The sequence below is a fragment of the Pseudomonas sp. WS 5411 genome (assembly GCF_012985595.1).
GTDB classification, from domain to species: domain Bacteria; phylum Pseudomonadota; class Gammaproteobacteria; order Pseudomonadales; family Pseudomonadaceae; genus Aquipseudomonas; species Aquipseudomonas shahriarae.
Genome location: NZ_JAARMC010000003.1, coordinates 223391 through 335394 on the forward strand (window position 1 = coordinate 223391; position 112004 = coordinate 335394).

Annotated in this window: 108 protein-coding genes and 1 pseudogene (2 of these 109 running past the window's edge); 62 read left to right on the forward strand and 47 right to left on the reverse strand. The window is 61.6% G+C overall.

Annotation, left to right across the window (positions count from 1 at the left end; all coding sequences use genetic code 11):
• Positions 1–473: the end of an amino-acid N-acetyltransferase gene (argA, locus tag HBR93_RS07650; RefSeq protein WP_032858930.1), read on the forward strand. The gene continues 826 nt to the left of window position 1, outside the view; only the last 473 of its 1299 coding nucleotides appear in the window; the start codon falls outside the window, past its left edge; its stop codon occupies positions 471–473.
• 71 nt (positions 474–544) lie between these two features.
• Here the strand turns inward: argA and tauA are convergent, their stop codons facing one another.
• Positions 545–1531: a taurine ABC transporter substrate-binding protein gene (tauA, locus tag HBR93_RS07655; protein WP_169960089.1), complete on the reverse strand. Its 987-nt coding sequence runs from the start codon at positions 1529–1531 to the stop codon at positions 545–547.
• A 369-nt stretch (positions 1532–1900) separates the two neighbouring features.
• Between tauA and HBR93_RS07660 the strand changes: the two genes are divergently transcribed.
• The 8 genes from HBR93_RS07660 (at position 1901) to HBR93_RS07695 (ending at position 9136) form a co-directional block, all read left to right on the forward strand.
• Complete coding sequence (locus HBR93_RS07660; protein WP_057960930.1) at positions 1901–3226, forward strand: OprD family outer membrane porin; 1326 nt, start codon at positions 1901–1903, stop codon at positions 3224–3226.
• A gap of 281 nt (positions 3227–3507) precedes the next feature.
• On the forward strand, positions 3508–4146 hold the full coding sequence (locus HBR93_RS07665; protein WP_057440433.1) for a peroxiredoxin: 639 nt from the start codon (positions 3508–3510) through the stop codon (positions 4144–4146).
• Positions 4147–4462: 316 nt separating this feature from the next.
• Positions 4463–5056 (forward strand): NADPH-dependent FMN reductase, encoded by a 594-nt coding sequence (ssuE, locus tag HBR93_RS07670; RefSeq protein ID WP_057440432.1) that lies wholly within the window; start codon positions 4463–4465, stop codon positions 5054–5056.
• 93 nt (positions 5057–5149) lie between these two features.
• A complete protein-coding gene (locus HBR93_RS07675) occupies positions 5150–6118 on the forward strand; it encodes a sulfonate ABC transporter substrate-binding protein (protein ID WP_057440431.1) in 969 nt (322 codons plus the stop codon).
• A gap of 25 nt (positions 6119–6143) precedes the next feature.
• Positions 6144–7292: an FMNH2-dependent alkanesulfonate monooxygenase gene (gene ssuD, locus HBR93_RS07680; RefSeq protein WP_057960927.1), complete on the forward strand. Its 1149-nt coding sequence runs from the start codon at positions 6144–6146 to the stop codon at positions 7290–7292.
• A 9-nt stretch (positions 7293–7301) separates the two neighbouring features.
• Positions 7302–8090: an aliphatic sulfonate ABC transporter permease SsuC gene (gene ssuC / locus HBR93_RS07685; protein WP_029289469.1), complete on the forward strand. Its 789-nt coding sequence runs from the start codon at positions 7302–7304 to the stop codon at positions 8088–8090.
• Positions 8087–8893, forward strand: coding sequence for an aliphatic sulfonates ABC transporter ATP-binding protein (gene ssuB / locus HBR93_RS07690; RefSeq protein WP_115129236.1), 807 nt, complete (start codon positions 8087–8089; stop codon positions 8891–8893). Before ssuC ends, ssuB begins: the two co-directional genes overlap by 4 nt.
• Positions 8894–8920: 27 nt before the next feature.
• Positions 8921–9136: a TOBE domain-containing protein gene (locus HBR93_RS07695; RefSeq protein WP_003213899.1), complete on the forward strand. Its 216-nt coding sequence runs from the start codon at positions 8921–8923 to the stop codon at positions 9134–9136.
• A gap of 106 nt (positions 9137–9242) precedes the next feature.
• On the opposite strand, the gene HBR93_RS07700 is transcribed toward HBR93_RS07695, so the two are convergent.
• Positions 9243–9875 carry a TetR/AcrR family transcriptional regulator gene (locus HBR93_RS07700; RefSeq protein ID WP_057440428.1) on the reverse strand — a complete coding sequence of 211 codons (633 nt, stop codon included), beginning with the start codon at positions 9873–9875 and terminating at the stop codon, positions 9243–9245.
• 210 nt (positions 9876–10085) lie between these two features.
• Entirely contained in the window at positions 10086–11462 is a 1377-nt protein-coding gene (locus HBR93_RS07705; RefSeq protein WP_057440427.1) for a glutamine synthetase family protein, read from the reverse strand.
• Positions 11463–11740: 278 nt separating this feature from the next.
• Between HBR93_RS07705 and HBR93_RS07710 the strand changes: the two genes are divergently transcribed.
• From HBR93_RS07710 to HBR93_RS07745, 8 genes are all read left to right on the forward strand, one after another.
• A complete protein-coding gene (locus HBR93_RS07710; RefSeq protein WP_115129234.1) occupies positions 11741–12529 on the forward strand; it encodes a gamma-glutamyl-gamma-aminobutyrate hydrolase family protein in 789 nt (262 codons plus the stop codon).
• A gap of 39 nt (positions 12530–12568) precedes the next feature.
• On the forward strand, positions 12569–13927 hold the full coding sequence (locus HBR93_RS07715) for a glutamine synthetase family protein (RefSeq protein WP_029289457.1): 1359 nt from the start codon (positions 12569–12571) through the stop codon (positions 13925–13927).
• Positions 13928–13982: 55 nt separating this feature from the next.
• On the forward strand, positions 13983–15347 hold the full coding sequence (locus HBR93_RS07720) for an aspartate aminotransferase family protein (RefSeq protein WP_057960974.1): 1365 nt from the start codon (positions 13983–13985) through the stop codon (positions 15345–15347).
• Positions 15348–15525: 178 nt separating this feature from the next.
• Positions 15526–16638 carry a polyamine ABC transporter substrate-binding protein gene (locus tag HBR93_RS07725; protein ID WP_057440608.1) on the forward strand — a complete coding sequence of 371 codons (1113 nt, stop codon included), beginning with the start codon at positions 15526–15528 and terminating at the stop codon, positions 16636–16638.
• A gap of 242 nt (positions 16639–16880) precedes the next feature.
• Positions 16881–17975 carry a polyamine ABC transporter substrate-binding protein gene (locus tag HBR93_RS07730; RefSeq protein WP_057440426.1) on the forward strand — a complete coding sequence of 365 codons (1095 nt, stop codon included), beginning with the start codon at positions 16881–16883 and terminating at the stop codon, positions 17973–17975.
• Between the two features lie 67 nt (positions 17976–18042).
• The gene (gene potA / locus HBR93_RS07735; RefSeq protein ID WP_029289449.1) at positions 18043–19185 is read left to right on the forward strand and encodes a polyamine ABC transporter ATP-binding protein; all 1143 of its coding nucleotides are present in this window, start codon (positions 18043–18045) and stop codon (positions 19183–19185) included.
• Positions 19186–19220: 35 nt separating this feature from the next.
• A complete protein-coding gene (locus HBR93_RS07740; RefSeq protein ID WP_169851359.1) occupies positions 19221–20102 on the forward strand; it encodes an ABC transporter permease subunit in 882 nt (293 codons plus the stop codon).
• Positions 20099–20983 (forward strand): ABC transporter permease subunit, encoded by an 885-nt coding sequence (locus tag HBR93_RS07745; protein WP_057440425.1) that lies wholly within the window; start codon positions 20099–20101, stop codon positions 20981–20983. Before HBR93_RS07740 ends, HBR93_RS07745 begins: the two co-directional genes overlap by 4 nt.
• Before the next feature lie 130 nt (positions 20984–21113).
• On the opposite strand, the gene HBR93_RS07750 is transcribed toward HBR93_RS07745, so the two are convergent.
• Entirely contained in the window at positions 21114–21755 is a 642-nt protein-coding gene (locus tag HBR93_RS07750; protein WP_057960922.1) for an HD domain-containing protein, read from the reverse strand.
• A gap of 258 nt (positions 21756–22013) precedes the next feature.
• On the opposite strand from HBR93_RS07750, the gene HBR93_RS07755 reads away from it, so the two are divergent.
• Positions 22014–22979, forward strand: coding sequence for a GlxA family transcriptional regulator (locus HBR93_RS07755; protein ID WP_169960090.1), 966 nt, complete (start codon positions 22014–22016; stop codon positions 22977–22979).
• A 25-nt stretch (positions 22980–23004) separates the two neighbouring features.
• Here the strand turns inward: HBR93_RS07755 and HBR93_RS07760 are convergent, their stop codons facing one another.
• Positions 23005–25374, reverse strand: coding sequence for a penicillin acylase family protein (locus tag HBR93_RS07760; RefSeq protein ID WP_115129230.1), 2370 nt, complete (start codon positions 25372–25374; stop codon positions 23005–23007).
• Positions 25375–25401: 27 nt separating this feature from the next.
• On the reverse strand, positions 25402–25977 hold the full coding sequence (locus tag HBR93_RS07765; RefSeq protein ID WP_169960091.1) for a DUF6436 domain-containing protein: 576 nt from the start codon (positions 25975–25977) through the stop codon (positions 25402–25404).
• 111 nt (positions 25978–26088) lie between these two features.
• Between HBR93_RS07765 and HBR93_RS07770 the strand changes: the two genes are divergently transcribed.
• Positions 26089–27030 (forward strand): alpha/beta hydrolase, encoded by a 942-nt coding sequence (locus HBR93_RS07770; RefSeq protein WP_169960092.1) that lies wholly within the window; start codon positions 26089–26091, stop codon positions 27028–27030.
• 41 nt (positions 27031–27071) lie between these two features.
• Here the strand turns inward: HBR93_RS07770 and HBR93_RS07775 are convergent, their stop codons facing one another.
• Positions 27072–27824 carry a DUF2059 domain-containing protein gene (locus HBR93_RS07775; protein WP_057440422.1) on the reverse strand — a complete coding sequence of 251 codons (753 nt, stop codon included), beginning with the start codon at positions 27822–27824 and terminating at the stop codon, positions 27072–27074.
• 131 nt (positions 27825–27955) lie between these two features.
• On the opposite strand from HBR93_RS07775, the gene HBR93_RS07780 reads away from it, so the two are divergent.
• A complete protein-coding gene (locus HBR93_RS07780; protein ID WP_169960093.1) occupies positions 27956–28588 on the forward strand; it encodes a 2OG-Fe(II) oxygenase in 633 nt (210 codons plus the stop codon).
• 2 nt (positions 28589–28590) lie between these two features.
• Positions 28591–29085, forward strand: coding sequence for a DUF523 domain-containing protein (locus HBR93_RS07785; RefSeq protein ID WP_169960094.1), 495 nt, complete (start codon positions 28591–28593; stop codon positions 29083–29085).
• 147 nt (positions 29086–29232) lie between these two features.
• On the opposite strand, the gene HBR93_RS07790 is transcribed toward HBR93_RS07785, so the two are convergent.
• Positions 29233–29856, reverse strand: coding sequence for a transporter substrate-binding domain-containing protein (locus HBR93_RS07790; protein ID WP_169960095.1), 624 nt, complete (start codon positions 29854–29856; stop codon positions 29233–29235).
• Between the two features lie 134 nt (positions 29857–29990).
• On the opposite strand from HBR93_RS07790, the gene HBR93_RS07795 reads away from it, so the two are divergent.
• Entirely contained in the window at positions 29991–30428 is a 438-nt protein-coding gene (locus HBR93_RS07795; protein WP_057440418.1) for a DUF4399 domain-containing protein, read from the forward strand.
• Positions 30429–30491: 63 nt separating this feature from the next.
• Here the strand turns inward: HBR93_RS07795 and serA are convergent, their stop codons facing one another.
• Positions 30492–31721, reverse strand: coding sequence for a phosphoglycerate dehydrogenase (gene serA, locus HBR93_RS07800; protein ID WP_029289418.1), 1230 nt, complete (start codon positions 31719–31721; stop codon positions 30492–30494).
• Between the two features lie 205 nt (positions 31722–31926).
• On the opposite strand from serA, the gene HBR93_RS07805 reads away from it, so the two are divergent.
• The 4 genes from HBR93_RS07805 to HBR93_RS07820 all read left to right on the forward strand — a co-directional run bounded on the left by HBR93_RS07805 (position 31927) and on the right by HBR93_RS07820 (position 36243).
• Complete coding sequence (locus tag HBR93_RS07805) at positions 31927–33321, forward strand: FAD-binding oxidoreductase (RefSeq protein WP_057960917.1); 1395 nt, start codon at positions 31927–31929, stop codon at positions 33319–33321.
• Between the two features lie 24 nt (positions 33322–33345).
• The gene (locus HBR93_RS07810; protein WP_057440416.1) at positions 33346–34011 is read left to right on the forward strand and encodes a fumarylacetoacetate hydrolase family protein; all 666 of its coding nucleotides are present in this window, start codon (positions 33346–33348) and stop codon (positions 34009–34011) included.
• Positions 34012–34275: 264 nt separating this feature from the next.
• Positions 34276–35202 (forward strand): SdiA-regulated domain-containing protein, encoded by a 927-nt coding sequence (locus HBR93_RS07815; protein WP_057440415.1) that lies wholly within the window; start codon positions 34276–34278, stop codon positions 35200–35202.
• 120 nt (positions 35203–35322) lie between these two features.
• Positions 35323–36243, forward strand: coding sequence for an SdiA-regulated domain-containing protein (locus HBR93_RS07820; RefSeq protein ID WP_057960915.1), 921 nt, complete (start codon positions 35323–35325; stop codon positions 36241–36243).
• A gap of 7 nt (positions 36244–36250) precedes the next feature.
• Here HBR93_RS07820 and HBR93_RS07825 read toward each other — a convergent pair whose 3' ends face one another.
• Positions 36251–38197, reverse strand: coding sequence for an autotransporter domain-containing protein (locus tag HBR93_RS07825; protein ID WP_169960096.1), 1947 nt, complete (start codon positions 38195–38197; stop codon positions 36251–36253).
• A 362-nt stretch (positions 38198–38559) separates the two neighbouring features.
• Positions 38560–39231 (reverse strand): ribose-5-phosphate isomerase RpiA, encoded by a 672-nt coding sequence (gene rpiA, locus HBR93_RS07830; RefSeq protein WP_057960913.1) that lies wholly within the window; start codon positions 39229–39231, stop codon positions 38560–38562.
• A 136-nt stretch (positions 39232–39367) separates the two neighbouring features.
• Here rpiA and ilvA point away from each other — a divergent pair, with 136 nt between their 5' ends.
• Together ilvA and HBR93_RS07840 are read left to right on the forward strand one after the other, a co-directional pair.
• Positions 39368–40882, forward strand: coding sequence for a threonine ammonia-lyase, biosynthetic (gene ilvA, locus HBR93_RS07835; RefSeq protein WP_057440412.1), 1515 nt, complete (start codon positions 39368–39370; stop codon positions 40880–40882).
• Between the two features lie 40 nt (positions 40883–40922).
• Entirely contained in the window at positions 40923–41336 is a 414-nt protein-coding gene (locus HBR93_RS07840) for a DUF2269 family protein (RefSeq protein ID WP_057960912.1), read from the forward strand.
• 112 nt (positions 41337–41448) lie between these two features.
• On the opposite strand, the gene HBR93_RS07845 is transcribed toward HBR93_RS07840, so the two are convergent.
• Positions 41449–42105, reverse strand: coding sequence for an HAD family hydrolase (locus HBR93_RS07845; RefSeq protein WP_169960097.1), 657 nt, complete (start codon positions 42103–42105; stop codon positions 41449–41451).
• Between the two features lie 143 nt (positions 42106–42248).
• On the opposite strand from HBR93_RS07845, the gene HBR93_RS07850 reads away from it, so the two are divergent.
• Positions 42249–42728: an RNA pyrophosphohydrolase gene (locus HBR93_RS07850; protein ID WP_053128161.1), complete on the forward strand. Its 480-nt coding sequence runs from the start codon at positions 42249–42251 to the stop codon at positions 42726–42728.
• Between the two features lie 22 nt (positions 42729–42750).
• Positions 42751–45030 carry a phosphoenolpyruvate--protein phosphotransferase gene (gene ptsP / locus HBR93_RS07855; protein ID WP_057960910.1) on the forward strand — a complete coding sequence of 760 codons (2280 nt, stop codon included), beginning with the start codon at positions 42751–42753 and terminating at the stop codon, positions 45028–45030.
• 100 nt (positions 45031–45130) lie between these two features.
• Here the strand turns inward: ptsP and HBR93_RS07860 are convergent.
• Positions 45131–45834, reverse strand: a pseudogene (locus HBR93_RS07860) (NRDE family protein).
• A gap of 213 nt (positions 45835–46047) precedes the next feature.
• Here HBR93_RS07860 and lgt point away from each other — a divergent pair.
• On the forward strand, positions 46048–46860 hold the full coding sequence (lgt, locus tag HBR93_RS07865) for a prolipoprotein diacylglyceryl transferase (protein WP_057440408.1): 813 nt from the start codon (positions 46048–46050) through the stop codon (positions 46858–46860).
• A gap of 51 nt (positions 46861–46911) precedes the next feature.
• Positions 46912–47883, forward strand: a complete 972-nt coding sequence (locus HBR93_RS07870; protein ID WP_115129221.1) for a thymidylate synthase — start codon at positions 46912–46914, stop codon at positions 47881–47883.
• Positions 47884–47997: 114 nt separating this feature from the next.
• Here the strand turns inward: HBR93_RS07870 and cadR are convergent, their stop codons facing one another.
• Entirely contained in the window at positions 47998–48447 is a 450-nt protein-coding gene (gene cadR, locus HBR93_RS07875; RefSeq protein WP_057440406.1) for a Cd(II)/Pb(II)-responsive transcriptional regulator, read from the reverse strand.
• A gap of 85 nt (positions 48448–48532) precedes the next feature.
• Here cadR and HBR93_RS07880 point away from each other — a divergent pair, with 85 nt between their 5' ends.
• From HBR93_RS07880 to HBR93_RS07910, 7 genes are all read left to right on the forward strand, one after another.
• Positions 48533–50851 (forward strand): heavy metal translocating P-type ATPase, encoded by a 2319-nt coding sequence (locus HBR93_RS07880; protein WP_169960098.1) that lies wholly within the window; start codon positions 48533–48535, stop codon positions 50849–50851.
• A gap of 16 nt (positions 50852–50867) precedes the next feature.
• The gene (locus HBR93_RS07885; RefSeq protein WP_057960907.1) at positions 50868–51731 is read left to right on the forward strand and encodes a LysR family transcriptional regulator; all 864 of its coding nucleotides are present in this window, start codon (positions 50868–50870) and stop codon (positions 51729–51731) included.
• 237 nt (positions 51732–51968) lie between these two features.
• The gene (locus tag HBR93_RS07890; protein WP_057440403.1) at positions 51969–53033 is read left to right on the forward strand and encodes a putative 2-aminoethylphosphonate ABC transporter ATP-binding protein; all 1065 of its coding nucleotides are present in this window, start codon (positions 51969–51971) and stop codon (positions 53031–53033) included.
• 1 nt (position 53034) lies between these two features.
• Entirely contained in the window at positions 53035–54759 is a 1725-nt protein-coding gene (locus tag HBR93_RS07895) for a putative 2-aminoethylphosphonate ABC transporter permease subunit (RefSeq protein ID WP_057960906.1), read from the forward strand.
• 26 nt (positions 54760–54785) lie between these two features.
• Positions 54786–55811 carry a putative 2-aminoethylphosphonate ABC transporter substrate-binding protein gene (locus tag HBR93_RS07900; RefSeq protein WP_057440401.1) on the forward strand — a complete coding sequence of 342 codons (1026 nt, stop codon included), beginning with the start codon at positions 54786–54788 and terminating at the stop codon, positions 55809–55811.
• Between the two features lie 123 nt (positions 55812–55934).
• Positions 55935–57068, forward strand: coding sequence for a TIGR03364 family FAD-dependent oxidoreductase (locus tag HBR93_RS07905; RefSeq protein ID WP_169960099.1), 1134 nt, complete (start codon positions 55935–55937; stop codon positions 57066–57068).
• Positions 57068–57622: a phosphonate degradation HD-domain oxygenase gene (locus HBR93_RS07910; RefSeq protein ID WP_057960904.1), complete on the forward strand. Its 555-nt coding sequence runs from the start codon at positions 57068–57070 to the stop codon at positions 57620–57622. Before HBR93_RS07905 ends, HBR93_RS07910 begins: the two co-directional genes overlap by 1 nt.
• On the opposite strand, the gene HBR93_RS07915 is transcribed toward HBR93_RS07910, so the two are convergent.
• The gene (locus HBR93_RS07915) at positions 57619–58986 is read right to left on the reverse strand and encodes a DUF3482 domain-containing protein (protein ID WP_057440398.1); all 1368 of its coding nucleotides are present in this window, start codon (positions 58984–58986) and stop codon (positions 57619–57621) included. The two genes, HBR93_RS07910 and HBR93_RS07915, sit on opposite strands and share 4 nt — an antisense overlap.
• Positions 58979–60358 (reverse strand): DUF2868 domain-containing protein, encoded by a 1380-nt coding sequence (locus HBR93_RS07920; RefSeq protein WP_169960100.1) that lies wholly within the window; start codon positions 60356–60358, stop codon positions 58979–58981. The genes HBR93_RS07915 and HBR93_RS07920 overlap by 8 nt, the downstream gene beginning before the upstream one ends.
• Positions 60359–60427: 69 nt before the next feature.
• Between HBR93_RS07920 and HBR93_RS07925 the strand changes: the two genes are divergently transcribed.
• Positions 60428–60940: a dihydrofolate reductase gene (locus HBR93_RS07925; RefSeq protein WP_057440396.1), complete on the forward strand. Its 513-nt coding sequence runs from the start codon at positions 60428–60430 to the stop codon at positions 60938–60940.
• 95 nt (positions 60941–61035) lie between these two features.
• Here the strand turns inward: HBR93_RS07925 and HBR93_RS07930 are convergent, their stop codons facing one another.
• Entirely contained in the window at positions 61036–62427 is a 1392-nt protein-coding gene (locus tag HBR93_RS07930) for an L-cystine transporter (protein WP_057440395.1), read from the reverse strand.
• 302 nt (positions 62428–62729) lie between these two features.
• Here HBR93_RS07930 and HBR93_RS07935 point away from each other — a divergent pair, with 302 nt between their 5' ends.
• From HBR93_RS07935 to HBR93_RS07945, 3 genes are all read left to right on the forward strand, one after another.
• Positions 62730–63728: a haloacid dehalogenase-like hydrolase gene (locus HBR93_RS07935; protein WP_169960162.1), complete on the forward strand. Its 999-nt coding sequence runs from the start codon at positions 62730–62732 to the stop codon at positions 63726–63728.
• Between the two features lie 125 nt (positions 63729–63853).
• Positions 63854–64108 carry a helix-turn-helix transcriptional regulator gene (locus tag HBR93_RS07940; protein WP_057960972.1) on the forward strand — a complete coding sequence of 85 codons (255 nt, stop codon included), beginning with the start codon at positions 63854–63856 and terminating at the stop codon, positions 64106–64108.
• On the forward strand, positions 64092–65327 hold the full coding sequence (locus HBR93_RS07945) for a type II toxin-antitoxin system HipA family toxin (RefSeq protein WP_057960900.1): 1236 nt from the start codon (positions 64092–64094) through the stop codon (positions 65325–65327). The genes HBR93_RS07940 and HBR93_RS07945 overlap by 17 nt, the downstream gene beginning before the upstream one ends.
• A 65-nt stretch (positions 65328–65392) precedes the next feature.
• On the opposite strand, the gene ilvD is transcribed toward HBR93_RS07945, so the two are convergent.
• The 3 genes from ilvD to HBR93_RS07960 all read right to left on the reverse strand — a co-directional run bounded on the left by ilvD (position 65393) and on the right by HBR93_RS07960 (position 70047).
• Positions 65393–67234, reverse strand: a complete 1842-nt coding sequence (ilvD, locus tag HBR93_RS07950) for a dihydroxy-acid dehydratase (protein ID WP_057440393.1) — start codon at positions 67232–67234, stop codon at positions 65393–65395.
• Between the two features lie 229 nt (positions 67235–67463).
• Positions 67464–68663, reverse strand: a complete 1200-nt coding sequence (locus HBR93_RS07955) for an MFS transporter (protein ID WP_057440392.1) — start codon at positions 68661–68663, stop codon at positions 67464–67466.
• Positions 68664–68850: 187 nt separating this feature from the next.
• The gene (locus tag HBR93_RS07960) at positions 68851–70047 is read right to left on the reverse strand and encodes a class I SAM-dependent rRNA methyltransferase (RefSeq protein ID WP_057440391.1); all 1197 of its coding nucleotides are present in this window, start codon (positions 70045–70047) and stop codon (positions 68851–68853) included.
• A 279-nt stretch (positions 70048–70326) separates the two neighbouring features.
• Between HBR93_RS07960 and HBR93_RS07965 the strand changes: the two genes are divergently transcribed.
• Both HBR93_RS07965 and mutM read left to right on the forward strand, forming a co-directional pair.
• Positions 70327–71139, forward strand: coding sequence for an HDOD domain-containing protein (locus HBR93_RS07965; RefSeq protein WP_169960163.1), 813 nt, complete (start codon positions 70327–70329; stop codon positions 71137–71139).
• Between the two features lie 21 nt (positions 71140–71160).
• Complete coding sequence (gene mutM, locus HBR93_RS07970; protein WP_169960101.1) at positions 71161–71973, forward strand: bifunctional DNA-formamidopyrimidine glycosylase/DNA-(apurinic or apyrimidinic site) lyase; 813 nt, start codon at positions 71161–71163, stop codon at positions 71971–71973.
• Positions 71974–72095: 122 nt separating this feature from the next.
• On the opposite strand, the gene HBR93_RS07975 is transcribed toward mutM, so the two are convergent.
• From HBR93_RS07975 to HBR93_RS07995, 5 genes are all read right to left on the reverse strand, one after another.
• Positions 72096–72347 (reverse strand): YfhL family 4Fe-4S dicluster ferredoxin, encoded by a 252-nt coding sequence (locus HBR93_RS07975; protein ID WP_003213796.1) that lies wholly within the window; start codon positions 72345–72347, stop codon positions 72096–72098.
• 103 nt (positions 72348–72450) lie between these two features.
• Positions 72451–72930: a pantetheine-phosphate adenylyltransferase gene (coaD, locus tag HBR93_RS07980; protein ID WP_003176711.1), complete on the reverse strand. Its 480-nt coding sequence runs from the start codon at positions 72928–72930 to the stop codon at positions 72451–72453.
• Between the two features lie 114 nt (positions 72931–73044).
• Positions 73045–74640 (reverse strand): GMC family oxidoreductase, encoded by a 1596-nt coding sequence (locus HBR93_RS07985; RefSeq protein ID WP_057960897.1) that lies wholly within the window; start codon positions 74638–74640, stop codon positions 73045–73047.
• Between the two features lie 57 nt (positions 74641–74697).
• The gene (locus HBR93_RS07990; protein WP_169960102.1) at positions 74698–75243 is read right to left on the reverse strand and encodes a twin-arginine translocation pathway signal protein; all 546 of its coding nucleotides are present in this window, start codon (positions 75241–75243) and stop codon (positions 74698–74700) included.
• Between the two features lie 28 nt (positions 75244–75271).
• Positions 75272–76699: a coniferyl aldehyde dehydrogenase gene (locus HBR93_RS07995; RefSeq protein ID WP_115129210.1), complete on the reverse strand. Its 1428-nt coding sequence runs from the start codon at positions 76697–76699 to the stop codon at positions 75272–75274.
• Between the two features lie 147 nt (positions 76700–76846).
• Between HBR93_RS07995 and HBR93_RS08000 the strand changes: the two genes are divergently transcribed.
• Both HBR93_RS08000 and HBR93_RS08005 read left to right on the forward strand, forming a co-directional pair.
• Positions 76847–77518, forward strand: coding sequence for a TetR/AcrR family transcriptional regulator (locus tag HBR93_RS08000; protein ID WP_029300622.1), 672 nt, complete (start codon positions 76847–76849; stop codon positions 77516–77518).
• A gap of 33 nt (positions 77519–77551) precedes the next feature.
• Positions 77552–78406, forward strand: coding sequence for a sulfurtransferase (locus HBR93_RS08005; protein ID WP_169960103.1), 855 nt, complete (start codon positions 77552–77554; stop codon positions 78404–78406).
• 23 nt (positions 78407–78429) lie between these two features.
• Here HBR93_RS08005 and HBR93_RS08010 read toward each other — a convergent pair whose 3' ends face one another.
• From HBR93_RS08010 to HBR93_RS08025, 4 genes are all read right to left on the reverse strand, one after another.
• Entirely contained in the window at positions 78430–79428 is a 999-nt protein-coding gene (locus HBR93_RS08010; RefSeq protein ID WP_169960104.1) for a hydrolase, read from the reverse strand.
• A 188-nt stretch (positions 79429–79616) separates the two neighbouring features.
• Positions 79617–80234, reverse strand: a complete 618-nt coding sequence (rsmD, locus tag HBR93_RS08015; protein WP_057960893.1) for a 16S rRNA (guanine(966)-N(2))-methyltransferase RsmD — start codon at positions 80232–80234, stop codon at positions 79617–79619.
• The gene (locus HBR93_RS08020) at positions 80234–81724 is read right to left on the reverse strand and encodes a pitrilysin family protein (protein ID WP_057440386.1); all 1491 of its coding nucleotides are present in this window, start codon (positions 81722–81724) and stop codon (positions 80234–80236) included. The genes rsmD and HBR93_RS08020 overlap by 1 nt, the downstream gene beginning before the upstream one ends.
• Positions 81717–83072, reverse strand: coding sequence for a pitrilysin family protein (locus HBR93_RS08025; protein WP_057440385.1), 1356 nt, complete (start codon positions 83070–83072; stop codon positions 81717–81719). Before HBR93_RS08025 ends, HBR93_RS08020 begins: the two co-directional genes overlap by 8 nt.
• Before the next feature lie 341 nt (positions 83073–83413).
• Here HBR93_RS08025 and ftsY point away from each other — a divergent pair, with 341 nt between their 5' ends.
• The 4 genes from ftsY (at position 83414) to rpoH (ending at position 87512) form a co-directional block, all read left to right on the forward strand.
• Complete coding sequence (ftsY, locus tag HBR93_RS08030) at positions 83414–84841, forward strand: signal recognition particle-docking protein FtsY (protein ID WP_169960105.1); 1428 nt, start codon at positions 83414–83416, stop codon at positions 84839–84841.
• Positions 84838–85509: a cell division ATP-binding protein FtsE gene (gene ftsE, locus HBR93_RS08035; protein WP_003213784.1), complete on the forward strand. Its 672-nt coding sequence runs from the start codon at positions 84838–84840 to the stop codon at positions 85507–85509. Before ftsY ends, ftsE begins: the two co-directional genes overlap by 4 nt.
• On the forward strand, positions 85506–86528 hold the full coding sequence (gene ftsX, locus HBR93_RS08040; protein WP_169960106.1) for a permease-like cell division protein FtsX: 1023 nt from the start codon (positions 85506–85508) through the stop codon (positions 86526–86528). The genes ftsE and ftsX overlap by 4 nt, the downstream gene beginning before the upstream one ends.
• 129 nt (positions 86529–86657) lie before the next feature.
• On the forward strand, positions 86658–87512 hold the full coding sequence (rpoH, locus tag HBR93_RS08045; RefSeq protein ID WP_003176698.1) for an RNA polymerase sigma factor RpoH: 855 nt from the start codon (positions 86658–86660) through the stop codon (positions 87510–87512).
• A 148-nt stretch (positions 87513–87660) separates the two neighbouring features.
• On the opposite strand, the gene mtgA is transcribed toward rpoH, so the two are convergent.
• The gene (gene mtgA / locus HBR93_RS08050) at positions 87661–88383 is read right to left on the reverse strand and encodes a monofunctional biosynthetic peptidoglycan transglycosylase (RefSeq protein WP_057440382.1); all 723 of its coding nucleotides are present in this window, start codon (positions 88381–88383) and stop codon (positions 87661–87663) included.
• A gap of 74 nt (positions 88384–88457) precedes the next feature.
• Between mtgA and HBR93_RS08055 the strand changes: the two genes are divergently transcribed.
• From HBR93_RS08055 to trmB, 4 genes are all read left to right on the forward strand, one after another.
• The gene (locus HBR93_RS08055; protein WP_057440381.1) at positions 88458–88838 is read left to right on the forward strand and encodes a DUF423 domain-containing protein; all 381 of its coding nucleotides are present in this window, start codon (positions 88458–88460) and stop codon (positions 88836–88838) included.
• Positions 88839–88909: 71 nt separating this feature from the next.
• Positions 88910–89110: a sulfur carrier protein ThiS gene (gene thiS / locus HBR93_RS08060; protein ID WP_162947777.1), complete on the forward strand. Its 201-nt coding sequence runs from the start codon at positions 88910–88912 to the stop codon at positions 89108–89110.
• 55 nt (positions 89111–89165) lie between these two features.
• Entirely contained in the window at positions 89166–89960 is a 795-nt protein-coding gene (locus HBR93_RS08065) for a thiazole synthase (RefSeq protein ID WP_017845016.1), read from the forward strand.
• A 9-nt stretch (positions 89961–89969) separates the two neighbouring features.
• Positions 89970–90695: a tRNA (guanosine(46)-N7)-methyltransferase TrmB gene (gene trmB, locus HBR93_RS08070; RefSeq protein ID WP_057440379.1), complete on the forward strand. Its 726-nt coding sequence runs from the start codon at positions 89970–89972 to the stop codon at positions 90693–90695.
• Positions 90696–90833: 138 nt separating this feature from the next.
• Here the strand turns inward: trmB and HBR93_RS08075 are convergent, their stop codons facing one another.
• The 9 genes from HBR93_RS08075 to HBR93_RS08115 all read right to left on the reverse strand — a co-directional run bounded on the left by HBR93_RS08075 (position 90834) and on the right by HBR93_RS08115 (position 97484).
• A complete protein-coding gene (locus tag HBR93_RS08075) occupies positions 90834–91157 on the reverse strand; it encodes a DUF3392 domain-containing protein (RefSeq protein ID WP_029300493.1) in 324 nt (107 codons plus the stop codon).
• A gap of 18 nt (positions 91158–91175) precedes the next feature.
• Positions 91176–92378, reverse strand: a complete 1203-nt coding sequence (gene hemW / locus HBR93_RS08080) for a radical SAM family heme chaperone HemW (RefSeq protein ID WP_262377270.1) — start codon at positions 92376–92378, stop codon at positions 91176–91178.
• Positions 92375–92971, reverse strand: a complete 597-nt coding sequence (gene rdgB / locus HBR93_RS08085; RefSeq protein ID WP_027606096.1) for an RdgB/HAM1 family non-canonical purine NTP pyrophosphatase — start codon at positions 92969–92971, stop codon at positions 92375–92377. The genes hemW and rdgB overlap by 4 nt, the downstream gene beginning before the upstream one ends.
• The gene (locus HBR93_RS08090) at positions 92968–93402 is read right to left on the reverse strand and encodes a DUF4426 domain-containing protein (RefSeq protein WP_029300487.1); all 435 of its coding nucleotides are present in this window, start codon (positions 93400–93402) and stop codon (positions 92968–92970) included. Before HBR93_RS08090 ends, rdgB begins: the two co-directional genes overlap by 4 nt.
• Positions 93403–93423: 21 nt before the next feature.
• Entirely contained in the window at positions 93424–94044 is a 621-nt protein-coding gene (gene metW, locus HBR93_RS08095; RefSeq protein WP_029300485.1) for a methionine biosynthesis protein MetW, read from the reverse strand.
• Between the two features lie 7 nt (positions 94045–94051).
• Positions 94052–95191: a homoserine O-acetyltransferase gene (locus tag HBR93_RS08100; protein ID WP_057440377.1), complete on the reverse strand. Its 1140-nt coding sequence runs from the start codon at positions 95189–95191 to the stop codon at positions 94052–94054.
• A gap of 154 nt (positions 95192–95345) precedes the next feature.
• Positions 95346–95936: a YggT family protein gene (locus HBR93_RS08105; protein WP_057440376.1), complete on the reverse strand. Its 591-nt coding sequence runs from the start codon at positions 95934–95936 to the stop codon at positions 95346–95348.
• Between the two features lie 9 nt (positions 95937–95945).
• The gene (gene proC, locus HBR93_RS08110; RefSeq protein ID WP_057440375.1) at positions 95946–96764 is read right to left on the reverse strand and encodes a pyrroline-5-carboxylate reductase; all 819 of its coding nucleotides are present in this window, start codon (positions 96762–96764) and stop codon (positions 95946–95948) included.
• Positions 96765–96797: 33 nt separating this feature from the next.
• Positions 96798–97484, reverse strand: coding sequence for a YggS family pyridoxal phosphate-dependent enzyme (locus HBR93_RS08115; protein ID WP_169960107.1), 687 nt, complete (start codon positions 97482–97484; stop codon positions 96798–96800).
• A 57-nt stretch (positions 97485–97541) separates the two neighbouring features.
• Between HBR93_RS08115 and HBR93_RS08120 the strand changes: the two genes are divergently transcribed.
• Positions 97542–98576: a type IV pilus twitching motility protein PilT gene (locus HBR93_RS08120; protein WP_057960884.1), complete on the forward strand. Its 1035-nt coding sequence runs from the start codon at positions 97542–97544 to the stop codon at positions 98574–98576.
• A gap of 118 nt (positions 98577–98694) precedes the next feature.
• Here the strand turns inward: HBR93_RS08120 and HBR93_RS08125 are convergent, their stop codons facing one another.
• Positions 98695–99330 carry a C40 family peptidase gene (locus HBR93_RS08125; protein WP_057440373.1) on the reverse strand — a complete coding sequence of 212 codons (636 nt, stop codon included), beginning with the start codon at positions 99328–99330 and terminating at the stop codon, positions 98695–98697.
• A 249-nt stretch (positions 99331–99579) separates the two neighbouring features.
• Between HBR93_RS08125 and HBR93_RS08130 the strand changes: the two genes are divergently transcribed.
• A complete protein-coding gene (locus HBR93_RS08130; protein WP_057440372.1) occupies positions 99580–100008 on the forward strand; it encodes a TM2 domain-containing protein in 429 nt (142 codons plus the stop codon).
• 162 nt (positions 100009–100170) lie between these two features.
• On the opposite strand, the gene HBR93_RS08135 is transcribed toward HBR93_RS08130, so the two are convergent.
• From HBR93_RS08135 to gshB, 7 genes are all read right to left on the reverse strand, one after another.
• Entirely contained in the window at positions 100171–101442 is a 1272-nt protein-coding gene (locus HBR93_RS08135; RefSeq protein ID WP_057440371.1) for a dihydroorotase, read from the reverse strand.
• The gene (locus HBR93_RS08140) at positions 101439–102443 is read right to left on the reverse strand and encodes an aspartate carbamoyltransferase catalytic subunit (protein ID WP_057440370.1); all 1005 of its coding nucleotides are present in this window, start codon (positions 102441–102443) and stop codon (positions 101439–101441) included. The genes HBR93_RS08135 and HBR93_RS08140 overlap by 4 nt, the downstream gene beginning before the upstream one ends.
• Before the next feature lie 24 nt (positions 102444–102467).
• On the reverse strand, positions 102468–102974 hold the full coding sequence (gene pyrR, locus HBR93_RS08145; RefSeq protein ID WP_169960108.1) for a bifunctional pyr operon transcriptional regulator/uracil phosphoribosyltransferase PyrR: 507 nt from the start codon (positions 102972–102974) through the stop codon (positions 102468–102470).
• An 82-nt stretch (positions 102975–103056) separates the two neighbouring features.
• The gene (gene ruvX / locus HBR93_RS08150) at positions 103057–103494 is read right to left on the reverse strand and encodes a Holliday junction resolvase RuvX (protein WP_005792259.1); all 438 of its coding nucleotides are present in this window, start codon (positions 103492–103494) and stop codon (positions 103057–103059) included.
• Positions 103494–104063 (reverse strand): YqgE/AlgH family protein, encoded by a 570-nt coding sequence (locus tag HBR93_RS08155; protein WP_057440369.1) that lies wholly within the window; start codon positions 104061–104063, stop codon positions 103494–103496. Before HBR93_RS08155 ends, ruvX begins: the two co-directional genes overlap by 1 nt.
• A 100-nt stretch (positions 104064–104163) precedes the next feature.
• Positions 104164–105063 (reverse strand): energy transducer TonB, encoded by a 900-nt coding sequence (locus HBR93_RS08160; protein WP_115129202.1) that lies wholly within the window; start codon positions 105061–105063, stop codon positions 104164–104166.
• 77 nt (positions 105064–105140) lie between these two features.
• Complete coding sequence (gshB, locus tag HBR93_RS08165) at positions 105141–106094, reverse strand: glutathione synthase (RefSeq protein WP_029300457.1); 954 nt, start codon at positions 106092–106094, stop codon at positions 105141–105143.
• Positions 106095–106332: 238 nt separating this feature from the next.
• Between gshB and pilG the strand changes: the two genes are divergently transcribed.
• The 5 genes from pilG to HBR93_RS08190 form a co-directional block, all read left to right on the forward strand.
• On the forward strand, positions 106333–106740 hold the full coding sequence (gene pilG, locus HBR93_RS08170) for a twitching motility response regulator PilG (protein WP_032858786.1): 408 nt from the start codon (positions 106333–106335) through the stop codon (positions 106738–106740).
• Between the two features lie 44 nt (positions 106741–106784).
• Positions 106785–107150 (forward strand): twitching motility response regulator PilH, encoded by a 366-nt coding sequence (pilH, locus tag HBR93_RS08175; protein WP_057440367.1) that lies wholly within the window; start codon positions 106785–106787, stop codon positions 107148–107150.
• Positions 107151–107162: 12 nt separating this feature from the next.
• Positions 107163–107699, forward strand: a complete 537-nt coding sequence (locus HBR93_RS08180; RefSeq protein ID WP_057960881.1) for a chemotaxis protein CheW — start codon at positions 107163–107165, stop codon at positions 107697–107699.
• Positions 107696–109747, forward strand: coding sequence for a methyl-accepting chemotaxis protein (locus HBR93_RS08185; RefSeq protein WP_057960880.1), 2052 nt, complete (start codon positions 107696–107698; stop codon positions 109745–109747). Before HBR93_RS08180 ends, HBR93_RS08185 begins: the two co-directional genes overlap by 4 nt.
• A 110-nt stretch (positions 109748–109857) precedes the next feature.
• On the forward strand, positions 109858–112004 hold the 5' end (the start) of the coding sequence (locus tag HBR93_RS08190; RefSeq protein WP_169960109.1) for an Hpt domain-containing protein. 3709 nt of this gene lie beyond the right edge of the window; only the first 2147 of its 5856 coding nucleotides appear in the window; the start codon lies at positions 109858–109860; its stop codon lies off the right edge, out of view.

Here is a 112004-nt window from a genome sequence, read left to right on the forward strand (position 1 = left end):
GCGGTACCCTCGTGGCCCAGGAGCAGTTCGAACTGGTGCGTGAGGCGGCGATTGAAGATGTCGGCGGCTTGCTGGACCTGATCAGCCCACTGGAAGAACAGGGCATTCTGGTACGCCGCTCCCGGGAAGTGCTGGAGCGGGAAATCGAGCAATTCAGCGTAGTGGAACGCGAAGGCATGATCATCGCCTGCGCTGCGCTGTACCCGATTGCCGACTCGGATGCTGGCGAACTGGCGTGCCTGGCGGTCAATCCGGAGTATCGCCATGGCGGCCGTGGCGATGAGCTGTTGGAGCGCATCGAAACCCGCGCCCGCACCCAAGGCTTGAAGACCTTGTTCGTGCTGACGACCCGCACCGCCCACTGGTTCCGCGAGCGCGGCTTTGTGCCGAGCAGCGTGGATCGCCTGCCGTCGGCGCGGGCCTCGTTGTACAACTTCCAGCGTAACTCGAAGATCTTCGAAAAGACCCTGTAAACACGGTATTCGGTACACCCAATACCTAATGTGGGAGCGGGCAAGCCCGCTCCCACATTCTTTGTCCGGGTTTATTCTTTGATGAATTTTCCGGTCACATAGGCCGAATAGTCCGGTAACACGGTCTCTACTTTCCCTTGTTGCTTAAGAAACTTCGCCGTCTCCCCAATGGCCTTGGCTGTCCCACCATTGAGCAAGGCGTCGGTTCGCTGCGCCTGTGCATCGGGGAAGGTGCTGCCTTCCAGCAGTTCGGGGATGTCTGCGGCGTTTGCGCCGGTCAACCGGGCGATCTTTTGCACCGGGGCGGAATCCACCGTCCAGCTGCTTTTATTGGCTGCATAGTCGGCAAACGAATCCAGGGTGATCTTGGCAAACTTGGCCACGACCTCCGGATGTTTCTCGGCAAAGTCCTTGCGCACTACCCACACCTCGAACGTCGGCGCGCCCCATTGGCCCACCTCGGTGGCGTCGGTCAACGTCTTGCCGGTCTTGCGGATTTCTCCCAGGGCCGGCGACCAGACAAAGGCGCCGTCGATATCCCCGCGTTTCCAGGCTGCGGCAATTTGCGCCGGTTGCAGGTTCACCACTTTCACCTGGCGGGTGTCCAGGCCCCAGTGTTTCAAGGCCCCGAGCAGGCTGTAGTGGGATGTGGAGACAAAAGGAGTGGCAATGGTTTTGCCGATCAGGTCCTTGGGTGCGTCAATTTGGCTACCGTTACGCACTACCAAAGCTTCAGAACTATTGATTTGAGCCGATACGATGAACGCCACAATGGGTAGATTACGGGATGCGGCGGCCGCCAACGGGCTGGAGCCGAGATTGCCGATCTGCACATCGCCTGAGGCAATCGCGGTGATGACTTCCGGGCCACTGTTGAAGCGGCGCCAGTCGATTTTCTCGCCAATGGCTTGTTCGTAAAGGCCATCGGCCTGGGGCACTTTGCTCGGATCGATGCCGGTCTGGTAGCCGATGGTGAGGTTGGCTGCCTGCACGCCAATAGAAAGTGTAAGCGATAGTAAAACTGTAACAAATTGACTAGAGGATGCGCGTTTGGCCATGATGGCGTCGCCTTTTTGATCGTGAGTGACGTGTGCGGGATTCTGCTCACACTAAACGATCTAAAAAATGGCCAACAAATACCCTTTAGGAATTAGCTTATGGAGCGACACCCCACTGCGGGCTGGTTGCTCCATGGAAGGTGTTATTCCTGAATGGTATGAAAAAGGATGAAATAATTCTTTTTGGGTGTATGAAAAACTCATTACCCTGCAAGGACCAAATCAACTGCGGTTAGACGAAAGTAGTAGACACACAAGGTTACGATTGACTTGTCAGTCACTATCTGGCGCTAATCGCGCATCTGTGGATCGAGGGCGTCAGACCCGAGACCAAAGAACTACAAAAATTAGAAACGAGAGGAGCGGTACATGAAGAAGTCCACATTGGCGTTCGCCATCGCGGCTGGGGTTTTGGCTCAGCAAGCAGGCGCCGCTGGTTTTGTTGAAGATACCAAGGCATCCGTCAGTTCTCGGACCCTGTATTTTGATAACGATCAACGCGAAGGCGGTGCTGACCAGCGCGAAACGGCCACTGGCCTGAAGTTCAACGTCCAGTCTGGTTTCACTGAGGGCACAGTTGGCTTTGGTATCGATGCCCAGGCATTGGTCGGCTTTCACCTGGACGGTGGCCGTGGTCACCACCCAGACAGCAACTCCTTTGTTCCAAGCGACACCGACGGTTCGGCCGTGAGCAGTTGGAGCAGCGCAAGCGCCAACGTAAAAGCTCGCTTCTCCAAGACCGAAGCCCACCTGGGTGGCGCTCTGGCGCCAAACCTGCCGGTCGTGATCGCAAGCGATGGTCGTCTGCTGCCACAAACCTTTGACGGTGGCACTATCACCTCCAAAGAAATCGACAATGTAACGTTCAACGCCGGTCAGCTTGAGCACGCTACCGGGCGTGCTTCGACCAACAGCACGGGCCTGTCTGTTGCCGGTGCTAGTCAGGAAAGCAACCAGTTCCGTTATGGTGGTGCTGACTGGAAGGTCACCAAAGACCTGACCTTGCAGTACTACTACGCCAACCTGGAAGACTTCTATAAGCAGCACTTCCTGGGTCTGGTTCACGTCTACCCGATCACCGAAGGCCAGTCGTTCAAAACCGACGTGCGCTACTTCGATAGCAGCTCCGACGGTAAGAACGGTCAGGCTGGCTACCAGTTCAACAACAATGGTGGTTACGCGAAGGATGCTGGCGAGGTTAATAACAAAACCTGGAGCGCCATGTTCACCTACTCCCTGGGTGGCAGCGCGTTCATGGTCGGTCACCAGCGTGTCAACGATGACGGCGGTTTCGTTTGGTTGAACCAGGGCGGTGTGGTTGACGGCAATGGCCGTAACGAAGGTGCCGGGGGTTCCAGTTTCTACCTCTTCACCGACAGCATGATCAACTCCTTCGTGCGTGCGGGTGAAAACACCACCTTCGGCCAGTACTCCTATGACTTCGCTGCATTGGGCGTTCCAGGTTTGAAAACCTCGATTGCTTACCTGCATGGCGACAACATCAAAGCCAAGAACGGTGGCAGCGATCAGTCCGAGTGGGAACGCGATATGCGTGTCGACTACACCATTCAACAGGGCGCGCTGAAAGGTTTCGGTACTACGCTGCGTCATGGTGTCTACCGCGGTAGCGGTACCGGCATTCAGGATCAGGATCAGACTCGTCTGATCTTTAACTACACTTACAGCTTCCTGTAAGCCAAGTTAAGAAAAAAACCTCGCGATAAACGCGAGGTTTTTTTTTGCTCGTTTTGCACAAGTCAGGCTCACCCCCGCAAGCCCTTCCTGAATCCCTCTTTTTTACAGCGTCTCAAGGCCTTCTCGAACCTTGGGTGCATGTTGGTCTACGCCTCTGCCGCGGTCCAGTGAACAGACTTTTAATATTCCTTTATCGTCTAGATAAATTGATATTTATTCTTTTTAAAAATCCTTCAGCGCAGGCACAGTGGTTCCCATAAGCACTCATCAGGAGCCACACCATGAGCCTCAGACTGGGCGATATCGCCCCCGACTTTGAACAGGATTCCAGCGCTGGCAAGATTCGTTTCCACGAGTGGCTGGGCGACAGCTGGGGTGTGTTGTTTTCCCACCCGGCGGACTTCACCCCGGTGTGCACCACCGAGCTGGGTTTTACCGCCAAGCTCAAGGACGAGTTCGCCAACCGTGGGGTCAAGGCTATTGCCCTGTCGGTGGATCCGGTGGACTCCCACCACAAGTGGATCGAGGACATCAACGAGACCCAGCACACCGTCGTCAACTTCCCGATCCTGGCCGATGCCGACCGCAAGGTCTCGGACCTGTACGACCTGATCCATCCCAATGCCAATGACACGCTTACTGTGCGTTCGCTGTTCGTGATCGACCCGAACAAAAAGATTCGCCTGACCATCACCTACCCGGCCAGCACCGGGCGTAATTTTCACGAAATCCTGCGGGTCATTGACTCGCTGCAGCTGACCGACAACTACAAGGTCGCGACGCCGGCCAACTGGCAGGACGGTGATGAGGTGGTGATCGTGCCTTCGCTCAAGGATGAGGAAGAGATCAAGAAACGCTTTCCCAAGGGCTATCGTGCGGTTAAGCCCTATCTGCGGCTGACCCCACAGCCCAACCGGTAACCCGAATCCAATGTGGGAGCGGGCTTGCTCGCGAATGCGGTGGTTCAGCAAGAAATCTGCTGACTGATACGCCGCAATCGCGAGCAAGCCCGCTCCCACAAGTTAATCGCATTTCAGGACTCACATAGCAGGGGTTTTCAGGCCGTTTCGACGGCCTTTTTTTTCGCCCGCCGAATGCTCTTTCTCATATGCAATTTAAGAATAAACAAATGAATAAATAAGATTTATAGATATATAAATCTGCTGATATGGTCTGTTCCATCTTGGCGCCATCGCTGCACTGCGAACCGCCGACACTTGCTCAAGGAAACTCCAGATGCTGGTCGTAACACTTGGTGGCAGTCCCAGTCAGCGTTCCCGCTCCGGGGTGTTGCTGGATCATTCCCGGCGCTGGTTGCAGCAGCAAGGTGTGGAAGTGGTGAGTTATCAGGTGCGGGACTTCCCGGCCGAAGATTTGCTGTATGCCCGCTTTGACAGCCCGAAGGTGCTCGACCTGCTGGCCCAAGTGGCCAATGCCGATGGTCTGGTGATTGCCACGCCGGTGTACAAGGCCTCGTTTTCCGGCGCGTTGAAAACCGTCCTCGACCTGCTGCCGGAACGGGCCCTGGCCCACAAAGTGGTGTTGCCCATGGCCACCGGCGGCAGCATTGCCCACATGCTGGCAGTGGATTACGCCTTGAAACCGGTGCTGTCGGCGCTGAAAGCTCAGGAGCTGCTGCATGGGATTTTTGCCGAAGACAGCCAAATTGCCTACGGCGAAGGCAGTGCCCAGGCGCAGTTGGTGCCGATCCTTGAACAACGCTTGAGCGAAGCCCTGGAGCAGTTCTACAGCGCCATGGCTCGCCGCCCGCAACCGCTGGACCCCCATGTGTTGAATGAACGTTTGTTGAGTGCTCGCTGGAGCATCTAAGCCGAACCCGAATACCAGAAACCCTCACCTTACTCAGCCGCCAACGGCCAAGCAGGTGCAGCCACAACCCTCATCGTCAATTTGGAGAGCGCCATGCGCACTGTCATCTTGCGTCGGGGCCTGGTCGCACTGTTTGCTGCGGCTGTGTCCTTCGGCGCCATTGTTCAAGCCCAAGCCGCAGAAACCCTGCGGATCGGTTATCAGAAGTACGGCACCCTGGTGCTGCTCAAAGCCAAGGGCACCCTGGAAAAACGCCTGGCGGACCAGGGCGTGAACGTGCAGTGGACCGAATTTCCCGGCGGCCCGCAGTTGCTTGAAGGGCTGAATGTGGGCTCCATCGACTTTGGCGTCACCGGCGAGACTCCGCCGGTGTTCGCCCAGGCCGCCGGTGCCGATCTGCTCTATGTGGCCTACGAACCGCCAGCGCCGACCAGCGAAGCCATCCTGGTACCCAAGGACTCGCCGATCACATCGGTGGCCGAGCTCAAGGGCAAGAAAGTCGTGCTCAATAAGGGCTCCAACGTGCATTACCTGCTGGTGCGCGCCCTGGAAGACGCGGGCCTGAAATACACCGACGTACAGACCGTGTTCCTGCCACCCGCCGACGCCCGTGCCGCCTTCGAGCGTGGCAGTGTCGACGCCTGGGTCATCTGGGACCCGTACCAGGCGGCTGCCGAGAAGCAACTGCAAGCCCGCACCCTGCGTGACGCCACCGGCATTGCCGATAACCACCAGTTCTACCTGGCCACCAAGCCTTACACCGAAAAACACCCCGAGGTGATCAAGGCGCTGATTGAGGAAGTGCGCGCCGTGGGCGAATGGTCCAAGGCCAACCCTCAGGAAGTCACTGAGCAAGTCGCACCGCTGCTCGGCCTGCCGGCGGACATCACCCTGACTTCGGTGAAGCGCCAAGGCTACGGCGCGCTGTTCCTGACCCCGGCAGTGGTCGCCGCCCAGCAGAAAATCGCCGACAGCTTCTACCAACTCAAATTGATTCCCAAGCCCTTGAGCATCAAGGACGTGATCTGGACGCCACCTGCGAGCGTTGCCAAAGCGCCGTAATCCGATTTCTTCAGGAGACAACTCCATGAGCCTCACTATTTTCTGGTTCCTGCCTACCCATGGCGACGGCCATTATCTGGGCACCGCTGAAGGCGCTCGTGCCGTGGATCACGGCTATCTGCAACAGGTGGCCCAGGCCGCCGATCGCCTGGGCTTTGGCGGGGTGTTGATCCCTACCGGACGCTCCTGCGAAGACTCGTGGCTGGTGGCCGCCTCGTTGATCCCGGTGACCCAGCGTTTGAAGTTTCTTGTCGCTCTGCGCCCCGGGATCATTTCCCCGACGGTGGCGGCGCGGCAGGCGGCGACCCTGGACCGGCTGTCCGGTGGCCGGGCGCTGTTCAACCTGGTGACCGGCGGTGATCCGGAGGAGTTGGCCGGCGACGGTCTGTTCCTCAGCCATGAGGAGCGTTACCAGGCCTCGGTGGAATTCACCCGCATCTGGCGTCGCGTGCTGGAAGGCGAAACCGTGGACTACGACGGCCAGCACATCAGCGTCAAAGGCGCCAAGCTGCTGTACCCGCCGATCCAGCAACCTCGGCCGCCGCTGTATTTCGGCGGATCTTCCGAAGCCGCCCAGGACCTGGCAGCCGAACAAGTGGAAATGGTCCTGACCTGGGGCGAACCGCCGGCTGCGGTGGCGGAGAAAATCGAACAGGTGCGGGCCAAGGCGGCCAAGCTCGGGCGCACTGTGCGCTTCGGTATTCGCTTGCATGTGATCGTGCGTGAAACCAACGAGGAGGCATGGAAAGCCGCCGACAAACTGATCTCCCATCTGGACGACGACACCATTGCGCGGGCCCAGGCATCCCTGGCGCGCTTTGATTCGGTGGGCCAGCAACGCATGGCCGCCCTGCATGGTGGCAGTCGCGACAACCTCGAAGTCAGCCCCAACCTGTGGGCCGGCGTCGGCCTGGTACGCGGCGGTGCCGGCACGGCGCTGGTGGGCGACGGCCCGACCGTGGCGGCGCGGGTCAAGGAGTACGCGGACCTGGGCATCGACACTTTTATCTTCTCCGGCTATCCCCACCTGGAAGAGTCGTACCGGGTCGCGGAGCTGCTGTTCCCGCACCTGGATATCGAACGTCCCGAGCTGCCGAAAAGCGCCGGCTACGTCAGCCCGTTTGGCGAAATGGTGGCCAACGACATTCTTCCCAAAGCCGCGTCACAGAGCTGAGGCGCCGTCATGAACAGTCAACGGATTTTGCATCGACTGGCACCCTGGGCGCTGCCGATCCTGTTGCTGGCGGTGTGGCAGTTGTCGGTGTCGGCGGGCTGGTTGTCGACACGGATTCTGCCGGCCCCCAGCGCGGTGATTGCAGCCGGGGTGCACCTGGTCAGCAGCGGTGAAATCTGGACGCACCTGGCCATCAGCGGCTGGCGCGCCGGCCTCGGTTTTGTGATCGGCGGCGGCATCGGCCTGGCCCTGGGGTTTATCACCGGCCTGTCGAAATGGGGTGAGCGCCTGCTGGACAGCTCGGTGCAGATGATTCGCAACGTGCCGCACCTGGCGCTGATCCCGCTGGTGATTCTGTGGTTTGGCATTGATGAAACGGCGAAGATTTTCCTGGTCGCCCTCGGCACGCTGTTCCCGATCTACCTCAACACCTATCACGGTATCCGCAACGTCGACCCGGCGCTGGTGGAGATGGCACGCAGTTATGGCTTATCGGGCTTCAGCCTGTTTCGCCAGGTGATCCTGCCCGGGGCCCTGCCCTCGATCCTGGTGGGGGTGCGTTTTGCCCTGGGTTTTATGTGGCTGACGCTGATCGTTGCGGAAACCATCTCTGCCAGTTCCGGTATTGGCTACCTGGCGATGAATGCCCGGGAGTTCCTGCAAACTGACGTGGTGGTGCTGGCGATTGTGCTGTACGCGGTACTCGGCAAGTTGGCGGACCTTGCCGCGCGTGGCCTGGAGCGGGTTTGGCTACGCTGGCATCCGGCCTATCAAGTGCATAAAGGAGGTGCGGCATGACCGCCCAACAACCTCCACGTCTGCTGCGGGGCATCCCGCTGGCAGTGCGCACGTTGCGCAAGGCATTTGGCGCGCGGGAAGTGCTCAAGGGCATCGACCTGCATATTCCGGCGGGTCAATTTGTCGCCGTGGTCGGGCGCAGTGGCTGCGGCAAAAGTACCTTGCTGCGCCTGCTGGCCGGCCTGGATGAAGCCAGCAGCGGCGAGTTGCTGGCCGGCTCTGCAGCGTTGAGCGAAGCCCTGGAAGACACGCGGCTGATGTTCCAGGAAGCGCGCCTGCTGCCGTGGAAAAAGATCATTGATAACGTCGGCCTGGGCCTTAAGGGCAACTGGCGACCCCAGGCCCTGGAGGCGTTGGAAGCGGTCGGCCTGGCCGAGCGTGCCGATGAATGGCCAGCGGCGTTGTCCGGTGGCCAGAAACAACGGGTGGCCCTGGCCCGCGCCTTGATTCACCAACCGCGCCTGTTGCTGCTGGATGAGCCCTTGGGCGCGCTGGATGCCCTGACCCGGATCGAGATGCAGCAACTGATCGAGAACCTGTGGCGCAAACACGGGTTTACCGTGTTGCTGGTGACCCATGACGTCAGCGAAGCCGTGGCCATTGCCGATCGGGTGATCCTGATCGAAGACGGCGAAATCGGCCTCGACCTGCACGTCGAACTACCGCGCCCGCGGGTCCGTGGCTCCCATCGCCTGGCGGCCCTGGAAACCGAAGTGCTTAACCGTGTGTTGTCACTGCCCGGCACGCCGCCTGAGCCGGAACCTGTTTCACCGTTGCCTACGCAGTTGCGTTGGGCGCACTAACTCACTTGTCCCTTGAGGAATAACACCATGACTATCAAAGCGATCAACGTGCGTAACCAGTTCAAAGGCACCATCAAGGAAATCGTCGAAGGCGACGTACTGTCGGAAATCGACGTGCAGACCGCGTCCGGCATCGTCACGTCGGTGATCACCACCCGCTCGGTGAAAGAGCTGGAGCTGGTGATTGGCAGTGAAGTGATTGCCTTTGTGAAATCCACCGAGGTGTCGATCGCTAAACTGTGATGATCGCTCCCACGCTCCGCGTGGGAATGCACCCCGTGACGCTCTGCTTCACAAGAGCGGACGCAGAGCGTCCTATGAGGCGTTCCCACGCAGAGCGTGGGAACGATCATTGAGGGCGCTTGGGCAAAAACACCGGCAAATAAAGCCCCACATACGCATCAAACACCCGCATCCCTTCCTCCGCCATGCGCGGGGTGATCTGCCCATGCTGATGCACCGAGCGTGCATACACGCGGTCGCTCAGCTCCAGCGCCAGGGCAAACACGTCCACATCCGCCGGCAGCACCGGCACTTCAAAGTGGCGGTTGAACACTTGCTGCATCAAGTCCCCCAACTCCAGGTCATGCTGGCGGTCGGCCTGGGTCACTTCGGTGAGGCCGTGCTGGGCGAGGATCAGTTGGCGGGCGGCGGCGTCCTTGCTGTAGATCGCCAGCATGCGCAACTCCACCAGGCGCGACAGGTCGCGCCAGTGGTGCAGGCTGTCGTGGTCGATCGGCGCTTGCAGCGCGGCGCGGAAGGCGGCGTGAATGTCAGCGGTCAGGGCTTCGAGCAAGGCCGGGACGCTGGCGAAAAAGTGATACACCGATGACGGCGGAATCTGCGCCCGTTCGGCCACGCTGTAGATCGACAGACTGGCCACGCCTTCGGCGGCCAGCAAGGTGCGGGCAGCATCGAGGATCGCGTCGATCCGGGCCTGGCTGCGGGCGCGGGGTTTGCGAGGGGCGGCGGGGCGGGTCATGGATGTCTCCTACAGGGCAGCGGGCATTGTACGCGACCTTGATCGTTCCCACGCTCTGCGTGGGCACGCCTCTTAGGACGCTCTGCGTCCGCTGTTGTGACGCAGAGCGTCACGGGCTGCATTCCCACGCAGAGCGTGGGAACGAGATAGCAGGCCATAAAAAACGCCGCAGGCCATAAGCCTGCAGCGTTCATTTGTTGCAGCATCCGCTTACACGGTATGCAGGTACCAGTTGTACTCAAGGTCGGAGATGGAGTGTTCAAACTCCTCCAGCTCACTTTCCTTACAGGCGACGAAGATATCGATGTATTTCGGGTCGATGTACTTGGCCATCACCTCGCTGTCGTCCAACTCGCGCAGGGCATCGCGCAGGTTATTCGGCAGGCTTTGCTCGTTCTGCTCGTAGCTGTTGCCTTCCACCGGTGCGCCAGGTTCGATCTTGTTGGTCAGACCGTGGTGCACGCCCGCCAGGACCGAAGCCATCAGCAGGTAAGGGTTGGCATCGGCGCCGGCCACACGGTGTTCGATACGGACGGCGTCGGACGAGCCGGTCGGTACGCGAATCGCCACGGTGCGGTTGTCCAGGCCCCAGCACGGCGAGTTCGGCACGTAGAACTGTGCGCCGAAACGACGGTAGGAGTTGACGTTGGGGCACAGGAAGGCCATTTGTGCAGGCAGGGTCTCCAGCACACCGCCGATCGCGTGACGCAATGCGGCGTTCTGCTCGGGATCCTCGCTGGCAAAGATGTTCTTGCCGTCTTTGTCCAGGATCGAAATATGCACGTGCAAACCATTGCCGGCCTGGCCTGGGTAAGGCTTGGCCATGAAGGTGGTGTCCATCTCATGGTCGTAGGCAATGTTCTTGATCAAACGCTTGAGCAGTACCGCGTAGTCGCACGCCTTGATCGGGTCGGCGACGTGGTGCAGGTTCACTTCGAACTGCGCCGGGGCACTTTCCTTGACGATGGCGTCAGCCGGGATGCCTTGCTCTTTGGCACCTTCCAGAATGTCCTGGAGGCAGTCGACGTATTCGTCGAGGTCGTCGATCAGGTAGACCTGTGTCGAGTGCGGGCGTTTGCCGGAAATCGGCGAGCGGGGAGGTTGTGGCCGGCCGTTCACGTTCTCCTGGTCGATCAGGTAGAACTCAAGCTCAAAGGCGGCGCAGATGGTCAGGCCCATGTCGTCAAACTTGGTTACAACTTGGCGGAGCACTTCGCGCGGATCGGCGAAGAAAGGTTCACCTTCAAGTTCGTGCATGGTCATCAGCAGTTGCGCGGTAGGGCGCTTTTGCCAGGGTTCATTGCACAGGGTGTCGGGGATTGGATAACAGATTCGGTCAGCATCACCGATGTCCAGACCCAGGCCGGTGCTTTCCACCGTTGAGCCATTGATATCCAGGGCAAATAAAGAGGCCGGCAAGTTGATGCCTTTCTCGTAAACCTTGTGGAGGCTGGTGCGTTCGATGCGCTTACCGCGCACCACACCATTCATATCCGCAATTAGAAGGTCTACGTACAGAACCTCAGGATGATCCTTAAGGAACGCGTTCGCTTCGTTAAGCTGAACGGCACGCGGGGGTACCGACATGATGCAACACCTTTGTTGTTAAAAATATCAATCATTGATCTTTTCTGGTTTCAGTCAACCCGAACGGCTTGCCGAAGTCAAGCGAGGCCTTTTTTGCCCTAAAAAAGCGCCTTGAGGGGTTTTTTGCGGCTTTTTTGGGCAGTTTTGCCAGTTTGACCGGCTTGGGACTAGCAGGCTTGAGCGGGCCGTGTTGTATTTTTTACGGGGGTGTTGTGTAAAAAAATGAACAAGGCTAAGCTCGATTCAAACCCATAACAGCAATAATACCGGGGTGCTTCATGTCTGGCCTGCCGTTAATCGGCGTCACCGCCTGCTCCAAACAGGTTGGTCTGCATGCTTATCACATCAGTGGCGACAAATACGTCCGCGCCGTGGCAGTCGCTGCCAAGGGCCTGCCATTGATTATTCCGTCCCTGGCGGAGCTGTTCGAACCGGCCAATATTCTTGACGGTCTGGATGGCATTCTCTTTACCGGCTCCCCTTCCAATATCGAACCCTTTCATTACGACGGTCCGGCCAGCGCGCCCGGGACTGCTCATGATCCTGCACGGGACCAGAGCACCCTGCCGCTGATTCGCGCTGCGATTGCCGCAGGCGTACCGGTGCTGGGGATCTGCCGGGGCTTCCAGGAAATGAACGTGGCCCTGGGCGGCAGCCTGCACCAGAAGGTTCATGAGTTGCCGGGTATGCTTGATCATCGCGAAGACGATACCCAGCCGCTGGATATCCAGTACGGCCCGGCGCACGCCGTGGCGATCACGCCGGGCGGGGTATTGGCGGGCCTGGGCTTGCCGGCCACGATCCAGGTCAATTCGATCCACAGCCAGGGCGTTGAGCGCCTGGCGCCCGGCCTGCAGGTCGAAGCGACCGCGCCGGACGGCCTGATCGAGGCTTTTTCGCTCAAACAGGGCAAGGCATTTGCAGACGCTTTTGCATTAGGAGTGCAATGGCACCCCGAATGGCAGGTAAGCTCCAACCCGTACTACCTCGCGATCTTCCAGGCATTTGGCGATGCCTGCCGAACGAGGGCGAAACAAAGAGACGCACACGCGTCAAACAACGCCTGACCTTTAATGGATGTCAGGAAACCCAGCCTAGAGGCATTTATGAGTAACAACCTCGACCAGCTCACCGATTGGTTGAAAGACCACAAGATCACAGAAGTCGAATGCATGATTGGCGACCTCACGGGGATCACCCGGGGCAAGATCTCGCCGACCAACAAGTTCATTGCCGAAAAAGGCATGCGCCTGCCCGAGAGCGTTCTGTTGCAGACCGTGACCGGCGACTATGTCGAAGACGACATCTATTACGAATTGCTCGACCCGGCCGACATCGACATGATCTGCCGTCCCGACCAGAACGCGGTGTTCCTGGTGCCCTGGGCCATCGAGCCCACCGCTCAGGTGATCCACGACACCTACGACAAGCAAGGCAACCCGATCGAGCTGTCGCCGCGCAACGTGCTCAAGAAAGTCCTCAAGCTCTACGCCGACAAAGGCTGGCAGCCCATTGTGGCGCCGGAGATGGAGTTCTACCTGACCAAGCGCTGCGAAGACCCGGACTTCCCGTTGCAACCGCCGATTGGCCGTTCCGGCCGCCCGGAAACCGGTCGCCAGTCCTTCTCTATAGAAGCGGCCAACGAATTCGACCCACTGTTCGAAGACGTCTACGACTGGTGCGAGCTGCAGGAGCTGGACCTGGACACCCTGATCCACGAGGACGGCACGGCGCAGATGGAAATCAACTTCCGTCACGGCGATGCCCTGTCCCTGGCCGACCAGATCCTGGTGTTCAAGCGCACCATGCGTGAAGCCGCGCTCAAGCACAACGTGGCCGCCACCTTTATGGCCAAGCCGATGACCGGCGAGCCCGGCAGCGCCATGCACCTGCACCAGAGCATTATTGATATCGCCACCGGCAAGAACGTGTTCTCCAATGAGGACGGCTCCAAGAGCGAGCTGTTTCTGCACCACATCGGTGGCCTGCAGAAGTTCATCCCCGAGCTGTTGCCGCTGTTTGCGCCCAACGTCAACTCGTTCCGCCGCTTCCTGCCCGACACCTCGGCGCCGGTGAACGTGGAGTGGGGTGAAGAGAACCGCACCGTGGGCCTGCGCGTGCCGGATGCCGGCCCGCAGAACCGCCGCGTGGAAAACCGCCTGCCGGGCGCCGATGCCAACCCGTACCTGGCCATCGCCGCCAGCCTGCTGTGCGGTTATATCGGCATGGTCGAAGGCATCAGCCCGAGCGCCCCGGTGGTCGGTCGTGGCTACGAGCGACGCAACCTGCGCCTGCCGTTGACCATCGAAGATGCACTGGAACGCATGGAAAACAGCAAGACCATCGAGAAATACCTGGGTCACAAATTCATCACTGGCTACGTCGCGGTCAAGCGGGCCGAGCATGAAAACTTCAAGCGCGTGATCAGTTCGTGGGAGCGGGAATTCCTGCTCTTCGCCGTCTGATGCGCCGGGTGCGGCCAGGATGGGCCGCACCTTCACCTACTTTTTGGAGATTGGTATGTCCAGCAACAACCCGCAAACCCGTGAATGGCAAGCCCTGAGCAACGATCATCACCTGGCGCCGTTCAGCGACTTCAAGCAGTTGAAAGAGAAAGGCCCGCGCATCATCACCAACGCCAAGGGCGTTTACCTGTGGGACAGCGAAGGCAACAAGATCCTCGACGGCATGGCCGGCCTGTGGTGTGTGGCCATCGGTTATGGCCGCGATGAGCTGGCTGACGCCGCCGCCAAGCAGATGAAACAACTGCCTTACTACAACCTGTTCTTCCAGACTGCCCACCCGCCGGTGCTGGAACTGGCCAAGGCCATCGCCGATATCGCCCCGGCCGGCATGAACCACGTGTTCTTCACCGGCTCCGGCTCCGAAGGCAACGACACCATGTTGCGCATGGTCCGCCACTACTGGGCGATCAAGGGCCAGCCGAACAAGAAAACCATCATCAGCCGCAAGAATGGCTACCACGGTTCCACCGTGGCCGGCGCCAGCCTGGGCGGCATGACTTATATGCATGAGCAGGGCGACTTGCCGATCCCGGGCATCGTGCATATCGCCCAGCCGTACTGGTTCGGCGAAGGCGGCGACATGAGCCCTGAAGAGTTCGGGGTGTGGGCCGCCAACCAACTGGAAGAGAAAATTCTGGAACTCGGCGTGGACAACGTCGGTGCCTTTATTGCCGAGCCGATCCAGGGCGCCGGCGGTGTGATCGTGCCGCCAGCCAGCTACTGGCCGCGCATCAAGGAAATCCTCGCCAAGTACGACATCCTGTTTGTCGCCGACGAAGTGATCTGTGGCTTTGGCCGCACCGGTGAGTGGTTCGGTAGCGATTTCTACGATCTCAAGCCGGACATGATGACCATCGCCAAGGGCCTGACCTCGGGCTATATCCCCATGGGCGGCCTGATTGTGCGCGACGAAGTGGTGGCGGTGCTCAACGAAGGCGGCGATTTCAACCACGGCTTCACCTATTCCGGGCACCCGGTGGCTGCTGCGGTGGCCCTGGAAAACATCCGCATCATGCGCGATGAAAAAATTGTCAGCCGCGTCCATGACGAAACGGCACCGTATTTGCAGAAGCGTCTACGCGAGCTGGCGGATCATCCGCTGGTGGGCGAAGTGCGCGGTGTCGGCATGTTGGGTGCGATCGAGCTGGTCCAGGACAAGGCCACGCGCAAGCGTTATGAAGGAAAGGGCGTGGGTATGATCTGCCGCACCTTCTGCTTCGAAAATGGCCTGATCATGCGCGCCGTGGGCGACACCATGATCATTTCGCCGCCGCTGGTGATCAGCAAGGCCGAGATTGACGAGCTGGTGACCAAGGCTCGCCATTGCCTGGACCTGACTTTGGCGGCATTGCAGGGCTAAGTGCTAGGCTCAGGATGCAGCGGCTGCGGCTGTTGCATTCGGGTAATGATAAATGCGGGGCTTTGGTTGAAAGCCGGCCCCTGAACTTGCCAGACTGTCGCCCTGTTTTGTCGCCCTTCGACGGGCCATGAAACGTAGAAAAATGTGGCCCAAAAAAGAAAAATTGGAGCATGACCGAATGAAGGCATTAGGTTTGAAGAACGCCGGCAAGACCCTCCTGGCCTTGTCCCTGATGGGCGCAATGGCAGGCACGGCCCAGGCTGCCGACAAAGTGCTGCACGTCTACAACTGGTCCGACTACATTGCACCGGACACCGTAGCCAACTTTGAGAAAGAGTCCGGCATCAAGGTGGTGTACGACGTTTTCGACAGCAACGAAACCCTGGAAGCCAAGCTGCTGGCGGGCAAGTCCGGCTACGACATCGTCGTACCGTCGAACAACTTCCTGGCCAAGCAGATCAAGGCCGGTGTGTATCAGGAGCTGGACAAGTCCAAGCTGCCAAACTGGAAGAACCTCGACACCGACCTGCTCAAGGCCGTGGGTGATGCCAGCGACAAAGGCAACCTGCACGCATTCCCGTACATGTGGGGCACCATCGGCATCGGCTACAACCCGGACAAGGTCAAGGCTGCGCTGGGCGTCGACAAGATCGATTCGTGGGATGTGCTGTTCAAGCCCGAGAACATCGAAAAACTCAAAAGCTGTGGCGTGAGCTTCCTCGACTCGCCAACCGAAATGATCCCGGTGGCCCTGCACTACCTGGGCTACCCGACCGACAGCCAGGACAAGAAGCAACTGGCTGAAGCCGAAGCGCTGTTCCTCAAGATCCGTCCTTCGGTGGGTTACTTCCACTCCTCCAAGTACATCTCGGACCTGGCCAACGGCAACATCTGCGTGGCCGTGGGTTACTCGGGTGACCTGGAACAGTCCAAATCCCGCGCGGCTGAAGCCGGTGGCAAGGTTAAAGTTTCCTACGCCATTCCCAAGGAAGGCGCAGGCAGCTTCTACGACATGGTCGCCATCCCCAAAGATGCCGAGAACCTGGACGCCGCCTACCAGTTCATGAACTACCTGCTCAAACCTGAAGTCATGGCTGAAATCACCAACAGCGTACGTTTCCCGAACGGTAACAAGGCTGCCACGCCGCTGGTGAGCAAGGATATCTCGGGTGACCCGAGCATCTACCCGTCGGATGCAGTGAAGGCCAAGCTGTATGCAATCAGCGATCTGCCGGCCGCTACCCAGCGCCTGCTGACGCGCAGCTGGACCAAGATCAAGTCGGGTAAATAAGCCTTGATAGGTGTGGGAGGGGGGGTTGGATGGGAGCGGGCTTGCTCGCGAAAGCGGCGTGTCAGTAGAGGCATATGCAGGCTGACACGCCGCCTTCGCGAGCAAGCTCGCTCCCACACAAGCCCGCTCCCACCCATTAAATGACAGAAAGCTTTGCCGGATCGGTTTATCGAAGGTAAGTTGCGCGCCGGTTTTGTTGTCGGGCAACAACTTTGGGCCCAACTATTTAAGAGGACCTCCACTTGCCAATTTCTTTATTTCGCAAAGCCTTGCTGGTAGGGGCGGGTCTCACGTTGGCAGTCAGCGTGCAGGCGGCTTCGACTGTGCATGTTTATAACTGGTCGGACTATATCGGCCCCGACACCCTGGCCAACTTTGAAAAGGCCACCGGCATCAAGCCCGTCTACGACGTGTTCGATTCCAACGAAACCCTGGAAGGCAAATTGCTGGCCGGGCGCACCGGGTATGACGTGGTGGTGCCGTCCAACCACTTCCTGGGCAAGCAGATCAAGGCGGGCGCGTTCCAGAAAATCGACAAGGCGCAGTTGAGCAACTACGCCAACCTCGACCCGGCGCTGCTCAAGCGCCTGGAAAAGAACGACCCGGGTAACCAATACGCCGTGCCTTACCTGTGGGGCACCAACGGCATTGGCTACAACGTCGACAAAGTCAAAGAAGTGCTGGGTGTCGACAAAATCGACTCCTGGGCCGTGCTGTTCGAGCCGGAAAACATGAAGAAGCTGGCCAGTTGCGGCGTGTCCTTTATGGACTCGGCGGATGAAATGCTGCCAGCGGTGCTCAACTACATGGGCCTGGACCCCAACAGTACCAACCCGGCCGACTACAAAAAGGCTGAGGAAAAACTCCTGAAAGTGCGTCCCTACGTGACCTACTTCCACTCATCCAAATACATCTCGGACCTGGCCAACGGCAATATCTGCGTGGCCGCCGGGTTCTCCGGCGATGTGTTCCAGGCCAAGGCCCGCGCCAGCGAGGCAGGCAAGGGCGTAAACATCGCCTACGCGATTCCGAAAGAAGGCGGCAACCTGTGGTTTGACGTGCTGGCGATCCCCAAGGACTCGACCAACGTCAAGGAGGCCCACGCCTTCATCAACTATTTACTGCAACCTGAAGTGATCGCTCAGGTCAGTGATTACGTCGGCTACGCCAACCCTAACCCTGGGTCGGATACGTTGATGGAGCAATCAATACGCACCGACGAAGCGGTTTACCCACCGCAGGCGGTTCTCGACCGGACGTTTGTCAACTTCGAGCTACCCCCGAAAGTGCAACGCTTGATGACCCGTAGCTGGACCAAGGTCAAGACGGGCAAGTAAGGCTCACACTATCTAAGGTTCGTCTGTATTGGACGTTCTGCACTCTTTTTTTCTGGGAGTTTCGTAAATGGCAGTTGCCTCCGGCGCCTATAAGAAAGCCCTCGAGGGCGACCAGACACCGAAAAAGGTGTTGGTCAAAATCGACCGGGTCACGAAGAAGTTCGACGAGACGATTGCCGTGGACGATGTGTCCCTGGAAATCAAGAAAGGCGAGATCTTCGCCTTGCTCGGCGGATCGGGTTCGGGCAAATCCACCTTGCTGCGCATGCTCGCAGGTTTCGAGCGCCCGACCGAAGGGCGGATTTTCCTCGACGGTGTTGATATCACCGATATGCCGCCCTACGAGCGGCCGATCAACATGATGTTCCAGTCCTACGCCTTGTTCCCCCACATGACCGTGGCGCAGAACATCGCCTTCGGCCTGCAACAGGACAAGATCCCCAAGGCCGAAGTCGAGGCCCGCGTGGCCGAGATGCTCAAGCTGGTACAGATGAGCCAGTACGCCAAGCGCAAGCCGCACCAGTTGTCTGGCGGCCAGCGTCAGCGAGTGGCCCTGGCCCGTTCCCTGGCCAAACGCCCGAAACTGCTGCTGCTCGATGAGCCGATGGGCGCCCTGGACAAGAAGCTGCGTTCGCAGATGCAGCTTGAACTCGTCGAAATCATCGAGCGCGTCGGCGTGACCTGCGTGATGGTGACCCACGACCAGGAAGAGGCCATGACCATGGCCGAGCGCATCGCGATCATGCACCTGGGCTGGATCGCGCAGATCGGCAGCCCGATCGACATCTACGAAACCCCCACCAGCCGCCTGGTGTGCGAGTTCATCGGCAACGTCAACATCTTCGACACCGTGGTGGTGGATGACGCCGAAGGCCACGCAGTGCTCAAGTGCGCCGACCTCGACCGCGATATCTACGTGGGTTATGGCATCGCCACGTCGGTGGAAGACAAGTCGGTGACCTACGCGATCCGCCCGGAAAAGCTGCTGGTCACCACCGAGATGCCGACCTGCGAGCACAACTGGTCCAGCGGCAAGGTGCATGACATCGCCTACCTGGGCGGCCATTCGGTGTTCTACGTCGAGCTGCCGAGCGGCAAGCTGGTGCAGTCCTTCGTCGCCAACGCCGAACGCCGTGGCGCGCGGCCGACCTGGGGTGACCAGGTCTACGTGTGGTGGGAAGACGACAGCGGCGTGGTACTTCGCTCATGAACATGAAGAAATTCAAACGGCGATTGCACCGAATAATTCCCAGCGGCAAGCAGGTGGTCATCGGGATTCCGTTCCTGTGGCTGTTCCTGTTCTTCATGCTGCCGTTCTTCATCGTCCTGAAGATCAGCTTTGCCGAAGCCGACGTGGCGATCCCGCCCTACACCGAGATCTACACCTACATCGAGCAGAAGCTGGAGGTGGTGCTCAACCTGGCCAACTACAGCCTGCTGGCCGGCGACGAGCTGTACATCGCGGCCTACCTGGGCTCGTTGAAGATGGCGTTTTTCAGCACGGCCTTGTGCCTGCTGATCGGCTACCCGATGGCCTACGCCATTGCCAGTGCGCGCAAAGAGATGCAGACCGTGCTGGTGCTGCTGATCATGATGCCGACCTGGACCGCGATCCTGATCCGCGTGTATGCGTGGATGGGCATCCTCAGCAACAACGGCTTGCTCAATGGCTTCCTGATGTCCATGGGCCTGATCAACGAGCCATTGCAGATCCTCAACACCAATATCGCGGTGTATATCGGCGTGGTCTATTCGTACCTGCCGTTTATGATCCTGCCGCTGTACGCCAACCTGGTGAAGCACGACCAGAGCCTGCTGGAGGCCGCGTCGGACCTGGGTTCGAGCACCTTCAACAGTTTCTGGAAAATCACCGTGCCGCTGTCCAAGAACGGCATCATCGCCGGCTGCATGCTGGTATTCATCCCGGTGGTGGGCGAGTTCGTGATCCCGGAACTGCTGGGCGGCCCGGAAACCCTGATGATCGGTAAAGTGTTGTGGCAAGAGTTCTTCAACAACCGTGACTGGCCGGTGGCTTCTGCGCTGGCGGTGGTGATGCTGGCGATCCTGATTGTGCCGATCATTCTGTTTAACCGCAGCCAAGCCAAAGAGATGGAGGGCAAGGTATGAAGCGCTTCAGTTTCTCCAGCTTCATGCTGGTCGTAGGGCTGCTGTTCATCTACCTGCCGATGCTGATCCTGGTGATCTATTCGTTCAACGAATCGAAGCTGGTGACGGTGTGGGGCGGTTGGTCGATCAAGTGGTACGTGGGCCTGTTGGACAACACCCAGTTGATGGGCTCGGTGGCGCGCTCCCTGGAAATCGCCTGCTACACGGCGGTGGCCGCGGTGGCGCTGGGTACGTTGGCAGCGTTCGTGCTGACCCGTATCAGCCAGTTCAAGGGCCGCACGCTGTTTGGCGGCCTGGTGACCGCGCCACTGGTGATGCCGGAAGTGATCACCGGTCTGTCGCTGTTGCTGCTGTTCGTGGCCATGGCGCAGATGATCGGCTGGCCCCAGGAGCGTGGCATCGTCACCATCTGGATCGCCCACACCACGTTCTGTGCGGCGTATGTGGCGGTGGTGGTGTCGGCGCGCTTGCGTGAGCTGGACCTGTCGATCGAAGAGGCGGCCATGGACCTCGGTGCGCGGCCGTGGAAGGTGTTCTTCCTGATCACCATCCCGATGATCGCGCCGTCGCTGGCGGCGGGCGGCATGATGTCCTTCGCGTTGTCCCTGGACGACCTGGTACTGGCCAGCTTCGTCTCGGGCCCGGGTTCGACCACCTTGCCGATGGAAGTGTTCTCGGCGGTGCGCCTTGGGGTCAAACCCGAGATCAACGCCGTGGCCAGCCTGATTTTGCTGGCGGTGTCGCTGGTGACGTTCCTGGTGTGGTTCTTCAGCCGCCGTGCTGAAGAGCGGCGCAAGAAGGCCATCCAGCAAGCCATCGAAGAAGCGGCAGCGGATGGCTGGAAACAGCCGGATGTACGCCGGGCGCCAGCACCGGTCTAAACGCCGGAACAGGCTCAAAATGTGGGAGCTGGCTTGCCTGCGATAGCAGAGGGTCAGTCACTGAAGATGTGACTGAACCACCGCTATCGCAGGCAAGTCAGCTCCCACATTTGATTGCATTTCAAGTTGATTAAGCCGTCCACGGCGACTGGCGAATCACTTCGACAAAGTTCATCGGCTTGAACCCCGGCTCCTGATCCACCAGCACATCGGTCTTCACGTTGCCAAACGTGGTCTGCGGGCGATGGCGCAAACCGTCGGCAAACGCGCAGATGATGCACTCCTTGAACCCTTCACCCCGTGGATGCGCATGCACCACCGCCTCGCGCTGCACGTGGGTAAACGCGGCGTAGTCCATGCCCAGCACGTCCATCTCCACGCCAGCGGTCACCAGGGCGACGGTAGGGCGCAGGTGCTTGGGCACGCCTGGCGTGGTGTGCAGGGCGATGGACAGCCACACTTGCTCGATATCGTCATCGCTCAAGCCATAGGGCTTGAGAAAGGCGGCGGCCGCGTTGGCGCCGTCCACTTCAAAACGCTCGTCATCGCTGCGGTGCCCGTCCATCAGGCCCAGGTCATGGAACATCGCGCCGACGTACAGCAGTTCCGGGTTATAGGCCATCTGCTTGCGCTCGCCGCTCAAGGCGCCAAACAGGAACACCCGGCGGGAGTGGTGGTAGAGCAGGTCGGATTCAATGTCGCGGATATATTCGGTGGTGGCCTTGGCCAGGGCGCTGTCGGGGATTTGGATGCCGGCGATGGTGGTGCTCATGGTCATGATCCTCAAGAAAGCGCGGGGTTGGCGCTGATGAGTGCAGTCTGATCGCCCAGTTGCCAGGCAACCACCGCCGCAGGGGCGCGATCCCGGCCAATGTGCCTTCATATCGTGCCATGGTTGTACACGATCCAATGTGGGAGCTGGCCTGCCTGCGATAGCATCGCCTCGGTACATCAGGTATACCCAGGTGATGCCATCGCAGACAAGCCAGCTCCCACAGGGTTTTGCGACAGTCCAGAGGAAGGTTTACCCATGCACAAGACCGTCGCGATCCTGATCTTTCCCGGCGTCCAGTCACTGGATGTGACCGGTCCCATGGATGTGTTCTGCGAGGCCAATCGCTTCCTGGCGCCGGAGGATCATTACCAGCTCGAAGTCATCGGCCAGGTCCAGGGCCAGATCGCCTGTTCCAACGGCCTGTCATTGCAGGCCCACACCCATTACAGCGAAGCCCTGCAAGCCTATGACCTGCTGTTGGTCGCTGGCGGCCCGCAGTTGCCCTTCGAGGATTTCGGTCTGGCGTTCAATCAATGGCTGCAGGACGCCAGCGCCAGGGCCCGGCGCTTCGGTTCGATCTGTAACGGCGCCTTCATGCTGGCCCGGGCCGGATTGCTGGATGGCAAAACCGTTACCACCCACTGGAGCGACGCGGCTGATCTGGCGCGCCTGTGCCCCTCGACTCAGGTCGACGCCGACCGCCTCTACGTGCAGGACGGTAACCTCTACACGTCGGCCGGGGTCACGGCGGGTATCGACCTGTCGTTGTACCTGCTGGCCCAGGACCACGGCCCGGAAGTGGCCCTGAGCGTGGCCAAGCGCCTGGTGGTGTTTACCCAGCGCAGCGGCGGCCAATCGCAGTTCAGCCCGTTTCTCACGCCCCACGCCGAAGCCACCTCGGCCGTGGCACAGGTGCAGTTGTATGTGCTGGCGAACCTGACCGGCGACCTGGGCATTGCTGACCTGGCCCGCGCGGCCAATATGAGTGCGCGTAATTTCTCGCGGGTATTTGCCCGTGAAGCGCAGATCACCCCGGCGGAGTTTGTCGAGCGGGCGCGGGTGGATGCGGCGCGGGTGCTACTGGAAAGCGGCACGGCGCCGCTGAAGACCGTGGCCTACCAATGCGGCTTTCGCGACGCCCAGCACCTGCGCAGTGTGTTCAATCGCCGGCTGGGGGTGACGCCGCAGCAGTTCCGACTCAACTTTGCGGCGCCGGTTTGAGCTCCCGCATTTTTAGTGTGTTTCTTCAGGGCTGTTGTGGGGGGCGGGCGGGCAACAGTTTGAGGGTGCCACGGGTATTGGCCTGGACCTCTTCTTCATCAAAATGCGCCTGTTCGTACCCGCCTTCGATATAGGTCTCGGCCTGATCGGCATAGTGCTTGTCGAATGGCACGCCGCTTTGGCCCACCGGGTTGATGGTCAGGGCGTGAGCGGCGTCGGCGAAGTCCACCAGGCGTCGGGTGGACGGGCCGTAAGTCACCGGCCACGGTGCCGGGCCAATGATTGCCGACAGGTTGTTCGGCACTTCGTGGCTGCCCGGTGCGGCAAACGGCCCGACATTGACGATCTGGTCCAGCGGCTGCTTGACCCCCAGCGGATGGCCGTGGGTCAGGGTATGGGCCTTGCCCCACTGCCATTGTGCCGGGTCGTCGCCGAAGGTGCTTTTCAGATGGGCCAGGCTGTTGTCCCAGGCGCGCTTGACGGTCGCGGCGCGCTGCCCGTTCCACCACGGCGAATCGGCAGCGGCGGCCAGACGCGGCAAGGCGGCGTCGACCACACGGGTGGTGATCAGGGTCTTGAACATCTCGTCACCCAGCTTTGGACGAAAGGCCGCGTCGGTCAGGTCGTATAACAGTTGGTTGAACAGCGTGGCCGGGATCGACTCCACCGGGTAATCACCTTTCCACGCGGCCAACTGTTCCAGCAACTTGAGTTCGGCGGGATCCTTGACCACCTCGCGCAGCACCGGCAACAGCGGCGCCAGCAGGCGTGGCCCGTAGGCGGTGGTGGTGCCCAGTTGCAGGGCCTGGCTGTTGTCCAGGTCCCATTTGACCTGGTTGTCGCTCAATTGCGCGTTCAACTGTTGGCCACGGTCCGCCAGGTTGTAGTAGCCGGGGATCTGCATGCCAGTAGGCGACACCGGCTGGGCATTGGCCGAGACCACGTAGCCACGGGCCGGGTTTTCTTCCTGGGGGTTGGCGCTGAAAGGGTAGAAGCCCAGCTTGTCGGCCTGGGCGGTGCTGCCATCGAGGATGAATCCGGCGTTGGCCCCGGCCGGGCGGATCGGCAACTGCGCTGCAGCCCACCAGCCAATATCGCCCTTGGCATTGGCCCACACGATATTCAGCCCCGGCGCATGCACCTTGGCCACTGCCATGCGGGCCTTGGCCAGGGTGTCGGCGCGGTTGAGCTGGTAGAAACCATCGAGGATCGGGTTTTCGGTATCGAGGAACGCCCACCACATGGCAATCGGCGTGGTGCCGGCATTGGCGCCGAGCACGTCGTTGATGATCGGGCCGTGGGGCGACTGGCGCAGGGTCAGCGTCACCGGGGCCTGGCCCTTGACCGCGATCTGTTGCTCGCTGGTCGTCATGTCGACCCACTGGTCGTGGTAGCGCACCTGGTTGGGGTTGTCCGGGTTGACCTGCTCGGCGATCAGGTCGAGGTCATCGTTCTGGAACATCGTCAGGCTCCAGCCGAACGCTTTGTTGTGGCCCAGGAACGCCACCGGCACCAGGGCGTTGTGATAACCGTAGAGTTCAAAGCCGGGCGCCGACAGGTGCGCCTCGTACCACACCGACGGCACCGAGAAACGGATATGCGGGTCGCCCGCCAGCAACGGCTTGCCGCTCTTGGTGCGGTTGCCGCTGATGGCCCAGGCGTTGCTGCCTTCGAACTGCGGCAGGCCATTGTCGGCCAGGGCCTGCTCGCTGAGGCGGGCGATGGCACTCAAGCCCTGCCAGTCGGCGGCGGCCAGGCTCAGGTCGCCCTTGGGTTTCCAGTCGAGGTCAAACACCTTCAGGTAGTCGCTGCCCAGTTGGTCGCGCACGTAGGTCAGCAAGGGCTCTGTGCGAAAAGCTGCGGCAAAGCTGTAGGCCAGGTAGCCGGCGATGCTGATGGTGTCTTCGGCGGTGAACGGCCGCTTGGGGATGCCCAGCACGTCAAACTCCATGGGGCTGGCGTGGCGGTCCTGATATTGGTTGATCCCGTCCAGATAGGCTTGCAGGGCCTTCCAGTGCGGTGACTGGCGGTCCATCTGCGCCGCGTAGGTGGTGGCGCGCTCGCGGATGCGCAGGCTGCGGAACAGTTTGTCGGTGTCGAGCAACTTGGCGCCGAGCACCTCGGCCAGCTCACCGCGCGCCAGGCGGCGCATGATTTCCATCTGGAACAGGCGGTCCTGGGCGTGCACATACCCCAGGGCGCGATACAGGTCGGCCTCGTTCTCGGCGCGGATATGTGGCACCCCACGGTCGTCGTAGCGCACCGTCACCGAGCCTTGCAGGTTGGCCAGCTCCACCGTGCCCTGGCGGGTCGGTTGCTTGCTGTAGACGTACCAGCCAGCCCCGAGGGCAATCAACACCAGCAGGGCCGCGAGACCCGACAAGACGCGCTTCATGAACGATCCTTATTATTAGAAGTTGGGCTAGGAGCCTTTTGGCCAGGAACAATAGCAGCCCACCGCCAGGGTGTGGGTCGCATTCACCGCGCGGCCGCCGTTGAGCGCCTGCAGGATCGGTTCGATAAAGCTGTTGCTCGAATTACAGGTCAGGCCCTCGCTGTACGGGCCGAAATACGCCAGTTTGCCGTTGCGGTCCCAGATGCCTACCGCTGGGCTGGCGGGCACCTGGTCGGCGCCGGGCAGGGCGGTGATGATTTTCATCGCGCCGAGGTTCTCGGGCAGTTGGCCGTGGCTGCCGGCTTTTTGCAGGGCATAGAACTCCACGCCCTGGGGCGCGTATTGCTCGATCAGTTCGCTCAGGTGCTGCTGGTTGCCGACATTGCACGGGCAGGCTGGGTCCCAGAAGTGCACCAGGCGGATCGGGCCGGGCCCGGCGAGGTCGTCGGGCAGGCGCAGCAGGTCGCCGGAGAACACCGCCGTATGTTCGCTGAATGCCCGCAGGTAGCGGCCCTGGAACCAGTCATACGCGGCCCACAGCACGGCGGCGCAGATCAGCAGGATCAGGCTGGCGAGCAGGGTAGAGCGGTAGGGTTTTCGCATTCAGAACAATCCTCGACGGTGGCGTAGCTTGCCATGCTTGCCCTGACAGATGAATATCGCGACTCGATATTCATCTGTTCACTGCTGTGAAGCCCTAGTCTGGAAGTACTTATGCCCGTTACCTTTGACCCCGATCATCTGCGCGAAAGCTTGCGGCCCCTGGTGGACGCGCAGCCGCTTTCGGCTGAGGCCAGGGTCTACCAGCGCTTCTACGGGCTGGATCTGGCCGCGCGCAAAACCCTGGTGGCCAGCCGCCTGGGGCGCTTCGAAGTGGAGGGGTTCGAGGTGGTCAGCCAGGTCTGGTGGCCGGCGCAACCTGTGGCAACACTGTTTATGTTCCACGGTTTTTACGACCACATGGGGTTGTACCGCAGCGTGGTGGAGTGGGGCCTGGACCAGGGCTTCGTGGTGATTGCCTGCGATTTGCCGGGCCATGGCCTGTCCAGCGGTGAGCGCGCCAGTATCGACGACTTCGCGGTGTACCAGCATGTGGTGCAGGGCTTGTTCGCACAGGCCGACGCGCTGCAGTTGCCCAAGCCCTGGCATCTGTTCGGGCAAAGCACTGGCGGGGCGATTGTGGTGGACCATCTGCTCAACCAGGGCGCCAGCAGCCCGGCGCAAGGCCAGACCTTCCTGTTGTCGCCACTGGTGCGGCCGCGTGCCTGGGGTTGGTCGCAACTGAGCTATTACCTGCTCAAGCCGTTCGTCAAAGGCATCGCCCGACGTTTCAGCGATAACAGCAATGACCCGGCGTTCCGTCCGTTCCTCGAAGCCGATCCGCTACAGCCCCGGCAGTTGCCGACCGCCTGGGTGGGCGCGCTGGCGCGCTGGATCAAACGCATCGAGGCTGCGCCGCGCAGCACGCGACGGCCCCTGATCGTGCAGGGCGAGGAGGATATGACGGTGGATTGGCAGCACAATCTGCAGGTGCTGCGCGGCAAGTTTGATCAGCCGCAGATCCTGATGTTGCCCAAGGGCCGGCATCATCTGGCCAATGAACTGCCGCAAATTCGCGAGGAATACTTCAAGTTTCTCAGCGACCATCTGACCTGACGCAATCAAATCTGGGAGCAGGCAAACCCGCTCGCAGATTGTTACGGCGCCAGGCTTGAAGTGCTTTGCCCCACCGCCAGCCCGGCGCGGATCGCCGCCAGTGCCGCCTGGTAGTAAGCCTTGCCTTCTGGCGATTCGGCAAAGGTGGCGAACTCTTCCAGCTCCGGGTCCGACAGATCCCGATAGACGTACAGCAAAGTGTTGTTCAGGTCGTTGCCGATCTGCTGCATCAAGCGCTCGCGCTGGCCGTTGAGCATGCTTTGCGCCTGACCGCCGCCCAACAGGCCGGGGATCATCTGGCTCAGGCTGTCTGCGGCCACGCCGGCAATCGCCAGGCTGACCTCGGCCCCGGCTTCGCGGGCGGGCAGGGCCTGGGCCAGGTGACCGATGATCAGGCTGCGGGTGGCGTCGGCCTGGATCTGCGGCAAGCCCTGGGCGTTCTTGGCCAACTGGTCACGGCGGGTCGCCAGCAACTCGGCGGCGACAATCTTGCGCCCCAGCGGCGATTGGAAAAACGCCAGCGCCGGTTTGGGGTCCGCCAGGTTCTGGCGCAACTGGGCTTCGGCGCGCTGATCCATGGCCTTGGGGGCGAAGCGTTTATTGCTGTTGTCCACCAGCGCCTGGTACACCGCCGGCGGCAAGCTGTTGCGGTAGCGCTGCTGGGCAGCACTCAAGGCGTCATTAAAATGCGCGCGTTGTTCCGGCCAGCCGGCGACCGCATACAACTGGTCATGGCTGTCTGCCCAGGCGGGCAATACGCAGAACATCAGCAAGGATAAAAACAAACGACGCATAGGGACTCCTGTCAGTCGGCCACTATTGTCCGTGTCGGGCGTAGGATTTGTCGAGAAGTCCTATCAGTCACCTGACTAAAGTGTGTTTAGGCGCTAGGCGGCGCTGTCGGTTTGCCAGGCGTATGGATACTATGCGCGCCATGCAAATATCCCCTGATGACCCGCTGCTGCTACGCATTGTCGACGACCTGGCCGTGAAGGGCTGGTCGCAGCAGAACATCTTCCTGCCAGAGGCTCTGACCCTGGAACTGGCGGCTGAGTGCCATAAACGTGCCGCTGAAGGTGAATTGGCACCGGCCGCTGTCGGACGCGGCCCGGCCCAGGAGATTCGCGAGGGGATCCGTGGCGACCATATCCAGTGGCTGGAGCCCGGCCAGGCAGCTATCTGTGACCGCTATCTGGCGTTGATGGACAGCCTGCGGCTGGCGATGAACCGTGGGCTGTTCCTCGGCCTGGAAGAGTTCGAATGCCACTTCGCCATGTACCCGCCGGGGGCGTTTTACCTCAAGCACCTCGACCGTTTTCGCGACGATGACCGGCGCATGGTCTCGGCGGTGGTCTACCTGAACCAGGACTGGCTGCCCGAGCACGGCGGCCAGTTACGCATGTACCTCAAGGACGGCGTTGAACACGATGTGGACCCTACCGGCGGTTGCCTGGTGGTGTTCCTGTCGGGGGAAGTGCCCCATGAAGTCCTGCCTGCCCACCGCGAGCGCTTGTCCCTGACCGGCTGGTTTCGCCGGCGGGGCAACGAGCCGTTTTGAGCATGCAAAAGATTCTGGTCAGCCGCTGCCTGCTGGGGCATCGCGTACGTTACGACGGTGGGGCCAGCGGGCCGTTTGACCAACTGGCGACCTGGCAAGCCGAGGGCCGAGTGGTCGCGGTGTGTCCGGAAGTGGCCGGTGGCCTGCCTACCCCACGGCCATCTGCCGAGATTCCGGGCGGGCAGGGCATGGATGTGTGGGAAGGCCGCGCCCAAGTGTTGACCGCCAATGGCGAGGACTTCAGCGAAGCCTTCCTTGACGGCGCGCGCCAGGCCCTGGCTTTGGTGCAGCTTCATGGCATCCGCATCGCCGTACTCAAGGCCAACAGCCCGTCATGCGGCAACCTGCTGACGTATGACGGCACCTTCAGTGGGGTGAAAGTCACGGGCGAAGGCGTGACGGCGGCGTTGCTCAAGCGCCATGGGGTACTGGTGTTCAGCGAGCTGGAGCTGGTTGAGGCGGCTGCCGCCCTGGCCCAGCTCTCAAACCCCGCTTAAATCCCATGTAGGACCAGCCTTTTGTGGGAGCGGGCTTGCTCGCGAATGCGGTTTATCAGTGCCAGATTTGTTGACTGACACACCGCTTTCGCGAGCAAGCCCGCTCCCACACAAGCCCGCTCTCACACAAACCTGGCCCCACATTGGTTATTTGGCGGGTTTGCTGGTATCTGCCTCAAACCACTTTTCCGACAGCGCCGTCAGCCGCCCATCGGCCTTGATCCGCTCCAGTGCCTTGTCCAGGCTCGATTTGAACGCCGGGTTGCCCTTCTGGAAGGGGATGGCCAGGGTCAACGTGGCCTTGGCATCGACACGGCTGCGCAAATCCAAGCCCGCGGTGGGCTTGGCGGCAAATTGACTGCTGGTGAGTGTATTCAGGCCGCTCAACAGGGGTTTTTGCTGCTTGTTAGCAAGCATCTGGGCATTGGCATAGCTATACGGCGCGCTGAAATCGAAACGATCCTGCAGTTCAGGAGTCACAGCGATGTGGTTGATCGCCACGTCGTACTTGCCGCTTTCCACGCCGGGCAGCAAGTCGCTGTCGTCGGTGGTGATAAAGGAGGCGCGTACGTCCATTTCCCGAGCCAGTAACTCACCCAGTTCCACTTCAAAACCGGTGAGTTTGTCGCCTTCCTTGAAGTTGAAGGGCGGCGTGTCCGCTTCCAGGGCAATGCGCAGCTCCCCACGGTCAAACACGTCGTCGAACAGTTCGGCGTGAGCCAGGGGGCTCAGCAAAGGCAGCACAAGTAACAGGCCAGGCAGAAAACGCATGGTCACTCCTAAAGAATTCGAAGGTGCGAGACGCGGTTAAGGCTCGCTTTGCTATGGTGTCGAGTGCCTTGGACAACGTTTCGTCACTAAGTTGTCATAACCCTACAGATTTCACAGAAAAACTGGAGAAGTTAATGAAAGCCATTTTGTCTCGTGCAACCCTGGCCAGCCTGCTGCTGGGGGCTTCAATGCTGGCGTCTGCCGCAGATATCCCACGTACACCGGCGCCAAAGGGTGCTGAAGTGTTCATTGTTTCACCCAAGGATGGTGCTACGGTCGATAAGACCTTCACCGTCGAGTTCGGCATCAAAGGCATGGACCTGGAACCCATCGACAAACAGGTGCCAGGCGCAGGCCATCACCACCTGCTGGTCGACCAGACCCAATTGCCTGACCCAAGCCAGCCGATTCCGGCCACCGATACCGTGATCCACTTCGGCAAGGCGCAAACCAAGACCGAGCTGACCCTGGCCCCAGGCAAGCACACCCTGCAACTGGTGGCGGGCGATAACCTGCATCGTCAGTTCGAGCCTACTGTAGCCTCAAAAGTGATCACCGTTACCGTCAAGTAAGATTTGTTCAGACGAAAAAAAGGGAGCCCCGAGGGGCTCCCTTTTTCGTACACGCTTGAAACCTTAGAACAACACGCGGCTACGAATAGTGCCGCTGATGTGCTGCAGCTTCTCTTGCGCCAGGTCCGAGTACTCGGCGTCGACGTCGATCACCACGTAGCCGACCTTCTCGTTGGTCTGCAGGAACTGACCGGAGATGTTGATGCCGTTTTCCGCGAAAACCTTGTTGATCTCCATCATCACACCCGGGATGTTCTGGTGGATGTGCAGCAGGCGGTGCTTGCCAGGGTGAGCCGGCAGGGCCACTTCCGGGAAGTTGACCGAGGACACCGACGTACCGTTGTCGCTGTACTTGACCAGCTTCTCTGCCACTTCCAGGCCGATGTTGGCCTGGGCTTCAGCGGTGGAGCCGCCGATGTGCGGGGTCAGGATCACGTTGTCCAGGCCGCGCAGCGGGCTTTCGAAGATGTCGTCGTTGGAGCGTGGCTCCACCGGGAACACGTCGATGGCGGCGCCGATCAGGTGCTTGTCCTTGATCGCGTCGGCCAGGGCATCCAGCTCGACCACGGTGCCGCGTGCGGCGTTGATCAGGATCCCGCCCTTCTTGATGGCGCGGATTTCTTTCTCGCCGATCATCCACTGGGTCTCAGCGGTTTCCGGCACGTGCAGGGTAACGATGTCGGACATGCCCAGCAGTTCGGTCAGGCTCGACACCTGGGTGGCGTTGCCCAACGGCAGCTTGGTCAGGGTGTCGTAGAAGAACACCTGCATGCCCAGGCCTTCAGCCAGTACCGACAGTTGGGTACCAATGGAGCCGTAACCGACGATACCCAGCTTCTTGCCGCGGATTTCGAAGGAGTTGGCCGCGCTCTTGATCCAGCCGCCACGGTGGCAGGAAGCGTTCTTCTCAGGGATACCGCGCAACAGCAGGATGGCTTCCGCCAACACCAGCTCCGCCACGGAACGGGTGTTCGAGTACGGGGCGTTGAACACTGCGATACCGCGCTCGCGCGCTGCATTGAGGTCGACCTGGTTGGTGCCGATGCAGAAACAGCCGACCGCCACCAACTTCTTGGCGTGGTCGAAGATCTCTTCGGTCAACTGGGTGCGGGAGCGAATGCCGATAAAGTGCGCGTCGGCGATCTTTTCCTTGAGCTGGGATTCCGGCAGAGAACTGGTGATGTACTCAATGCTGGTGTACCCGGCGGCCTTTAGGACGTCGACGGCCGATGGGTGGACGCCTTCCAGAAGAAGGAACTTGATCTTGCTCTTATCGAGAGAAGTCTTGCTCATCTGCGTAAACCTGTATCCCGGAGAAAAATGGCAGGGAATCGGATCGCTTAAGCTGACCCGGACGGCAGGAAAGCCGTCACCGCAGAAACGCCCTTGGGCTCTGTCCTGCGGGGGCGGTATGCTAGCATACGCGCCCCGCTAAACACTCATTCCTGCGACGTGAAGCGTTCTCAGGATGACCATGAATTGTTCGAGAGTTCTGTCGATGACCCATCCTGCCCTGATTGATGAGCTAAAGACCCTGGTTGAGCCCGGCAAAGTGCTGACCGATGCCGACTCCCTGGAGGCTTACGGCAAGGATTGGACCAAGCACTTCGCCCCCGCCCCGACCGCTATCGTCTTCCCCAAGACCATTGAACAGGTGCAGGCCATTGTCCGCTGGGCCAACACGCACAAGGTGGCGCTGGTGCCATCCGGTGGGCGTACCGGTCTGTCGGCGGCCGCCGTGGCGGCCAATGGCGAAGTGGTGGTGTCGTTCGACTATATGAACCAGATCCTCGATGTGAACCTCACCGATCGCACCGCCGTGTGCCAGCCGGGTGTGGTCACCAAGCAGTTGCAGAACGTCGCCGAAGAAAACGGGTTGTACTACCCGGTGGACTTCGCCTCGTCCGGTTCCAGTCAGATTGGCGGCAATATCGGCACCAATGCCGGCGGGATCAAGGTCATTCGCTACGGCATGACCCGCAACTGGGTGGCGGGCATGAAGGTCGTCACCGGCAAGGGCGATGTGCTGGAACTGAACCGCGATTTGATCAAGAACGCCACCGGCTATGACATGCGCCAGCTGTTTATCGGCGCCGAAGGCACTCTGGGCTTTGTGGTCGAAGCCACCATGCGCCTGGACCGGGCGCCGAAAAACCTCACCGCCATGGTGTTGGGCACTGCTGACTTCGACTCGATCATGCCGGTACTGCACGCGTTCCAGAGCAAGCTGGACCTGACCGCCTTTGAGTTCTTTTCCGACAAGGCATTGGCCAAAGTCCTCGGCCGTGGCGATGTGCCGGCACCGTTCGACACCGAGTGCCCGTTCTACGCCCTGCTGGAATTCGAAGCCACTACCGAAGAAGTGGCCAACCACGCCCTGGAAACCTTCGAACACTGCGTCGAGCAGGGCTGGGTGCTGGATGGCGTGATGAGCCAGAGCGAAACCCAGTTGCACAACCTGTGGAAGCTGCGCGAGTACATCTCCGAGACCATCTCCCACTGGACGCCGTACAAGAACGACATCTCGGTCACCGTGTCGAAAGTGCCGGCATTTCTCAAGGAAATCGACGCGATCGTCGGCGAACACTACCCAGACTTCGAAATTGTCTGGTTCGGCCATATCGGTGACGGCAACTTGCACTTGAACATCCTCAAGCCGCAAAACCTGTCCAAGGACGAGTTCTTCGCCAAGTGCGCCACCGTCAACAAGTGGGTGTTCGAGACCGTCGAGAAGTACAACGGCTCGATCTCCGCCGAGCATGGCGTGGGCATGACCAAGCGCGACTACCTGACGTACAGCCGTTCCCCGGTTGAAATCGAATATATGAAGGCAGTGAAAGCGGTGTTCGACCCGAACGGGATCATGAACCCGGGCAAGATCTTCGCTGTTTAACCATCACGAAAGAGGAAGCGGGCCATGAGCTATCAGCACAAGTACGTCGACGGCACCAACATCCACTTTCCACTGGGTAAAGTGGTCTGCATCGGGCGCAACTACGCCGAACACGCGAAGGAACTGGATAACCCGGTGCCGACCGAGCCTCTGCTGTTTATCAAACCGGGCAGTTGCGTGGTGCCGTTGGAAGGCGGCTTTGCCATTCCAGCCGAGCGCGGTTCGGTGCATTACGAAGCGGAAATCGCGGTGCTGATCGGCAAACCCCTGTCGAAAACCCCGAGCCGTGAAGAAGTGCTGGACGCCATCTCCGGCTTCGCCCCGGCCCTGGACCTGACCTTGCGCGACAAGCAGGCCGAACTCAAGGCCAAGGGCCTACCGTGGGAAATCGCCAAGTCCTTCGACGGCGCGGCGGTCATTGCCCCGTTCGTGGTGGGCAGCACCTTCCCGGACTTTACCGATATCGGCATTCGCCTGACCATCAATGGCCAGGTGCGCCAGGACGGTAACAGCGCGCAGATGCTCAACCCGATCGTGCCGATGATCCAGCACATGGCCGGTTGCTTCTCGTTGCAGGCCGGGGATGTGATCCTGACCGGCACCCCTGTGGGCGTGGGCCCGCTGCAAGTGGGTGACGAACTGGTGCTGGAACTGCCGGGTGTCAGTCGCTTCGAAAGCGCCGTACGCTAACCCCATCCCTCTGTAAGAGCCGGCTTGTGTGGGAGCTGGCTTGCCTGCGATAGCATCCCCGCGGTGTGCCTGATACACCACGGTGCTTGCATCGCTGGCAAGCCCGGCTCCCACACAAGCCCGTACACAGATTATTTGTGCGTGCTGCGCACATCGGGGTTTTGCATTTTTTTCACACGCCATCCGGATAATCCTCGGCCATATGGCACCCAGGCGCTCTGAGCCCTGGGCCATCACCGACAGCCGATTATCTGGAATGCCTCCATGGCCGTACCCCTTTCTTCTGCGAATCCCACCCCGCGCCCGCGCCTGAATATGCGCTGGTACTCCTGGCTGTTGCTGGCCGGGGTGATCATGTATGGGGTTTCCTGGTTGATGCACTGGGATGACCGGGGCGCGTTATGGGTGTTGGAGCGCTTTGAAAGCCCGGTCGAACGCCGAGAAAGCGTCTGGCTTCCGGATTACCAGGCGGTGATCGACGCCAAACCATTGCCCGGCATGGAAAAGGACGAAGCGTCGGACCTGGCCTACAACCCGCAGACCAAAACCTTATTCGCAGTGATGGGTCGCAATCCGTTCCTGGTAGAACTCAGCCTGCAGGGCGATGTGCTGCGCAAGATTCCCCTGGTGGGCTGGAGCAACCCGGAAGGCGTGACGGTCATGGAAAACGGCGTGCTGGGCATCGTGGATGAGCGCAGGCACAACGTGACGCTGGTCAAGGTGGATGCCGACACGCGCCAACTGGCTTTCGCCGACTTCCCAAGCTACGACCTGGGCCCCTCCGAGAACCAGAACAAGGCATTCGAGGCCATCACCTGGGACAAACGCAATCAACAGCTGGTGCTGGGTATCGAGCGTCCGGCGCAGTTGTTTACCTGGGCCAGCGACGGCGGCCAGATCCTGGCGGGCGACAAGCAGAAGTTGCCCAGCTCCGAACTGGATATCCGCAACCTCTCGGCCTTGAGTGTCGATCCGCGTACCGGCCACCTGTTGGTGCTGTCCGCCGACTCTCATCTGCTGCTGGAGCTGGACGAAAAGGGTCAACAGGTCAGCTTCATGACCGTGCTGGGCGGCTTCAATGGCCTGAAAAACACGATCCCTCGTGCCGAAGGCGTGACCATGGACGAAAACGGCACGCTGTACATGGTCAGCGAGCCCAATCTGTTTTATCGGTTCGATAAGCAGAAATAGCCGACTAATACGTCGGACTCTTCTCTATGCGCGGCATTCCCCAGACATTGAGCTGCGTTTAAGTTTAAATTCAGACGGCTGTGATATTCATTTGCCAGTTTTGACTTTGAGCCAGCCCCCATGCGCCGATTTGCCCGCCCTAAACCTGCCCTTCTTATTCTGTTGCTGATCGCCCTGGTTGCCGTGGGCGTGGTCGCCCAGCAGTTTCGATTATTCGAGCGCGCCTGGTTCAACTGGCAGACCTGGCGCCAGCCGCTGGATGAACGCTCCATTGGCCTGGCGGACTATGAGGTGGTGCTGGAAGCCCAGGTGATTGAGGGCCTGGATGATGATGTCTCGGCTTTGACCTACGACCCGGTGCGCAAGAGCCTGTTTACCGTGACCAATCAAAACGCCGAACTGGTTGAACTGTCCCTGGACGGCAAGATCCTGCGGCGTATCAACCTGGTGGGGTTTGGCGATGCCGAAGCGGTGGAGTTCATCAGCGAGAACACCTATGTGGTCAGCGATGAGCGTCAGCAGCGGCTGATCAAGATTCACCTGGAGGACGACACGCAGTTTCTCGACGCGGCCGAGGCCGAGCAGATGACCCTGGGTGTGCACCTGAAGGGCAATAAAGGCTTTGAAGGGCTGGCGTATGACTCGGTGGGCAAGCGCCTGTTTGTCGCCAAGGAGCGGGACCCGATGTTGATCTACGAAGTGCACGGCTTTCCCCATTTCAAACCGGAAAAAACCTACTCGGTCCATGTAGTCAACAACCCCCGACGCGATGCCGGGCTGTTTGTACGCGACCTGTCCAGCCTGCAATACGACGAGCGCAGCGGCCATTTACTGGCGCTGTCCGATGAGTCGTACCTGGTGCTGGAACTGGATATCGACGGTCGCCCCTTGAGCAGCTTGTCGCTGCTCAAGGGGCGCAATGGCTTGAAAAAACGTGTGCCCCAAGCCGAGGGTATCGCCATGGATGACGATGGCACGTTGTACCTGGTGAGTGAGCCGAACCTGTTCTATGTCTTCAAGAAAAAGCCCGAGCAGCGGTAGGCGCGGGTCAGAACATCCACTGCACACCCAGCGAATAGCCGGTCTGGCTGCCTTCGGCATGGCCCAGGCGGCCGTTCACTTCGGCGTACACCCCAAGCTGTGGGGTGATCGCCAATTGGCTGCCGACCTGCGCGCGGCCGAAACTCTTGTCCACTGAACCCAGGCGTGCGGTGCGGGCCTGGCCGTCGGCGCGGGCGGTCAGGTCGAGGTCGTCGAGGCGGCCGTCGGCCAATTCCTTGACCCAGGCGATGTCGCCGTAGGGCATCAGGCTCAGGCTGTAAGGCAGGGCCACGGCACCGCGCACACGCCAGCCGAGGCTGGCTTCCAGGGAATCGAAGGATTGCTCTTCATATTCAAGGGCGGTGCGCAGGTTCTGCTTCTCGTGGAACTTGTCGATGCGCGAGTGGCTGTAATCGAGCCCGGCAAACGGCCCGGTCTTGATCGCGCCCAGATCGAAGTCATAACCGCCGAGCACTCGGGCACCCAGGGACAGGGCGTCGGTCTCGCCAGTCAGTTGCTGGTTAAGCAGCACGGGGCCACCATTGGCCTGGATCAGCAGGTTGCGTTTTGAGTCGAAGCTGCTGTGGCCCACGCTCAGGTCGCCGGCCAGCCAGGTCGGGCCGCCATCGTTCAACAGGGCGTAGACCGCAGCTTGCCAGGTGTCGCTTTGCAGCTTGCCACGGTGTTCCAGCTTGTCGCGGCCGTTGAGGTAGCTGAGGCTGGCGCCGATGTTCAGGCTGCTGCTCAGTTGATAGTCGCCCAGGGCATGCAGGCCCAGGCGCCGGGCCTCGGGGTTGGGGGCGGTGTCGAAGCCGCTGTCCGGGTTGTATTCGCCGTCTACGCCGATCTCGCCATCGAAACTGCCCACTTCACGGCTGACCGATTGCAGGGTCAGCCAGCGCCGGTCATGCAGGCGCACCATGGCCTGGTGCTGGCGCTGCAGGTTGTCCTGCATATTGCGCGCAACCGCGCCGCCCGAGCTGGTGGAAGCCATCAAGTCGGCATTGGTCAGCTCCAGCACCAGGCGGCTGAGCAGGCGCGAATAGTCGCGCAGGCGCTGGTCGATGCGTTCCTGGCCGAAGGCGTTGGTCAGGACCGTCTTGTTGTCTTCGGTGGGGTCGTGCCAGGTCGAGCCGCCGGGGATCGCCGGGTTGTCGGTCTGGGTGTAGCCGTCCAGGGCACCCAGTTCCCAGTTGGTGGCTTCCACATACAGGATTGGGATATTGAGCCCCTCGAAGGCTTCGCCGTCACTGCAACAGCCAGTGCCGGCGGGGTATTGCGCGTCCAGGCCGGGGTTGGTGAACAGGTTGATGTTCAGCTCCTTGGCGATCTGGAAGGTGTGCTCGCGCAATGAGGCGAGGGCCGGGTTGGCGGTGCTGTTCTGGCCGGCGTGGGCGTACATCATGTCGCCGGTGATCAGGCTGTCGAGGTTGATCATGGCCAGCATATTGGCGCGCTGGCTGGCGCTCAACGAATCGACAAACGCCTTGGAGCCACGCAAGCCTTCCTCTTCGGCGCCGAAGCCGACGATCTGCAAGCCGTTTTCCAGTTGCAGGCCGCCAAGGTTCTTCGCTACTTCGGTCAGCACGCTGGCGCCGGAACCGTTGTCGTCCAGGCCTTGCAGGGCCGGGCGGCCGAAGTAGGTATCGAAGTGCGCGCCAATCACCACGTACTGCGGTTTGGTGCCGGCGGCGTAGGCCACCACGTTCTGCGAGGCGCGGCTGCCGCCATTCCAGGTGAAATCCTGGCGGCTGATGTCATAGGCGCTGCCCATCTGGCTCTGCATCCAGTCGGCGGCCCCGGCGAAGTTGGCCGTGCCGCGATAGCGGCCGGGGTAGTCGGTGATCAGCTTTTCCAGGGTGACATTGGCGTGCTCGCCATAGTCGTAGGCATGGGATTGAGTCGACAGCAGGGCACAGGCAACGCTGACAGCGAGGGCTAGGGGCTTGATCACAAGGTCTTCCTTGAGGTGGTTGAGGGAGTGGCTCGGCGGGACCGATTGCACAATGCGCGCCTCATTCCATGGGGCAAGCGCGAATTGGCGCGTTGTTGGAAGTGGGGGTCGCCTGGCTATAAGTTGTAACGGATTTGATACCAGATGCGGCGGGGGCTGCCGTGACCTGGCGCACAGATTGGGGCAAGCGGGGGAGGGGTTGCTGCGAAAAGTAGCGTTTTTGTTACATGTCCATCGGATGGAGCGCGGTCAAAAATGTGGGAGCGGGCTTGCTCGCGAATGCGGTGTGTCAGCTAGCAAAATCGGTGACTGGCACACCGTATTCGCGAGCAAACCCGCTCCCACAGGGGTTCTGTGTGTACTTAGGCCTTGAGGGTCTTCACGCCTTCACGGGTCCCCAGCAGCAGCACATCCGCAGGCCGTGCCGCAAACAAGCCATTGGTGACCACACCGACGATGGCATTGATCTGGGTCTCCAGCTCCACCGGGTTGGTGATCTGCATGTTGAACACGTCGAGGATGATGTTGCCGTTATCGGTCAGCACACCTTCGCGGTACACCGGGTCGCCGCCCAGTTTCACCAGCTCGCGAGCCACGTGGCTGCGGGCCATGGGGATCACTTCGACGGGCAGCGGGAAGTTGCCCAGTACCGGCACCAGCTTGCTGGCGTCGGCGATGCAGATAAAGGTCTTGGCCACGGCCGCGACGATTTTCTCGCGGGTCAGGGCTGCGCCGCCGCCCTTGATCAGGTTCAGGTGCTCGTCGCTTTCATCGGCGCCGTCGACGTAGAACTCCAGGTCGCTCACGGTATTGAGTTCGTACACCGGAATGCCATGGCCCTTGAGGCGCGCGGCGGTGGCTTCGGAGCTGGCCACGGCGCCGTCGAATGCGCCCTTGTGCAAGGCCAGCGCGTCAATGAAGCAATTGGCGGTGGAGCCGGTGCCGACGCCGACGATGCTTTTATCGTCGAGTTTAGGAAGGATTAAATCGACGGCGGCCTGGGCCACTGCCTGTTTGAGTTGATCCTGGGTCATGCGGGCTCCGGAACGGGCGGGGAGTAAAGAGGGGCGCGAGTATAACCCAACAAAACCTCTGGATTCGTGTGGTCGTCCGGCCAAAAGGCGGGTTAGACTCCTCGGCCCTGCCCAACCCGCCCAGTGATGCTTTCCGATGCTCGAACAGTACGTCAAAAAGATCCTCACCTCGCGCGTTTACGACGTTGCCGTGGAAACCCCGTTGCAGACCGCCCGCCAGCTCTCCGAGCGCCTGGGCAACAAGGTCTGGCTCAAGCGCGAAGACTTGCAGCCGGTGTTTTCCTTCAAGATTCGCGGCGCCTACAACAAGTTGACCCAACTGACGGCCGAAGAACGCGCCCGTGGCGTGGTCACCGCCTCGGCGGGTAACCATGCCCAGGGCCTGGCCCTGGCGGCCAAGGTGCTGGGGGTCAAGGCCACGATCGTGATGCCCAAGACCACCCCGGAAATCAAAGTCGAAGGCGTACGCTCCCGTGGCGGCAAAGTGGTGCTGCATGGCGACTCCTTTCCGGAAGCGCTGGCGTATTCGCTGAAGCTGGTCGACGAAAAAGGCTACGTCTACATTCACCCCTACGATGATCCACACACCATTGCCGGGCAGGGCACCGTGGCGATGGAGATCCTGCGCCAGCACCCGGGGCCGCTGGACGCGATTTTCGTCCCGGTGGGCGGTGGTGGCCTGATTGCCGGTATCGCGGCGTATGTGAAGTACCTGCGCCCGGAGATCAAGATCATCGGTGTCGAGCCGGACGACTCCAACTGCCTGCAGGCTGCCATGGCCGCGGGCGAGCGCGTGGTGCTGCCGGCCGTGGGGATCTTTGCCGATGGCGTGGCGGTGGCGCAGATCGGCCAGCACACCTTCGATATCTGCAAGGACTATGTGGATGAAGTGATCACCGTCAGCACCGATGAAATCTGCGCGGCGATCAAGGATATCTACGACGACACCCGCTCCATCACCGAGCCTGCAGGGGCATTGGGCGTGGCGGGGATCAAGAAGTATGTAGAAACCCGTGGTGTCAGTGGCCAGACCTTTGTCGCCATAGATTCCGGGGCCAACGTCAACTTCGACCGCCTGCGCCATGTGGCCGAGCGCGCCGAGTTGGGTGAAGGTCGCGAGGCGATCATTGCCGTGACCATTCCCGAGCGCCCGGGCAGCTTCAAGGCCTTCTGCGAGGCTGTGGGCAAGCGCCAGATCACCGAATTCAACTACCGCTACCATTCCGGCAGCGAAGCGCACATTTTTGTCGGGGTGCAGACCCACCCGGAAACCGACCCGCGCAGCGCGCTGATTGCCAGCCTGAGCGAGCAGGGTTTCCCGGTGCTGGACCTGACCGAGAACGAACTGGCCAAGTTGCACATCCGCCATATGGTCGGCGGCCACGCGGCGCACGTCAGCAATGAGCTGGTGTTCCGCTTCGAGTTCCCGGAGCGTCCGGGGGCCTTGTTCAACTTTCTTAACAAATTGGGCGGGCGCTGGAACATCTCGATGTTCCACTATCGCAACCACGGCGCGGCCGACGGCCGTGTGGTCGCCGGGCTGCAAGTGCCGGCCAACGAGCGCCATCTGGTGCCGGCGGCGTTGGCAGCGATTGGTTACCCGTATTGGGATGAAAGCGACAACCCGGCCTATCAGCTGTTCCTCGGTTGAGCGACTACGCTGATTGGGCGGCCTTTAAGGAATCGAGAGCATGGAATATCTGACAACCCTCAAGACGATCCACATGGTGGCAACGGTGCTGCTGTTGGCCAGTGGCCTGGCCCTGGCCGTGCTGAGCTGGCGCAAGCGCGCCGCTGGCCCGGCGGTTACGTTGCATCGGCCATGGCTGTTTGTCTGGTTGTTGATGGGCGTAAGCCTGGTGAGCATGCCGTTTACCGGCTGGTGGCTGGTGCACCTGGTCGGCTGGCCGTTGGGGCAGACGTGGATCCTGGGTTCCAGCGTGATCTACAGCGTCGCGGCGCTGGCCTGGTTCTGGCTGGTGGTGCGCCTCAATCGCCTGCGGCTGGGCGGTACGGGCAGTGCGAAGTTCACCCTGGCCCTGGCGATTGTCAGCCTGGTGGGGTTTGTGGCGATTGCCGGGTTGATGGGCGCCAAACCCGTTTAAGGCTTGAAACCGGGTCGCCTTCATTCGCGAGCAAGCCCGCTCCCACATTCGATTGCATTCCAGAGGTGGAACCCGATCAAATGTGGGAGCGGGCTTGCTCGCGAAAGCTTTATCAGCCGCGCAGGCTAATCACCGGCCAACCACGCTTCTGGGCCTTGGCCCGCAGATTCGCATCCGGATCCACCGCCACCGGATGAGTCACCTGCTCCAGCAGCGGCAGGTCATTCATCGAATCGCTGTAAAAATAGCTGTCTTGCAGGCTAAAGCCGGTTTCTTCCAGCCACCGATTCAAGCGCGTCACCTTGCCCTCACGGAAGCACGGTACATCGGTGCTGCGCCCGGTGTAGCGGCCATCGGCCATCTCGCATTCGGTGGCGATCAGGGTTTCAACCCCCAACCGTGCGGCAATCGGCGCGGTGACAAAGCGGTTGGTGGCGGTGATGATCACCAGCGTGTCACCGGCGGCGCGGTGTTTGGCCAGCAGTTCCACGGCCTGGGGCAGGATGATCGGCTCGATGCAGTCGCGCATGAAGTCGCGGTGCCATTCGTCGAGCTGGGCCATCTCGGTGCTGCCGAGGATTTCCAGGCTGAAGTTCAGGTACGCGGCGTTATCCAGCTTGCCGGCCAGGTAATCCTGGTAGAACTCGTCGTTGCGGGTCTTGTAGGCAACGGCATCGAGGATGCCGCGTTCACACAGGTAATCACCCCAGGCGTGGTCACTGTCGCCGCCCAAAAGCGTGTTGTCCAAGTCGAATAAAGCCAGGCGCATTGCGGTTACTCGCTGAAAAGTCTGTAAAAAGGCGTCCAGAATACGGTCTTTTCACAAGAGTGCACATAAGGTAAGCAGCCTCGTTGCCGCTGCAACAAGCTTTGTGGAACAATGCGGCGACATGCGTTTGCGAGGTTGTTGCCGTGATCGACCCCGATGGTTTCCGTCCAAATGTCGGGATTATTCTTACGAATGATGCCGGACAGGTGCTATGGGCTCGCCGAATCAACCAAGATGCCTGGCAGTTTCCCCAGGGTGGGATCAACCCCGACGAAACCCCTGAAGACGCCCTGTACCGTGAGTTGAACGAAGAAGTCGGCCTGGAGCGCGAAGATGTGCAAATTCTGGCCTGTACCCGAGGCTGGTTGCGCTATCGTTTGCCGCAACGCCTGGTGCGTACCCACAGCCAACCGCTGTGCATCGGCCAGAAGCAAAAGTGGTTTCTCCTGCGCCTGATCTCCAACGAGCAGCGGGTGCGGATGGATTTGACCGGTAAACCGGAGTTCGATGGCTGGCGCTGGGTCAGTTATTGGTATCCGTTGGGCCAGGTGGTGACATTCAAGCGCGAGGTTTATCGTCGCGCTCTCAAAGAGCTTGCCCCGCGCCTTTTATCGCGCGACTGACGACGGAGTTCGACCCCGAGCCATGCTCAATACGCTGCGCAAGATCGTCCAGGAAGTTAACTCCGCCAAGGATCTCAAGGCGGCGTTGGGGATTATTGTGTTGCGCGTCAAGGAAGCCATGGGCAGCCAGGTCTGCTCGGTTTACCTGCTGGACCCCGAGACCAACCGTTTTGTGCTGATGGCCACGGAGGGCTTGAACAAGCGCTCCATCGGCAAGGTCAGCATGGCGCCCAATGAAGGTCTGGTGGGCCTGGTGGGGACGCGTGAAGAACCCCTGAACCTTGAAAACGCGGCCGATCACCCGCGTTATCGCTACTTTGCCGAAACCGGTGAAGAGCGCTACGCCTCATTCCTCGGCGCACCGATCATCCACCACCGCCGCGTTGTCGGCGTATTGGTCATCCAGCAGAAAGAGCGCCGCCAGTTCGATGAAGGTGAAGAAGCCTTCCTCGTGACCATGAGTGCGCAGTTGGCCGGGGTGATCGCCCATGCCGAAGCCACCGGCTCGATTCGCGGCCTGGGGCGCCAGGGCAAGGGGATCCAGGAAGCCAAGTTCGTCGGCGTGCCGGGTTCACCGGGCGCGGCGGTCGGTACTGCGGTGGTCATGCTGCCCCCGGCCGACCTGGACGTGGTGCCGGACAAGTCCGTCGATGACATCGACGCAGAAATCAAACTGTTCAAGACCGCCCTGGAAGGCGTGCGCGCCGACATGCGCAACCTGTCGACCAAGCTGGCCACCCAGCTGCGCCCCGAAGAACGGGCGCTGTTCGACGTGTACCAGATGATGCTCGACGACGCGTCCCTGGGTAACGAAGTCAAGACCGTGATCAAGACCGGCCAGTGGGCCCAGGGCGCGCTGCGCCAGGTGGTCACCGATCACGTCAACCGCTTTGAACTGATGGACGACGCCTACCTGCGCGAGCGCGCCTCGGATGTGCGCGACCTCGGTCGGCGCCTGCTGGCCTACCTGCAGGAAGACCGCACCACCAACCTGGTCTACCCCGACAACACCATCCTGATCAGTGAAGAGCTGACTGCCACCATGCTCGGCGAAGTGCCGGAAGGCAAACTGGTGGGCCTGGTCTCGGTGTTGGGCTCGGGCAACTCCCACGTGGCGATCCTGGCCCGGGCCATGGGCATCCCGACGGTGATGGGCCTGGTGGACCTGCCGTATTCCAAGGTCGACGGCATCTCGATGATCGTCGACGGGCACCGTGGTGAGGTGTATACCAACCCCAGCGAAGTGCTGCGCAAGCAATACGCCGAAATCGTCGAGGAGGAGCGCCAGCTGTCCCAGGGGCTCGATGCCCTGCGCGAACTGCCCTGCGTGACCCTCGACGGCCACCGTGTACCGCTGCTGGTCAATACGGGCCTGCTGGCGGACGTGGCGCGTGCGCAACAACGTGGCGCTGAAGGGGTGGGCCTGTACCGCACCGAAGTGCCGTTCATGATCAACCAACGTTTCCCGAGCGAGAAGGAGCAGCTGGCGATTTATCGCGAGCAACTGTCCGCCTTCCATCCGTTACCGGTGACGATGCGCAGCCTGGATATCGGCGGCGACAAGTCACTGTCTTATTTCCCCATCAAGGAAGACAACCCCTTCCTTGGCTGGCGCGGTATCCGCGTTACCCTCGACCACCCCGAAATTTTCCTCGTCCAGACCCGCGCCATGCTCAAGGCCAGCGAAGGCCTGAACAACCTGCGCATCCTCCTTCCGATGATCTCCGGCACCCACGAGCTTGAAGAAGCCCTGCACCTGATCCACCGGGCCTGGGGCGAAGTGCGCGACGAAGGCGCCGACGTGCCGATGCCGCCGGTTGGCGTGATGATCGAAATCCCGGCAGCGGTGTACCAGGCCAAGGAATTGGCACGGCAGGTGGACTTCCTGTCGGTGGGCTCCAACGACCTGACCCAATACCTGCTGGCCGTGGACCGCAACAACCCACGGGTGGCCGACCTCTACGACTACCTGCACCCGGCGGTGCTGCAAGCCTTGCAGAACGTGGTGCGCGATGCCCATGCCGAAGGCAAGCCGGTGAGTATCTGTGGGGAAATGGCCGGTGATCCGGCGGCGGCGGTGCTGTTGATGGCCATGGGCTTTGACAGCCTGTCGATGAACGCCACCAACCTGCCGAAGGTCAAGTGGATGCTGCGCCAGATCAACCTGAGCAAGGCCAAGGATCTGCTGGCGGAATTGATGACCATCGACAACCCGCAAGTTATCCACAGCTCGCTGCAGTTGGCCCTGAAAAGCCTGGGGTTGGCGCGGATGATCAATCCGTCTGCGACAAAAACCCTCTAGACCGAGGGGGGGCCATCGCAGGCAAGCCAGCTCCCACACTTGGAATGTATTTCAAACGGTGGGAGCTGGCTTGCCTGCGATGACGGTGGCCCAGTCTCCACTAAATCCTCAGTTCCACCTCGCCCAGCCGCCCGCCATGGGGCCCAAAGCTGCGCTCGACCATGTGCCGCAGCCCATCGGCATGCACAATCAGCGCGGTACTCGCTCGCGTCCCGTAACTGGGGCTGGCGATAAACACACTCGATAACAGACTTTCCGTGGCCAACCCGACACCGGTATCCGGCAGTTCGGCAAAGGGTGCGGATCATCCAGCACTTGGGCCAGTGCTGCCTTGGCCTTGAGCAGCTTTGGCCAGGGCGTATCCAGCCCGGCATTGGATAAGCCATAGATCCCGGCCGTCAGTTGGGTAGGCGTCGACTCATTGGCGTTGTAGTGCCACAGCTCTTGCGGCGTGCCAATCAGCAGGTTGAAGCCGGCATATTCAATTGATCTGCCGTTAACATCGGCTAAATAGTGGTCAATCGGCAGGGAACCGTGGAGAAAACGCGCCACCAACTCGCCCCGGGACTTGCGCGCCGGTGGCTGGTGCGGGTCACGGATATTGGTCAGCGCGGCAAACCGTCCGTCGGCGCCGATCCCCAGCCAGGTGCCCCCGGCTTCCTGGTCGCGACCGGCATACACCTGCGGTGTATCGGGCCACTGGGCCAAGGGCAGGCTGGGCCGGGCGTAGAATTCGTCACGGTTGGCCGCGACGATCAGGGGCTGGGCATGGCCCGGCCGCCAGGCGAAAACAATCAGGCACATAAGGCGATCCTTTTGTGTTTTGCTCACTCTACCCATAGAACCGCCGGCTATCCATCGTATCCAAGTTGGGCCAGATGCCTCCCATCCGTTAACATGCCAGGCTGCTTGGCGCGGGTGCGAACTTCTTCATTTGATCGAGCCGCTGTAACGCAGGCTTAATCGTCCTCCGGCAAGGTCCGTGCGCAATAACGAATGATTTAACGAGGAGTCGCAATGCTGCCTTACCCGCAGATCGACCCGGTGGCCCTGGCCATCGGTCCGCTGAAAATCCACTGGTACGGGTTGATGTACCTGATCGGCATCGGCGGCGCCTGGCTGTTGGCTTCCCGACGCCTGAACCGCTTTGATCCGACCTGGACCAAGGAGAAGCTCTCCGACATGGTGTTCTGGATGTCGATGGGCGTGATTGTCGGCGGGCGCCTGGGTTATGTGTTGTTCTACGACCTGAGCGCGTACCTGGCCAACCCTACCCTGATTTTCGAGGTGTGGAAGGGCGGCATGGCGTTCCACGGCGGTTTTATCGGCGTGATGCTCGCGGCCTGGTGGTTTGGCCGACGCAATGGCAAGTCATTCTTCCAACTGATGGACTTTATCGCGCCGATGGTGCCGATTGGCCTGGGTGCCGGGCGTATCGGTAACTTCATCAACGCCGAATTGTGGGGCAAGCCGACCGACGTGCCGTGGGCCATGGTGTTCCCGCCGTTCAGCGACCCGGCGCAGTTGGCGCGCCATCCGTCGCAGTTGTACCAGTTCGCCCTGGAAGGCGTGGCGCTGTTCCTGATCCTCTACATCTACTCGCGCAAACCCCGCCCAACCATGGCGGTTTCGGGGATGTTCGCCCTGTTCTACGGGATTTTCCGTTTCATCGTCGAGTTCGTGCGGGTGCCGGATGCGCAGTTGGGCTACCTGGCGTTCGGCTGGCTGACCATGGGTCAGGTTCTCAGCATTCCGATGATTCTTGCTGGCCTGGGCCTGCTCTGGTGGGCTTACAACCGCCCACAGGCGATCAAGACCAGCGCGCTATAAATTCGAACGCCGGGGCCTGAGGGCCTCGGCTTCACCGATACAGGTAATGTCATGAAGCAATATCTCGAGCTGGTTTCCCACGTCATCAACAACGGCACCAAGCAGGCCAACCGCACTGGCGTGAACACCATCAGCTTCCCCGGTGCGATGTTGCGCTTTGATCTGCAGGAAGGTTTCCCAGCCATCACCACCCGCAAAATGGCCTTCAAGTCGGCGATTGGCGAGATGTGTGGCTTTTTGCGTGGGGTGAATAACGCCGCCGAATTCCGCGCCCTGGGCTGCAAGGTGTGGGACCAGAACGCTAACGAAAACGCGCAGTGGCTGGCCAACCCGTTCCGCCAGGGCGAGGACGACCTGGGCGAGATCTACGGTGTGCAATGGCGCAAATGGCCGGCGTACAAGCAGATCCCGTTGAGCAACCAGGCCGCTATCGAGCAGACCCTGGCCCAGGGCTATCGCCAGATCGCCGAAGGCGAGGAAGACGGTCAGGCCTACGTGGTGCTGTACAAGGCCATCGACCAGATCCGCCAGTGCGTCGACACCATCATCAATGACCCGGGCAGCCGGCGCATCCTGTTCCACGGCTGGAACTGCGCCCAGCTCGATGAAATGGCCTTGCCGCCGTGTCACCTGCTGTACCAGTTCCACCCGAATGTCGAGACCAGGGAGATTTCCCTGACCCTCTACATCCGCTCCAACGACCTGGGCCTGGGCACGCCGTTCAACCTCACCGAAGGCGCCGCACTGCTGAGCCTGATCGGTCGCCTGACTGGCTACACACCGCGCTGGTTCACCTATTTCATCGGTGACGCGCACGTCTACGAAAACCACCTGGACATGCTCAACGAACAGCTCAAGCGCGAGCCTTTCGCCGCGCCGAAGCTGGTGATCAGCGAGCGCGTGCCGGAGTTTGCCAAGACCGGGGTGTACCAGCCGGAGTGGCTGGAGCTGATCGAACCGAGCGATTTCTCGCTGGAAGGCTATGAGCACCATGCGCCGATGACGGCGCCGATGGCGGTCTAGTCGAGACCGCATCGTCTGCATCGCAGGCAAGCCAGCTCCCACATGTGACCGAGTACTCAGGCACATGTGGGAGTTGGCTTGCCTGCGATGGCGTCAACTCAGTCACCCCATTATCTAATGCCCGTGACTACGACCCACATGTGAATGCTCCGCCTCACTGGCCGCCACGCTCCCACTGACCTCCAACCGCTGCAAAATCCCACACTGGTCGATCTCCGGCCCTTCGCCACAGCGCTGGCGCAGGTCGATCAGCTGTTTCTGCAAGGCCAGCAACCCATCAATCCGCGCCTTGACGTGATGGATATGCTCGTCGATCAGCGCATTTACATTTTCACACTGGTCCTGGGGGCTGTCGCGCAGGCCCAGCAGGCTGCGGATTTCCTCCAGGGTCATGTCCAGGCTGCGGCAGTTGCGGATAAACGTCAGGCGCTCGGTGTGGGCCTGGGTGTACAGGCGGTAGTTGCCCTCGCTGCGCGCCGGTGGCGGCAGCAGGCCTTCCTTCTCGTAATAACGGATGGTCTCCACCGGGCAGTCGGTCAGTTTGGCCAATTCACCGATCTTCATCGCAGCAATCTCCAAAAGGGTGCTTGACCCTATAGTGGCTACAGGGTCTTTACTTGGCAACAGGCACCTTCATGGACGCGACACAATGAGCGAATCCCTGCGCACCCCGCACAAGCACGACCACAGCCACGATCATGATCACGACCATGATCATAGCCATCACGACCACGGCCATGATCATGACCACAGCCATCATGATCACGCGCAAAAGCTTGCCCCTGTGAAAGAGCATGATCATGGCGGCGGCTCCTGCTGTTCCGGCGCGGCAGCCCCCTCGTTGGTGACATTGACGCAAACAACCAGCGCCAACGCGCGGCTGAGCACTTTCCGCATCGAGGCCATGGACTGCCCCACCGAGCAAACGCTGATCCAGAACAAACTGGGCAAGATGGCCGGTGTGCAGCAGCTGGAATTCAACCTGATCAACCGCATCCTCGGTGTCACCCACGACCTGACGAGCACCGCGCCGATCGTCGAGGCCATCAAGTCCCTGGGCATGCAGGCCGATCCGATCGAGGAGGGCGTGCCGGCCGCCGCACCACCGGCCAAGAAGCACTGGTGGCCGCTGGCCCTGTCCGGCTTTTGCGCCCTGGCGGCGGAGGTGATCCATTTCACCGACGCGGCTCCGACCTGGGTGGTGGCGCTGGTGGCGCTGGTGTCGATCCTCAGTGGCGGCCTCACCACCTACAAAAAGGGCTGGATTGCCCTGAAAAACCTCAACCTGAACATCAACGCGCTGATGAGCATCGCCGTGACCGGTGCGATCCTGATCGGCCAGTGGCCGGAAGCGGCGATGGTGATGTTCCTGTTTACCGTGGCCGAGTTGATCGAGGCCAAGTCCCTGGACCGTGCGCGCAATGCCATCAGTGGCTTGATGCAAATGACCCCGGAGCAGGCCACGGTGCGTCAGGCTGACGGTAGTTGGGTCGAGCAAGAGGTCAAGACCATTGAACTGGGTGCCATCGTGCGGGTACGCCCCGGCGAGCGCATTGGTCTGGATGGTGAAGTCACCGCCGGCCAGTCCACCATCGACCAGGCGCCGATCACCGGCGAAAGCCTGCCGATCGAGAAAACCGTGGGCGATAAAGTCTTCGCCGGCACCATCAACCAGGCCGGTTCCCTGGAATACCGGGTGACCGCTGCCGCCAATAACTCGACCCTGGCACGCATCATCCACGCAGTGGAGCAGGCCCAGGGCTCGCGGGCGCCGACCCAGCGCTTCGTGGACAGCTTCTCGAAAATCTACACCCCGGCGGTGTTCCTGTTTGCCCTCGGCGTGGCCGTGATCCCACCGCTGTTCATGGGCGCGGTGTGGTTCGACTGGATCTACCGCGCCCTGGTGCTGTTGGTGGTCGCGTGCCCTTGTGCCTTGGTGATTTCCACCCCGGTGACCATCGTCAGCGGCCTTGCGGCGGCGGCGCGCAAAGGCATCCTGATCAAGGGCGGCGTGTACCTGGAGGCCGGCTACAAGCTCGACTACCTGGCCCTGGACAAGACCGGCACTATCACCCACGGCAAGCCGGTGCAGACCGACTACCTGGCGTTGTTCCCCAATGTAGAAGACAACGCGCCGGCCCTGGCCGCCAGCCTGGCCGCGCGTTCCGACCACCCAGTGTCGCTGGCGATCGCCAATGCCGCTGTGGATAAAAAACTCCCGCTGCAGGTTGTGGATAACTTCGAGGCCCTGGCCGGGCGCGGGGTCCGTGGCGAGATCAACGGTGAGGTCTATCACCTGGGCAACCACCGCCTGGTGGAAGAGCTGGGCCTGTGCTCGCCGGCCCTTGAAGAAAAACTCTTCGCCCTGGAAAAACAAGGCAAGTCCGTGGTGCTGCTGCTCGACAAATCCGGCCCGCTGGCGCTGTTCGCCGTGGCCGATACGGTCAAGGACAGCAGTCGCGAAGCCATCCAGCAGTTGCACGACCTGGGCATCAAGACCCTGATGCTCACCGGCGACAACACCCACACCGCCCAGGCAATTGCCGCCCAGGTGGGCATCGATCAGGCCCAGGGCGATCTGTTGCCCACCGACAAGCTCAAGGCTATCGAGGACCTGTACGGGAAAAACCACCGGGTCGGCATGGTCGGCGACGGCATCAACGACGCCCCGGCCCTGGCCCGCGCCGAGATTGGCTTTGCCATGGCCGCAGCAGGCACCGACACGGCCATCGAGACCGCCGACGTGGCGCTGATGGACGACGATTTGCGCAAGATTCCGGCATTCATACGCTTGTCGCGACAAACGTCGAGTATCCTCAAGCAGAACATCGCCCTGGCGCTGGTGATCAAGGCGATCTTCCTGGCCGTCACCTTCATGGGCATGGCCACCATGTGGATGGCGGTGTTTGCTGACATGGGCGTGAGCCTGCTGGTGGTATTCAATGGTCTGCGCCTGTTGCGCAAATAGTCGATGAGAGGGTGGTGTGCTGAGTGCCGAGTTGAAGGCGTTTTACATGGTCGCCCGCCTGGGCAGCATTACCCAGGCGGCGAAAAAACTCGGCCTGAGCCAACCCACGGTGACCACCCAGATCCGCCATCTGGAAAGCCAGTACTCGGTTGAGCTGTTCTATCGCGGTGGCCGCCGCCTCACCGTCAGCGACGAAGGGGCGCGGCTGTTGCCGATGGTCAAGGCGCTGTTGCAGCAGGAAGCGGATATCGAGTTTTTCCTGCGCAACAGCGGCCAGGTCCAGGGCACGTTGCGCATCGCCGCGACCGCGCCCTATTACATCCTCGACCTGGTGAAAACCTTCCGCGAACGCTTGCCCCACGTGGAAGTGGCAGTGGAAATCGGCAACTCCCAACAGGTCCTCGAAGCGCTGGATGATTACCGGGTGGACGTCGCCGCCTCCTCGCAATTGCTGGAAGACCCGCGCCTGATCCGCCGGGTGCTGGGCACCGACCCGCTGGTGCTGGCGGTGCATCGCAATCATCCGCTGGCCGTGCTGGAGCATGTGCCGCTCAGTGCGCTGGCGGGGCATACCCTGTTGATGCGCGAGGCAGGCTCGACCACCCGGCGCTTGACCGAAGAGATGCTCAAAGGCGCTGGCGTGGGTTATGGGCCGCTGCTGGAAATCGGCAGCCGTGAGTCGATCCGCGAGGCGGTGCTGCGCAATATCGGCATCAGCATCATCGCCCGCCAGGAAGTGCCCCATGACCCGCAACTGCGGGTGCTGACCATCGAGAATGCGCCGCAGATTCCTGAATACCTGTACTGCCTCAAGGAGCGTAAAGGTGCGCGGTTGCCGGCGGCGTTTCTGGGGTTGGCGCAGGAAATGTCGCCGCTCTGAAAGATTTTGGGTGGTTTTGAAATCGCCATCGCAGGCAAGCCAGCTCCCAAATGTGAAGGTATTCACAGCTCCAAATGTGGGAGCTGGCTTGCCTGCGATAGCGGTAGACCCAACACCCCATGGCTCTGCCCCTACCCAAATCCACCAATACCACTATCACCCGCTTTTGCCTTCCTGCCACACCAGGGACGCATTTGCTGCCTAGCATGGCCTTCATCAGTTTGATGAGGTGCCACCATGAACACAGCCCAGCTCAACCCCGGCGCGCCGATGACGGTGCGTGGTATCCAGAAGCGCTTTGGCGCCTTTACTGCCCTGGACCATGTGTCCCTGGACGTCGCCGCCGGTGAACTGGTGTGCCTGCTCGGCCCCTCGGGCTGCGGCAAGACCACCTTGCTGCGTTGCATCGCCGGCCTGGAGCGCCAGGACAGCGGCGAGTTGTACCTGGGTGATCGTGACGTTTCCCTACTGGCACCCCAGGCGCGGGACTACGGCATTCTGTTCCAGTCCTACGCGCTGTTCCCCAACCTCAGCGTCGAGGCCAATATTGGCTATGGCTTGGCTGGCAGCGGTCGCGATGAAGTGCGCAAACGCGTGGCGCAGATGCTGGAGCTGGTGGGCCTGACCGGCAGCGAAAAGAAATACCCCGGCCAACTGTCCGGCGGCCAGCAGCAACGGGTCGCCCTGGCCCGTGCCCTGGCGCCGGCCCCGTCGCTGTTGCTGCTGGATGAGCCGATGTCGGCCCTCGATGCCCGGGTGCGCGAGCACCTGTGCACCGAGTTGCGCCAGCTGCAACGCCGCCTGGGCATCACCACCCTGATGGTCACCCACAACCAAGACGAGGCCATGCTGATGGCGGACCGCATCGCCGTGATGAACAACGGCAAGGTCGAGCAGTACGCCACCCCTCAAGAGATCTACGACCGCCCGGCCACCCCGTTCGTGGCCGAGTTTGTCGGCCAGGGCAACTGGCTGCCCTTCAGCCGCAACAGCGCCAGCCACGCCCAGGTTGGCGGGATGAATGTGCGCCTGGCCGAAGACAGCGGCAAGGCCGCGTCGGGCCGCCTGTTCTGCCGTCCGGAAGCGATCAGCGTCAACCCGCCCGTACACGAAGAAAACCTGTTCCCGGCCAAGGTCCGCGAGATCACCTTCCTCGGCAACCGTTGCCGCATGAGCTTTGAACTGGACCAGTTACCCGGCCATCCGCTGCTGGCCGAACTGGCGCCGGAAGCCATGCCACGCCTGGGCGCCCAGGATATCTGGGTGGCGCTGCCGCCGCGCAGCCTGCAGGTGTTTGCCTGAGATGGCCACTGATATGACCCTGCCAGTACCCGGCCGTGTGGCGCGTCAGGCTTCCCGTGCGCAAATCGGCGACCGTATCTTCGTACTGGGAGGCAAGTTACTGCTGCTGTGCCTGTTGGGCCTCGCCGTACTGCTGCCGCTGCTGGCGATCTTCTGGCGCGGTTTCAGCGCCGAAGACGGCCAGGGCGGCGGGCTGGTGGCGGCGCGTGAGCTGCTGACCAGCGCCAACTTCCACTGGCTGCTGGGCAACAGCCTGAAGGTTTCCCTGAGCGTCGCGATCATTGTCGTACCCCTGGCCTACCTGTTTGCCTACGCCTTGCAACGCACGCTGATCCCCGGCAAGACCCTCTGGCGCGGCCTTTCGTTGCTGCCGCTGATGGCGCCGTCGATGCTGCCGGGCATCGCCCTGGTGTACCTGTTCGGCAACCAGGGCATGTTGCGCGGCCTACTGTCCGACAACATCTACGGCTTCTGGGGGATTGTCCTCGGTGAAGTGATCTACACCTTTCCCCATGCGCTGATGATCCTGCTGTCGGCGCTGTCCCTAGCGGATGCGCGGTTGTTCGATGCCGCCTCGAGCATGGGCGCCAGCCCGGCCCGGGCGTTTCGCAGCATCACCTGGCCGGCGACGCGCCAGGCCGTGTTCGCCGCGTTCTGCCTGGTGTTCACCCTGACCATCACGGACTTCGGCGTACCGGTGGTGGTGGGTGGTGACTATCAAGTGCTGGCGCTGGAGGCCTACAAGGCCGTGGTTGGCCAACAGCAGTTCGGTCGCGGCGCCTTGATCGGCATGGTGCTGCTGCTGCCGGCGTTGCTCAGTTTCGCGGTGGATACCTGGCTGCGCCGGCGCCACGGCGACTCCATGAGCGGCCGCGCCCAGGTGTTCCAGCCGGCGCCATCGCGTCTGCGTGATGGCTGCTACCTGGCGATTGTGCTGCTGATCTGCGCGGTGCTGCTGTTGGTGTTCGGCATGGCGGTGTACTCGTCGCTGGTGAAGTTCTGGCCGTACAACCTGTCGCTGTCGCTCAACCACTACCAGTTCAACGACACCGCTGGCGGCGGCTGGCTGGCCTATCGCAACAGCCTGACCATGGCGATCTGCACCGCACTGATTGGCAGCGTGCTGATCTTCACCGGCGCTTACCTGATGGAAAAGACCAAGGGGCAGAAGGGCTTGAACCTGGCGCTGCGCATGCTCAGCTTTGTGCCGATGGCGGTGCCTGGCCTGGTGCTGGGCCTGGGCTACGTGTTCTTTTTCAACCTCAACGGCAACCCGCTGCATGTGCTCTACGGGACCATGACGCTGCTGGTGGTGTGCACCATTGCTCACTATTTGACCACCGCGCAAATGACCGCCACCACCGCCCTGCGCCAACTCGACGCCGAGTTCGAAGCCGCCGCGCTGTCGCTCAAGGCGCCGCTGTACCGCCACTTTATGCGGGTCACCGTGCCGATCTGCCTGCCGGCGCTGTTGGACATCCTGCGCTACCTGTTTGTCTCGGCGATGACCACCGTATCGGCCGCGATCTTTCTCTACAGCCCCGACACCATCCTTGCGGCGGTGGCGGTGCTGAACATGGACGACGCCGGCAACGTGGGCGGCGCGGCGGCCATGTCGACCCTGATTCTGTTCACCTCAGCCGGCGTCTCGCTGCTGCTGGCGTGGGCCTCACGCGGCTTGTTGCGCCGCTCCCAGGCCTGGCGCCAAACCGCGCCCGGTCAATAACTCTGCCCCACACAAGGAAACGCACCATGTTCAAGCCCCTGGCCCTCGCCGCTGCTGTGCTCACCGCGTTCAGCCTGAATGCCTTTGCTGCCAAGACCGAGTTGACCGTGTACACGGCCCTTGAAGCCGAGCAGTTGAAGACCTACAAGAAAGCCTTCGAAGCGGCCAACCCGGACGTCGAGATCAAGTGGGTGCGCGACTCCACCGGCATCATCACCGCCAAGCTGCTGGCAGAAAAAGCCCGCCCACAAGCCGATGCAGTGTGGGGCCTGGCGGCCTCCAGCCTGGCGATTCTCGATCAGCAAGGCATGCTGCAAAGCTACGCGCCGAAGGATCTGGACAAAATTGGCAAGAACTACCGCGACGCCGCCAACCCACCGGCCTGGGTCGGCATGGACGTGTGGGCTGCGACCATTTGCTTCAACACTGTCGAAGCCGAGAAACAGGGCCTGAGCAAGCCGATCAGCTGGCAAGACCTGACCAAGCCTGAGTACAAGGGCAAGATCGTCATGCCTAACCCGGCCTCGTCCGGCACCGGTTTTCTCGACGTCAGCGCCTGGTTGCAGACCTTCGGCGAGAAGCAGGGCTGGCAGTACATGGATGACCTGCACCAGAACATCGGCCAGTACGTGCACTCCGGTTCCAAGCCATGCAAGTTGGCGGCTTCCGGTGAGTTCCCAATCGGCATTTCCTTCGAATACCCGGCGGTGCAGCTCAAGCGCCAGGGTGCGCCACTGGATATCGTATTGCCCAAGGAAGGCCTGGGCTGGGACATCGAAGCCACTGCGGTGATCAAGGGCACGGCCCACCCGGAAGCGGCACAGAAGCTCGCCGATTTCTCTGCAAGCCCAGCGGCGATGGAGCTGTACAAGGAAAACTTCGCCGTGCTGGCCCAGCCGGGCATTGCCAAGCCGCAGACAGAATTGCCGGCGGACTATGAGCAGCGCCTGATCAAGAATGACTTTGCCTGGGCCTCGAAAAACCGCGATAACATCCTGGCTGAATGGCGTAAGCGCTATGACGGCAAGTCGGAGAAAGTGGCAGGTCAATAATATTCGTTGGGGCTGATGGCCTCGTCGCCGGCAAGCCAGCTCCCACATTTGAAGGTGTTCACAATTCACCCTGTGGGAGCTGGCTTGCCGGCGATGGCGGCCTCAAATTCAGGACATCACTTAATGACACACCACAGCGATCTGCTGATCATCGGCGCCGGCATCCTCGGCCTGTCCCATGCCTACGCCGCCGCCAAACGCGGCCTCAAGGTCACGGTGTTCGAGCGCACGGCCACGCCCCTGGGCGCCTCGGTGCGCAACTTCGGCCAGGCCCTGGTCACCGGCCAACCGCCGGGGCAGATGCTCGACCTGGCCCGGCAAAGCCGCGAGATCTGGGGCCAGTGGGCGCAACAGGCGAACCTGCAGCTCAAGCGCAATGGCTCTTACCTGTTTGCCCGCACCGAAGCCGAAGAGCATCTGCTGGAGGCTTTTTGCGCCGGGCGCGCCAAGGCGCATGGCTACCGCGTCAACCTGTTGCAAGGCGCAGCGCTGAACGACTTGTATGGCGGCCAGTTCCGCCATCACCGCGCCGCGCTGCACGGCCTGGACGATCAGCAACTGTATTCCCGTGAGGCGCTGCCGGCGCTGATCGAGTACCTGCGCCGCGACCTCAAGGTGGAGTTCCACTTCTCCACCCTGGTACGTGACATCGAACCGGGCCAGGTGTACAGCACCGCCGGCAGCTTTCGTGGCAAGCAGATCATCGTGTGCTCCGGCCACGACTACCAAACCCTGCTGGCCGAACAGATCGCCGCACTCCAGCCGCAAATCTGCCAACTGCAAATGCTGCGCGCCCGGCCCAAGGTGGAGCTGAACCTGCAACACGCGCTGCTGACCGGCCTGAGCTGCGTGCACTACGGCGCCTTTGCCGACTTGCCGGAAGCGGCGCCGGTGCAGGCGCAGATCCTGCGTGACACACCGCACCTGCATGAACATGGCATCCACCTGCTGATCAGCCCGACGCCCCATGGCGAGTTGATCATCGGGGACTCCCACCATTACGGCAGCGATCCTTCGCCATTCAACGCCGAACAGGTGGACAACTGGATGATCGAACTGGCCGAGCAGACCCTGGGCTGTCAGATTCAGGTCGTCGAGCGCTGGCAAGGGGTCTATGGTTCCCGTGGGCCGGGGCCGTTTTCGTTCCTGCGCGCCGCCGAAGGGGTCAGCGTGGCGTTGATGCACACCGGCGTGGGCATGAGCGTGGGGCCGGCGCTGGCCGAGCGCAATATCACTGAACTGTGGGGGCAGGCGTAATGAACGCTGAGCAGGTGGTCGCTGAAGTCTTTGGCCTGTACGAGCAGCACGGCGCTGCCGATTACATTGGCGAGCCGGTGTCGCAGATCGAGCATATGTCCCAGGCCGCGCAACTGGCCATGGCTGAAGGCTTTGACGATGAAGTGGTGCTGGCGGCGTTCTTCCACGATATCGGGCACATCTGCGGCCAGGGTGAGGAGAACATGGGCGGCTACGGCGTGGTCAGTCACGAACGCCTGGGCGCCGATTACTTGCGGCGTGCCGGGTTCAGCGAGCGCCTGGCGAAACTGGTGGAGTATCACGTGCAGGCCAAGCGTTACCTGACCTTCAGCCAGCCGGACTACTATGCGCGCTTGAGCGAGGCCAGCCGCCGCACCCTGGGTTACCAGGGCGGGGTGATGACGGCCGACGAGGCCCGTGTGTTTGAGCAGGACCCGCTGTGTGCGGTGAGCCTGCGCATGCGCCACTGGGATGAGCAGGCCAAGGCAATGCACGTGCCGGTGCTCGACCTTGAGGTGTTGAAGGCCAAGGCCCGGCACCTGCTGGCGGCTTAAGCCTCGTCCAGGCGCTGGGCCAGGGCTTCGATCTGTTCCTGGCGCTCGGCCTGGCTCAACCGTGCATGGGGGTTGAGCGATGACCATTGCGGATGGGCACGCGCCTTGTGCAGGGCCTCGGGCAGTTTGCCTTCGCGCCAGCTCTTGTCCTGCGGGGTGTCGACCTTGATGCTGTGCATCGCCGCATGCCCCCGCAGGTTCAGGGCCTTGAGCAACTGGCGCTGGCGCAGGGCCAACAGGCGCAACACGCTGTCATCCACGGTCAGCTCGCGCTGGCCCTTGATCTTGCCCAGCAAACGGCTGCCGTAGCTGCGCGCGGTTTGCAGGGCGCCCCCGGCAATCGCCCCGGCCAGGGCGGCGGCGCCCAGGGTCAGGCCGCCGACCAGCAAGTCCACGCCGGCACCGGCCGCAGCTCCCGCGGCAATCCCGCCGCCGACCCGCACCCCCAGTTGCTTGAGGGTTTCGGGGTTGAACAAATCATCGCCCCAACGTCCGTCCAGCAGCGGCAAGTCGCTGGCAGCGGCGTCTTGCGCACGGAAGCCGTAGAGTTTGAGCAAGGCCTCGACGCAACGCTGTTCGCGCTGGCGCACGGCTTTGCGCAGATCGCTGACGGCTTGCTGTTCATCCTCGATGACCACGCTGCGCCGGCACGCGGCGCAGTCGATCAGCAGCTCGGCGATCAGGCGTGCGGCGCTTTGCTGGCGTGCCTGGCGTTGGGCCTCCTGGTCGAGAATCAGCCGCTCCAACTGTGGCCGTGAGCTTTCCAGCAACAGGGCCAGGCTTTCATACAGCCGCCGCTCGCCATCTTCTGGGGGCGCGACGCTGTCAAAGCGCACCAGCGCATGCAGGCCCAGGCGGGCCAGGGCTTCGCGCCAGTCCGGCTCGCGGTGTTCGGCGCTGCTGACAAAGTTGAGCACCGGCAGCAGCGGTTTGCCGCAACTGGCCAGCACTTGCAGCTCGTCGCGGTACTTGGCCAGCACCGGTTCCCGGGCGTCAATCACGTACAGGCCGGCGTCGGACGCCAATAACTGGCGCAGCACCTTGGCCTCCTGCTCAAAGCGCTGGCGGGCTTCGCTGCCTTCGAGGAAGCGCGCCAGGCGGGCCGGGCCATCCAGGCGTTCGCCGGGGCGGTCGAGGCGCTCCAGGTAATCGAGCAGGGCGATGGCATCTTCCAGGCCCGGCGTGTCGTACAGCTCCAGCAAGGCTTCGCCGTCCACCGACAGGCGTGCGCCTTCGACATGCCGGGTGGTGCTGGGGCGATGGGACACTTCGCCAAAGCCCACGTCCCGGGTCAGGGTGCGCAGCAACGAGGTCTTGCCGACGTTGGTGTGGCCGACCACGGCCAGTTTCAGGGGTTTAGTCATGGCCCGTCTCCAGCCAGGTGAGCGGCGCGCAGTCGGCGAAGGGGAGGTCCAGTTGCTGCAAGGCCGTGTGCCAATCGCCGAGGCGCTCGGCATCCAGCGCCTGGCCCGGTGGCGCTTGCAACAGCCAGACCCGGGTGGCGCTGGCGCTGCGGGCCAGCTCGCCAATCAGCGCGAGGCTGCCGCGATCCGGCGAGCGGCGCGGGTCGCAGGCGATCACCAGGCGTGCGGGCGGGAAGCGGGTCAGTTGCTCCAGCAGTTTGTGGCGAGACTCACGGCTGTCGAGGATGCCGGCGTCCTTGACCATGGCCGGAAGTTTGGGCGGCCAGGGGTGCTGGTCGTCGAGTTCGATGGCCACCAGCAGGGCGCCATCGCTGTGCAGTTCGCTGGCACCGCCGCTGACGTGGTGCAACTGCTCAGGCGCGGCATCGCTGACGCCAAGGCGTTCGCTGCTGGGCATCAAGGCATCGCGCAAGTGGCTGTAGCCGGGCAGGTTGAGGTCCAGGCCCAAGGCCGCGCGCCCGCGTTTCCAGCGCCATAGGCACAACAGGGCGAGAATCAACCGGGGCAGCAGGCCATAGACCAGCAACACCCCCACCAGCCACGCAGCCCAGGCCTGGCGGGCGCTTTCGATAGTCAGCGCCGAGTCGCCGCTGGTGCGGATCATCTCCACGCTGGGCATGCTGAAGCCGAGCAGTGCGGGCAGGCTGCCCAGGGCCTGGGTCACGCTGACAAAGGTGTCGGCCCCGAGAATGGTGGTTTCCCAGACAAACCCGTAGCGTCGGGTGGCCATCAAGGTCAGCAGGATCACCAGCGCGCTGCACAGCGCCAGCAGCCACAGGCCATTGACCAGCACGCCGACCGCCCAGCGGTTGAGCTTCTGGCGTTGCAGCAGCAACAACAGCGCCGGCGCCAGTTGTGCGGCCTTGGCATCGCGGGCAAGTTTTTCGCTGAGCCACAACCACAGACGGCCGAGGCTGGCGCTGTGTTCGCCGGCAAACAACAGGCCCAGGGCCCAGCTCAGCAGCAGGATCAGGTTCAAGCCCAGCAGGCTGCCCAGGGCCCAGAACACATTGACCGGGGCCTGGCCGTTGCCCAGGGCGGCGAAGGCCAGGCCGGCGCCGCTGACGATGGCCAGCACCATCAGCACCATCAGCGCCAGGCGTGCGCCTTGCAGCCAGTGGAGCAGGGCGGCGCGCAGGCCGTCACGTTCGGCCAGCCACAGTGCGCGGTTTTGAATGCGCGTCGGCAGATCGCCGCCGTGGCTGCGGGCCAGGCGATTGGCTTCCTGGTCTTCCAGGGGGCCAGCGTGTTCTTCACGCAGGCGCATGGTTTCCGTCAGCCAGAGTGTGTGCAGAGGTGTAAGTGCAGTCACGCGCCATCCTGTTGTGTCAGTGAGCCTGGAGCATAACCGCTGGCCCGCGCCTCTGGTATTCTCGTCGCCATGAAAAAAACTCTCCCTTTAAGCCTGATCGCAGCCCTCGGTGAAAACCGCGTGATCGGCGTCGACAACAGCATGCCCTGGCATTTGCCGGGGGATTTCAAATATTTCAAGGCCACCACCCTGGGCAAGCCGATCATCATGGGGCGCAAGACCTGGGATTCCCTGGGTCGACCGTTGCCGGGTCGCTTAAACATTGTGGTCAGCCGTCAGACCGATTTGGTGCTCGAAGGTGCGGAAGTTTTTCCGTCCCTCGATGCAGCCGTTGCGCGGGCCGAGGCCTGGGCGTTGGAGCAGGGCGTGGATGAGCTGATGCTGATCGGCGGCGCGCAGCTGTATACGCAGGGGCTGGAGCAGGCGGATCGCCTGTATTTGACGCGGGTGGAGTTGAGCCCGCAAGGGGATGCGTGGTTTCCGCAGTTTGATACCCGCCAATGGAAGCTGGTGTCGAATGTGCAGAATCCGGCTGAAGGTGACAAGCCGGCCTATAACTTCGAAGTTTGGGAAAAAGCCTAAAAGCATCGCGGGCAAGCCCACTCCCACAGTTGACCGATTTTTACTGAAGAAACCGGTTCAACTGTGGGAGCGGGCTTGCCCGCGATAGCGGTCTATCAGGCCTGCGCCAACTCAGCATGCTCATCGGCATTGAGCAGCTCTTTATCCGTCTGCTGCATGATCTGGCTGGTAATCGCCCCCGCCGTCATCGAACCATTCACGTTCAACGCCGTACGGCCCATGTCGATCAGCGGCTCCACGGAAATCAGCAGCGCCACCAACGCCACCGGCAAGCCCATGGCCGGCAGCACGATCAGCGCGGCAAACGTCGCACCGCCGCCCACGCCCGCTACACCGGCCGAGCTCAGGGTCACAATCGCCACCAGGGTGGCGATCCACAGCGGGTCCAGGGGGTTGATGCCCACGGTTGGCGCCACCATCACGGCCAGCATCGCCGGGTACAGGCCGGCACAGCCGTTCTGGCCAATCGTCGCGCCAAACGAGGCGGCGAAGCTGGCGATGGACTGCGGGATGCCCAGGCGGCGGGTCTGCGCTTCGATGCTCAGCGGGATGCTCGCCGCGCTGGAGCGGCTGGTGAAGGCAAAGGTCAGCACCGGCCATACCTTGCGGAAGAAGCGCAGCGGGTTGATCCCGGCCAGGGACAGCAGCAGGCCGTGGACCACGAACATCAGCCCCAGCGCCAGGTAGGACACCAGCACGAAGCTGCCGAGCTTGATGATGTCTTGCAGGTTGGAACTGGCGACCACTTTGGTCATCAGCGCCAGTACGCCGTAAGGGGTCAGCTTCATCACCAGGCGCACCAGGCGCATCACCCAGGCTTGCAGGGTGTCGATGGCGTTGATCACTTTCTGACCTTTTTCCACGTCGTCCTTGAGCAGTTGCAGCGCGGCAACCCCCAGGAACGCGGCGAAGATCACCACACTGATAATCGACGTCGGCTTGGCCCGGGCCAGGTCGGCGAACGGGTTTTGCGGGATAAACGACAGCAGCAACTGCGGGATATTCAGGTCGGCGACCTTGCCTGCGTAGTCACTCTGGATCACCTGCAGGCGCGCCAGCTCCTGGGTGCCGGCCACCAGGCCTTCGGCGGTGAGGCCAAACAGGTTGGTCAGGCCGATACCGATCAGCGCCGCAATGGCGGTGGTGAACAGCAGCGTGCCGATGGTCAGGAAACTGATCTTGCCCAGGGACGCGGCGTTATGCAGGCGGGCCACGGCGCTGAGGATCGAGGCGAACACCAGCGGGATCACGATCATCTGCAACAGTTGCACATAACCATTGCCCACCAGGTCGAACCAACTGATCGAGGCCTTGAGTACCGGGTGACCAGCACCATAAATGGTGTGCAGGATCACACCAAAAACCACCCCGAGCACCAGTGCCAGCAGGACCTTCTTGGCCAGGCTCCAGTGGGTGCGACGGGTTTGGGCCAGGCCTAGCAGTAACGCCAGGAACACCAGCAAATTGAGAATCAGCGGCAGATTCATTGAAGCTCCAATTAAATGGCTGCCAGTCGCCTGAGCGTGCGACTGCGAACCGGAAAGCCTAACAGCTTGAAATATATTGATTTAATACCTTTATGGAATGACTACTGTCGTTTTTGGAATAAGGCTTTGGCGCCCAGACGTACGCCGGTGGCGGTATCAGGACGCAGACGGTCGCGCTGGCGCCGGGAACGGTCATAAGGATTTGTTAGCGTTTATGCCTTTCACTCAGGGAGAAAACGCACATGAAGCTCGCGCCGAGACTGTTTGCCGCCGCGCTATGCCTGGGGCTTGTCAGCCAGGTCATGGCCGCCACCGAGTTGAAACACTGGCCGGCACCCGCCGCCAAGCAACTCAACGAAATGATTGCCGCCAACGCCAACAAGGGCAATTACGCGGTGTTCGACATGGACAACACCAGCTACCGCTTCGACCTCGAAGAGTCACTGTTGCCGTACATGGAAAACAAGGGCCTGATCACCCGCGACAGTCTCGATCCGTCGCTCAAACTTATGCCGTTCAAAGACACCGCTGACCATAAGGAAAGTCTGTTCAGTTACTACTATCGCCTGTGCGAAGTGGACGACATGGTCTGCTACCCGTGGGTTGCCCAGGTGTTTTCAGGCTTTACCCTCAAGGAACTCAAGGGCTACGTCGATGAGCTGATGGCCTCCGGTAAACCGGTGCCGGTCACCTACTTCGAAGGCGACGTGGTGAAGAACATGGAGGTGCAGCCGCCGAAAATCTTCACCGGCCAGACCGAGCTGTACAACAAGCTGATGGAAAACGGCATCGACGTGTACGTGATGACCGCTGCCTCTGAAGAGCTGGTGCGCATGGTCGCCTCGGATCCGAAGTACGGCTACAACGTCAAGCCGCAGAACGTCATTGGCGTCAGCCTGTTGCTCAAGGACCGCAAGACTGGCGAGCTGACCACCGCCCGCAAGCAGATCAGCGCCGGCAAATACGACGAAAAGGCCAACCTCGGCCTGGAACTGACCCCCTACCTGTGGACCCCGGCAACCTGGATGGCCGGCAAGCATGCGGCGATCCTAACCTACATCGACGAGTGGAAAAAACCGGTGCTGGTCGGCGGCGACACCCCCACCAGCGACGGCTACATGCTGTTTCACGATGTGGACGTGGCCAAGGGTGGCATCCACTTGTGGATCAACCGCAAGGACAAGTACATGACCCAGATTAACGGCATGATGGCCAAGCATGCGGCGGCCCAGGCCAAGGAAGGGTTGGCGGTGACGGCGGATAAAAACTGGGTGATCGTCAAGCCGGAGGCGATTCAATAAGGCTCCGCCACAGAGTTGCCAGGCTTTACCGTTGGGTGTAGAAAGGACCATCACGCTTTAATGCATTGTATGCAGTGCATTTGAGTGATTTTTCATGTTTTGCATTGTATAGGATGCAATTGAGCGTGGATGAATTAGGTCTTTTAATCAAACAACTGCGTAAAGCCGCTGGCCTCTCACAGACCCAGCTTGCGCAACGGCACGGGATGAGTCGTGCAACCATCTCTGGGATCGAGAACAACAGCATCCCGGAAGTGGGGATTCGCAAGGTTGCCGCGATCCTTGAGGGCTTGGGATACGAATTGACCGCGACTCCCAGGCGTCGGCGCATGACGCTCGATGAGCTGAAATCAGGACGCATCCATGACCAGGCACAATGACCGACTGTCCATCGGCACTGGTGGTGTGGTGGCAGGAACACTCGGCCGGAGCGAAGAAAACAGGCACGATTCGGTTTTCTCGTATAACGATGCGGTGGCCGAAGAGAATGCCGTCTCCTTGACGATGCCGGTGCGCCTGGAGAGTTACAACTGGGAGTACGGCATCCATCCGCTGTTCGAGATGCACCTTCCCGAGGGGTATCTCAAAGACGAGCTCGTGCGGCGTTTCAGCAAGTCAGTACGCGGCTTCGACGACCTGGCATTGCTGGGTATCGTTGGGCCACACCAGCTTGGCCGAATCAGCATTGTCCACGCTGGCGGTGAGGCATCGCTGCCGCAGATCAACCTGTCTGAACTGTTGGTCCATGACGGGGCAAACGATCTCTTCAGTGACCTATTGAGAACCTACGCCGCCTACTCCGGGGTTTCGGGCGTTCAGCCGAAAGTGCTGGTGCGCGATATTGACGAGATGGCGCCTGATATGGCGCGGTTTACCCACCGGGGTGTCACGCACCTGGTGAAGGCGTTCAATGAACAAGACTTCCCTCAGTTGGCGGCCAACGAGTTTTTTTGCATGCGGGCGGCATTGCACTGCGGCCTTGAAGTGCCGGTTTTTCAACTGAGCAAAAACGCGAAATTTCTTGTTGTGCAACGGTTCGACGTCAGCGATGGCGCCTACCTCGGGTTTGAGGATATGTGCGTTCTGTCAGGGTTGGCGACGCGCAGGAAGTACGACGGGACTTACCAGGGATGCGCCAGGCTGATCAAGTCTTATGTCACGCCAAGCCGGGTAACCAAGGCGCTGGAAGATTTTTTCATGATGGTGGCGCTCTCTGCCGGTATCCAGAATGGTGACGGGCACCTGAAAAACTTCGGTGTGCTTTATGAGAACTGTGCCGAAGAGGCTGACATCTGGCTCGCGCCGGCCTACGACCTGGTGACCACCACGGTCTACCAGGGCAGCGACATCATGGCCCTCTTGCTGGACGGTTCTAAGGCCTGGCCCAAACGCAAGATGCTGGTCCAGTTCGGTCGCCGTTCGTGCAATCTGACAGAGGCGCGCTGCAATGAGTTGCTCGCCAGGGTGCAGGATGGCATGAGCCGCGCAATGACGGAGCTTTTGGCCTATCGAAGTACTCATCCCGCGTTTGAAGGGGTGGCAGACAAGATGGTTGCTGCATGGTCGGCAGGTTTGGCCAGGAGTATCGCCCCGGGGTAATTTGCGCGATTTCTTCGGCGCAAAAAAATGCCCCGCACTTGGCGGGGCATTTTTATGGGTGGGGCTTACAGGCCGTCGAGCATGGCCTTGTTACGCACCGCACCCTTGTCGGCACTGGTGGCCAGCAGGGCGTAGGCCTTCAGGGCGGTGGTGACTTTGCGCGGACGCTTCTCCACCGGCTTCCAGCCTTTCTTGTCCTGCTCGACCCGGCGTGCCGCCAGTTCTTCATCGCTGATCAACAGGTTGATCGAGCGGTTCGGAATGTCGATCAGCACCTTGTCGCCATCCTGCACCAGGCCAATCGCGCCACCGGCAGCGGCTTCTGGCGAAGCGTGGCCGATGGACAGGCCCGAAGTACCGCCGGAGAAACGCCCGTCGGTCAGCAGCGCACAGGCTTTGCCCAGGCCCTTGGACTTCAGGTACGAGGTCGGGTAGAGCATTTCCTGCATACCCGGGCCGCCTTTCGGGCCTTCGTAGCGGATGATTACGATGTCGCCTTCTTTCACTTCGTCGGCGAGGATGCCGCGCACCGAGCTGTCCTGACTTTCGTAGATCTTGGCGCGACCTTCGAACACATGGATCGACTCATCCACGCCAGCGGTCTTCACCACGCAGCCGTCGAGGGCGATGTTGCCGTACAGCACAGCCAGGCCGCCTTCTTTGGAGTAGGCGTGTTCGACACTGCGGATGCAGCCGTTTTCACGGTCGTCGTCCAGGGTGTCCCAACGGGTCGACTGGCTGAAGGCCGTCTGGGTCGGGATACCGGCCGGGCCTGCCTTGAAGAAGGTGTGCACGGCTTCGTCGTCAGTCAGGGTGATGTCCCACTTGGCGATGCCCTCGGCCAGGGATTTGCTGTGCACGGTCGGCAGGTCGGTGTGCAACAGGCCGCCACGGGCCAGGGAGCCTAAGATCGAGAAGATCCCGCCGGCGCGGTGCACGTCTTCCATGTGGTACTTCTGGATGTTCGGCGCGACCTTGCACAACTGCGGCACGTGGCGGGACAGGCGGTCGATGTCGCGCAGGTCGAAGTCGATCTCGGCTTCTTGCGCTGCGGCCAGCAAGTGCAGGATGGTGTTGGTGGAACCGCCCATGGCGATATCCAGGGTCATGGCGTTTTCGAACGCCTTGAAGTTGGCGATATTGCGCGGCAACACCGACTCATCGTTCTCGGTGTAGTAACGCTTGCACAGCTCGACGATGGTGCGGCCGGCCTGCAGGAACAACTGCTCGCGGTCGCTGTGGGTGGCCAGGGTCGAACCGTTGCCCGGCAAGGCCAGGCCCAGGGCTTCCACCAGGCAGTTCATCGAGTTGGCGGTGAACATGCCGGAGCACGAACCGCAGGTCGGGCAGGCGCTGCGCTCGTATTCCGCGACCTTCTCGTCAGAAGCGCTGGAATCGGCGGCGATGACCATGGCGTCAACCAGGTCCAGGCCGTGGGAGGCGAGCTTGGTTTTGCCGGCTTCCATCGGGCCGCCAGAGACGAAAATCACCGGGATGTTCAGGCGCAGGGCGGCCATCAGCATGCCAGGGGTGATCTTGTCGCAGTTGGAGATGCAGACGATGGCGTCGGCGCAGTGGGCGTTGACCATGTATTCCACGGAGTCGGCGATGATCTCGCGGCTCGGCAGGGAATACAGCATGCCGTCATGGCCCATGGCAATGCCGTCATCCACGGCGATGGTGTTGAATTCTTTTGCTACGCCGCCAGCACGTTCGATCTCGCGGGCGACCAGTTGGCCCAGGTCCTTGAGGTGGACGTGGCCCGGTACGAATTGGGTGAACGAGTTGGCAATCGCGATGATCGGCTTCTTGAAGTCGTCATCTTTCATCCCCGTGGCACGCCACAGTGCGCGGGCGCCGGCCATGTTGCGGCCATGGGTGGATGTTTTCGAGCGGTAATCTGGCATTGGAGCACTCCGGGCGGCTAATCAAGTACTAAAGGGGAGTGAGCTTCTAATTGACGACTGGAACACCCGAAAAATGGCCGTGTGTCCGGAAGTTGCCACTCGCGTCGCGGGATCGCCGCTTGCTTGGGCCTCGAGCTCATAAACCCGCCGGGGGATGACTGGCGATGAATAGGGTCGATTCTACACCGCTGGCGTCGGGAGGGAATGGCGAGAAGCATGTCCCGGGGCTTTATCGCCCGACCCTCGTATTTGTCAGCCAGCCCCAGAGGCTGAAGGCGATGAAGCTTGCGGCAATGGTCATCAGCAAATGCGTTCCGGTTTGCGCAAGGGCGGCGCTGCTGATCGCGGCCGTGAGGAACATGATGCTGTTGCCCGCCGAGGCGGCCGTGCCCGCGCTGCTTGAGAACAACAGCATCGCCGCCGAAATCGCCGCCGGGCGCACCAGGGTCACGGCCAGGGCGCTGATCAGCATCGGGATCAGCAGGGTTATGGTGGTGATGGCGTCAAGGCTGACGATCAGCATCAGTAGCACACCGGCCACCAGCAGTAACCCCAGGCCGATATTGATTTGCCGGGACAGCGAGATGCGTTTTTGCAGAAACGAGGCCACCACGCCGCCCAGCAGGTAGGCCACGCCGTAGACCATCAGCACCAGGGCGTACTGGTATTCGGAGAGTTTCAGCCCATCCATGAACATCAGGGGGGTGACACTGATCAAGGCGAAGTAGCAGGCGAACACCAGTGCGGCGATCCACCAGTAGCGCAGGAAGTCCCGGTTGCCGGCCACGGCTTTCAAGGTGGCGATGATCGACACCGGTGCGCGATGGGGGCTGGCGGACTTGGACGGCAGGATGCACAGCGCATGGATCAACATGCCCAATGCCATCACTGCGAACCCGTAGAAGCTGCCTTGCCAGTCAAAGGTGGTTTGCAGCCAGGAGCCGATCAGCGGCGAAAGGGCGACGAACGAGCCGCTCAGGGTCATGTAATACAGGCGCACGCGAGCCCGGTCCTGCTCCTCGAACAGGTCTTCCACCAGGGCGTGGCCCAGCACGAAGAAGCCACAGCCCATGGCCTGCACGCTGCGAAACAGCAGGAAGGTCAGGTAGTCCGATGCCAGCGTGCAGCCTATCGCCCCCAGGATCGACAGTGTGATGCAGCCAAGCAGGACTTCCTTGCGCCCCCATTTATCCGAGAGTGGGCCGGCGATCAGTTGGGAGACCGAAAAAACCAGGGTAAACAGGCTGATGGACAGCGCGACATTGGCGCTGGGCGTGTCGAACCTAGCGGCGAGGGCCGGAAATGAAGGCAGCAGGATATTGATCGGGAAGAAGCTGATCAGGGCAATGCAGGTGATGAGGATGAAGCGGGAAAGATACTGGCGTTTGGCTGGGCCATCGAGGACGGGCGAGCAGGTGGAATCAGACATTGTTTTTGTTTTCCGCAGTGAAGCCAGAAACCGATACTAGTCTGCAAAAAGTGGAATTCAATCAAAACCTTTGAAGGAAATTTCCTGGGGGGCGCGTGGCTGGCGACGGTAGGAAAAATCTTTCTGACACTGCACAAAAAAAGGTGGGAGCTGGCAAGCCCACTCCCACCTTTGATCTGCATGTTACTTAGCTATTGGGCAACAACCGGCACGTAATGCTCTTGATATAGCGCGTCTCGGCAATCGCCGGGTGTACCGGGTGGTCCGGGCCCTGGCCACCACGCTCCAGCATCTGGATATTACGGTCCAGGTGGCGGGCGCTGGTCAGCAGGATGTTTTGCAGGTCGTCTTCCGGCAGGTGCATGGAGCACGAGGCGCTGACCAGGATGCCGTCCTTGCTGAGCAGGCGCATGGCTTGCTCATTGAGGCGGCGGTAAGCGCCTTCGCCGTTTTTCATGTCTTTTTTGCGTTTGATGAAGGCGGGTGGGTCGGCGACGATCACGTCGAAGCGCTCTTCGCTGGCTTTCAATTCTTTCAACGCTTCAAACACGTCGCCTTCGATGCAGGTCATCTTCTCGGCAACGCCGTTCAGCGCGGCGTTGCGCTCTACGCCATCCAGAGCAAAGGCCGAGGCATCGACGCAGAACACTTCACTGGCGCCAAACGCGGCAGCTTGCACGCCCCAGCCGCCGATGTAGCTGTACAGATCGAGAACGCGCTTGCCTTTGGCATACGGGGCCAGGCGTGCACGGTTCATGCGGTGGTCGTAGAACCAACCGGTCTTCTGGCCCTGGATCACCGGGGCTTCGAATTGCACGCCGTTTTCTTCCAGGGCAACCCATTCAGGGACCAGGCCGAACACGGTTTCGACGTAGCGGTTGAGGCCTTCGGCGTCGCGCGCGGCGGAATCGTTCTTGAACAGGATGCCGCTGGGCTTGAGCACTTGGGTCAGCGCGGCGATCACGTCTTCTTTATGGGCTTCCATGGTCGCCGAAGCGATCTGCACCACCAGGATATCGCCGAAACGGTCGACCACCAGGCCCGGCAGCAGGTCGGAGTCGCCGTAGACCAGGCGGTAGAACGGCTTGTCGAACAGGCGGTCGCGCAGGGACAGGGCGACGTTGATGCGATGCACCAGCAGCGACTTGTCCAGCGGCAACTTGATGTCGCGCGACAGCAGGCGCGCGCAGATCAGGTTGTTCGGGCTCATGGCCACGATGCCCAGGGTCTTGCCGCCGGCCGCTTCGAGGATGGCCTGGTCGCCTGCCTGGAAGCCGTGGAGTGGGGTGGCGGCCACGTCGATTTCGTTGCTGTAGACCCACAGGTGGCCGTTGCGCAAACGACGATCGGCGTTGGCTTTGAGACGCAGGCTTGGCAGGGACATGACGTCGCTCCGGAAAAAAGAGCGGGAGTATACCCTTTGCGCGCCCGTTCATGTGGGAGCTGGCTTGCCTGCGATGCAGACGGCGCGGTGTATCTGACGTACGGCGGTGATGCAATCGCAGGCGAGCCAGCTCCCCTATTGGATCGGGGTTCGGTTCGGGTTTTTGAGGTGTCGGTCAGCTTTGCTTAGAGGTTAGAATTCGCGCCTAGTCCAGAGTATGTACCTATGTCCCAAGAGCTTTCCGCCGAACAGATCCAACAGGCCCTGCAAGGCATCAGCGTGCCGCCCCAACCGCAAATCATGGTGGATTTGCAGATGGAGCAGTACATGCCCGATCCGGACCTGGAGGTGATTGCGCGGCTGATCTCCCAGGACCCGGGCCTCTCCGGCTCGTTGCTGAAAATCGTCAACTCGCCGTATTACGGCCTGAGCAACAAGATTGCCTCGATCCAACGCGCGGTGAACCTGTTGGGCAGCCGCTCGATCGTCAACCTGATCAACGCCCAGTCGATCAAGGGCGAGATGAGCGATGACACCATCGTCACCCTCAACCGGTTCTGGGACACCGCCCAGGATGTGGCGATGACCTGCCTGACCCTGGCCAAGCGCACCGGCTCCCAGGCGGTGGACGAAGCCTATGCCCTGGGGCTGTTCCACGATTGTGGCGTGCCGCTGATGCTCAAGCGTTTCCCGGACTACATGAGCGTGCTGGAAGATTCCTACGCCAAGGCGGGGCCCGATTGTCGGGTGGTCGACACCGAGAACAGTGCGTTCCACACCAACCATGCGGTGGTGGGCTATTACACCGCCAAGTCCTGGCGCCTGCCGGAGCATGTGACCAACGCCATCGCCAACCACCACAATGCCTTGGCGATTTTCAGCGATGAGTCGGCGCGTAACAGCCCGCTGAAAAACCTGCTGGCGATCCTGAAGATGGCCGAGCATATCTGCGCGTCCTATCGGGTACTGGGCAACCAGACGGTGGACCATGAATGGGACAGCATCGGCCACCTGGTGCTGGATTACGTGGGCCTGTCGGACTACGACTTCGAGAACCTGAAGTTGTCGATCCGCGAGTTGGGCGCGCACTAACCTTTCTATCGCGAGACGAATATGCCTGAGCTGCCAGAAGTCGAAACCACCCGGCGCGGAATTGCGCCGCACCTGGAAGGCCAGCGGGTCAGCCGCGTGGTGGTGCGTGAACGGCGCCTGCGCTGGCCGATCCCCGAAGACCTGGATGTGCGCCTGTCCGGGCAGCGCATCGTGCTGGTGGAGCGGCGGGCCAAGTACCTGCTGATTAACGCCGAAGTCGGCACCTTGATCAGCCACTTGGGTATGTCGGGCAATTTGCGCCTGGTGGAAGTCGGTCTACCGGCAGCCAAGCATGAGCATGTGGACATCGAGCTGGAGTCGGGCCTGGCCCTGCGCTACACCGACCCCCGGCGCTTTGGCGCGATGCTCTGGAGCCAGGACCCGCACAACCACGAACTGCTGCTGCGCCTGGGGCCGGAGCCGTTGACCGACCTGTTTGATGGCGAGCGCCTGTTCCAGCTGTCCCGTGGGCGCTCGATGGCGGTCAAGCCGTTCATCATGGACAACGCGGTGGTGGTGGGGGTGGGCAATATCTACGCGACCGAGGCGCTGTTTGCCGCCGGGATCGACCCGCGCCGGGAGGCCAAGGGCATTTCCCGTGTGCGTTACCTGAAGCTGGCGATCGAGATCAAACGCATCCTAGCGGCCGCCATCGAGCGCGGCGGTACGACATTGCGCGACTTTATAGGTGGCGATGGGCAGCCGGGGTATTTCCAGCAGGAACTGTTTGTCTACGGCCGGGGTGGCGAGGCGTGCAAGGTCTGCGGGAGCGAATTGCGCAATGTGATGCTGGGGCAGCGGGCGAGTGTGTTTTGCCCCAAGTGCCAGAGCTGATTGAGTGTGACGGCGGCTGCCGTCATCGCGGGCAAGCCCGCTCCCACATTTTGCTTTGTGAACACCTTCAAGTGTGGGAGCTGGCTTGCCTGCGATGAGGCCCGCCCAGCCACCACAAGGTCTCAGGCCTTGCCGGTAATCAACCGGTACTTCTCCATCAACTGCTCTTCAGTCTCAGGGTGTGCCTCATCCAGCGGGATGCAATCGACCGGGCACACTTGCTGGCACTGGGGTTCGTCGTAGTGGCCGACACACTGGGTGCACAGGTTGGGGTCGATCACGTAGATCTCTTCACCCTGGGAAATGGCAGCGTTCGGGCACTCGGGTTCGCAGACGTCGCAGTTGATGCAATCGTCGGTGATGATCAGGGACATGGAAACTCCTGCCAGGGCACTCTGCCAAGGCATCTGAAAAACTAATGCGCGCAATTGTGCCGCATTGGCGCCCGCAGTGCGAGCGGGCGCCGGTCGAGCGGTCTTACTTCTTGAAGCGCAGCGTCAGCGCATCGGCGACCGCAGGGTGCACAAACTTGGTGATATCACCGCCCAATGCCGCGATTTCCCGGACCAGGGTCGAAGAAATGAACGAATAACGTTCCGACGGCGTAAGAAACAGGCTCTCAACGTCCGGCGCCAGTTGGCGGTTCATATTGGCCAGCTGGAATTCATACTCGAAGTCCGACACCGCCCGCAGCCCGCGCAGGAATACATTGGCGTTCTGCTCCTTGGCGAAGTGTGCCAGCAGCGTCGAAAAGCCCACCACTTCCACGTTAGGCAGGTGCTTGGTGACCTCACGGGCCAGCTCCACGCGCTGTTCCAGGGGAAACAGCGGGTTTTTCTTGGGGCTGGCCGCGACCGCGATGATTACATGGTCGAACAAGCGCGAGGCGCGTTCGACCAGATCGCCATGGCCTTTGGTAATCGGGTCGAAGGTACCTGGGTACAACACTCGGTTCATCGCGTCGTCCTGGCGGAGTCCGTTGGGGAACCGGATGGTATCGCAGCCATCCCGGTCGGCCAAGTCAACTTATTCAGAAGAAAGCACTATAGACACCGCGAATACCTGGTTTTTTCATGCTGTTTTCAGACGTTCGGCCAGCGCCGTCGCCAGTTGCGCGGTCAGGCCGTACACCGAAAGCTGGGGGTTGGCGCCGATACTGGTGGGGAACAGCGAGCCATCGTGGATCGACAGGTTGCGCAGTTGGTGATGCCGGCCAAGGCTGTCGGCCACGGCATTTTTCGGCTCTTCACCCATGGCGCAACCGCCCATCACATGGGCGCTGCCCAGACAGGTGCGATGCAGCTCCAGGTTCAGGCCGTCGATCAGGCTGCGGGCCTCAGCCAGTGTGCTGACGTAGCGCGCATCGTGGTGCAGTGGCTTGACCGACTTGGCGCCGGCGGCGAACTGGATCTCGGCCATGCTATGAAACGCCCGGCGCAGGCCGTCCCAGGCGTAGGGCGAGACCTCATAGTCGAGCACCGGCGTGCCATCGCCGCGCAGGCCGACGCTGCCGCCCTGGCTGTCGGGGTGGAAGCCGTCCCGCAGCAGCGCCAGCATCGCGTGGGTCTTGGGCAACTGGCTCATGTCCAGGGCGTTTTGCGTGCCATACCCCCCGAACAACGTGCTGGCCAGCGCCGGGTGCAAGGGTGGCGCTTCGAGCTTGTAGGACATTTTACCGGTGGTGCCGTCCTGCCATTGGAAGTGGTCGGAGTAGATCGACTGCGGCGCGCCGTAGAACGGGTTGATCACCTCATCGAACAGCCCCGCGGAAAAATTCACCAGATGCAGGAAGGTGCGCTTGCCCAGGCGCGAATGCGGGTCGGGTGCGTCCGAGCGCATCAACAGCGCCGGGCTGTTGATGCCGCCGCCGGCCAGCACGTAATGCTTGGCTTTGACCGTGATCTTGCGGCCGGTGGGCGCGACGCAACGGGAGTCCATGGCCACGCATTCGAGGCTGGTGATGGTATCGCCACTGAACTTCAAGCGCTCGGCGCGGGCCAGGTAGAGCAACTCGCCGCCTTGCTCCAGGGTCGAGGGAATGGTGGTCACCAGCATTGATTGCTTGGCGTTGACCGGGCAGCCCATGCCGCAATAGCCCAGGTTGAAGCAGCCGCGCACGTTGCGCGGGATCACATGCCAGCTGTAGCCGAGCTTTTCGCAGCCTTTGCGGATCACATCGTTGTTGGGGTTGGGCGGCAGGGCCCAGGGTGCGATGCCCAGGCGCTGCTCCATCTTTTCAAACCACGGCGCCATCTCGGCGCTGCTGTGGCCCTTGACCGCGTACTCGCTGGCCCAGTGAGCCAGGGTCGGGTCGGGCGTGCGAAAGCTCGAGGTCCAGTTGATCAGCGTGGTGCCGCCCACGGCGCGGCCCTGCAGGATGGTGATGGCGCCGTCCTTGCTCATGCGCCCGATGCCTTCCTGATACAGGCTGGCGTAGGCCTCGTCTTCCAGCAGCTTGAAATCGCTGCTGGTCTTGAGCGGGCCTTCTTCGATCAGCAGCACTTTGTAGCCAGCGGCGCTGAGGATTTCTGCGGTGGTGCCACCGCCTGCGCCGCTGCCGATGATCGCGACATCGGCCTCCAGCACCAGGTCCTGGTCGAGGGCGGCGCCGTTATGGGTCTTCCAGCCGCGGGCCATGCCATCGCGGAACACATCAGGTACGGGCATCAGCTTGTTCTCTTATTGTTATGGCTACGGAGTGGCTATCAACGTGGGTTACCCAGGCTAGATCCTCGGTGGCCCGGGGTACCCGCAATGGGCCCAGGACTCGGGCCGGAAGTACCAGGCCATGATCACCAGCTTGAGCAGCGAGCCTTGGCCCATGCGCAGCAGGTTGAGGAAGCTGTTTTCCCAGCGATGCAGGAAGTTGCGGATCTGCTCGCTGCTGGCGTTTTCCCAACTGCCCCAGATGCCGGTCAGCGGGCCACGGGTGACGGCCATGCCCAGTACGTCGAACAACTGCTGGGTCAGCTTGAACATCTCCGGCGACAGGTGCTGCAGGCTGTAATCGAGTTTTTTCAGGGTGTCTTCAATGCCTGCCGCCACCACCTCGGCGCTGGCCGCGCCTTCGAGCAACACCGGGATCACTGCGCGCAAAAACGGCAGGTCGCTGTTGCGCAGCATGGCAAAGCCGCTGGCGGGGGTACTGCTGGAGCAGCCGCTGAGGCTGGCGCCAAGGCCGGCGGTGGCCAGGAAGGCGCTGGCGCACAGGCCGATTTTCAAGACGCCGCGCCGCGACAGCGTGGGTGATTCAGTCAGGCTAGGGTTCATTTTTATTGTTGTCCCGGTGGTAACGGTTTTAGCGCACGAACAGCTTCTGGATCAGTTTCTGGATGGCTTTGCCATATGGCGGGTAAATCAGCTTCGCCGCATTCAGGCGCTGTTTGATCAGCACCCCCTTGGCCTTGCTGAAGGTGAGAAAACCCTCATGCCCATGGTAGTGGCCCATACCCGACGGGCCGATGCCGCCAAACGGCATATCGTCTTGGGCCACATGCAGCAGGGTGTCGTTCAGGCACACGCCGCCGGAATGGGTTTCGTGGAGTACGCGATTCTGTTCGGCCTTGTTGTAGCCGAAGTAATACAACGCCAGCGGGCGCGGGCGCTGGTTGATGTAGGCAAAGGCCTGGTCGATGCCGCGATAGGGCACGATGGGCAGCACCGGGCCGAAAATCTCGTCCTGCATTACGGTCATCTCATCGCTGACATTCAGCAGCAGGCTATGGGCCATGCGCCGGGCCTGGCCCTGGTCGTAGAGCGGCAACAGGGTCGCGCCCTTGTCGGTGGCGTCCTTGATGTAGGCATTGAGCCGGGCGAGTTGTCGCTCGTTGATGATTGCGGTGTAGTCCGGGTTGTCGGCCAGGGTCGGATAAAACCCGCGTACCGCCTGGGTGTAGGCCTCGACGAAACCGTCCACCCGGTCTTCGGGAACCAGCACGTAGTCTGGCGCCACACAGGTTTGCCCGGCATTCAGCGCCTTGCCGAATGCGATCCGTTCGGCGGCGTCCTTGAGTGGCACATCGGCCGAGACAATGGCTGGGGATTTGCCGCCCAGCTCCAGGGTGACTGGGGTCAGGTGCTCGGCGGCGGCGCGCATCACATGCTTGCCGATGCTGGTGGCCCCGGTGAACAGCAGGTGATCGAACGGCAGCTTGGAGAACGCCATGCCCACTTCGGCTTCGCCGAGCACCACGCACACCAGGTCTTCGGGGAAAATTTGCGCCAGCAGGGTCTTGAGCAGTTGGCCGGTGGCGGGGGTAGATTCGCTGAGCTTGAGCATCACCCGGTTACCCGCCGCCAGCGCGCCGACCAACGGCCCTATGGCCAGGTACAGCGGGTAGTTCCAGGGCACGATCACCCCGATAACGCCCAGGGGCTGATAGATCACTTTGGCAGATGCCGGCTGGAAGGCTATACCTACAGCGCGGCGCGATGGTTTCATCCAGCCTTTGAGGTGTTTGCTGGCGTAGTGAATGCCGTGCAGGCTGGGCATCAGTTCGGCGAATAGGGTTTCATCGGCGCTGCGATGGCTGAAATCGTTGCTGATGGCCTCGATCAGCGCCTGGCGCTCATCGCTGAGCAGGTCACGCAATGCCTTGAGCCACTGCTGGCGCTGCGCCGCTGGCGGCATCGGGTTGGCCGCGTAGGCGCGGCGCTGGGCAGCGAACAGGTCCTGGAGCTGGTCCAGCGCCTGGGAATCTTGCAGGTAGGCAACATTGGCAGACATGGCGCAGTTCCCGAATATTATTGGAGTACCTGGGTTTTTAGAGTCATTGCTCTAATTTGTCAAATGCCTTCGCAGTAACATGCAGTTTTATCCTGGCAAGGATAGACCGTAAGATGTTTGCATCAGGATTCAAGAAGCCGATACCCCATGGCACCACGAGTAAAGACCAGCGAACGCATCGTGCAAACCAGCCTGGAGTTGTTCAACCAGCAGGGCGAGCGCAGCATCAGCACCAACCATATTGCCGCCCATATGGAAATATCCCCGGGCAACCTGTACTACCACTTCCCGAACAAGCAGGCGATTATCGCGGTGCTGTTTCGCGAGTATGAAGCCCTGGTGGACAGCTTCCTGCGCCCGCCCCAGGGGCGCGCCATGGTGGTCGAAGACAAGCGTTTCTACCTGCAGGCGGTACTGGCCGGCATGTGGCGCTACCGTTTTTTGCACCGTGACCTTGAACATCTGCTGGAGAGCGACCCGGAGCTGGCCACCGGCTACCGGCGTTTTTCCCAGCGCTGCCTGATTCAGGGCGGCGCGATTTACCGGGGGTTTGTCGAGGCCGGGATCCTGAACATGGACCCGGTGCAGACCGAAGCCCTGACCCTCAATGCCTGGATTATCCTCACCTCCTGGGTGCGCTTTTTGTGCACCACCAACGAGAACTCCGCACACCTGAGCGCCGAGGCGATCAAGCGCGGGGTGTACCAGGTGCTGGTGCTGGAGGCGGGGTTTATCACGCCACAGGCCAAAGAAGCCGTGGACGCGCTGTTCAAGGAATTTTACGTGCCGTTAAGTCAGGCACTGGAAGAAGTGAAGTAGGCCCTTTCCCGAACGTATTTCCAGGAGTCCGTTATGCCGCTTGCACAACTGATCAGCCCGCAACAACTGGCCGAGCGCCAGCAGCACGCAGGCTTAGTCATCCTCGATTGCCGGTTTGCCCTGGAAGACCCGGATTACGGGCGTTGCAGCTATGCCGAAGGGCATATCGAGGGGGCACAGTATGCCGATCTGGAACGCCACCTCAGCGGGCCGGTGACTAAAGGCGTGACTGGACGCCATCCGCTGCCGGCACCCGAGGCGCTGGTCCAGCAGTTGCGGGCCTGGGGCATCCATGCCGACAGCGAAATCGTGCTGTATGACGATGGTCCTGGCGCGTATGCCGCCCGTGCCTGGTGGCTGCTGGCCTGGTTGGGCAAGCGCGACGGGGTGTCGATCCTCGATGGTGGCCTGAAGGCCTGGCACAGCGCCGGTTTCCCTTTGAGCCTGGATGCGCCGGGCACCGAGCCGGGGACCTTTACTGGCACTGCCGACTACGACCTGCTACTGGACGCAGAGCACCTGCAAAAACGCCTGGGCCAGCCGGGCCTGACACTGATCGACGCCCGGGCCTTGCCGCGCTTTCGCGGTGAGGTGGAACCCATCGACCCGATTGCCGGGCATATTCCCGGCGCGCAATGTGCGGCGTTCAGCGAGAACCTGGGCAGTGACGGGCGCTTCTTGCCGGTGGAGCAGCTCAAGCAGCGGTTTGCCGACAAGCTGCAAGGTCGTTCGCCGAATGAGTTGGTGGCGTATTGCGGCTCGGGCGTGACGGCATGTCACAACCTGTTTGCCCTGAGCCTGGCGGGGTATCCGTTGGGCAAGTTGTATGCGGGGTCGTGGAGTGAGTGGATCAATGATCCGCAGCGGGCAATTGCTACTGGCGACTGATTTCACCAGGCAAGCCAGCCACATTATTTATCGAGTTGAGACAGCAGCCATTGCGGGATCCGCCGCTCCAGGTAGTACCCGGGCTGTTTCAGCGAACCATCGACAAACCCCACGTGCCCGCCCTTGGCCTGCAATTCAAACTCGATGCAGTCCGACAGTTCATTGGCCTGGGGCAGGCTGTGGGCAAACACAAAAGGATCATCTGCCGCCTGGATGATCAGCGTCGGTGTGCGAATCGCCCCGAGGAAGTAACGGCTCGACGCCCGCCGGTAATAGTCCTCGGCACTCAGGTAGCCATGCAGTGGCGCAGTGACGCGCCCATCGAAATCCCAGAACGTGCGCATCTTTTCCAGGGAGCCCAGCTCGGCCAGGGTTTTCAGTGCTTCTTCGCGACCATCCTGTAGGAATTGGCGCTGCTTGACCCGGATATAGCCGAGCATCTCGCGCATGAAGTGCTTCTGATAGACCCGTGAAAAGCCCAGGCCGATACGGTCGGCGCACTGGTCCAGGCGAAACGGTACCGACACCGCGGCCGCGCCTTTCAGGCCGGAGTTGTCGCCGGTTTCGCCCAAGTGCTTGAGCAGTACATTGCCGCCCAGGGAGTAACCCACGGCATACAGCGGCGCCAATGGTCGCTTGGCCCGCAGGTGTGCGATGGCGGCCGCCAGGTCTTCACTGGCCCCGGAGTGATAACTGCGGGCCAGCAGGTTGGGTTCGCCGGAACAACCACGCCAATTCAACGCGACACTGGCCCAGCCCTGACTGGCCAGGGCTTTTTGCAGGCCGGCGACGTAGGGCGAATTGGACGAGCCGGTCAGCCCATGCAGCACCAGCACCAAGGGCGCATGCGGGTCGTGGGGGCCGTGCCAGTCAAGGTCGAGGAAGTCGCCATCCTCCAGCCATAGGCGCTCGCGTTGGCGTTCGAGGTGGGTGGTGGGGCGCCAGAGCGGGCCCCACAACGTTTGCAGGTGAGGGTTGCCGAGGCCGAAGGCGGGGGTGAAGCGGTGGGAGGGTTGCGGCACGATGGGTGGTCTCGACACTGCTTTAATGTTGGCTGCGTATTTTGTGGCTGTGGCTTGTGGCTATGGGTGTGGCTGTGGCGAGCGGGCTTGCCCGCGTTGGACTGCGCAGCAGTCCCATTTTCTAGGGTCGCTGCGCAACCCAACGCGGGCAAGCCCGCTCGCCACAGTAAAGTGGCTTGCCACGTCATTTAGTCAGCGGTCTGGACCGTACGTTGCCACAACGCGTAATACACCCGCCCGGATTTTTGTTCGCGGTGCAGGCGCCAGTTGCCCGGCAGGCCCAGGGTCGACGGCGCGGTTTCGCTTTCGGTGTAGACCCAGGCGTCATCGGCCAGCCACTGGCGCTCTTCCAGCAGCGCGCAGACGGTTGGCAACAGGTTCTGGTTGAACGGCGGATCGAGGAACACCACGTCGAATGCACTGGCTGGCTGGGTTTCCAGGTAGCGCAGGGCATCGGCGGTTTGGACGTGACCGGTGGTGCAACGCAGGGTGCCCAGGTGTTCGCGCAGGCTGGAAACCGCCACGTTGCTCGCGTCCAGCGCCTGGCCCAGGGCGGCGCCACGGGACAGGGACTCGAGGAACAGCGCGCCGCTGCCGGCGAACGGGTCAAGCACCTTGGCCCCTTCGATATACGGCGCGAGCCAGTTGAACAGGGTCTCGCGGACCCGGTCCGGGGTCGGGCGCAGGCCCACGACATCGGGGAAGCTCAGCTTGCGGCTGCGCCATTGGCCGCCAATGATGCGCAGTTGGCCCACACCGTTATGCACGTTATGGACAGGTTTTTTAGGGCGGGATGGACTAGCCATTAATGCTCCGGAACCCCGAGCGGCTGCTCGGCAGGTTTATCAGTGGGGGGCGGTAGTGGCTTTTGCGCGGTGGTGGGACCAGCGGTCACGATCACCATTTTATCGCTGCTCAAGTGCTTGTTCAGTGCGGCCTTGACCTGTTCGGTAGTCAGGGCCTGGGATTGCTTCATGAAGTCTTCCAGGTAGTTGAGCGGCAGGTTGTAGAAACCCATGGCGCCCAGTTGCCCGACGATATCGGCGTTGCTCGCAGTGGACAGCGGGAAGCTGCCGGCCAGTTCGCGCTTGGCGTCATCCAGTTCTTTTTGCGTCGGCCCGGTCTTGAGGTAGTCGGCCAGTACTTGCTCCACCAGGCGCAAGGTGCCGCCGCTCATCTCGGCGCGGGTCTGCAGGTTGATCATGAACGGACCACGCACCTGCATCGGCGAAAAGCCCGAGTACACGCCATAGGTCAGGCCGCGCTTCTCGCGCACTTCGCTCATCAAGCGGGTGCCAAAGCCACCGCCGCCAAGGATCTGGTTGCCCAGGGACAGGGCCGCGTAGTCCGGATCGGCGCGGTTGATGCCCAGTTGTGCGAACAACAGGTGCGTCTGCTTGGAGGGAAACTCGATATGCCCCAGGCCGGCCTTGGGCTCGGTCGGCTCGGCGATCTTCGCCAGTGCCGGGCCCTTGGGCAGGGATGCGGACACCTTGGCTGCCATGGCTTCGGCGTCAGCACGGGACAGGTCGCCGACCATCGCGATCACCGCGTTACCGGCGGCGTAGGCCTTGGCGTGGAATGCCTTCAGCTGTGCCTGGGTAATGGCCGGAACGCTCTCGGGCGTGCCTTCGCTCGGGTGCGCATAGGGATGATCGCCGTACAGGCGCTTGAACAGCTCGATGCTCGCCAGCTTGCCCGGGTTCTGCTTCTGGTACTCGAAGCTGGCCAGCAACTGGTTCTTGATCCGCGCCAGGGAGTCGGCGGGGAAGGTCGGCTGGCCGATCACCTGGTCAAACAGCGTGAGGGCGGCCTCGCGCTTGTCGGCGGCACTGAGGCTGCGCAGCGACACCAGCGCCATATCGCGGTAGGCACCGTTGCTGAAATCCGCCCCCAGGCCTTCAAAACCGGCGGCAATCTGCCCCACATCCTTGCCCGGCACGCCTTCGTTGAGCATGGCGTTGGTCAGCAGGGCCAGGCCCGGCGTGTTGCCGTCCTGGCTGCTGCCGGCAGCGAACAGGATGCGCATGTCGAACATCGGCAGTTCGTGGGCTTCGACGAACAGCACCTTGGCGCCTTCGGCGGTGTTCCAGGTCTGCACGTTGAGCTGGCGGTTGGTCGGGTTCTTGCCGTCCAGTTCTGCCAGGGATTGCAGGGTCTTGCTGGACTTGGCCTGCTCCAGCGCCGGGCTGGCAACGGAGTCGTCCGGGCGACCGATATACACCGCGACTGCCGCCACCAGAGTCACGACGATCAGGCCAGGCAGCACCAGGCGGTTGTTTTTGCGATCACTCATGAGTGCTCTCCTGTGGCATGACATGGGCGACACTCAGGCGTTCGCGGGTGAAATACGTGCGCGCGGCCTTCTGGATGTCTTCGGGCGTCACGCTTTGCAGTTCGGCAAGCTCGGTGTCCATGAGTTTCCACGACAGGCCGACCGTTTCCAGGGAGCCAATGGCTGTGGCCTGGCTGGTGATGGAGTCACGCTCGTAGACCAACCCGGCAATGACCTGGGCGCGAATACGCTCCAGTTCCTCGGCGGTCGGTGGCTTGGCCTTGAGTTCATCCAGCAGGCGCCAGAGCCCGGCTTCGGCCTGGGCCACGGTTTTCTTCTTCTGCTGGTTGGGGGTGGCACTCAAGGTGAACAGGCTGTCGCCGCGGGTGTAGGCGTCGTAGCTGGTCGAGGCAGCCGACACCAATTCTTCACCGCGTTCCAGCTGGCTCGGGATGCGCGCGCTGTAGCCGCCATCGAGCAGTGCCGAGATCAGGCGCAGGGCGTTGACCGAGCGCTTGTCTTCGGCGGTGGCCAGGCCCGGTACGTTGAAGCCGAGGATGACGCTCGGTAGCTGCGTCTGCACATGCATGGTCAGCAGGCGTTCGCCCGGCTCGGCCAGTTCCAGGGGCTTCTTCGCCGGTGGCACGTCACGCTTGGGGATCGGGCCGAAGTAACGCTGGGCCAGGGTTTTCACCTCGTCCGGGGTCACGTCGCCGACCACCACCAGGGTGGCGTTGTTCGGCACATACCAGGATTGGTACCAGTGGCGCAGTTCCTCGACCTTCATGCGGTCCAGGTCGGCCATCCAGCCGATGGTCGGCGTGTGATAGCCGCTGGCCGGGTAGGCCATGGCCTTGAAGCGTTCGAAGGCCTTGGACATCGGGTTGTCATCGGTGCGCAGGCGGCGCTCCTCCTTGATGACTTCGATCTCGCGGCTGAATTCGTCGGCCGGCAGGCGCAGGGTGGCCATGCGGTCGGCTTCCAGCTCCAGGGCCACGCCCAGGCGGTCGCGGGCCAGCACTTGGTAGTAGGCGGTGTAGTCGTCGCTGGTGAAGGCGTTCTCTTCGGCGCCCAGGTCGCGCAGGATCAACGAGGCTTCGCCGGGGCCGGTCTTGGAGCTGCCCTTGAACATCATGTGTTCCAGGGCGTGGGACAAACCGGTCTGGCCAGGGGTTTCATAGCTGGAGCCGACCTTGTACCAGACCTGCGAGACCACCACCGGGGCGCGATGGTCTTCGCGCACGACGACCTTGAGGCCGTTGTCCAGGGTGAATTCATGGGTGGGTTGTGGGTCGGCAGCCAAGGCTGAAAGGGGCAGACAAACTGTGCTGAGCAGCAGGCCTGCGGCGCGGCGGGCTAGAGCATTCATTCGTTTTTAAACCTGTTGGGCTGCCCGCTTGGTCTTAGCGTCGGCGGGCGAGGAGGTGCTAGGATACTGATCCGTATTAGCGGCGGCCACTGCGGCTGTCATATCGTTTCGGATCCAGTCGTCGTAAAGATGGAGTTATCCGTGGGTTTCCCCGGTTTTAATTCGCTTTTCGCCGATTTTATCGCTTCAGTCCTATATTGAATCGATTTGTTGAGGCTGTATTCACGCCTCACAAAATGCTGCGCATGAACAAGCTGGCTAAAAAACAGTCTGTTGCGCATCGAATATTATTTACCGAGGCGCCTCCTTGGCGCGTCGCTACCGTGAGATAGCCGTCCTCCATGTTTGGTTCCAACGACGACAAGAAGAGCCCAGCTGCGGCTGGCGAGAAAAAAGGCCTGTTCGGATGGCTGCGCAAAAAGCCGCAGGAAACCGTCGTCGAACAGCCGCAAGTCCAACCTGAGCCGGTGCCTGAGCCTGTTCTGCAAGCGGAACCGGCGATTGAGCCCGTGGCCGAGCCTGTCGTCGAGACGCCAGCGCCGGTGGTGCTGCCTATCGCCGAGCCGGTCTTGCAGCCGGAGGTGGAGGCTGCGCCAGAGCCAGAGCCAGAGCATAAGCCGTGGCCGCCATTGCCGGTGGCTGAAGAGCCTGTTGCGTTGGTCGAGGATGTGCAGGCCGAACATGTGACGCCGCCGATCCCTGTGGTGGTGGAGCCGGTCCAGGTCGCCGTCGAGCCCCAGCCCGTTGTCGTTGAGCCGGCGCCGTTGGTGGTCGAGCCAGTGGTTGCCGAGCCCGTTGCGGTGGTTGCCGAACCCGTCGCTGCGCCTGCTGAAACCAGTAAGACCGGCTTCTTCGCCCGCCTCAAGCAAGGCCTGAGCAAGACCAGCGCGAGCATCGGCGAAGGCATGGCCAGCCTGTTCCTGGGCAAGAAGATCATTGATGACGAGTTGCTCGAAGATATCGAGACCCGCCTGCTGACCGCTGACGTGGGCGTCGAAGCCACTGCCGTGATCATCCAGAGCCTGACCCAGAAGGTGGCGCGCAAGCAGCTCACCGACGCCGACGCGCTTTACAAATCATTGCAAGCCGAACTGGCTGCCATGCTCAAGCCGGTGGAAGCGCCGCTGGTGATTACCGAGAAAAAACCCTTTGTGATTCTGGTGGTCGGCGTCAATGGCGCCGGCAAGACCACCACCATCGGCAAGCTGGCGAAGAAGCTGCAACTGGAAGGCAAGAAAGTCATGCTCGCCGCCGGTGACACCTTCCGCGCCGCCGCCGTAGAGCAATTGCAGGTGTGGGGCGAGCGCAACAAGATCCCGGTGATCGCCCAGCACACCGGCGCCGATTCTGCCTCGGTGATCTTCGACGCCGTGCAGGCCGCCAAGGCCCGCAACATCGACGTACTGATTGCCGATACCGCCGGTCGCCTGCATACCAAAGACAACTTGATGGAAGAGTTGAAGAAAGTCCGCCGGGTGATGGGCAAGCTCGACGCCGACGCGCCGCACGAGGTGCTGTTGGTGCTGGACGCCGGTACTGGGCAGAACGCCATCAGCCAGGCCAAGCAATTCAACCAGACAGTCCAACTGACTGGCCTGGCGTTGACTAAGCTCGATGGCACGGCCAAGGGTGGGGTGATTTTCGCCCTGGCTAAACAATTCGGGCTTCCGATTCGTTATATCGGTGTAGGCGAAGGTATTGATGACCTGCGCACGTTTGAGGCCGAACCCTTTGTCCAGGCACTGTTTGCCGAGCGGGAGCGTTCATGATTCGTTTTGAACAGGTGGGCAAGCGCTACGCCAATGGGCATGTCGGCTTGCATGAGCTGAGTTTCCGGGTGCGCCGTGGCGAGTTCTTGTTTGTCACCGGTCATTCCGGGGCCGGCAAAAGTACGTTGCTGCGCCTGCTGCTGGCCATGGAGCGCCCGACCACCGGCAAACTGCTGCTGGCAGGCCAGGATCTGGCCACCATCAGCAATGCGCAGATCCCGTTCCTGCGCCGGCAGATCGGCGTGGTGTTCCAGAACCACCAGTTGCTGTTCGATCGCACGGTGTTCAATAACATCGCCCTGCCATTGCAGATCCTCGGGCTGTCCAAGGCCGAGATCGTCAAACGTGTGGATTCGGCCCTGGAGCGTGTGGCGCTGTCGGACAAGACCGACCTGTACCCCGGCGACCTGTCCACCGGCCAGCAACAGCGCGTCGGCATTGCCCGCGCCATCGTCCATCGCCCGGCCTTGCTGCTGGCGGACGAACCCACCGGTAACCTCGACCCGCGCCTGGCGGCGGAGATCATGGGTGTCTTTGAAGACATCAACCGCCTGGGCACCAGTGTGCTGATTGCCAGTCACGACCTGGCATTGATCGCGCGTATGCGCCATCGCATGTTGACCCTGCAGCGCGGGCGCCTGATCGGTGACGGGGAGGCTGGCGTATGAGTGCCACACGCAGCCCTAAAGTTTCCGAGCGCGTGGCGCCGAAAGCCGCCGACCCGCAACCGCAGAAAAAGAAACGCGACGATGATGACGGTCCTGACTTCAGCACCTTGCTGCACGCCTGGATCGAAAGCCATCGCGCCAGCCTGGTGGACAGCCTGCGCCGCCTGGGCAAGCAGCCGATTGGCAGCTTCTTCACCTGCCTGGTGATGGCCGTGGCGTTGAGCCTGCCGATGGGTTTGTCGTTGCTGCTGAATAATGTCGAGCGCCTGGGCGGTTCCTGGCAGCGCGCGGCGCAGATTTCCCTGTACCTGCAACTGGATGCCAGCGCCACTGAAGGCGAGGCCCTGCGCGAGCAGATCAAGAACCTGCCGGGTGTGGCGGATGCCGAGTACATCAGTCGCGACCAGGCGCTGGAAGAGTTCCAGCAACAGTCCGGCCTGGGTGAGGCGCTCAAGGAGCTGCCGCAGAACCCGCTGCCGGGGGTTGTGCTGGTCACGCCCAATGAAATCGACAAGACGGCCCTTGAAGCATTAAGACAAAAATTGGCTGAACTGCCCAGGGTGCAACAGGCGCAGCTTGATTTAGTGTGGGTCGAGCGTCTGGCGGCGATTCTCAAGCTGGGCGACCGGTTTGTCTTCGGCCTGACGGTGTTGCTGGTTTCTGCATTACTTTTGGTGATAGGCAATACCATTCGTCTTCATATTGAAAACCGCCGCACCGAGATAGAAGTGATTAAACTGGTCGGCGGCACAGACAGCTATGTGCGTCGTCCTTTTCTATATATGGGCGCGCTTTATGGCTTCGGTGCGGGGATTCTGTCCTGGGGCGTCCTGGCGTTTGGCCTGGATTGGCTGAACGACGCGGTAGTCGGCCTGGCCGGATTGTATGGCAGTGACTTTGCCCTGGCTGGCGTACCTGCGGCCGATGGTCTATCACTCTTGCTTGGCGCGGTGTTGTTGGGGTATATCGGTGCTTGGATTGCGGTCGCACGGCATCTACGTGAGCTGGCGCCGAAGTAGTTAATGTCAGATTAATGTGGTTTCGTTTGTATTGACCGTATCAGTGGTTTAGGGAACTTGTCCTACGGTTCCCGGTCAATTTTCGCAGTGCTGAACTGCACGAGTTATGTGAGTCGGAGGTTTTTTCGTATGACCACTTCTTTGCAACCTGCTTATGCTCTGGTCCCGGGTGCGAACCTGGAGGCTTATGTGCACACGGTCAACAGCATTCCATTGCTGACGCCTGAGCAGGAGCGTGAACTGGCCGAGAGTCTCTACTATGAGCAGGATTTGGGGGCGGCTCGGCAGATGGTGCTCGCCCACCTGCGTTTTGTCGTACATATCGCCCGTAGCTATAGCGGCTACGGCCTGGCCCAGGCTGACCTGATCCAGGAAGGCAACGTCGGCCTGATGAAGGCTGTAAAACGCTTCAACCCGGAAATGGGTGTGCGCCTGGTGTCGTTCGCTGTGCACTGGATCAAGGCGGAAATCCACGAGTTCATCCTGCGCAACTGGCGCATCGTGAAAGTGGCGACCACCAAGGCCCAGCGCAAGCTGTTCTTCAACCTGCGCAGCCAGAAGAAACGCCTGGCGTGGCTGAACAACGAGGAAGTCCACCGTGTGGCGGAAAGCCTCGGTGTGGAGCCTCGGGAAGTGCGCGAGATGGAAAGTCGCCTGACCGGCCATGACATGGCCTTCGACCCGGCCGCCGAAGCGGACGACGACAGCGCTTTCCAATCGCCGGCCAACTACCTGGAAGACCACCGGTACGACCCGGCGCGTCAACTGGAAGATGCCGATTGGAGCGACAACTCCAACCACAACCTGCACGAAGCGCTGGAAGTGCTGGACGACCGCAGCCGTGACATCCTCTACCAGCGCTGGCTGGCAGAAGAAAAAGCCACGCTGCACGACCTGGCGCAGAAGTACAACGTGTCGGCCGAGCGTATTCGTCAGCTTGAGAAGAGCGCGATGAATAAGCTGAAACTGTCGATCGCCGCCTAACACGCTGCGAACGACCAAAAAAATGCCCCGATCGAAAGATCGGGGCATTTTTGTTCGTGCCCGAAAAACCTCAAGCCTTACGCGGTCCAGGGTGTAGGCGCTGGCTGGCCTGCGATCGCGGTGGGTCAGCCAGCCCTATTGGGTGGTGTCAGTTGGCCCACGGCGCCTGCCGCGTACTGTTCAGCTCATTCAAATAGCCGGTACCACCCAACTGCCCCATCTGCTGACGAATCCAAGCCGCCCGCCGCGCCACATACGCCGTCGGATGGCTGGCACTCCACACCCGTGGATTAGGCAGTACAGCGGCCAGATAGCTGGCCTGCTGCCGCGAAAGCCCCTTGGCACCCACGCCAAAATGATGCCGCGCCGCCGCCTCTGCGCCAAACACCCCTTCATCCCACTCCACACTGTTGAGGTACACCTCAAGGATCCGCTGCTTGGGCCACAGGATCTCGATCAACCCGGTAAACCAGGCTTCCAGGCCCTTGCGCAAGTAACTGCGGCCGGCCCACAGGAACAGGTTCTTCGATACCTGCTGGCTCAGCGTACTGGCACCGCGAATCGAACCACCGCGCTCGTTATGCAGCAAAGCGGCCTGGATCGCACCAAAGTCAAAGCCCCAATGCTGCGGGAAGCGCTGGTCCTCGCCGGCCATCACCGCGACTTTCAGGTCATCGGAGATCTCATCCCACGGCACCCAGGTCCGTTGCAGGTCAATGGGCTCGCTGTCGATCCAGGATTCGATCTTGCGCTCGACCATCAGTGCGGTGAACGGCGGCGGGACGACACGAAACAGCAGCACCAGCAAAACACTGCCGATGACAAACCATTTCACGACTTTGAGAAAACGACTGAAGAGGACACGCAGCATAGAGATGGCTTGGCCGAACCCGTTGAGCGGGCCATTATACAGACCCTGCCCAATGAGTCTGACTGGAGTTCCTCATGTTGCGTGGCTTTCTGATGCTGGCTGCTTTTTTCGGTTTTACCGGTGTTGCCCTCGGCGCATTTGCCGCCCATGGCCTGAAAAAGAGCCTGAGTGCTGAGTACCTGGCGATTTTCCACACCGGTGTGACCTACCAGTTGGTGCACGCCCTGGCGTTGTTTGGCGTGGCCTTGCTCGCCGCGCATATGCCTGGGCGGCTGGTGCTGTGGGCCGGAGTGTCGTTCAGCATCGGTATCCTGTTGTTCTCCGGCAGCCTGTACCTGTTGACCACCATCGGCATCGGCAAACTGGGAATCATCACGCCGTTTGGCGGCCTGGCGTTCCTGATTGGCTGGCTGTGCCTGGGGCTCGCCGCCTGGCGCCTGCAACTGACCGCCTGACGCTTGTAGCTGACCTTCAGGTCACGATCAGGCTAGAATGCTGGCCCCTAAAAACGATGGCGGCCCGTGGCATGCGCATTCAATTGAACGGCGAATCCTATGAACTGCCCGACGGTGAAACCGTCGCGGCCCTGCTGACCCGTCTGGAACTGACCGGACGTCGCGTCGCAGTGGAGCTCAACCAGGATATCGTCCCGCGTAGCCAGCACACCGAAACCGCCCTCACCGAAGGCGACCAGGTCGAAGTGGTCCACGCCATCGGCGGCGGCTAGGCCCGGGGCAACTACCCGAATTCTGCAGAACCTCACCCCAACTCGAGGATTTCCCATGAGCATCGTTCGTAGCGACAAGCCCTTCGTCCTGGCCGGTCGTACTTACCAGTCGCGTTTGTTGGTAGGCACCGGCAAGTACCGCGACATGGAAGAAACCCGCCTGGCTATCGAAGCCTCGGGCGCCGAAATCGTGACAGTGGCCGTGCGCCGCACCAATATCGGCCAGAACCCGGGCGAACCGAACCTGCTGGATATCCTGCCGCCGGATCGCTACACCATCCTGCCGAACACTGCCGGTTGCTACGACGCCATCGAAGCCGTGCGCACCTGCCGCCTGGCCCGTGAGCTGCTCGACGGCCACAACCTGGTGAAGCTGGAAGTGCTGGCGGACCAGAAAACCCTGTTCCCCAACGTGATCGAAACCCTCAAGGCCGCCGAAACCCTGGTCAAGGAAGGTTTCGACGTGATGGTCTACACCAGCGATGACCCGATCATCGCCCGCCAACTGGCCGAGATCGGCTGCATCGCGGTGATGCCACTGGCCGGCCTGATCGGCACTGGCCTGGGGATCTGCAACCCGTACAACCTGCAGATCATCCTCGAAGAAGCCAAGATCCCGGTGCTGGTGGATGCCGGCGTCGGTACCGCGTCCGATGCCACCATTGCCATGGAGCTGGGCTGCGAAGCGGTGCTGATGAACTCGGCCATCGCCAACGCACAACAGCCGATCATGATGGCCGAAGCCATGAAACACGCGATTGTCGCCGGCCGCCTGGCGTACCTCGCCGGGCGTATGCCGAAAAAACTTTACGCCAGCGCCTCCTCGCCGCTGGATGGTCTGATCAAGTAAGAGCCATTGATGACTGAATCAAACGAAACGCCGAACCCCGTGGAAGAAGGCGACGAGTCCAAGCACCGCCGCATCAAGAGTTTTGTGATGCGTGCCGGGCGCATGACCGAAGGCCAGCAAAAGGGCCTCGACCAGGGCGCGCCGCTGTTCGTCCTGCCCCTGGCTGACGCGCCGGTGGACTTTGACCAGGTGTTTGGCCGTTCTGCCCCGCGCTCCCTGGAGATCGGCTTCGGCATGGGCCATTCCCTGCTGGAAATGGCTGCAGCGTCGCCCGAGCAAGACTTTATCGGTGTGGAAGTGCACCGTCCGGGCGTAGGCGCACTGCTCAACGGCGTGCTGACCCAGGGCCTGAAAAACCTGCGGGTCTATGACTGCGACGCGATCGAAGTGCTCAACCGCTGCATCGCCGATAACAGCCTCGACCGCCTGATGCTGTTTTTCCCGGATCCATGGCACAAGAGCCGTCACCACAAGCGCCGTATCGTCCAGGCGTCCTTCGCGGAGCTGGTGCGCAGCAAACTCAAGGTCGGCGGCATCCTGCACATGGCCACCGATTGGGAACCGTATGCGGAGTACATGCTGGAAGTGATGAACGTCGCCCCTGGCTACCGCAACCTGGCCGAAGATGGTCAGTGCGTACCACGCCCGGCCGAGCGTCCGATCACCAAGTTCGAACGCCGTGGCGAGCGATTGGGGCATGGGGTTTGGGATTTGAAGTTCGAAAAGCTGGCGTAATCAGCTAGCAAGCTGAAATGCGATTAACTGTGGGAGCTGGCTTGCCGGCGATAGCATCACTTCGGTGTCACTGATACACCGAGGTGCTTGCATCGCAGGCAAGCCAGCTCCCACAGTTGTTTTGTGGTGGGCTTTGAGTCAGCGGCGGTCGGCAACCACGCCAATCAACACCAGCACCACCAACAGCACCGGTGCCAGGCTGTAGTTATTGAACTGGCTCAACCCCCGCACAATCCAGGGTGTGGCGTAGATCAGCGCAGCACCGCTGCCGATCATGCACAGCAGGGCCATCAACGGTACGCGCAAGGCGCCGGCGATGTTGCCCAGGCGTGCTTCGACCCAACCCTTGATATCGGCGCCGAATAGCACCAACAGGCAGCCTACCAGCGCCAGGGAGATTTCCGACAGGTTGCTACGGCTCCAGCGGGATACGGTGGCGAGCAGGTCGAGTACCAGATCCATTCGATTTCCTTAGAGCGATCAGCTCAAAAACTTCTGCAGCAGGTCATTGAGAAAGAGTTGCCCACGGTCCGTGGCCGCCAGGCGTGACGGTTCGACCTGCAATAAGCCACTTTGTTCGGCATCCCTGCGGGCTTGTTCCAGGCTGGCCAAGTCCAGGCCGGTGCGCTCGGCATACAGCCTGGCTTCGACGCCCTCGGTCAGGCGCAGGGCGTTCATCAGGAACTCAAAGGGCAACTCTTCATTGCTCAGCTCTTTCGACCCGGCCTGGAAGGTTTTTGCCGGGTTGAGGTAGTCCTTCGGTGCGCGGGTCTTCCAGGTGCGCACGATGCGCCCGTCTGGATGGCTGAGCTTGCCGTGGGCGCCGGCGCCGATGCCGATAAAGTCGCCAAAACTCCAGTAATTGAGGTTATGCCGCGCGGGCCGGCCCGGCTGGGCGTAGGCCGAGACTTCATATTGCGCGTAGCCGTGTTTGGCGAGCAGGGCCTGGCCGGCTTCCTGGATATCCCACAGGGTGTCGTCTTCCGGCAGCGTCGGCGGCTGGTTCCAGAACACAGTGTTGGGTTCCAGGGTCAGTTGGTACCACGACAGATGGGTCGGCTTGAGCGCAATCGCCTGGCGCAGGTCGCCCAGGGCGTCGTCCAGGGATTGGTCGGGCAAACCGTGCATCAGGTCCAGGTTGAAGTTATCGAAGCCGGCCTGGCGTGCCATGCCGGCGGCGCGTACGGCTTCGTCGCCGTTGTGGATGCGGCCCAGGGCCTTGAGCTTGTCCTGCTGGAAGCTCTGGATGCCAATCGACAGGCGATTGATCCCCAGCTTGCGGTAGGCGACGAACTTCTCTTGCTCGAAGGTACCGGGGTTGGCTTCCAGAGTGATCTCGATGTCGCGGGCAAACGGGATACGTTGCTCCACGCCCTCCAGCAACCGGCCCAGCGCCGCAGCACTGAACAGGCTTGGCGTGCCGCCGCCAAAGAAGATCGAACTCAGCTCGCGGCCATACACCGCGTGCAGGTCCTGATCCAGGTCCGCCAGCAACGCGTCGACATACTCTTCTTCCGGCAGCACCTTGCTGGCGGTGTGGGAGTTGAAGTCGCAATAGGGGCATTTACGCACGCACCACGGGATGTGGATGTACAGCGCCAGGGGCGGCAGTACTGGCAGGGCCGCCCGAGGTGTTTGCGCGCCACCGAGGATCAGGGGCTGCGCGGAGGTGTTCTGGGTCATTTCAAGCCCAGACGCTGGCGCAGCAAATCCATTGCGCGGGCGCGGTGGCTGATCTGGTTCTTGTCGGCGGGGCTCAGTTCGGCGCTGGACACATTGCGCTCCGGCACCCAGAACAGCGGGTCATAGCCAAACCCGTGCTCGCCGCTGGCCGCGTGCAGGATGCGCCCGTGCCACAAGCCTTCGCAGAGAATCGGCAGCGGGTCGTCGGCATGTCGCACCAGGGCCAGCACACAGACAAACTGCGCGCCGCGCATCGCGTCCGGCACGTCCTTGAGGGCGTCCAGCAGCTTTGCGTTGTTCGCCGCGTCGCCTTTGCCGTCGGCATAGCGCGCCGAATAGATGCCGGGGGCGCCGCCGAGGAAGTCCACGGCCAGGCCGGAGTCGTCGGCCAGTGCCGGCAGCCCGGAAATGCGCGCGGCATTGCGGGCCTTGAGGATGGCGTTCTCGACGAACGACAGGCCGGTTTCCTCCGGCTCCACCTGGCTGAACTCGCCAATCGAGCGCAATTGCACCGATTCGCCGAGCATGGCCTGGAGTTCCTTGAGTTTGCCGGCGTTATGGCTGGCCAGTACGAGTTGTGTCAGGTTCATTATTCGGCCGGGAACAGTTCTTGGGTGAAACTGAAGCCGTGGGCTTTGCCGCCGGTTTCAACATTGATGGTAAAGGTGCGGAATTCCTGCTGCGGCACCGAGTAGGGGGCGAGGTAGTAGATAGCGCCTTTTTCGGTGATTTGCTTGAAGGTCAGCATTTCACTCTTGCCGGTCAAGTCCTTGATCGTGCCGGTCACTTGGGCCGCCACGGGCTCCACGCCCTTGATCACCGAGACATTGATCATGCCCTTGTTCTTGCTGCGCACCACGCCCACGGCCTGGGCCGTCTCGGGTTGCAGGAAGCTGGAGGTGAAGGTGCTGTAGTGCACGGTGATATCACCAAACGCCTTCTGCCGATTGCTGTCGATAGGGCCGGCAGCCATGGCGCTGGCGCCCAGGCAGGCGGTGAGTAGAAAAATAGCCAGGCGACTCATGATCGTCCTCCTCGAAAATGGTTAGACGGCAATCTGATGATCGGTCAGGCCAGGACTGCTGACCCGATAAATCCCGATTTCACCTAAAAGATTAGGCCATAGCTTACTTGCCCAGCCGTGGCGATGCTGTTGATCGACGGCAAGGCGGTTGATCACCTTGGCTTCGCGCCCGCTGCACAGCGCCTCGAAGTCCTCGAAGGTGCAGAAGTGAATATTGGGCGTGTTGTACCAGGTGTACGGCAGGAAGTCCGATACCGGCATCCGGCCCTTGGTGGCCAGGTACCAGCGGCAGCGCCAGTGGCCGAAGTTGGGGAAGGTGATGATGCACTGGCGGCCGACGCGCAACATTTCGTCGAGGATCCGGTCCGGGTAATGCACAGCCTGCAGGGCCTGGGTCATCACCACGATATCGAAGCTGTTGCTGGCAAAGTTGCCCAGGCCCTTGTCCAGGTCCTGCTCGATTACGTTGATGCCCTTGGCCACGCACTGGGCGATGTTGTCCGGGTCGTTTTCCAGGCCATAGCCGGTGACTTGCTTGTTGTCGCGCAGCCAGCTCAGCAGTTCGCCATCGCCGCAACCCAGGTCGAGCACGCGGCTGCCGGCGGGGATCCAGTCTTGGATGATTTCCAGGTCGGCTCTCATGGCGTTCTCACAAAGTTATGCGGTTCATGTAATTGCTGAAGGCCTGCAGATAGCGCGGGATCGGGATCAGGAAGGCATCGTGGCCCTGCGGTGCGTCGATCTCCAGGTAGCAGACGTCTTTGCGCGCAGCCATCAGCGCATCTACCAGCTCCCGCGAACGGGCCGGCGAGAAGCGCCAGTCGGTGGTGAACGACATCACGCAGAACTTGGCCGTGGCGCCTTCGAAGGTCTTCGCCAGGTCGTCATCAAAGTTTGCCGCCGGGTCGAAGTAGTCCAGGGCCTTGGTCATCAGCAGGTAGGTATTGGCGTCGAAACGCCCGGAAAACTCCTCGCCCTGGTAACGCAGGTAGCTTTCGACCTGGAATTCGACGCTGTGGAAGTCGTAGTTGAGCTTCTCGCTCTTGAGCCCACGGCCGAATTTTTCGCCCATGGAGTCATCCGACAGGTAGGTGATATGTCCGACCATCCGCGCCAGCATCAAGCCGCGCTTGGGGATCACCCCGGCTTCCTGGAATGAACCGCCGTGGAACTCGGGGTCGGTGAGGATCGCCTGGCGCGCCACTTCGTTGAAGGCGATGTTCTGTGCCGACAACTTCGGGGCCGAGGCGATGGCCAGGCAATGGCGCACGCGGTCGGGGTAGGTAATGGTCCATTGCAGGGCCTGCATGCCGCCCAGGCTGCCGCCGATCACCGCTGCCCATTGCTGGATGCCCAGCAGGTCGGCCAAGCGTGCCTGGCTGTGCACCCAGTCTTCCACGGTCAGTACCGGGAAGTCGGCGCCAAACGGCTTGCCGGTTTCCGGGTTGAGGCTGCTGGGGCCGGTGGAACCGTTGCAGCCGCCGAGGTTGTTCAGGCTGACCACAAAGAACTTGTTGGTGTCGATGGGTTTGCCAGGGCCGATGCAGCTGTCCCACCAGCCGGGCTTGCGCTCGTCGGCGCTGTGGTAGCCGGCGGCGTGATGATGGCCCGACAGGGCGTGGCAGATCAGCACGGCATTGCTGGCCGTGGCGTTCAACGCACCGTAGGTTTCATAGATCAGGTCATAGGCCGGCAGCGACCGCCCACAGGCCAGGGCCAGGGGTTCGCTGAAGTGCGCCACTTGGGGCACGACCAGTCCAACAGAATCGGGGGGAAAGGCAGTTGGCATCGACCCTGCTCTCGTTTAAATGAGGCGTAAGTCTAAAGAGCGGGGGGCCTAGCGGCAAGCGAAGGCCTGCATGGATTCACTTCAAGACACAGTTACAAAAATGTGGGGGCTTGCCTGCCCCCACATGTTGTCCTGCGCAGCCCGCAAACAGTCGTCAGATCAGCAAGCGCAGGATGTCCGGCATCATGGTCATTGCCGCCAGGTTGTTGATCACCAGCATGTCCAGGAGCTTGAGCACCATGAACGCGAGGATCGGCGAGATATCCAGGCCGCCGAGGTTCGGCAGGATCTTGCGGAATGGCGCCAGGGCCGGTTCGCAGATCTGGTTGACCAGTTCGGCGCCAGGGTTATGGCTGCCCGGTGCGACCCAGGACAGGATCACGCTGATGATCAGTGCAAAGAAGAAAATCTTCAGGAACAGCGCGGTCACGCCGATCAGGGCCCAGACCAGCAGTTGCAGGAAGTTGCCCATGGTGCCGTAGGTCAGCAGCAGCGTCAGGGCCATCAGCGCCAGTTGCACCAGGATCGCCAGTACCAGCGACGACATGTCCAGGCCGAACAGGCTCGGGATTACCCGACGCAGCGGCTTGAGCAGCGGCTGGGTGGCCTTCACGGCGAATTGGCAGAGCGGGTTGTAGAAGTTGGCGCGTACCAGTTGCAGGACAAAGCGCAACAGCACGATCAGCAGGTAAAGGCTGCCGAGGGTTTGCAGTACATAGACGGCAGCGGTGTTCAAACCAATCATATTGGCTCCTTATTGACCCAGTTGTTCGGCAAGTTCAGCCGAGCGGTGCGCGGCGGCACCCAGTGCTTTTTCGACCAGGGCTTCAAAGCCCCCGGCCTGGAATGATTCGATGGCCGCCTGTGTGGTGCCATTGGGCGAGGTCACGCGACGGCGCAATTCGGCCGCATCCACATCGCTGGAGACCACCATATGTGCGGCGCCGAGGGCGGTTTGCTGGGTCAGTTGCTCAGCGATTTCCCGTGGCAGGCCCAGCTTCACGCCGGCGGCAGTCATGGCTTCGACCAGCAGGAAGAAATATGCCGGGCCACTGCCGGACACAGCGGTGACGGCGTCCAGTTGCTGCTCTTCTTCCAGCCACAGGGCCACACCCACGGCCGACAATAGCTCCTGGGCCTGCTCACGCTGGGCGGCGCTCACTTGGGCGGTGGCGTACAGGCCGCTGACACCCTGGCGCAGCAGCGATGGGGTGTTGGGCATGCAGCGCACGATGGGCTGGGCGCCGAGCCAGTTGTTCATGCTGGCGCAGTTGATACCAGCGGCAATCGACACCACCAGTTGCTGCGGCGCCAGGCTTGGGCGCAAGGCTTCGCACACGGCTTTCATGGCCTGTGGCTTGACCGCCAGTACGATCACGTCGACGCCCTGGATGGCTTCGGCGTTGTCGGCGAAGGTTTCGATACCGTGTTCTGCGCTCACCCGGGCACGGGTCTCGGCGCCCGGATCGCTGGCGCGAATCTGCGAGGCTTGCAGGCCCTTGGCCCGCAGGCCACCGATCAGGCTGGCCGCCATGTTACCGGCGCCGATAAAGGCTATACGCGTGCTGCTCATGACAGGTCCTTACTCAGATGGAAGTCAGCCATTTCATGGCTGGCCGTAGTCGCGGGCACCAAACAGCGCGGTACCGATCCGCACCCAGGTGGCCCCTTGGGCAATGGCCGACTCAAGGTCATGGCTCATACCCATGGAAAGTGTGTCGAGCCCCAGGTCCAGGCTCACTTGCAAGTCACGCACAGCGGCAAACGCCGCATCTTGCTGTGCCCGGTCGTCGGTGGGCTCGGGGATCGCCATCAGGCCACGCAGCTTCAAGCGGGGCAGGGCCTGGATCGCCTCGGCCAGCGCTGGCAGGTCGGCAGGTGTACAGCCGGACTTGCTGGCTTCGCCACTGACATTGACCTGAATGCAGATATTGAGCGGCGGCAGGTCGGCCGGGCGTTGTTCGGACAGGCGTTGGGCAATTTTCAGGCGGTCCACGGAATGCACCCAAGCGAAATTCTCGGCGATAGCGCGCGTCTTGTTCGATTGAATGGGGCCGATGAAGTGCCAACTCAAGGGCAGATCGGTTAAATCGGCCTGTTTGCCCAGGGCTTCCTGCAAGTAGTTCTCGCCGAAGTCGCGCATCCCGGCGGCGTAGGCTTCGCGCACGGCTTGCGCGGGTTTGGTCTTGCTCACGGCCAGCAAGTGCACGCTGGTTTCATCGCGTTGCACGGCCTTGGCCGCGGCACGGATCCGCTCGGTAACCAGGCCGATATTGTCTGCTATGGTCGACATTAAAGTTGCGCCCGCGGATATGGAGTCCGCGGCATTCTACTGGAAATGGATAGCCCTATGGACATCACTGAACTGCTGGCCGCAAGCGTCAGCCAGGGCGCCTCCGACCTGCATCTGTCGGCAGGCTTGGCGCCGAGGATGCGCGTCGATGGCGAGGTACTGCCACTGGATTGGCCGGTGCTGAGTGCTACGCAAGTAGCGGACTTGCTCAGCCCGATCCTCCATAAACACCAGCAAAAGGATTTCGAAACATCTCTTGAAACGGATTTTTCCTTCGATTTGCCTGGCGTCGCGCGCTTTCGCGCCAACGTGTTCTGCCAGCACCGGGGGCTGGGGGCGGTGTTCCGTGCGATCCCCTCTCGGGTCCAGAGCCTGGAAGCCCTGGGGCTGGGGGACATATTCCGGCGCATCGCCGAATTGCCCAGAGGGCTGGTGCTGGTGACCGGTGCCACGGGCTCGGGCAAGTCCACCACCCTGGCGGCGATGGTCGATTACCTCAACAGCACCCGTCAGCAGCACATCCTGACCCTTGAAGACCCTATCGAGTTTGTCCACGAACCGCGTAAAGCGTTGATCAGCCAACGCCAGGTGCACCGCGACACCCACAGTTTCTCGACGGCCCTGCGTTCGGCGTTGCGCGAAGACCCGGATGTGATCCTGGTTGGCGAGTTGCGCGACCTGGAAACCATCCGCCTGGCCCTGACGGCGGCGGAAACCGGGCACTTGGTGTTTGGCACCCTGCACACCAGTTCGGCGGCGAAAACCGTGGATCGGCTGGTGGATGTGTTTCCGGCGGGGGAAAAGGCCATGGTCCGCTCGATGCTCTCGGAATCGCTGCAGGCGGTGGTGTCCCAGGTGTTGCTGAAGAAAGTCGGCGGCGGGCGCGTGGCGGCCCATGAAATCATGCTCGGTACACCGGCGATCCGCAACCTGATCCGTGAGGACAAGGTGGCGCAGTTGTATTCGGCGATTCAGACGGGCGGGGCGCTGGGGATGAAGACGTTGGATATGAGCTTGAAGGGGTTGGTCAGTCAGGGACTGGTCAGGCTTGAAGAGGCCCGGGAGCAGGCGAGGGTGCCCGCAGATATATAGGATGTGGGAGCTGGCTTGCCTGCGATGCAGGCAACTCGGTGTGTCAGTCACACTGAGGTGATGCTATCGCAGGCAAGCCAGCTCCCACACAAGCCAGCATTCACATTTGCATTTACTGTCAGCGCTGCACAATCCGCAGGTTGTTCTGCTCTTTGGGCAGCACGCGCTTGGCAATCACGTAGTTCTTGTTCCAGAACGGCTTTTTCAGGGTGTCGATGCTGACCGACTTGCCACGGCGCGGTGCGTGGATAAAGCGGTCGTTGCCCAGGTAGATGGCAACATGGTTGACCTGGCGGCTCTTGAGCTTGAAGAACAACAGGTCGCCGGGCTTCAGATCCTTGCGATCGACCTTCTGCCCGTGGCCGCTGGCCATGGCGTTGGAGGTGCGTGGCAAATCCACTGCAGCCACATCATTGAAGGCGTATTTCACCAGGCCGCTGCAATCAAAGCCTTTACTTGGGCTACTGCCGCCCCAACGATAAGGGGTACCGAGCACGTTGACGGCACGGCTCAAGACTTTGCTGCTTTGCTGGTTATTGCTCGCTACCAGGCCCGGAACTGCTTTAACGTTGGCCTTGCTCAGCTGAGTCGGGCGCTTGACGGTGAGCTTTGCCGATTTGGCGGAGGTGGTAGTGGCGTGAACTTTAGGGGTAAAACCATTAACGTTCGGAAGTCGTTGCTCACGATTGGTGGCGTGGGCGGCCAGTGGCATCAATAGGCAAATGGTTAGCCATGTCTTTAAAAATGGTCGCATAAGGCAGGCTCTTGTTGGTTTGCGCGCAACTTTATAACAGCTTTTAGTGTCTTTCTCAGGCCGTCTGTCGACTGAACCTTGACGTCAAAATCAGGAAAACCGCGACGAACTGTCGCAATTGTCCTACACAAGTCAGGCGGTATAAGGCTTTGAGGGAAGCGACGATAACATTTGCCGTACGTCGGGTGCCTGTAAAAAAGTCACAAAGAAACCAGAAATATTTATCTATCGAGGCTAAAGAGGTCATTCATGAACACCTATCGACAGGATGTTTCGCAACAGGACACCCATAGCAAGGTGATCGGTTACCTGCTCTGGATCTTCGGTTTTACCGGGGCACACCGCTTTTACTACGGCAAGCCGGTGACCGGGACGATCTGGTTCTTCACCTTTGGTTTGCTGGGTATTGGCTGGCTGATCGACCTGTTCCTGATCCCGGCGATGGACCGTGAAGCCGACCTGCGTTTTACCGCCGGGCCGATCGAGTACAACGTGGCCTGGATTCTTCTGACGTTTCTTGGGGTGTTTGGCTTGCACCGCATGTATCAGGGCAAATGGCTCACCGGTCTGTTGTATCTGGTAACGGGCGGCTTGTTCCTGGTCGGCGTGCTGTATGACTTCTGGACGCTGAATACGCAGGTTTCGATCCGCAATGCCGAGCGGCTGGGCGGGCGCTAAGCCTGGCTAGGCTCATGTGGGCACGGTCAAATGTGGAAGCAGGCTTGCCTGCGATGCGGGCACCTCGGTATGTCAGTGGAACTGAGGTGATGCAATCGCAGGCAAGCCAGCTCCCACACAAGCTGGCTCCTACATTTTTGACCGTGCCCACTTTAGAGCGGATCAGGCCTGGTAGCTGATCCGTCCATCCACCAGGGTGTAGCGCACAGTCGCCGGCAAGCTATGGCCGATGAATGGGCAGTTTTCACCCCGAGACAGCCACTGCTCGCCAGCCACGGTGGAGCTGGCCGGATCAAACAGCACCAGGTCCGCCGCAGAACCCACCGCCAGCTTGCCCGCCGGCAGGCGCAGCGCTTGGGCCGGACCTGAGCTCAGGCGTGCCAGCAGCGTTGGCAAGTCCAGCAACCCATCTTCCACCAGGGTCATCGCCAGCGGCAGCAGCAACTCGACGCTGCTGATCCCAGGCTCTGTCGCGCCAAATGGGGCCAGCTTGGCATCCCGCTCGTGGGGTTGGTGATGGCTGGAGATCGCCGAAACCACCCCGGACTTCACCGCTGCGCGCAAACCGTCGCGGTCGGCGCGGGTGCGCAGTGGCGGTTGCACGTGGTACAGGCTGGAGAAGTCGATCAACGCCTCATCGGTCAGAATCAACTGGTACAACGCCACATCGGCGGTCACCGGCAAGCCGCGGGCCTGGGCCTGGGCGATCAGGGCCACGCCCCGGGCGCTGGTCAGTTGGCTGAAGTGCGCACGCACCCCGCTTTGTTCCACCAGCAGCAGGTCACGGGCCAGGGCTACGGTTTCTGCGGTTTCCGGGATGCCTGCCAGGCCGAGGAAGCTGGCGGTAGGGCCTTCATGGGCCAGGCCGCCTTCAGCCAGGTCGTGGTCCTGGGAGTGGAAGATCACCGTCAGGTCGAAGGTGGCTGCATATTCCAGGGCACGGCACAGGGTGCGGGTGCTGCGGAAGCTTTCCAGGCCATTGCCGAAGGCCACGCAACCCGCGTCGCGCAGGGCAATCAGCTCGGCCAGTTGTTCGCCATCCAGGCCTTTGCTCAGGGCGCCGATGGGGAACACTTTGCAATTGCCGGCTTCGCGGGCACGGTCGAGGATCAGCTCGGCCACGGCCGAGGTGTCCAGCACCGGTTTGGTCTGCGGCGGGCAGCACAGGCTGGTGACACCGCCGGCAGCGGCGGCGCGGGTTTCGCTGGCGATGCTGCCTTTGCGGCTGTAGCCCGGCTCGCGCAGGGCGACGTTCAGGTCTACCAGGCCGGGAGCAGCCACCAGGCCTTTGGCGTCGATGCTCTGAACCGGGCTGAAACCGCTGGGGGCGGCGCCAATGGCAATGATCTTGCCGGCTTCCAGGTGCAGATCAGTGACTTGATCCAGGCCGCTGGCCGGATCGATGACTCGGGCGCCGAGAATGCTGAGCTTCACTGGGCGTTCTCCTGCTCGAATTGACGTTGGGCGGTTTGCCCGCTCATGGCCATGGACAGCACGGCCATGCGTACGGCGATGCCGTAGGTAACCTGGTTGAGAATCACCGAGTGCGGCCCGTCGGCCACCGCCGACTCAATCTCCACCCCGCGGTTGATCGGGCCGGGGTGCATGACAATGGCATCCGGCTTGGCACCGGCCAGGCGCGCGGTGGTCAGGCCGAACAGGCGGTAGAACTCGCCTTCGCTGGGCAGCAGGCCACCGGCCATGCGCTCGCGTTGCAGGCGCAGCATGATCACCACGTCCACATCCTTCAGGCCCGTGGCCATGTCGGTGTAGACCTTCACCCCGTATTGTTCGATGCCTACCGGCAGCAGGGTTTTCGGTGCAATCACGCGGATATCCGGGCAGCCCAGGGTTTTCAGGGCCAGCATGTTCGAGCGCGCTACCCGCGAATGCAGGATATCGCCGACGATGGCCACCGAGAGGTTTTCAAAGCCACCCTTGTGCCGACGGATGGTAAGCATGTCGAGCATGCCCTGGGTCGGGTGGGCGTGGCGGCCATCGCCGCCGTTGATGATCGCCACCTGCGGGCACACGTGCTCGGCGATAAAGTGCGCCGCGCCCGAGTCGCCATGACGCACCACGAACATGTCGGCCGCCATGGCCTCCAGGTTACGCAGGGTGTCGAGCAGGGTTTCGCCCTTGCTCGCCGACGAGGTGGAGACGTTCAGGGTGATCACGTCGGCTGACAGGCGCTGGGCCGCCAGTTCGAAGGTGGTGCGGGTGCGCGTCGAGTTCTCGAAGAACACGTTGCAAATGGTTTTGCCGCGCAGCAGCGGGACTTTCTTCACCGCTCGGCCGCCGACTTCAAGGAACGAGTCGGCAGTGTCGAGGATTTCGGTGAGCAATTCGCGGGGCAGGCCGTCGAGGGACAGGAAGTGTTGCAGCTGGCCCTGAGCGTTGAGCTGCAGCGGGCGCTTGGCATCTAGAGGCGTCATCGCGGGGACTCTTTACAAGGCGGTTTAAAGGGCGAGGTCTTGCAGTTCGAGTTCGAGCGGCGTGGGACCGGACAATTTTACCCGCTGCTGGGCTGAAAGCGACAGGGTCGCGCCCACCACATCCGGGCTGATCGGCAGTTCGCCAGCCTCGAGGTCGAGCAGGCAGACCAGGGTGATGCTGGCCGGGCGGCCGTAGTCGAACAGCTCGTTCATGGCGGCCCGGATGGTGCGGCCGCTCATCAGCACGTCATCAATCAGCACCAGGTGCTGGCCTTCGATCTCGAACGGCAGGGCTGACGGGCGCACTTGCGGGTGCAGGCCGTTCTGGCTGAAGTCATCGCGGTAGAAGGACACGTCCAGGGTGCCCAGGGGCGAGTCATTGCCCAGCTCTTGCAGCAACGCCTGGGCGACCCACACACCGCCGGTGCGGATGCCGATGAAGCGCGGCTCGCTGATGGCGCGGTGTTGCAGATGGGCCTTGAGGCGAATCGCCATCTGGCTGATCAGTTCGGCGGGATTGGGCAGGCTCATGGTGGCTCCTTCAAGGGCTCGGCCAGCGTGACGCTGACAAAGTCCGGGCTCAAACGTAAGAAGACGCGGCAAGCCGCGTCAGTCAGGATTCAAATAAAGCAGTGTTTTCATCCAGCCAGCCCTGCAACAGCAAGGCGGCGGCAATGGCGTCGACCGGGTTGTCGCGGTAGCTGCCTTTCTGCCCGCCACGGTCGCGGCGCTCACCCTTGGCCTCGAAGGTCGTCAGGCGCTCATCGTGGGTATAGAAGGGCAGGTTGTAGCGGCCATTGAGGCGGCGGGCGAACTTTTCGGCACGCAGGCACATGTCGCTGGGGGTGCCGTCCATGTTCAGCGGCAGGCCGACCACCACCGCGTCGGGCTTCCATTCCTTGATCAGGGCTTCGACCTGATTCCAGTCCGGAATGCCGTTTTGCGCCTTCAAGGTACACAGCTCGCGGGCCTGGCCGGTGATGACCTGGCCCACGGCCACGCCGATCTGCTTGGTGCCGTAGTCAAACCCGAGGATCAGTCGCAAGGCCATCAGGCGTGCCCCGCCTGGCTGGTCAGCAGGTTGAGGTTGACCCCCAACTGCTTGGCCGCGGCATTCAGGCGCAGTTCGCTGGCGGTATTGAACAGAATGTCGGCATCGAACGGGCAGGTCAGCCAGGCATTGTTGGCCAGTTCTTCTTCCAGTTGCCCGGCTTCCCAGCCCGCGTAGCCCAGGGTAATCAGGCTCTGCTGCGGGCCGACGCCATCGGCGATGGCAAACAGCACGTCCTGGGAGGTGGACAGGGACACGCCCTCCAGGTCGACAGTGGCCTGGAACGTCGGGCCGCTGGGATGCAGCACGAAACCCCGGTCCGTCTGCACCGGGCCGCCGAAATAGATCGGCACTGCCTGGCAACTGGCGGGCGGGTCGATCTCCGGGCGCAGTTGCTCAAGGATATCTGCCAGGTTCAGGCTTTGCGGGCGGTTGACCACCAGCCCCATGGCGCCATCGGCCGTGTGCTCGACGATATAGGTCAAGGTGTGCGCAAAGTTCGGGTCGGCCATATGGGGCATGGCGATCAGGAATTGGTGCTTGAGGTAAGTCGGGCTGACATTTTTCATGTCCGCTAGTGTGGCGTTGGAGGGGCGAACTGACAAGCTGGGGATGTGTAGGAATACGGTTAGCGGATTTGTTTCCCGTGTAGGCGCGAGCTTGCAGTGGTCAGTTGCTGGAAAGCCGGTCGCCTTTGGCAAAACGCCAGGTGCGGATGATTTCCAGGCGGTCGATATCGTTCAGGTCGCCGGTAAACGGGGCGAACGGTGCAGCCAGGCGCACGATGCGTTGCGCCGCCTGGTCCAGCAATGGCTGGCCGGAGGACTCCAGCACCAGCACTTCATACAGGGAGCCGTCGCGGTTGATCGACACCAGCAGGCGCAAGTTGCCGTAGATCTGCTGGCGACGGGCCTCGTCCGGGTAGTTCAAGTTGCCGATGCGCTCGACCTTCTTGCGCCATTCGTCCTTATACCAGGCGCCTTTGTCGCGCATGGTGGAGGCGGCATTGAGCCGGTAGATGCGCGGGCGCTTGGCGTACAGCTGTTGTTCGTTGGCCAGTTCGGCTTCCAGGCTGGAGATTTCGCTGGAAAGCTGCGAGCTGTCAAATGTGGGGGCGGGTTTGCTTGGCGTAGGCTCGGTCTTCACGGCTTCGCGCTGGGTCACGGCCTTCTGGGGTTTTGGCGCAACGGTGGCGACGGCGGCCTTGGGCGCGGCCTGCTTGACCTCAGGCTTGGCCGCTGGAGGCGGGGTGACCTTATTGATCTTGTTGTCCTGGAAGGGCGCCACTTCGGTTGTCTTGGGCACTGCCTTTTTATCCAGGGTGCCGCTGCCCTGCTGATTGTCCTGGGCCAGGAAGTCAGCCTTTTCGGGCTTTTTTTCACTTTTGAAGGTGGCGAGGGTGATTTCCAGGGTTTTGCTGATCTGTTGGGGTTCGACGAAGGTGAAGCCCAGGCCAAGGATCAACGCCAAATGAATCAGCGCTGCCAGGAACAGGGTAAATCCGAGCCGATCAGCCGGGCGTACGCCGCTATGGGTGAATTGGGGGGGCAGGTCGGACGGAAGCGTCATAACAGGAAAACCAACATCGCGCGTCTCACGGGTGGCGCATGATAGCGCAATGTTGGTTTACATCTGGCTGTTCTATGTCACTTGGCTTGTAGCTTGTCGGCAATCGCTGCCATGAGCATTTCGCCGATATTGGTGCCAAACGCGTTGTCTATTTCGCGGATACAGGTGGGACTGGTCACGTTGATTTCGGTCAGGTGCTCGCCAATTACGTCAAGGCCTACAAACAGCAGGCCCTTTTCCCGCAGGGTCGGGCCAACCTGGGCGGCGATCCAGCGGTCCTTGTCGCTCAGCGGGCGGGCTTCGCCACGACCACCGGCCGCGAGGTTGCCACGGGTCTCGCCGGCCGCCGGGATGCGTGCCAGGCAGTAATCCACCGGCTCGCCGTCGATCATCAGGATGCGCTTGTCGCCGTCCTTGATCGCTGGCAGGTAGGCCTGGCCCATGATCTGCTGGGTGCCGAGGGCGGTCAGGGTCTCAAGGATCACCGACAGGTTCGGGTCGCCCGCGCGGTGACGGAAGATCGAGGTGCCGCCCATGCCGTCCAGCGGCTTGAGGATCACATCGCCATGCTTGGCGGCAAATTCACGCAATACATCGGCGCGGCGGCTGACCACGGTCGGTGGCGTGCACTGCGGGAACAGGGTGGCGAACAGCTTTTCGTTGCAGTCGCGCAGGCTCTGCGGCTTGTTGACGATCAGCACGCCGGCGCGCTCGGCCTGCTCCAGCAGGTAGGTGGAGTAGACGAACTCCATGTCGAACGGCGGATCCTTGCGCATCAGGATCACGTCCAGGTCGCTCAGGGGGCTGTCGATCTCGTCTTGCAGCTCAAACCACTTCTCTGGGTTGGCGAACACCTGCAAGGGGCGCATTCGCGCCCGCGCCTCGCCGTCGCCCTGGTAAAGGTCGCGCTGCTCCATATAGAACAGGGTCCAGCCGCGGGCCTGGGCGGCGAGCAGCATGGCCAGCGAGCTATCCTTTTTATAGGAGATGCTGGCGATAGGGTCCATGACAATGCCGACGCGAACGCTCATGGGGAATTCCTCTAACAAATAAGGGCGCATAAAAGTGGCGTCAGAGTGGCGCTGCGGCTGTTGTGGGTCAAGGAAAAACCACCTTGCCGGTCGGCCGATAGATTGCCTTCCCAGTCTGTGCTAAAAAGGCTGCCATGGCGTGTCGGCCCTTGCACGGCAAGGGTTTTGGCGCTGGTCCCAGGCCGCACCCGGCAGTACACACCGAAAACCGATTCGCTGTGGCGATGGTAGAGCAGATATGGAACAGCATTCCAACGCCTTGAAAGTGATGGTGATCGACGATTCGAAAACGATTCGCCGCACCGCTGAAACGCTGTTGAAGAACGTGGGGTGCGAAGTCATCACGGCCATCGACGGTTTTGATGCCCTGGCCAGGATCGTTGACCACCACCCGCACATTATCTTTGTCGACATCATGATGCCGCGCCTGGATGGCTATCAGACCTGCGCCCTGGTCAAGAACAACCCGGCGTTCAAGGCCATTCCGGTGATCATGCTCTCGTCCAGGGACGGCCTGTTCGACAAAGCCAAGGGGCGCATCGTCGGCGTCGATCAATTTTTGACCAAACCTTTCAGCAAGGAAGAACTGCTGAGTGCGATCAAGGCCTATGTGCCGGGTTTCGCTGCAGTAGAACAAGCACATTGACCCAGCCCCCGGGGCTTGCGTCAACCAATGTAGTGGGGAAAACCATGGCACGCGTTCTGATCGTCGACGATTCGCCGACTGAAATGTACAAACTGACCGGCATGCTGGAAAAGCACGGTCACCAGGTCCTCAAGGCCGAAAACGGTGCCGATGGCGTTGCCCTGGCCCGCCAGGAGAAGCCCGACGCCGTCTTGATGGATATCGTCATGCCCGGCCTCAATGGCTTCCAGGCTACGCGCCAATTGTCCAAGGAGCCGGAAACCAGCGGTATCCCGATCATCATCGTCACCACCAAGGACCAGGAAACCGACAAGATCTGGGGCGCGCGCCAAGGGGCCAAGGCATACCTGACCAAGCCGGTGGAAGAAGACAAGCTGATTGAAGTCCTGAACTCGGTGCTCAAACCCTGACGGCACGTTCCCATGACCGAGTCGCAAACCGCCTTTGAGCTGCTGCTGGACATCGATCGCCGCTGCCGCCTGCTGGCCGCTGATTTGCCGTCCCAGGAAACCCGGTCGCACAGCTGGAGCGGCATCGGCTTTCGCCTGGGCGGGCACTGGTATGTGGCGCCCATGGGCGAAGTCGCCGAGGTGCTGCATGAACCGCGCTGCACCTTGATGCCGGGGGTCAAGCCCTGGGTCAGGGGCGTGGCCAACCTGCGCGGGCGCTTGCTGCCGGTGATCAACCTGTGTGGGTTTTTCGGCTATGAGCTGTCGGCGGCGCGCAAGCAGCGCCGGGTGCTGGTGATCGAGCACGAAGACACCTTTGTCGGCCTGCTGGTGGATGAAGTGGTCGGCCTGCAACACTTTGCCCAGGACCTGCTGCTTCCGGCATCGGCCAGCGTGCCCGCCGCCAGCGCCGCGTTTATCCAAGGCCAGTTCAGCGGCGACCCGCTGTGGCAGGTCTTCAGCCCCTTCGCCCTGGCCCAGGCCCCGGGCTTTCTGGATGTTGCCGCATGAGCACCGCCACCCCCGTCAAACCGCAGGAAGCCTCCCGTAGCCGTTCGCAGATCATCGTGCTGTTTATCGCGCTGATCATCTTCATCATGCTGCTGTTCGCCAACTTCGCGTACCTCAACACCCAGTCCACCTACGACAAGCAGTACATCGGCCACGCCGGCGAGCTGCGGGTGCTGTCCCAGCGCATTGCCAAGAACGCCACGGAGGCCGCCGCCGGCAAGGCCGCCGCGTTCAAGCTGCTGAGTGAGGCGCGCAATGATTTTGCCCAGCGCTGGGGTTACCTGAAAAAAGGCGACCCGGCCACCGGCCTGCCCGCTGCACCCGCTGCCGTGCGCAGCGAAATGCGCGCCGTGCAGCATGACTGGGAAGCCTTGCTGAAGAACACCGACGTGATCCTGGCCAGCGAGCAGACGGTGCTGTCCCTGCATCAAGTGGCGGCGACCCTGGCCGAAACCGTGCCGCAATTACAGATCGAGTCGGAAAAGGTCGTCGAGATCCTGCTGCAACGCGGCGCGCCCGCCAGCCAGGTGGCGGTGGCCCAGCGCCAGTCGCTATTGGCCGAGCGCATCCTGGGAGCGGTCAACACGGTGCTGGCGGGAGATGACACGGCGGTCAAGGCCGCCGACGCCTTTGGCCGCGACGCCAACCGTTTTGGCCAAGTCCTGGCCGGTATGCTCCAGGGCAGTGCCGGCCTGAAGATCAGTGAGGTGCAAGACTCGGACGCCCGGGCGCGCCTGGCGGAAATTGCCGAGCTGTTCGAGTTTGTCTCCGGCTCCGTGGATGAAATCCTCGAAACCTCGCCACAACTGTTCCAGGTGCGCGCCTCGGCGAGCAACATCTTCAGCCTCTCGCAGACCCTGCTCGATGAAGCCTCGCAACTGGCCACCGGCTTTGAAAACCTGGCCGGCGGGCGCACCCTCGACACCATCGGCGGCTATGCCCTGGGCTTGCTGGCGCTGGCCTCGATTATCCTGATCGGCCTGGTGATGGTGCGCGAGACCAATCGTCAGTTGCGCGAAACCGCCGAGAAAAACGAACGCAATCAGAACGCGATCATGCGCCTGCTGGACGAAATCGAAGACCTGGCCGACGGCGACCTCACCGTGACCGCCTCGGTGACCGAAGACTTCACCGGCACCATCGCCGATTCCATCAACTATTCGGTGGACCAGTTGCGTGACCTGGTGGCGACCATCAACCTCACTGCCGGTGAAGTGGCCGGTGCGGTGCAGGAAACCCAGGCCACCGCCATGCACCTGGCCCAGGCCTCGGAGCACCAGGCCCAGCAGATCGCCGAAGCCTCCACGGCGATCAACCAGATGGCCCAATCCATCGACCAGGTATCGGCCAACGCCGCCGAGTCCTCGGCCGTGGCCGAACGTTCGGTGGAGATCGCCAACAAGGGCAACGAGGTGGTGCACAACACCATCCACGGCATGGACAACATCCGTGAACAGATCCAGGACACCGCCAAACGCATCAAGCGCCTGGGGGAATCGTCTCAGGAAATTGGCGATATTGTCAGCCTGATCGACGATATCGCCGACCAGACCAACATCCTTGCCCTCAACGCCGCGATCCAGGCGAGCATGGCCGGTGACGCCGGGCGCGGCTTTGCAGTGGTGGCCGATGAGGTGCAGCGCCTGGCCGAGCGCTCGTCGGCCGCCACCCGGCAGATCGAGAACCTGGTGCGGGCGATCCAGACCGACACCAACGAAGCCGTGATTTCCATGGAGCAGACCACCACCGAAGTGGTGCGCGGCGCGCGGCTGGCCCAGGACGCCGGGGTGGCCCTGGAAGAAATCGAAGGGGTGTCCAAGACCCTGGCCGCGCTGATCCAGAGCATCTCCAACGCGGCGCAGCAGCAAACCTCGTCGGCGGGGCAGATCTCCCTGACCATGAACGTGATCCAGCAAATCACCAGCCAGACCTCATCGGGCTCCACGGCCACCGCCGAAAGCATTGGCAACCTGGCCAAAATGGCCAGCCAGTTGCGCCGCTCGGTATCGGGCTTCACCTTGCCGCCCGTGCGCAAGACCGATGAATGACATGCCCTCTCAACACCTGCACAAAACCCCTGTGAGAGCTGGCTTGCCTGCGATAGCGGTGGGTCAGCTCCCACATTTGTATTGCGGTGTTAACTCACTCCGGAGTCGTTATGGTTGACCGGCACGACTACGTCGCCCTCGAATGGGTCAAGGGCGAGATCGCCGACACCCTGAAGCAGGCCCGTGCGGCACTGGACGCCTTTGCCGACGACGCCAGCGAGCAAGCCCTCGCGCAGTGCCTGGAGGGCATTCATCAGGTCCACGGCGCCCTGCAGATGGTCGAGTTCTACGGCGCGGCACTCCTCGCCGAAGAAATGGAGCACCTGGCCCAGGCCCTGCAAGCCGGGCACGTCAGCCAGCGCGAAGAAGGCATCCGCTTGCTGCAACAGGCCCTCGGGCAACTGCCGTTGTACCTGGACCGTGTGCACAGCGCCCGGCGCGACCTGCCCCTGGTAGTGTTGCCGCTGCTCAACGACCTGCGCAGCGTGCACGGCAAAAGCCTGCTCTCGGAAACCAGCCTGTTCAGCCCGCAACTGCTGGTGATCGCCCCGCTGCCCGATGACGCTCTGGCCCAGCGGGCACCGGCCGACTTTGCCGAGCAACTGCAGCACTGGCGGCAAATGCTGCAACAGGGCCTGGCCGGGCTGCTGCGTGAAGACCACGGCCCGAGCAACCTGGAAGACATGGCACGGGTCTTCGCCCAACTGGAAGCACTGTGTCACGGCGCGCCATTGCTGCCGTTGTGGCAAGTCACCTCGGCGCTGGCCGAAGGCATGCTCACTGGCGTGATCGCCAATAGCCCGGCATTGCGCAGCCTGCTCAAGAGCTGCGACAAGGTGCTCAAGCGCCTGCAAACCCAGGGCATCGAAGGGATCAACAGCCCGGCACCGGACCAGTTGCTCAAGAGCCTGCTGTTTTATATCGCCAAAGTCACCCGGCCGACGCCGCGCATGCAAAGCCTCAAGGAACGCTACGGCCTGGATGAAGCCTTGCCCGACAGCACCGTGGTCGATGCCGAGCGCGCGCGCCTGGCCGGGCCGGACCGCAATGCCATGGGCTCGGTGCTCGGCGCGTTGTGTGAGGAGTTGGTGCGGGTCAAGGAACGCCTGGACCTGTTTGTGCGCAGTGACCGCCAGCACATCGCGGACCTCGACAGCCTGTTGGCGCCCTTGCGCCAGATCGCCGATACCCTGGCGGTGCTTGGCTTTGGCCAGCCGCGCAAAGTCATCATCGACCAGTTGGCGGTGGTCCAGGGCCTGGCCCAGGGGCAGCGCGAGCCCAACGACGCGGTGTTGATGGATGTCGCCGGGGCCCTGCTCTATGTCGAGGCGACCCTGGCCGGGATGGTCGGCACTGTCGAGCCGCAAAACCGTGAAGACAGCCGCCTGCCCACCACCGACCTGACCCAGATCCACCAGTTGGTGATCAAGGAATCGTGCCAGTGCCTCAAGCAGGCGCGGGAGTTGATCATTGACTGCCTTGAGGCGCAATGGGATACACAACGCCTGGAATCCCTGCCAGAGCTGCTGACCCAGGTGCGTGGCGCCCTGGCAATGATTCCGCTGCCCCGTGCGGCGAGCCTGATGCGTGGTTTTAATGACTACGTGGATGAGCAGTTGATGGTCCAGGACACTGCGCCCTCTGCGGCACAACTCGAGCATGTTGCTGACGTGCTCACTAGCCTGGAGCACTACCTCGAACGCATGCTCCAGGACCCGGACGCGCCCGGCGAACGCGTCTTGGACATCGCTTACGAAGGCCTCGCGGCGCTGGGTTACGCGCCGCTGCAGGCCCAGCAGACCTGGCGCCAGGAGCGCTCGGCGTTGAGCGATGAAACCACGGATAACACCCAGACACTGGCACAGGCGCTCGCCAGCCCGACGCCGCGCCTCAACCCGCCGGCACTGCAACGTCCGGGCAGCCTGTTGCCGCCACCGGCCGACGAAGAGTCGGTGGATGATGAACTGCGCGAAGTGTTCCTGGAAGAAACCGCCGAAGTGCTGGAAGTGCTGCAGCGCTTGATACCCCAAGGCGCTGCCAGCCTCGAAGACAAGGCCGCCCTGAGCGACATGCGCCGTGCCTTCCATACTCTCAAGGGCAGTGGGCGCATGGTGCGAGCCCTGGTGCTGGCGGAGCTGGCGTGGGCCGTGGAAAACCTGCTGAACCGCGTGCTCGAGCGGGTGGTCGCGCCGGGTGCCGAGGTCCAGGCCGTGCTGGATGATGTGCTGGTGCTCTTGCCGGCGCTGATCGCCGAGTT

Excerpts from the sequence above, each read along its gene's own strand:
- tauA (WP_169960089.1), bottom strand. The coding sequence starts at position 1,531 with ATGGCCAAACGCGCATCCTCTAGTCAATTTGTTACAGTTTTACTATCG.
- HBR93_RS07660 (WP_057960930.1), top strand. The coding sequence starts at position 1,901 with ATGAAGAAGTCCACATTGGCGTTCGCCATCGCGGCTGGGGTTTTGGCT.
- HBR93_RS07665 (WP_057440433.1), top strand. The coding sequence starts at position 3,508 with ATGAGCCTCAGACTGGGCGATATCGCCCCCGACTTTGAACAGGATTCC.
- ssuE (WP_057440432.1), top strand. The coding sequence starts at position 4,463 with ATGCTGGTCGTAACACTTGGTGGCAGTCCCAGTCAGCGTTCCCGCTCC.
- HBR93_RS07675 (WP_057440431.1), top strand. The coding sequence starts at position 5,150 with ATGCGCACTGTCATCTTGCGTCGGGGCCTGGTCGCACTGTTTGCTGCG.
- ssuD (WP_057960927.1), top strand. The coding sequence starts at position 6,144 with ATGAGCCTCACTATTTTCTGGTTCCTGCCTACCCATGGCGACGGCCAT.
- ssuC (WP_029289469.1), top strand. The coding sequence starts at position 7,302 with ATGAACAGTCAACGGATTTTGCATCGACTGGCACCCTGGGCGCTGCCG.
- ssuB (WP_115129236.1), top strand. The coding sequence starts at position 8,087 with ATGACCGCCCAACAACCTCCACGTCTGCTGCGGGGCATCCCGCTGGCA.
- HBR93_RS07695 (WP_003213899.1), top strand. The coding sequence starts at position 8,921 with ATGACTATCAAAGCGATCAACGTGCGTAACCAGTTCAAAGGCACCATC.
- HBR93_RS07700 (WP_057440428.1), bottom strand. The coding sequence starts at position 9,875 with ATGACCCGCCCCGCCGCCCCTCGCAAACCCCGCGCCCGCAGCCAGGCC.
- HBR93_RS07705 (WP_057440427.1), bottom strand. The coding sequence starts at position 11,462 with ATGTCGGTACCCCCGCGTGCCGTTCAGCTTAACGAAGCGAACGCGTTC.
- HBR93_RS07710 (WP_115129234.1), top strand. The coding sequence starts at position 11,741 with ATGTCTGGCCTGCCGTTAATCGGCGTCACCGCCTGCTCCAAACAGGTT.
- HBR93_RS07715 (WP_029289457.1), top strand. The coding sequence starts at position 12,569 with ATGAGTAACAACCTCGACCAGCTCACCGATTGGTTGAAAGACCACAAG.
- HBR93_RS07720 (WP_057960974.1), top strand. The coding sequence starts at position 13,983 with ATGTCCAGCAACAACCCGCAAACCCGTGAATGGCAAGCCCTGAGCAAC.
- HBR93_RS07725 (WP_057440608.1), top strand. The coding sequence starts at position 15,526 with ATGAAGGCATTAGGTTTGAAGAACGCCGGCAAGACCCTCCTGGCCTTG.
- potA (WP_029289449.1), top strand. The coding sequence starts at position 18,043 with ATGGCAGTTGCCTCCGGCGCCTATAAGAAAGCCCTCGAGGGCGACCAG.
- HBR93_RS07745 (WP_057440425.1), top strand. The coding sequence starts at position 20,099 with ATGAAGCGCTTCAGTTTCTCCAGCTTCATGCTGGTCGTAGGGCTGCTG.
- HBR93_RS07750 (WP_057960922.1), bottom strand. The coding sequence starts at position 21,755 with ATGAGCACCACCATCGCCGGCATCCAAATCCCCGACAGCGCCCTGGCC.
- HBR93_RS07755 (WP_169960090.1), top strand. The coding sequence starts at position 22,014 with ATGCACAAGACCGTCGCGATCCTGATCTTTCCCGGCGTCCAGTCACTG.
- HBR93_RS07760 (WP_115129230.1), bottom strand. The coding sequence starts at position 25,374 with ATGAAGCGCGTCTTGTCGGGTCTCGCGGCCCTGCTGGTGTTGATTGCC.
- HBR93_RS07765 (WP_169960091.1), bottom strand. The coding sequence starts at position 25,977 with ATGCGAAAACCCTACCGCTCTACCCTGCTCGCCAGCCTGATCCTGCTG.
- HBR93_RS07770 (WP_169960092.1), top strand. The coding sequence starts at position 26,089 with ATGCCCGTTACCTTTGACCCCGATCATCTGCGCGAAAGCTTGCGGCCC.
- HBR93_RS07775 (WP_057440422.1), bottom strand. The coding sequence starts at position 27,824 with ATGCGTCGTTTGTTTTTATCCTTGCTGATGTTCTGCGTATTGCCCGCC.
- HBR93_RS07780 (WP_169960093.1), top strand. The coding sequence starts at position 27,956 with ATGCGCGCCATGCAAATATCCCCTGATGACCCGCTGCTGCTACGCATT.
- HBR93_RS07785 (WP_169960094.1), top strand. The coding sequence starts at position 28,591 with ATGCAAAAGATTCTGGTCAGCCGCTGCCTGCTGGGGCATCGCGTACGT.
- HBR93_RS07790 (WP_169960095.1), bottom strand. The coding sequence starts at position 29,856 with ATGCGTTTTCTGCCTGGCCTGTTACTTGTGCTGCCTTTGCTGAGCCCC.
- HBR93_RS07795 (WP_057440418.1), top strand. The coding sequence starts at position 29,991 with ATGAAAGCCATTTTGTCTCGTGCAACCCTGGCCAGCCTGCTGCTGGGG.
- serA (WP_029289418.1), bottom strand. The coding sequence starts at position 31,721 with ATGAGCAAGACTTCTCTCGATAAGAGCAAGATCAAGTTCCTTCTTCTG.
- HBR93_RS07805 (WP_057960917.1), top strand. The coding sequence starts at position 31,927 with ATGACCCATCCTGCCCTGATTGATGAGCTAAAGACCCTGGTTGAGCCC.
- HBR93_RS07810 (WP_057440416.1), top strand. The coding sequence starts at position 33,346 with ATGAGCTATCAGCACAAGTACGTCGACGGCACCAACATCCACTTTCCA.
- HBR93_RS07815 (WP_057440415.1), top strand. The coding sequence starts at position 34,276 with ATGGCCGTACCCCTTTCTTCTGCGAATCCCACCCCGCGCCCGCGCCTG.
- HBR93_RS07820 (WP_057960915.1), top strand. The coding sequence starts at position 35,323 with ATGCGCCGATTTGCCCGCCCTAAACCTGCCCTTCTTATTCTGTTGCTG.
- rpiA (WP_057960913.1), bottom strand. The coding sequence starts at position 39,231 with ATGACCCAGGATCAACTCAAACAGGCAGTGGCCCAGGCCGCCGTCGAT.
- ilvA (WP_057440412.1), top strand. The coding sequence starts at position 39,368 with ATGCTCGAACAGTACGTCAAAAAGATCCTCACCTCGCGCGTTTACGAC.
- HBR93_RS07840 (WP_057960912.1), top strand. The coding sequence starts at position 40,923 with ATGGAATATCTGACAACCCTCAAGACGATCCACATGGTGGCAACGGTG.
- HBR93_RS07845 (WP_169960097.1), bottom strand. The coding sequence starts at position 42,105 with ATGCGCCTGGCTTTATTCGACTTGGACAACACGCTTTTGGGCGGCGAC.
- ptsP (WP_057960910.1), top strand. The coding sequence starts at position 42,751 with ATGCTCAATACGCTGCGCAAGATCGTCCAGGAAGTTAACTCCGCCAAG.
- lgt (WP_057440408.1), top strand. The coding sequence starts at position 46,048 with ATGCTGCCTTACCCGCAGATCGACCCGGTGGCCCTGGCCATCGGTCCG.
- HBR93_RS07870 (WP_115129221.1), top strand. The coding sequence starts at position 46,912 with ATGAAGCAATATCTCGAGCTGGTTTCCCACGTCATCAACAACGGCACC.
- cadR (WP_057440406.1), bottom strand. The coding sequence starts at position 48,447 with ATGAAGATCGGTGAATTGGCCAAACTGACCGACTGCCCGGTGGAGACC.
- HBR93_RS07880 (WP_169960098.1), top strand. The coding sequence starts at position 48,533 with ATGAGCGAATCCCTGCGCACCCCGCACAAGCACGACCACAGCCACGAT.
- HBR93_RS07890 (WP_057440403.1), top strand. The coding sequence starts at position 51,969 with ATGAACACAGCCCAGCTCAACCCCGGCGCGCCGATGACGGTGCGTGGT.
- HBR93_RS07895 (WP_057960906.1), top strand. The coding sequence starts at position 53,035 with ATGGCCACTGATATGACCCTGCCAGTACCCGGCCGTGTGGCGCGTCAG.
- HBR93_RS07900 (WP_057440401.1), top strand. The coding sequence starts at position 54,786 with ATGTTCAAGCCCCTGGCCCTCGCCGCTGCTGTGCTCACCGCGTTCAGC.
- HBR93_RS07905 (WP_169960099.1), top strand. The coding sequence starts at position 55,935 with ATGACACACCACAGCGATCTGCTGATCATCGGCGCCGGCATCCTCGGC.
- HBR93_RS07910 (WP_057960904.1), top strand. The coding sequence starts at position 57,068 with ATGAACGCTGAGCAGGTGGTCGCTGAAGTCTTTGGCCTGTACGAGCAG.
- HBR93_RS07915 (WP_057440398.1), bottom strand. The coding sequence starts at position 58,986 with ATGACTAAACCCCTGAAACTGGCCGTGGTCGGCCACACCAACGTCGGC.
- HBR93_RS07925 (WP_057440396.1), top strand. The coding sequence starts at position 60,428 with ATGAAAAAAACTCTCCCTTTAAGCCTGATCGCAGCCCTCGGTGAAAAC.
- HBR93_RS07930 (WP_057440395.1), bottom strand. The coding sequence starts at position 62,427 with ATGAATCTGCCGCTGATTCTCAATTTGCTGGTGTTCCTGGCGTTACTG.
- HBR93_RS07935 (WP_169960162.1), top strand. The coding sequence starts at position 62,730 with ATGGCCGCCACCGAGTTGAAACACTGGCCGGCACCCGCCGCCAAGCAA.
- HBR93_RS07945 (WP_057960900.1), top strand. The coding sequence starts at position 64,092 with ATGACCAGGCACAATGACCGACTGTCCATCGGCACTGGTGGTGTGGTG.
- ilvD (WP_057440393.1), bottom strand. The coding sequence starts at position 67,234 with ATGCCAGATTACCGCTCGAAAACATCCACCCATGGCCGCAACATGGCC.
- HBR93_RS07955 (WP_057440392.1), bottom strand. The coding sequence starts at position 68,663 with ATGTCTGATTCCACCTGCTCGCCCGTCCTCGATGGCCCAGCCAAACGC.
- HBR93_RS07960 (WP_057440391.1), bottom strand. The coding sequence starts at position 70,047 with ATGTCCCTGCCAAGCCTGCGTCTCAAAGCCAACGCCGATCGTCGTTTG.
- mutM (WP_169960101.1), top strand. The coding sequence starts at position 71,161 with ATGCCTGAGCTGCCAGAAGTCGAAACCACCCGGCGCGGAATTGCGCCG.
- HBR93_RS07975 (WP_003213796.1), bottom strand. The coding sequence starts at position 72,347 with ATGTCCCTGATCATCACCGACGATTGCATCAACTGCGACGTCTGCGAA.
- coaD (WP_003176711.1), bottom strand. The coding sequence starts at position 72,930 with ATGAACCGAGTGTTGTACCCAGGTACCTTCGACCCGATTACCAAAGGC.
- HBR93_RS07985 (WP_057960897.1), bottom strand. The coding sequence starts at position 74,640 with ATGCCCGTACCTGATGTGTTCCGCGATGGCATGGCCCGCGGCTGGAAG.
- HBR93_RS07990 (WP_169960102.1), bottom strand. The coding sequence starts at position 75,243 with ATGAACCCTAGCCTGACTGAATCACCCACGCTGTCGCGGCGCGGCGTC.
- HBR93_RS07995 (WP_115129210.1), bottom strand. The coding sequence starts at position 76,699 with ATGTCTGCCAATGTTGCCTACCTGCAAGATTCCCAGGCGCTGGACCAG.
- HBR93_RS08000 (WP_029300622.1), top strand. The coding sequence starts at position 76,847 with ATGGCACCACGAGTAAAGACCAGCGAACGCATCGTGCAAACCAGCCTG.
- HBR93_RS08005 (WP_169960103.1), top strand. The coding sequence starts at position 77,552 with ATGCCGCTTGCACAACTGATCAGCCCGCAACAACTGGCCGAGCGCCAG.
- rsmD (WP_057960893.1), bottom strand. The coding sequence starts at position 80,234 with ATGGCTAGTCCATCCCGCCCTAAAAAACCTGTCCATAACGTGCATAAC.
- HBR93_RS08020 (WP_057440386.1), bottom strand. The coding sequence starts at position 81,724 with ATGAGTGATCGCAAAAACAACCGCCTGGTGCTGCCTGGCCTGATCGTC.
- HBR93_RS08025 (WP_057440385.1), bottom strand. The coding sequence starts at position 83,072 with ATGAATGCTCTAGCCCGCCGCGCCGCAGGCCTGCTGCTCAGCACAGTT.
- ftsY (WP_169960105.1), top strand. The coding sequence starts at position 83,414 with ATGTTTGGTTCCAACGACGACAAGAAGAGCCCAGCTGCGGCTGGCGAG.
- ftsE (WP_003213784.1), top strand. The coding sequence starts at position 84,838 with ATGATTCGTTTTGAACAGGTGGGCAAGCGCTACGCCAATGGGCATGTC.
- ftsX (WP_169960106.1), top strand. The coding sequence starts at position 85,506 with ATGAGTGCCACACGCAGCCCTAAAGTTTCCGAGCGCGTGGCGCCGAAA.
- rpoH (WP_003176698.1), top strand. The coding sequence starts at position 86,658 with ATGACCACTTCTTTGCAACCTGCTTATGCTCTGGTCCCGGGTGCGAAC.
- mtgA (WP_057440382.1), bottom strand. The coding sequence starts at position 88,383 with ATGCTGCGTGTCCTCTTCAGTCGTTTTCTCAAAGTCGTGAAATGGTTT.
- HBR93_RS08055 (WP_057440381.1), top strand. The coding sequence starts at position 88,458 with ATGTTGCGTGGCTTTCTGATGCTGGCTGCTTTTTTCGGTTTTACCGGT.
- thiS (WP_162947777.1), top strand. The coding sequence starts at position 88,910 with ATGCGCATTCAATTGAACGGCGAATCCTATGAACTGCCCGACGGTGAA.
- HBR93_RS08065 (WP_017845016.1), top strand. The coding sequence starts at position 89,166 with ATGAGCATCGTTCGTAGCGACAAGCCCTTCGTCCTGGCCGGTCGTACT.
- trmB (WP_057440379.1), top strand. The coding sequence starts at position 89,970 with ATGACTGAATCAAACGAAACGCCGAACCCCGTGGAAGAAGGCGACGAG.
- HBR93_RS08075 (WP_029300493.1), bottom strand. The coding sequence starts at position 91,157 with ATGGATCTGGTACTCGACCTGCTCGCCACCGTATCCCGCTGGAGCCGT.
- hemW (WP_262377270.1), bottom strand. The coding sequence starts at position 92,378 with ATGACCCAGAACACCTCCGCGCAGCCCCTGATCCTCGGTGGCGCGCAA.
- HBR93_RS08090 (WP_029300487.1), bottom strand. The coding sequence starts at position 93,402 with ATGAGTCGCCTGGCTATTTTTCTACTCACCGCCTGCCTGGGCGCCAGC.
- metW (WP_029300485.1), bottom strand. The coding sequence starts at position 94,044 with ATGAGAGCCGACCTGGAAATCATCCAAGACTGGATCCCCGCCGGCAGC.
- HBR93_RS08100 (WP_057440377.1), bottom strand. The coding sequence starts at position 95,191 with ATGCCAACTGCCTTTCCCCCCGATTCTGTTGGACTGGTCGTGCCCCAA.
- HBR93_RS08105 (WP_057440376.1), bottom strand. The coding sequence starts at position 95,936 with ATGATTGGTTTGAACACCGCTGCCGTCTATGTACTGCAAACCCTCGGC.
- proC (WP_057440375.1), bottom strand. The coding sequence starts at position 96,764 with ATGAGCAGCACGCGTATAGCCTTTATCGGCGCCGGTAACATGGCGGCC.
- HBR93_RS08115 (WP_169960107.1), bottom strand. The coding sequence starts at position 97,484 with ATGTCGACCATAGCAGACAATATCGGCCTGGTTACCGAGCGGATCCGT.
- HBR93_RS08120 (WP_057960884.1), top strand. The coding sequence starts at position 97,542 with ATGGACATCACTGAACTGCTGGCCGCAAGCGTCAGCCAGGGCGCCTCC.
- HBR93_RS08125 (WP_057440373.1), bottom strand. The coding sequence starts at position 99,330 with ATGCGACCATTTTTAAAGACATGGCTAACCATTTGCCTATTGATGCCA.
- HBR93_RS08130 (WP_057440372.1), top strand. The coding sequence starts at position 99,580 with ATGAACACCTATCGACAGGATGTTTCGCAACAGGACACCCATAGCAAG.
- HBR93_RS08140 (WP_057440370.1), bottom strand. The coding sequence starts at position 102,443 with ATGACGCCTCTAGATGCCAAGCGCCCGCTGCAGCTCAACGCTCAGGGC.
- pyrR (WP_169960108.1), bottom strand. The coding sequence starts at position 102,974 with ATGAGCCTGCCCAATCCCGCCGAACTGATCAGCCAGATGGCGATTCGC.
- ruvX (WP_005792259.1), bottom strand. The coding sequence starts at position 103,494 with ATGGCCTTGCGACTGATCCTCGGGTTTGACTACGGCACCAAGCAGATC.
- HBR93_RS08155 (WP_057440369.1), bottom strand. The coding sequence starts at position 104,063 with ATGAAAAATGTCAGCCCGACTTACCTCAAGCACCAATTCCTGATCGCC.
- HBR93_RS08160 (WP_115129202.1), bottom strand. The coding sequence starts at position 105,063 with ATGACGCTTCCGTCCGACCTGCCCCCCCAATTCACCCATAGCGGCGTA.
- gshB (WP_029300457.1), bottom strand. The coding sequence starts at position 106,094 with ATGAGCGTTCGCGTCGGCATTGTCATGGACCCTATCGCCAGCATCTCC.
- pilG (WP_032858786.1), top strand. The coding sequence starts at position 106,333 with ATGGAACAGCATTCCAACGCCTTGAAAGTGATGGTGATCGACGATTCG.
- pilH (WP_057440367.1), top strand. The coding sequence starts at position 106,785 with ATGGCACGCGTTCTGATCGTCGACGATTCGCCGACTGAAATGTACAAA.
- HBR93_RS08180 (WP_057960881.1), top strand. The coding sequence starts at position 107,163 with ATGACCGAGTCGCAAACCGCCTTTGAGCTGCTGCTGGACATCGATCGC.
- HBR93_RS08185 (WP_057960880.1), top strand. The coding sequence starts at position 107,696 with ATGAGCACCGCCACCCCCGTCAAACCGCAGGAAGCCTCCCGTAGCCGT.